This window comes from Kitasatospora sp. GAS204B, assembly GCF_029892155.1.
GTDB lineage: Bacteria > Actinomycetota > Actinomycetes > Streptomycetales > Streptomycetaceae > Kitasatospora.
Genome location: NZ_JARZAG010000006.1, coordinates 114,187 through 229,529, shown reverse-complemented (window position 1 = coordinate 229,529; position 115,343 = coordinate 114,187). Strand labels below are relative to the sequence as shown.

The window sequence follows — 115,343 nt, the reverse complement described above, 5'->3', positions numbered from 1 at the left end:
GACGAACTCCTTGGCCGCGGAGTCGAGTCGGACGGTCCAACTCTCTAGGCTGATCCGCGGGCTGACCTTCGCCAGATCAGTGGCCAGGTCCGGCGCCATCACGCCCGCCGGAACCTTCACCTTGATCCACTCGACATCAGCCGGAGTACCGCTCTGCCGGGCCACGGAGATGACCAACTCCCCCATCTCTTCGGGGGCCTGCGGGTTCTCCGGCGACGCCTTCAACGGGCTGGGCGTGGTGGTGATCTGATACGACAGCAGCGAATCATCGGCGGCGGTATCGGCGTCCTTGGTCTGGATCACGACGGTCACGGGCTTTCCTTCGGATTCTTGGGCGCGGCGGCCCGTACTGGAGCGGTGCGGGGCGGCGGGGGTTACTGCGGTATTGGAATACTGCAATCAGGGCTGTGGAATTGGCAGGGGAACGCCACCGAAAGAGAACCAGTAGACCGTTCCCGCAAAGGCCGGACCGGTGATGGAAATATTGTCACCCTTGCGGACGGGAACAACAATCCGCTTCTGATTGATGAAATCGTTCCCGTATTCCCCTCCGGTAATCACTCCATTACCGTGTGGAGCGACGTAGAAGCGCATCTCAGAACTGGACACAAAGAACCAGAGGAGGCCGTCACTCGGCGCCGTCGCGGAAATCGACGTTGCTTGGTGGGTCACGGTGAGCAGCTGCGCCGTATGGAAGAGCTGGGCGGGTCCCTTGACGGTGAGTTCCCCGTTGACGGTGAGGTTGCCGATGTCGAGGTCGGGTTTGATGACGCTGACCTGGGTGGAGAGGATCCGCACGACGGGGTTCGTCGGGTCGCCGGTGGTGGCGCGGAGGTAGAAGGTGGTGTCGGACTTGATACCTTCGATGGGCAGGCTGGTGCGGTTGGTGACGTCCCGGTCGAAGCCCGGGTACAGCAGTTCGTAGGTGGCGTTCGCGGAGCGTTCCCAGCTCAGCAGGACGTCACCGCCGTTGGGGATGATGGACGGTTCGCAGAGCAAGTTCCGCAGGTAGAAGTCGGCCGGGAACTTGCCGACGTTGAAGACGGTGGGACGGTTCTGGAAGGCGGAGTTCCCGGTGCGGGAGCGCTCCGTGACGGTGACCGGGGCGGTACCGACCTTGCGACTGATCGGGATGTCGGAGAGCTGGATGGTGAACCCGGAGTCCGGGCCGATCGGCGCGTGGCTCCCGGCGGGCTCGCAGACGAACTCCTTGGCGGCAGCGTCCAGCCGCACGGTCCAGCCGTCGAGGCTGATCCGCGGGCTGATCTTCGCCAAGTCAGTAGCGAGGTCCGGCGCCATCGTCCCGGCCGGGACCTTCACCTTGATCCACTCGACATCAGCCGGGGTACCACTCTGCCGAGCCACGGAGATGACCAACTCCCCGATCTCCTCCGGTACCTGCGGATTCTCCGGCGACGCCTTCAACGGGTTCGGTTCGGTGGTGATCTGATACGACAGCAGCGGATCGTCGGCGGCGGTTCCGGTGCCCTGGCTCTGGATCACAACGGTCACGGAGGCTCCTTGGGCTTCGCGGGCGGGCCGCGCCGCCCGAGGCAGGCGGCGCGGAGTGGTGAGGGTGCGTCAGTGCTCGGCGCGGCTGTGCGCGGCTGCGTCGTCGAGGGAGAGGAACCCGGAGCGGATCTCGGGTTCGGCCAGCGGGAGGTCGTACTGGTCCTGACTCAGGATCGACAGCTTCGCCCAACTGCCGCCCCGCTTCTCGGACCACGTCCAGCTGCCGAGGACGCCGTTCGGCGTCGGCATCAGTACGGTCTCCTCGCTCTCGCCCTGCGGCCCGCGCAGGGCGGTGGTGGCGGCCAGCAGCGGGCCGGTGCGGAAGTTGACCGTCATCCGGGCGATCGCCGTGTCGGTGAACTCCTGCGGGACGAAGACCGTTTTTGTGGCGAGGATGTCGGTGGTGGCGTGGACGGCGGCACGCGGGTCCAGCAGCACGGTGGCGACGGCGCTGCTGTGGTCGGCGAAGTCCAGTTCCAGGCTGGGCTTTTCGCCGATCGGCCGCAGGTAGTTCCCGGCGCCGGCGGCCGGATCGACGACCGTCTCGAAGTGCTCGTAGTCGTCGTCGAGGACGTACCCGACGAGTCCGTCGTCGCTCTGCTGCGCCTCGCCGAGCCGGATCGCCCAGGGGTAGTGGGGCAGTTCGGGGGTGGGCGGGTCGAGGAGGTGCTGCCAGCTGACGTCGGTGCGCAGCGGGCCGCGCAGGTTCATGGTGAGGCGGGTGCGGACCAGGGCGAGGGGCCGGCCGAGGAGGAAGCCGAGGCCGGGGTCGGCGGGGCCGGCGGGGTCGATGGTCTGCAGGGTGCGGTCGAGGGTGGCGCGGAAGGCGTCGAAGGTCTGCGGGCCACGGGTCTTGACGGCGTTCAGCAGCCGGTAGGTGTGCCGGCTGAGTGCCTCCAACTGCTCGAAGCGGGTCACGTCGGAGCCGGGCAGGGCGCTCCAGGAGACCTCCCGCTGGCCACCGCCGCTCAGGGTGACGCGCAGTTCCCCGAGCGCGACCCCGTCGGGGCTGTACACGACGAGGGACTTGTCGAGCCGGTTGTGCAGCAGCCAGGCGCAGACGGGGTTGGTGCCTGGGGTCAGGTCGGTGTCGTCGTCGGTGGTGGCGGCGAGGAAGTCGAAGCGCAGTCGGGCCGGCTGGAGCAGGCGGGGGCCGAGCTCGACCAGGCGGTCGCTGTCGTACTCGCTGACGGGGTGGGCCGGACGCATGGTGTCGGGCATCTCGGGCTGGGAGTGGATGACGTTGACGGAGCGTCCGAAGCGGTCGACGACGGCCAGGTTGAGGAAGGCGAGCTGGCCGGCCCGCAGTTCCTGGAAGGTGGACGCGGGCCAGGGGTCCCAGTCGCTGGCGGGCAGGTCGCCGGGGTCCGGCGGCGGGTAGTCGCCGTTGCCGACCAGGTCCGCGATGGCGCCGGTGGGCTGGAGGCCGGCGAGCGGCCGGCGTTGCGCGATGGCGGCGCCGAAACCGTCGAGGGTCTGGGACAGGTAGTCGGCCTCACGGGCCTGGGCCCGGACCTGGCGCACGGCCTCGGCGGGCAGCTGGTCGCGCACCCGGGCGTAGCTCTGCAGCGTGCCGTCGATGATGTGCCCGGCGGAGGGGGCGAGCATCTGGCGACCGGAGATGACCAGCGAGGTGCCGGGCTCGCCGGTGCCCCGCCACTGGTAGCGGGAGCCCTCGATGAAGTCCCAGTGCGGCCCGTCGCCGTCGCGGAACGGCAGCGGGAAGTACTCGGCCTTCCAGAGCAGGTACAGCGGCTGCCACGGCATCGCCCACGGTGCGGTGCCGTACTCGGGCAGGGTGCCGGTGACGTCGCGGATCGCGCCGTTCTGCAGGGCGCGGTCGAGGATCAGGAACTCGCTGAGCAGCGCGGGGAAGCAGGGCGGCTGCTGGCCGGTGAGGTCGAGCTGGGCTGCGGTGGCCGCCACGTCGGCGGTGGTGATGCCGGAGGCGCGGGTGACGGCCCGTTCGGGCGTGCGGCAGGGCAGGGCGGTGTCGCGGGTGAGCGGCGCGTGCAGGTTCGCGCCCTCCAGGGTGAGGACCGGGTCGGCGCTGTACTCGAAGTCCTCGGCGGGCACCCGGATGAGGCGGCGGGCGGCGCGGGCGCCGTAGGCGGGGTACAGGACGTCGATCCGCGCCGCCAGCTCCGCTTCGCCCTTTCCCCAGGGGAGTTCGGCGCGCTGCTCGGCCAGGCGGCGGGCGAGGGCGACGACGCGACCGGCCGCGCCGCTCGCGACGCTCGGGTCGAGCTCGTCGTCGATGGTGCTGTTGAACTCGTCGGACCGGCGCTCCAGGCGGCTGAGCCACCACAGGTGGTAGAGGTGTTCGCGGGCCGCGTCGAGGGCGGCTTCGGTGGCGTCGTGTGCGGCCTGGCGGCCGTTGAGCTCGGCGACGGTCTCGGCCTCCGCCGCCCGGGCGGAGCGGGAGACGGTGCGGCCGGTCTCCTCGCCGCGTTCGCCGATGAACCAGCGGTACCCGCCGGGCACGGGGCCGAAGGCGGTGTCGTGGGCGCGGCGGTCGGTGAGGAGGTCGGCCTCGGGGCGGTCGCGCTCTTCCAGGGCGTCGATGCCGCCGAGCAGGAAGGCCCGGAACAGCTCGGCGTCGTCGGCGGAGAGCGCTCCCTGGCCGCCGGCTTGGGCACCGAGTTCCGCGACGGCCTCGGCGATGCTGTTGGACACGATCGGGGTGACGTCGGCGGGCCTGGGGCAGGGCGAGTCGGGGACGGGGCCGGCCAGGTCCCAGTCCAGGCCGAGGACCGTCCCGGAGTAGACGGAGCTGCGGATGCCGCTGCCGGAGCCGACCGGCGGGGTCCACTCCAGGCGCTCCAGCAGCGCGGCGAGGTCGTCGGTGCCGGCGAGGATGTCGCTGTCCGGCTGGGCGTACCAGCCGGCCACGAAGTAGCTCAGCCGCTCCTGCTCGGGCAGTTCGCCGCCCGGTGCGTCGAGCAGGGTGTCGTGCAGGGAGAAGACGTTGCTGTTGTAGGGCTGGAAGACGGAGAAGGTCAGCAGGCCCGGGCCGATCGCGGTGAGGAAGGGTGCGTGGCGGTCGGCGGGTTCGCGCCAGGGGCCGGTGAGTTCGTGGCACTTGCCGATCAGCGTCGCTGACGGTTCGTCACTGTCGGGGTCCTGGAAGGAGACGGTGCCGTCCATCGGGTCGAGGTAGTCGCTCTCGACGATCCAGGCCTTCAGCCTGCGGGTACCGGCGGCATGGCGCACGACGAGCCACCGGTTGGGCACCAGCGGGAACTCGCCGACGCCCTCCTCCTCGTCGTGGCGGCCCCGGGTGAGGGCGGCGGGCAGCTCCCACTGGAGGTAGACGCCGAGCCGGCTCTCCTTGCCGGTCCACTCCTCGGGACTGGAGAACGGCGCGGGCTCCGCCGGGACTCCCTCGCCGACGTTCTTGAAGTTCGTGATCCAGCGGTGGAAGACGTGCGGGGTACCGGTGTCGCGGGTGGCCCGGTTGACGGCGAGGGCCGCCACCTCGACCGGCACGATGAGGGTGTTGTCCACGGACATGGCCCGGGTCCTTTCGAGAACTGCGCGGAAGTCTGCGCGGGCGGAGGCGGGTTCAGGGCCGGGAGAAGGTCTGTGCCTGCGGGGCGTCGATCATCTGCAGGGCGAACTGGGCGGAGGAGATCCGCCGGCCTCCGGTGAGCCCGTGGGCGGTGGAGAGGGCGGGCACCAGCGCGTCGCCGGCGCCGTCGACGTTGAGCACGTCCCGGCCGCCGGGGCGCAGGAAGCGGGCGAAGCCGGCCGGTCGCGGGAACTCGCCCTTGGGGTAGCCGATCCGGTCCCCGGTGATCTCGCGCAGCTCGATGGTGCCGACGTCGCCGATGCCGAAGCACAGGCCGCGCGGCGGCTCGGCCAGTTCGAAGCGCTCGACGACCTCCGGATAGAGCAGCAGGCGGATCTGAGTGCCGAACACGGCGTCGCGCACCGGCTCCACCACGCGCTGGCCGACGTAGCCGTTGACGATCGTGTTGGGCCAGTTGGGGACCAGGCTGGAGTTGACCAGCACCGCGCACTTCGGCACGGGTCCGCCGCCGGTCGCGAGCGCGTTGAGGTCGGCGTCCAGCGCGTGGCCGACGCCGACGCTCAGCGCGCCGTCCACGGCCGCCCGCACCCAGTCGGCATCGAGGTAGGCGAAGCGGATGGCCTCGTCCGGCAGTGCGCGGGCGTCGGGGACCAGGTGGGACAGGTCCAGCCCCTCCAGCCGGCGCAGCGCGTCCAGCCAGGCGGTGACCTTCGCGAAGTTGTCCGGGGCGGCCTGGGTGAGGAGAGCGGCAACGCCGGGCTCGGCGAGGACGGCGCGCACGTCGCCGACGGTGCGCCGGGTGCGGGCGGCGGTGCGGCGCCGACCTGCGCGCAGTTGCGGGCCGGCCTGATCGAGGGCTTGGGTGAGACGGGCACCGCCGCCGCGGCCGTCGCCGCCGGTGAGCAGGCGGTCGAAGGCCTCGAACGCCAGCGGTGCGGTGAGTTGACGGGCCGTCAGGGCCGTGGCGGCGCGGGCGACGAGTTCGGGGTGCGAGGCGAGACGGCGTACCGCGCTGCGGGCGGCGGAGCGGAACTCCAGCAGCGCGGCGCGGAACTCGGCGTCGGCGAGGGCGAGGGTGCGGCCGGTGGTGAAGGCGGCGGCGTAGGCGGTGTCGAAGACGCCGTACTGCTGGAGGTAGATCAGCGCCTCCCCCGGGGAGTCCAGCCGGGTGGCGGCCGCCGGGGGCAACCGGCGGGCGGGTAGGGCGGTGAGCGGACCACGGTAGAAGGCGACGGTGCGCTCGCCGCTCTCCAGCCGCTGCGGCAGGGCGACCGCGCCGCCCGCCATCCGGTCCAGGGCCTCCTGCTGCGGACCGACCGGGTTGCCCGGAGCGGTGGTCGGCACGCGTAGGCGCAGGTCCTCGGCCGGTCGTGGGGTGGTGCCGTCGGTGGTGGCCAGGTGCTGGCACAGGTCGCCGAAGCCGACGCCGGAGTCGGGCTCGGTGGTGAAGGACCAGCTGGCGAGCGAGACCAGCCGCACGCCTTCGGTGGGCGCGGGGGCGATCAGGTCCTCGTCGAAGCCTTCGAGGGAGACCAGGTGGGCGACATGGCGGCCGCCGGCAGCAGCGGGGAAGCGGTTGGCGACGAGGACGGCGTTGAGCTCGCCCTCGTCCGGCTCGGGATCGTCACCGGCCCGGGTGGCGTCGGGGCGCCCGCCCTCGCGCAGGTGCGCCAGGTAGCCCAGCTCGACGGGCAGCGGCTTGACCGCGTCGAACACGGCGGCGGGCACGAAGATGGTGGCGCACTGCTCGTCGTACTCGTCCGGGCGCAGGCTCTCGGGCGGCAGCGCGGGCGGCCGGCCGGGGCTGCCGCCGGCGGGGTCCAGCAGCCGGCGCACGGTGTCGGCCTTGACCAGGCCCACCGCGTCCGGGTCCTCCGGCAGTTCGCCCTCGCGGAAGAGCAGCAGGGCCATCCACGGGACGGCGTCCGGCTGGTCCGGGCCGAGCAGGCGGTTCCAGGGCAGGCCCGGGGCGTCGAGGTTGATGTGGGCGAGGGTCTGGCTGTAGGTGCCGACGGCGTCCGGTACCGGGAACCGCGCGTTGATGCCGGTCGGGTCGAAGCTGAAGCGCGGCTGGATGACGTCGAAGGGCTGCGGGGTGGCGTCGATGACGCGGTCCGCGCCGTCGACGTCCTTGAGGGTCTGCCGGTTGCCGATGACGTAGCGGCCTGCGCGCAGCGAGGGGATGCGGTGGTCGAAGAAGCGGGTGCGGTGCTCGGCGCCCGGCTCGGTGGTGCGCGGCCGGGGGCCGGGTTCGGACGTGGTGGTCACGAGCGTGCCTTTCGACAGAACGCGGCGGTGGACGAGGAGTCGAGCAGGCGCGGCGGCACGGGCCGCCCGCGTGGCAGTGGAGCGGGCGGCCTGAGGACGCGTCCGGTCAGCCGGCGACCAGCATCGGCTCGGCGGTGAAGGCGGTGCCCGCGGCGTCCGCGTAGGCGCTCAGGTTCGTGTCGAGCGTGCCGAGGTTCGCGCCGAGGGCGGTCAAGGCCTGGGCCAGGGCGGTGCGGTTGCCGCGGGTGGCGGTGGTGTCGATGCCGTTCTGGATGGCGGTGATGACGCCGCCGGGCCGCGTCGGCGCCGGGCCCGTGGCCGATTCGCCGCTGGACAGCGGCTGGTTGCCGTCGGGGTTGATCGGGTCGAAGGAGATGCCCTTCTCGTCGATGAACCCGGTGGAGGTGCCGTGGTCGACCGGCGGCGACGTCAGCCGCACCCCGAGGATCCGGTCGTGGATGATCCCGTCGCCAGGTGCGTCGGCCTGCTGGCCCCACAGGCCGTTGGGGACGTTGCCGCGCAGGATCGCGCGGCCCCACCGCGCCAGCGAGTAGGTGGCGGCCCCGTTGAGGGTGACCCAGACCCGCAGTTCGCTGCCCTTGCCGCGGACGTGCATGGGCAGGATGTCCACCGTGCTGTCGGTGGCGACCGGCGTGGTGCTGCCCTGGTCGAGGAAGACCCTGCTGACCGGGGCCTGGGTGTCGGCGGTGAAGGTGAAGCCGCCGTTGCCGGCGAGCCAGGGCTTGATCCCGCCGGGGGTGGCCGGGGCGCTCTCGCCCTCGTAGCCGGCGATCGGCGTGGTGCGGACCATGTTCTCGGGCGGCGGCAGCATGCCCTGGAAGCCGCCCCAGTCCAGTGCGGGCGCGTGGCTGCGGCGTGCGGCGCCGAAACCGATGGTGAAGGAGATGAACCAGAGGTGGACAGTGGCCTCGCCGCCCACCGAAGGGCCCCAGACCCGGACGCTGACCCCGACCTCGATCGAGATCTTGATCCTCACGAACCAGACCTTGATGGTCGCGGAGACCCCGACCCGCACCCCCATCCCGAGGTCGAAGTAGAACGGGTTCCACTCGAGCAGGGCATCGACCCTGGCGGTGAGCCAGGCGCGCAGCATCCCCGACTGGAAGGTGACGTCCAGCCCGCCGCCGGCCATCAAGGATTTGGGGGTGAACGCGGCGTAGGCACTGCCACTGATGGTGACCGTCGAGCCGAGCGCCCAGGTCAGGCCGGTGGCTACCTGCTTGGGGTAGCGGACGGGCAGGTCACGGCCGGCCGGGATCGCGCCGAGGATGATCGCGAAATCGCCCGCGTGGGCGTGCTCCCCGAACCAGAACTTCAGCCCGAGACTGCCGCGCAGCTTGCAGTTCGGATCGATGAGGAAGGTCTTCTCGGTGAAGCCGGCGCTGATGCTCAGCTCTCCGGCCGTGGGCCGCAAGGTGGCCTCGATGCCGATCTCCACCCGGGCGATCTTCTTGTCGCTCTTGGTGGGGAACTGGGCACCGCCGACCCCGAGCAGACTGATCGTCAGGTCGGAGCCGGTCTGCACCAGCGCCATCAGGTTGCCGCGGAAGGACTCGAAGCAGTCGAAGGCCAGGCCGGCGGCGAACCACAGGTCGCCTTCCTGCGGCGCCACCCAGGGCAGGGAGCCGCCGATCAGTGAACCCAGGACCTTGAGCGGATCGACCTCGTCGTCCTCCACACCGATGGCGCTGGGATCATCGAGGGCGATCAGGAACGGAAAGCTGCCCAGGGCGTCGGCCGCCGGCACCCGCACCCGGCTGTTCCAGCCGAAACCGGCGGAGATGCCGCGCACCTGGAACATGGGTGGGCCGAACCCGATGTTGTTGCCCAGCGCGCCGTAGGCGAACAGGGACGGCTGGGCGCCGCTCCCGTCGGGGACCACGTAGGCGCCCATCGCGGTGCCGTTGAGCGTTGAGCCGGCGGCCACCACGAGCAGGCCGCCGATGACGGTCTTGTACGGCGGGGCGGCTGGTAGTGCGGTCAGCGCACCCACCAGGCGCAGCGGCCCGTTCCAGTACTGGACGCTGATGCCGTTCTCGTCGCCGGGTGTACCGATCGGCGACCAGCCGCGCACTGCTGGGGAGTCGAGGATCCGCACGCCCTTGCGCCGCAGCGGCCCCGGGCGGGGCGTGAGGATGCCGTTCTCCGTGACCAGCGCCCGGGGTATCCGGTCGCGGGCCCCGCCCCGTTGCCGCACGGCGGGCAGGGCCCTGCCCAGGCCGTCCAGGCGCCCGGGATCGGTGGGCGGCGCGGGTGCGCGCCGGGCCAGTCGCAGGACCTGACCGTCCGTCAGCGCCCAGGCGCCGGCCGGCAATGCGGTGCCGCCCGGGGCGCCGTCGACCAGGACCAGCGCGCTGCCCTCGCCGAGGTCGGCGACGACCAGCGCCCCGGTCACCCACTCGCCGTCGACGGTGAACGCCAGCCGCACCGGCACCGGCGACGGGGACGCCGTGGTGGTCGCGTGGCCGCCGACCGACAGGGCCGATGGATCGTAGACCGCGCCGTCGATGCTCACGACGGCGCCGGTGAACACCAGTTCCGCGGCGTCGGGGTCGGCGAAGAAGGACACGGGGAGCTCGAACGCACCCCCTGAAGCGGCCTGGTCGAGTAGCTTCCGAACATCTTCCACGCGTGCTGTCACAGCGATCCAGCCCTCTCTTCGCGGGAAAAGGGGAAGGCGGAGACATGCGCCGAGCCCGGCGACGAGCCTGACGTGTCCGCTGCAAGCAGCCTAGCCAGCGGGCACTTTCCGCAGGCATATAACTACATTCCGTTGTCAACATGGCCGAAAGGCGGTGCGCAAATCCGCGCGAATGGGTGGATCTCCTCCCGGACCGCACAGCCTGCCGTGCAGCAGCGTTTCAGTCGGCCGCCAGGGGCGTCCGGGCCGGTGCTCGCCCCTCTCACCGCATGCGATCAGCGTTCTGCGGGCCCCAGGCGCGAGACCGGATTCCAGCCAACCAGCGGGCTCTGGCAGGGCCGGGGCCCGACCGTCACCGCGAGGCCCTGCGCAGCAGGTACTCCCGCTCCGGCAGGCTCAACGTGAGCCGCGCGGCCCGCCGGTAGTGCTCGCGAGCCCGCTCATGCTCACCGGCCAGGTCGAGCAGGTGCCCGCGCACCGCGTCCAGCCGGTAGTGGCCGGCGATCCGCTTGTCGCCGTCGAGCGTGGCGAGCAACGCCAGCCCCTCGGCCGGTCCGTGCACCATCGCGGTCGCGATCGCGCGGTTCAGGGTGACCATCGGGTTCGGCGCGGTCCGGTCCAGGATCTTGTAGAGGATCAACACCTCGGCCCAGTCCGTCTCCTCGGTGGACGGCGCCTCGTCGTGGATCGCGGCGATCGTGGCCTGCACCAGGTACGGCCCGGCCGGCCCCTTGGGCAGGGCGTCGGCGACCAGCGCGACGCCCTCCTCGATCCGCGCGCGGTCCCAGCGGCCGCGGTCCTGCTCGGCGAGCGGCACCAGCACGCCGTTGGCGCTGCGGGTCTCCCGCCGGGCGTCGGTGAGCAGCATCAGCGCGAGCAGGCCGGTGACCTCGCCGTCGTGCGGCAGCAGCCGGTGCACCTCGCGGGCGAGCCGGATGGCCTCCGCGGCCAGCTCGACCCGTTGCAGGTCCGGCCCGGAGGTGGCGGTGTAGCCCTCGTTGAAGATCAGGTAGAGCACCTGCAACACCGCCGGCAGCCGCTCGGGCCCGTCCGGAAAACCGGCGCCCTTGATCGTCTGCTTCGCCCGGCTGATCCGCTGCGCCATGGTGGCCTCCGGCACCAGGAACGCGTGCGCGATCTGGGCCGTGGTGAGGCCGCCGACCGCCCGGAGCGTCAGCGCCACCTGCGAGGGCGCCGACAGCTTCGGGTGGCAGCACAGGAACAGCAGGCGCAGCGTGTCGTCGACGTGCCGGGACGGGTCGTCGTCCGGTGGCGGCTCCATGCTGACGGTCAGCTCGCGCTCCCGGCGGGCCGCCTCGCTGCGCCACTGGTCGGTCAACCTGCGGCCGGCGACCGTGACCAGCCAGCCCGCGGGCCTGCTCGGCACACCCTGCTCCGGCCACTGCACCGACGCCGCGAGCAGCGCCTCCTGCACGGCGTCCTCGCAGGCTTCGAACTGCCCGTGCCTGCTGACGAGCGTGCCGAGGACCTGCGGCGCCAGGCCGCGCAGCAGGTCCTCGATCCCACCGCTCACGGACGACCACTCACAGATCGGCACCGCAGGAGAACATCACCGGGCGGATCTCGATCGACAGGCCCTTGACCCGGGTGTCCGGGATGAGCTCGGCGATCTCGATCGCGCGCTCCTTGCTCTCGCAGTCGATCAGGTAGAAGCCGCCCATGTGCTCCTTGGCCTCGATGAACGGCCCGTCGGTGACGACGGGCGTGCCGCCCGTCCCGGAGACGACGGTCGAGTTCGCCGGGTCGGCCAGCGCCTGGGTGAGGATGAACTCCCCCGAGTCCTGGATGGTCTTCATGAACTCGCCGTGGCCGTCCATGACGAGCTTCCGCTCGTCCTCCGACAGGGCGTCCAGGACCTCCGGGTTGACCTGCATGATCAGGAGGTACTTCATGTCCTTGCTCCTTGCATCGGGTTCCGCCCCGGGGGCGGCTCGACAAGGAGTCGGAGCCGTCCGGCGCTTTTCGACATCCGACGCGGGCCAGGCTCTGCTGAATCGACCTGCTCGACCTGCTCGACCTCGCGGACCTCGACGCGGCCGGTGCGGAGGCCTTCCCCGCCGACCCGCCGACCCGCCTGCCCGCCGGTTCGCGGGCGCTGTCGCGGTCAGATCTGCCGGTCGGGGTGGGAGAACGTCGGGCCGCCGGCCTTGGGCAGGCGGCGGACCCGGCCGGGCTCCGGGATCTCCTCGCCGGGCGGCTGGCGGAAGTCCGCGCCCTGCTCCACCGGCTGGAGCCGGTGACCGCCTGCCTGGACGGCCTGGACGGGGGTCGGGGCGGCGGCGGGCTCGGAGAACGCGGGCAGCCCGAGGCTGCGGGGGTCGGGGGTCATGATCCCCAGTCTGTCATGCGGCGGCCCCGGGCAGGGACGGAACCGCACAACCGTTGCCGCAGCGCGAAGCGCGACGGCCGGGATCGCGCACGCGCAGGTCAGCCGCCGAGCAGGCCGCCCATGTGGCCGTCGTCGGCCAGGGCGTTCCAGAAGCTCGTCTCGTCCTGGACGGCCGACGGGTCGATCTCGGCGATCAGTTGCAGGGCGGCTTCCTGGAACAGGTCGACCGGGGTGAAGACCTGCCAGTCGGCCGGTGTGTGCAGGGTCGTCCAGCGCAGGGCCTCCGCGCGCAGGCGGGTCAGCACCCACAGGGTCAGGTAGTAGGCCGACAGGTCGGCGTGCAGTCGGGCCGCGGGCCAGTCCTCGTCGCCATCGCCGACGGTGACCTCCAGGTGGCCGCGCTGCCCGTCCAGCACCACCTGGCAGTCGTACGCCGTGTCGCCCAACCAGAGGTGGTCGAGCTGGTGGGCGCGTTCGATCTCCGCGTCCGGCTCGGCGTACCACGGGTCGCTCTCGCGCAGCGTGGCCAGCGGGAGCACCTGGTCGCCCCACAGGTGGTCGGTGGTCGGCAGGCCGACCGTGGTGAGCAGGCGGCGGGTCGGTTCGTGGCTGAGCGCGGCCGGCAGGTCCGGTGCCCGGACCGGCCGGACCTCGCCCAGTTCGGCCACCAGTTCCGGGGTGATCTCGTAGGCGAGGAGGTCGCCGGGGCGGGCCGCCCAGCGCAGCCCGGACGCCAGCACCGCGGCGCTCCAGTACGGGGCCATGCCGCTGGGCTCGAACACCGCGGGGTCCACGGCGCGCATCCGCTGCGCCAGCGCGCCGGTCACCTCGGCGACCACGGCGGGCCCGCGACGGCCGCCGTGCGCCGCCGGATCTGCGGCGCCGGCGCGCAGGCCCGCCAACTCGTGCAGGAAGAGCAGGACGACGGACAGGTCGCCGGCCAGGACGTCGAGGACGACCTGCGCGGGCTGGTCGTAGCTGGTCCCGGCGAGCGCGACCTGGCCGCTCACGCCGTCCAGCACGAGCCAGTCCCGCTGCACCGCCCCGAGCACCAGCAGGTGGCTGGCGCCCACCGACGGCCCGTCCAGCCGGGTGGCCAGTGGCTGGAGCAGGAGGTCGGGGTCGGTGTCGAACCGCAGAAAGCCTCCGCCGCCCCGGGGCAGGCCGACCTCGGTCAGCAGGCGACGGGTCGGTGCGTGCGTGAGCACCGCCGGCAGCGCCTGCTCGGGCAGGCGATGGATGGCGTCCTCGCCGAACCAGTCGGCGAGGCGTTCCCGGTCGATGTCGACTTTCAGCTGCACTGTGACCCCCGTTGTTCCATTGCGGAGAAGTCTGTCAGCACGGGTGATCGCGCTGACGGCAGGGGTGTTCGCGCGCGAGTTCGCGGACCTGGTCACCGGCCGCGGTCGAGAGCGGCGACCTCGCGCACGGCCTCCGCGATGGCACGGAAGTCCTTGCGCAGGATCGCACCGTGGTTGCTGGCGACCTTCGCGCTGACTTCGATGTTCGCGTTACGGGCGGTCACCGCGGCGAGGCTGGTGCGGATCCGCTCCTGCTCATCACCGCGACTTCCGAGGGACTTCCCCGAAGCGACCACGTACCGCACCGGGACGGTGATGTCGTCCAGCACGGGGCCCAGTTCGCGCTCGCGGGAGAGCCTGCCGAGTTCGATGTTGCTCTCGGCCTGCTGTTCGGCGCTCAGCCGCGGCGTCAGGCCCGTCGGGCGCAGCAGCGGCGTGAACCAGCCCATCCGCCGGAACAGCTTCCGGATCCGCTGCTCCATGGCCTCGTCGAGCCAGTCGTACGGGTACGCGCCGTCGACCAGGACCGCGCCCAAGGCACGGTCCGGATTCCGGCCCGCCCAGTGTGCCGCGACGAACGCTCCGTAGGACCAGCCCACCACCAGCGCCCGCTCCACACCCCTGGCCGCGAGCACGGCATCGACATCCCGGACGGCGGCCTCGAAGGAGTAGTCCGCCGAACGCTTCGACTTCCTGCCGCGCCCCCGCTCGTCGTAGGTGATGTGCCGCCACCCCGTCCCCAGTTCGGCGATGGCCCGCCGCCAGTACCCCTGAGTGGCGAACTGGCCGTTGAGGTAGAGCACGGGGATACCGGGACCGCCGGTGTCGGTGACGGCCAGGGCCGTGTCGTCGACCGGCACCATGCCGGTCCACGTCGAGTTCGTCGAGAACGTGCTGTTCTTCGTCATGACTTCTTCCTGGTCGCGTTGCGCGTCTTGGACGACTTCTCCAGGTCCTGCGGGCGGATCGCCGGCCCCTGGACCTGATGGGCTGTCAGCCGGCGATCCGTTCGTTCTCCGGTCACGGTTCCGCCGGGCGGCTCCGTCCTCACAGGCTGCGGGCGGTGATGTCGCCGTGGCCGGTGGTGGCGTGGATGTCGAGTTCGGTGGTGCCGTCGTTCTTGAGGGCGTTGTTGATGCGGCCGTGGCCGGTGCCCGCGTCCAGGGCACCGGAGACGCCGGGGGCGGCGCCGACCGCGATGTCGCCCATCTGGGTGCGCAGTTCGACCCGGCCGCGCGCGGCCTCGGTGATCCGGATGCTGCCCCGTGCGGTGCTGATCTGCGCGGGGCCGCCCAGCCGGCCGACCTCGACGTCGCCGTCGACCGCGGTCAGGCGCAGGCTCGCGGCCTCGTCGATCTTGATCTGGCGGTACGCGCCTTCGAACGCGACGTCGCCGAGGCGGCCGACGCCACGCAGCTCGCAGCTGGCCGTCCTGGCCTCGATGCGGGAGCCGGCGGGCAGTTGGACGGTGACCTCCAGGGAACCGGAGGGACCGAAGTACTGGTTCTGGGGCTCGGCGGCGCGGATCCGCAGGACGCCGTCGGCGAACTCGACGGTGGTGTGCTCGGCCGCCTTCACGTCGCGGCTCTTGGCGGGGTCGGCGGGCCGGACCTCGACCGCGGTGTCGGCCCGGTCGGCGGCGATGACCTGGATGCGCCCGGCGGCGATCTCCAGGACGGCGGAGATCGGGGTGGGGGTGTCGAACTTCTGCATCATGCTCTCCTCGTGCGCTGCTCGTTTCTGATGCCGGAAACGCTACGTTGCGTTCGAGGATCACGCAACGAGTTCGTTGCGAACAATTCCTATCAGTGCAGGTGAAAGCCCAGTTTTCATTGCAACGGATGTACATCTAACGCAATGACAGGCGCCTCGCCCGTTGCATTGGACTGCGAGCGAACGCTACGCTGGCGGCACCAGGGAAGTACGAAGGGAGATCGCGGTGCCGGGAGGCAGACTCACCCAGCAGGAACGTCAGCAGATCGCGCTGGGGCTGGCCGACGGCCTCGCCTACGCGGAGATCGCCCGACGCCTCGACCGCCCCACCTCGACGATCACGCGCGAGGTGATGCGCAACGACGGCCCCACCGCCTACCGCGCCGATCTGGCCCACCGCGCCACCGAACGCCGCGCCCACCGGCGCAAGCAGGCCGCGCCCCGAGGGCCGGGAGCGCCGGTGCAGCGCCACGGACGCGATGACGCGGCCGTGCGCGAGTACGAGGAGGCGTTCACCACCCTCCTGATGCGACAAGGCCTGCCCAAGATGACGGCTCGGGTCCTGACCTGCCTCTTCATCGCCGACGCGGGCAGCCTCACCGCGTCCGAACTCGTCCAGCGCCTCCAGGTCAGCCCGGCCTCCGTCTCCAAGGCGGTCGCGTTCCTCGAAGATCAGGGCCTCATCTGCCGGGAACGCGACGAACGCCGCCGCGAGCGCTACTTCGTCGACGGCGACGTCTGGTACCGGTCGACGGTCGCCAGCGCCCGCGGCATCGCCCAGGTCGCCGAGACCGCACGGCAGGGCGTCGGCGTCCTCGGCCGCGACAGTCCGGCCGCCGCCCGCCTGGAGAACATCGCCCGCTTCAGCGACTTCATCAGCGAGACCATGCTCCGCGCCGCGGAACAGGCCCGCGAAGTCCTCCACACCAAACCCGAAACGGCCTCAGGTGTGGTGACGCCTCGTCAGTAGCGTGAGCTCCTGCCGTCAGATCCCCAGCACCAGGATCGCGGTCCGCCAGCGCGAGTCCTCCAACTCGGCGTGGATCGCCGTCCAGTCCACCGTGTCGGCGAGGACCGCCGCCGCCTGCGCGGGCCGTCCCGCCTGCAGCCGCAGTCGCAGGTGGGTCGCCGGGTACCAGGCGTCCACGGCCGTTCCCCGGCGGGCGGCCAGCCGACGGCGGCGCTCCCGCTCGATGTCCGGGACGGAGTCGAGGTACTCGGCCAGGCCGTCCCAGAGCGCCTGCGCGATGTCGGCCGGGCGGGTCACCGCGCTGTGCCCCTGCAGCGCCCGCTGCTTGCGCAGGTAGGCCATGGCGCTCTCGTCCAGGAACAGGGCGTCGAGCACCGCCGTGGCCGCCGTCGAGGAACCGACGCGTGCGGCCAGGTCGTCCGCCCGGTACTCGGCGAGCCGGCTGCCGGGCAGGACCGACCGGTGCAGGAGGTGCCTGGCCAGCCGGACGGGCAGCGCGCAGACCAGCAGCAGCCGGGCGGTCAACTCCTCGACCAGGGCCTTCTGGGCGTTGACGGTCATCTGCCTGAGCACGCCGCCGGCCGGCAGCGCGTCGTACTGGCTGCTGCTCTCGATCCGGCTGACCATCAACTCGTCGCCGCTGCTTGGCATCAGCAGCCCGTACCAGGCGTCCAGGGTGTCCAGCGCCACCCGCAGCCACAGCCCGCGCCGCGGATCCCGAGCAGCGCCGTGGCCGAGCTCCCGGGCGAGCAGGGCGATCCGCTCCTGCGGGCTGAGCACCGCCCAGAGCGCCATCCCCACCGTGAGCTCCACCTCCTGACGCACCCCCAACCGGGCATAGCCGGTGCGATAACCGGACTGCACCCGGATCCGGTCCGGCCGCCGGACACCCAGCGCCTCGGCCACCGTGTCGCTCAGCGCGTACAGCTGCGGGGCCTGCTCACGGGTCACCAGCGCCGGATCCTCCCGTCGCCGCCCACCGAACCGTGGCCGCAACAGGTACGCCAGGCCCAGACCGACCACGCCCAGCACGACGAAGGGCGGCTTGCCGGTCAGCAGCAGCCAGAGCGTCGCGGCCAGGACCGCCAGGGTCACCAGGTGAACCAGCGACGCCAGCACCAGCGCGCCCGACCGACCGGGGTACCACCCCGACTCGCCCCCGGCGCCGGCGGCCAGCCGCACGTACAGCTCCTCGTCCCGGGCCCGCTCCCGCGACCGCCGGCGCGCCGCCCGAGGGCTCAGGGTCGGCTCGGAGCCGAGGTTCCACTCGCAGTTCGGGCACCACTCACTGAACCGCGGATTGGAGTCGTACGCAGCACCGCACTGCGGGCAGGTGCGGGTTGTTATCGAGTCAGTCACGCCGCCTGATGATGCCACCACCCAGCCATGCGGACTCCACTATTTCCGTAAAGATGATCACAATTTCAGCAGGTTACGGGCACGCGGGTAGGAAGCAGCGCTGGCCGATTTCACGGTTCCTCATCAGCGCTGTCAGCTCGCGCCGAGCGGCGCGCTCTGCTCGGCGTCGAGCTGGTGGTCGGCCCAGACGTAGCTCTCGGGGAGCAGGTCGGTGATGGAGACGGTCCGGAGGCGGTCGCCGGCGCCGACGATGACCTTGAGGGCCGGGAAGTAGTCGAGGAGGGCCTGGCGGCACCGGCCGCACGGGGGGACGACGCCGCGGTCGCGGTCGCCCACGGCGACGATCGTGTCCAGCTCGTAGACGCCTTGGGCGGCTGCCGCGCCGATGAGGACCAGCTCGGCGCAGGGGCCTCCGGTGAAGTGGTAGGCGTTCACCGCCGTGACGATCCGGCCGTCCTGGGCGCGGGCCGCGGCGGCCATGGTGTGGTTGTCGCCCCGGCAGCGGGTGCGGGCGACGTGGGCCGCGGCCTCGATGAGTTCGTGGTCGACGTGGTGGGTCTGTGCGGTCATCTTCCCTGCCTTCGTACGTGCTGGACGGCCCGTCCCGGGCCTTCCCCGCGGTGTGGTTCCTTCCGTGAAACCGACGGAGACCGCGGCGCTCACCTCCCGCGCCGCGGTCCGCTCCCCGATCCGGGCCCCTCGAACCAGTAGCCCGAGCTCAGCGCAGGCCGGCGAAGAGGTCGTCCTCCGGCAGGGCGGCGCCGGTGCTGTCGTGGACCCGGACGAACGTCTCCACGCCCATCAGCTCGGTGAACCGCTCCTTGCCCATCCGCAGGAAGAAGATGTTCTCACTCTGGCTGGCGTGTGCGGCCAGGGCGTCGAACTTGTGACCGCCGAACTCCGTGGTGTCCACCCACGTGGTGATCTCCTCGTCGGGCAGCCCGATGTCGGGCACCGCACTGTCCCCGGAGCCCTCAGAGCCCCCGGAGGAGTCCCCGGACGGAGCCGGCTCCTCCCAGTCCGCGCCGAACTCGCGCATGATCTCGCCGAACTTCTGCATCATCGAACGCGGCGCCGTCGTCCAGTACACCTTCTGCGCCAGCCCGGTGAGCGCCAGCGCCGCCATCGTGATCCGGTTCGCCTGGATGTGATCGGGGTGACCGTAGAACCCGTTCTCGTCGTAGGTCACCACCACGTCGGGCTGGTAGCGCAGCATCAGCTCGGCCAGGCGAGCGGCCGCCTCGTCCACGGGGGTGCTCCAGAACGATCCGGGCGCGTCGTTGGCGGGCCAGCCCATCATTCCGGAGTCGGCGTACCCGAGCAGCTCGAGGTGGCTGACGCCGAGGACTTCGCAGCTCGCCTCGAGCTCACTTCGACGCATCGCGGCGACGGCGGCGGCATCATGGCCGGGGTCGCCGGGCTTGATGCCGCCCGGACCGTCGCCGCAGCCACCGTCGGTACACGTGACGAGCACCGTGCGGATGCCCTCCGCCGCGTAACGCCCGAGGACACCCCCCGTTCCCGTCGCCTCGTCGTCCGGGTGGGCGTGCACTGCCATCAGCGTCAAGGGCCGGTCAGCCATCGAAATCCATCCTCTGGTCGGTCGAGCGATCGGCCCCAGTCTGCGGCACCGCGGCAGGCGGCCGCCCACAGGGCCACCGAACTCGTCCGGCATCCGCCTGGACGGCGTCGTGGAACTGACCAGCCGTCAGCTCTCCGTACGGCTCGGTGCTCGGCGCCGCCCGAGGTCAGAGGCAGCGCGGTGGCAAGCCGCCTGGCTGTATCCTTCCGGTGATCAACTGGGTGAACCGTATGACAGGAGGCAAGGCGTGGCAGGCGTGAAGCAAGGCGATTGGGTGGTCGCGGCAGCGGACCAGGTGATCGCCGAGGCGAAACGCCGGGGCTCTGCCGGGCCGCTGGTGTGCGCGTCGGGGATCAGCCCGTCCGGGCCGATCCACCTGGGCAACCTGCGCGAGATCATGGTCCCGCACTTCGTCGCGGACGAGCTGCGCCGCCGCGGGCTGGACTGCCGGCACATCCTGTCGTGGGACGACTACGACCGGCTGCGCAAGGTGCCGGCCGGCCTGCCGGCCTCGTTCGCCGAGCACATCGGACGCCCGCTGTCGGCGGTGCCGGACCCGTGCGGCGAGCACGAGAGCTGGGCGGAGCACTTCAAGGTCCCGTTCCGGGCCGCGCTCGCCGAGCTCGGGGTCGAGGTCACCGAGATCAGCCAGACGCAGATGTACACCTCGGGTGCCTACCGCGAGCAGATCCTGCACGCCATGCGGAACCGGGAGAAGATCGACGCCGTCCTCGGCCGCTACCGCACCGCGAAGAAGCCCGAGGACGCGCAGGCGCCGGACGAGGACGGCGAGGAGGAGGTCGCGGGCAGCGGCTACTACCCGTACAAGCCGTACTGCGCGGCCTGCGGCCGGGACACCACCGCGATCGACTCCTTCGACGAGGTGACCAGCGCGATCCGCTACCGCTGCGAGTGCGGTCACCAGGACGGTTTCGAGCTGGCCGGCGCCGACGGCGGGAAGCTGGTGTGGAAGGTCGACTGGCCGATGCGCTGGGCCTACGAGGGCGTCACCTTCGAGGCCGGCGGCGTCGACCACTCCTCGCCCGGCTCCTCGTTCACCGTCGGTTCCCAGGTGGTGCGCGAGATCTTCGAGGGCCACCCGCCGGCCTTCCTCGGCTACAGCTTCGTCGGCATCAGCGGGATGGCGAAGATGTCCGGCTCGGCGGGCGGCGCGCCGACGCCGACCGATGCCCTGCAGATCCTCGAAGCACCGCTGATGCGCTGGGTGTACGGCCGGCGCCAGCCCCGGCAGTCGATCACCGTCGCGTTCGACCAGGAGATCCTGCGCCTGTACGACGAGTGGGACGCCCTGGGCCGCAAGGTGGCCGCCGGGACGGCCGAGCCGACCGAGATCGCGGTGCGCGAGCGCTGCCTGCGTACGGCCTCCCGGACGCTGCCCGCGACCTCGCGCCCGCTGCCGTTCCGCACGCTGGCGTCGGTCGCGGACATCACGACGGGTGACCCCGAGCAGACCCTGCGGATCCTGCGGGACTTCACCATCGAGGAGCCGCTGGCCGATCTCGACGAGGCTCGGCCGCGGCTGGACCGCGCGCAGGCCTGGGTGAACGGTTACGTCCCCGCCGGGGAACGCACCCAGGTGCGCACGGCGCCGGACCGCGAGCGACTGGAGCAGCTGGCGCCGCAGCAGCGGGAGGCCATCAAGCTGCTGCTCGACGGTCTCGACGAGCACTGGTCCGTGCCCGGCCTGACCACCCTGGTCTACGGCGTGCCCAAGCAGCAGGCCGGTCTGCCCCTGGACACCCCGGCGACCCCGGAGCTGAAGGCGGCGCAGCGGGAGCTTTTCGTCCTGCTCTACGAGCTGCTGGTGGGCCGGGACACCGGTCCGCGGCTGCCCACCCTGCTGCTGGCGCTGGGCGCGGAGCGGATCCGGACGCTGCTGACCGTGGCCTGAGGCCGGTGCGGCGGCGGGGCCGATGGGCTTCCCCGCCGCCCCCGCCGCCGGTCCGTGCTGGACGGCGCGCCGCCCAGGGCCCGGTGTGCAACCTTGGAGAGAGGGTGAACAGACCATCTCTACGAGAGGAGTGGCCATGTCATCGAAGCGTCGTCGCAAGAAGAAGGCACGCTGCCGGCACAAGGCCAATCACGGCCGCCGGCCCCAGTGCTGAGTGTCCACCCCTGCACGGCCGGGCCGGTCGGCCCGGTCGTACAGGGGTGGACGATCTCCGCTGAACGGGACCACCGCGACCCGCCCCGAGCCTGGTGGTGCGCTCCGTCACCGGCGGCTCTCGCGACTGACACCTCGTCACACCGGTTGTCGGCCAGGGAGCTCGACTGCGGGGCGGTCGGTGGGGCCGGCGGGAGCGAGTCCGCGCAGGCCGCGGTGGGCGGCAATTCGCACGGCGCCGGCGCGGGGAGGGCCGCGATCATCGCCCGCGCGTCGCGTGCGCGCGTGCCTGGCCTGCCGAGGCCCTGCGCTGCGGCGGGGCCCGGCTCGGCCTAGCGTTGAGCCGGCGGGGTGATCCCGGACGCCGTCGGCGGAGGTGTGTGATGGGAACCGGCCAAGCAGGCGAGGCGCTCAAGCTGCTGGAGGAGTGGCGGCAGGCGGCCGACCGCCACCTGACCCCGACCAAACGCTCGCTGGTGGTGACCTGGGCCTCGTTCGGGGCGACCTTCGGCACCGTCCGGGTCATCACGCACGGGATCAGGGGCGGCTGGCTGCCCTGGGGGAACATCTCGGCCGGTGGCAAGCACCTGCACCACTACAACATCGGCATCGCGGCGCTGGCGACGGTCGGGCTGGTCGCGGTCCGCGGCGACCGGCAGGCGGTCGGTCACCCCGCCGTCGCGGCGGTCTACGGCATGGGCGCGGCGCTGATCAGCGACGAGTTCGCCCTGCTGCTGGACCTACAGGACGTCTACTGGGCCAAGCAGGGGCGAGTGAGCGTCGACGTCTCGATCGGCCTGCTGGCCGGGCTCGGCGTCTACCTGACCGCCGCGCCGTTCTGGCACGAGGTGGTCCGCACCACCCGCCGCCACCTCGCTCGGGGGTGACGCCCGCTGACGACCGCCCGGGCAGCCGTGCACGGTCGTCAACTGGCCGTCCCCGGCGACTCCGTGCCTTCCAGGGCGCTGAGGCGGGCCGCCACCGCGTGGGCTTCGGGGGCGCCGATGCGTCGGTAGCAGGCGGTGGCCCGGCGCAGGTCGGCCAGCGCTCCGGCCAGGTCGCCCAGCGACTGCGCGCAACGGGCGGCGCCTTCCAGCGCCCGGGCCTCCTCACGGGGGTTGCGGGTCTCGCGGGCCAGGTGCCGGGCCTGCCGGTAGAGCGCCCGGGCTTCGTGCGGGCCTTCGGTGTCGGCGACCAGCGCGGCCAGGTCGATGCGCAGCAGGGTCTCGCCGAGGCGGCTGCCGATGTCCTGGTAGATCGCCAGGGCTCGCCGGTAGAGCGCCGCGGCGGCGGTGACCTCGCCGGTCGCGTGCCGGACCCGGCCCAGGCAGCGCAGCGAGTCCGCCTCGCCCTGGCGGCTGCCGATCTCCTGGCAGATCGCCAGCGCCTGCTCGTGCAGCTCGGCCGCGGCCAGCAGGTCCCCGGTCGCGTGCCGGACCCGGCCCAGACCGCGCAGGGCGTTGGCGCGGCCCTGGCCGCTGCCCAGATCCTGGTAGATCGCCAGGGAGCGCTGGTACGGGTCGGCGGCGCCCGTGAAGTCGCCGGTCTCGTCCAGGATGTAGGCCAGGTCGTGCAACGCTCCGGCCTCGCCTCGGCGGTCGCCGAGCTCCTGATAGATCGTCAGGACACGCACGGTCAGCTGGACGGCGGCGGGCGAGTCGCCGAGCGAATGCCGTACGCGGCCCAGGTCGCAGAGCGTGCGTGCTTCTCCCAGGCGGTCGCCGAGGTCCTGGAAGATCGCCAGCGCCCGCTCGTGCAGGTCGCCCGCGGCCAGCAGGTCCCCGGTGAGGAGCCGGATCCGGCCCAGCTCGTGCAGGCCGACCGCCTCCCCCGCACGGTCGCCGAGGTCCTGGTAGATGGCCAGTGCCCGGTCGTAGAAGTCGCCCGAGGCCCGGTAGTCGCCGGTCGCGTGCCGGATGCGGCCCAGATCGCACAGGGCGCCGGCCTTGCCCGCGAGGTCGCCCAGCTCGTGGGCGGCCGTCGCCGCGGCCTGGTGCAGGGCCGCGGCCCGGGTCCACGGGCCGTCCATCAGGAGGACGGCGGCCAGGGCGGCGGTGATGGCGATCGCCCGCGGGTGCCGGGCGTCGGCGGCCTGGGCGATCAGGTTGTCCCGCTCGGCGCGCATCCAGCGCAGCGCGGCGTCGCGATCGGGCAGCCGGGGTGCCACGGCGGGTTCGGTGCCGGTCGCCGGTGCGCCGCCGCCGCGGGTGCGGCGGGCAAGGTGGCGGTCGGCCTGCTCGGCGGTGTGGCGGTAGTAGTCCCCCAGACGTTCCAGTGCGGCCGGACGTTCCAGCGCGGCCTCGCGGTCGTCCGCCCGCCCGCTCTGCTGGTCGCTCAGCGCCCGCGCGTACAGTCCGACGAGGTCGTGGAAGCGGTAGCGGCCGGGAGTGCGCTGGGTGAGCAGGCTGTGCTGCAGCAGGGACTCCAACAGGCGTTCGGCCGTGCGGTGGTCGCCGCCGATCAGGTTGGCGGCGGCGTAGGCGTCGAAGTCCGCTCCCGGGACCTGGCCGAGGAGGACGAACAACTGCCGTTCGGCCCAGGGCAGATCGGCGACGGAGGTGGCGAAGACGGCGGCCAGACTGCGGTCCTCGTCGGCGAGGTGGTCCAGGCGGTGGTGCTCGTCGCCCAGTTGCGCGACCAGGTCCTCCAGGCGCAGGGCGCGATGGTGGCGCAGCCGGGCGGCGGTGATGCGGATCGCCAGTGGCAGGTTGCCGCACAGGGCGACCAGTTCGGCGATCGCGGGGTGGTCGGCCGGGATGCGGCCGGGGCCGGCGGCCTCGTGCAGCAGCATGACGGCTTCGGGCCCGGAGAGGACGTCCAGGGCCAGCAGGTGCGCGTCGTCCAGTCCGGTGAGGCGGCTGCGACTGGTGATCAGGACCAGGCAACCGGGCGTGCCGGGCAGCAGGGGACGGACCTGGGCGGTGGTCGCGGCGTTGTCCAGGACGATCAGCGTGCGGGTGTCGGCGAGCCGGTCGCGGTAGAACGCGGCGCACTCGCCCAGGTCCTGCGGGATCTGCTGCGGCGGCACGTCCAGGGAGCGCAGCAACCAGCCCAGGGCGTCGGCGGCGGTGAGCGGTGGGCGCCCGGGCGTGTGGCCGTGCAGGTCGACGAAGAGCTGCCCGTCCGGGAACTGGGCACGCAGGCGGTGGGCGGCGCGGACGGCCAGGGCGGACTTGCCCACGCCACCCATCCCGTCGATCGCGGAGACCACCACCATGCCCGCCGCGCTGCCGGCGGGTGCCGCTGCGGCCACCGCGAGCAGTTCGTCGAGTTCCCGCGAGCGACCGGTGAACAGCCTAGTGTCAGCCGGAAGTTGACATCGACTCCGGATGCGGCTCGGCGCCGCTGACGGGCTGGCGCCATCAGCTGCCGCTGTGTCACCATCCAGTGTCGTCGAGTCAGATGTTCGGGCAGCCGCGAGTATTCGGCGGCGGTCCTCCGGATCGAGTTCCAGAGCTGCCGCCAGCCGGGCCACCGACGAGAGCCGCGGGCGTCGACGTCCGCTCTCCAGCACGCTGATCGAGTGCACGGACACCCCGGACCGGTCCGCCAGCGCGTCCTGCGTCAGTCCCGCCCGAAGGCGGCTCTCCCGGAGCAGGGCTCCGAAGACAGTGTCAGCCACGTGCTCTCCCTGGATGCCGACTCGCCTGCGGGCACCATAACCGCGGACAGGGTCGCAAGCACCAGGAAAACGTCAACCCAACGTCATGGAGGCACAGACCGGTCCAGTTCGAGGATGGGGCTCCCAACTGTTTTGGTGATCCGAGGAACTGACATGCAACTGGGGATACTCGGTCCGTTGTCGGCGTGCGAGGACGGACGCGAGGTGGTCATCACCGGCGACCGGCAACGAAATCTGCTGGCGGCGCTGCTGCTCCGGGCCGGCGCCACCGTCTCCTTCGACGCCCTGGTGGACGCGGTCTGGGACCGCCGCGCGCCGCAGGGCGCCCGTGGGGCCCTGCACACCGGGCTCTGCCGGCTGCGCCTTCAGCTCGGCCCGTCGATCGCCGCCCGGCTGGTCACCCGGCCGCCGGGCTACCGCTTCGAGGTCGGCCCGCACGAGCTGGACCTGCACCGGTTCGAAACCGCCGCCCAGGACGGCCGAGCGGCGCTCGCGCGAGGCGCCTGGGCGCAGGCGTACCGGCTGCTGTCGGAAGCCACCGGGCTGTGGCGCGGCGCGCCGCTGGAGGACGTGCCCTCGATGACGTTGCGCGATGCCTGGCACGAGCCCCTGCGGCAACGGCACCTGACGGTGCAGCTCGACCGGACCGACGCGGGACTCCGGCTCGGCCGGCAGGCGGACCTGCTCCCCGAGCTCGATCAGCTGTGCCGTGAGCACCCGTTGGACGAGCGGGTCCACGAGCGGCTGATGCTCGCTCTGCACCTGGACAACCGGACGCCCGAGGCGCTGGCGGCCTTCCGCAGCACCCGCCGCCTGCTGGTGCGCGAGGTGGGCGTGGAACCGGGTCCGGCGCTCCAACGCCTGCACGACCGGATGCTGGCCCGCGCCCTGTAGGCGGGCAACCCCTGGCTCCGTGCATGTTCATCCTTCCTCCCGCTGCCCGACCCGAGCAGCGTGGCGTGAGCCCCTTACCGATGGCTTACCTCTCGAGCCGCAACCCGGCTGAGCAGGGAGCCCGCGAGCACGGCGTGACGGTTCGGTCACGATTGGAAATCGCTTCGTCGTCGGCGGCCGATATCGCCGAAACCGGTTTTGGCCCGACCTCGCGCTGTCGATAGGGTCGCGGCTTCGGCTGCGCAGCGCGGCCACAGTTGACGTTCACTCACCACGGGGGATCCACCTTGTCCACTCCGCCGCCCTCGCACGGGCTGCAGTCGCCGCCGACTCCCGCGGGGCCGCCGCCCGCCGCCTTCGGGCCGCCGCCGGGCGGGTACGGACCGCCGGCGGACGGGTACCCCGCTCCGGCCGGCGGCTACGGCGCTCCGATGGGCGCGCCGGTGCCCGCCCCGCAGGCCTACGCCCCGCCGCCCGCGCAGGCCTACGCCCCGCCGCCCGGTGCCCAAGCTCCGTACGGCTACGGCGGGATGCCGCCGCAGCCGGGTCCGCAGGCCTGGCCGACGGGCAACCCGCAGGCCCAGGGCGGGCTCAGCTGCCGTTTCTGCGGCTCGGTCCCGGCCGTGGAGGCCACCATTCGCGGCCACCAGGGGTTCCTGGTGATCATGCGCTTCCTCAAGCTCCGGGGTCCGTTCTGCCGCGACTGCGGCATCGCCTCGCACCGGTCGATGACCGCGAAGAGCCTGTGGCAGGGCTGGTGGGGCATCGCCTCGGCGATCATCAACCCGATCACCATGCTGATCAACCTGCCGCAGCGCGCCAAGATCAACAAGCTGGCGCCGCCGCTGCCCGGTGCTCCCCGGCAGCCGATGAATCCGGGTCGCCCGGTCTTCGGGCGCCCGGCCGTGCTCGGTTTCCTGGTCCCGCTGCTGGCCATCGGCCTGCTGCTCTGGCCGACCCCGAAGAGCCCGGACTCCGCGGCCGTCGGCGACTGCGTGCACAACCGGGCCAGCGCCACGGTCGCCGGCAGCACGGACGACCATCCGGACGTCGAGGTGCTCCCCTGTTCGGATCCGTCGGCCGATGCCCGGGTGGTCGGCAAGGTGAGCGGCTCCGGCAACCCGGACGACAACTGCCGGAGCTACCAGGACTCGGACGGCTACTACCAGCACCAGGGCGCGGACTCCTACACGCTCTGCCTGCACTTCTTGCACTGACGGCCCGGCTCGCGCCCACGCACCGTCAGCTGACGGTGCGTGGGCGCGGGCGCGCGAAGGCGGGCGCGGCGGAACGGGATGGCGAGCGCCGTGCCCGTCCGGGCCCGCTGGACGTTGCACAGCACGTGACCCGACCTGCCGACACCGGCCAGCGCCCCGACCCCCGCGAGCGGTGGCCGCTGCGCCTGCCGCCGCCCGCCCAGCCGCAGCCCTCCCCCTCGCCCCATCCCTCCCCCAGCACGTCGCCGAGCCCTTCGGCGCAGACCGACACGCTGCTGGTGGACGCCAACGCCATCCGCTGGGCCGAGCTCGCCGCAGCGCTGGCCGACGCCGACGTGCCGTTGGAGGTCGGCGACGTCGCGGCGCTGCGGCGGCTGTCCAAACTCGACAGCGAGCTCGTCACGGTGGTGATCCGCTGGATCCGCACCGCCCGTCCCGGCCACCCGTGACACCCGTGGCACCCCGACCCGCGCCGTGACCTGTCCCGGCGCCGCCACCCGGCCCCGGCACCCGGTCATGGCGCGGTCGGCGCGCGCCCGTTGTGGATGGAGCGCAACGACGCCACCGCCGTCGCGCCCAGCAGCAGGGCCGCCGTCCCCGCCGCCACCCGCAGGCCGGTGGCCATGCCGAACCCGGTGGCCGAGATCAGCAGACCGAAGACCGTGACGCCGAGGACACCGCCGGCCTGCCGGCAGGAGCTCAGCAATCCCGAGACCACGCCGGCTCGTTCGGCCGAGACCGCTTCGAGCAGCGCCGTCATCATCGGCGGCGAGGCGAGGCCGCCGCCGATGCCGATCGGCACCATCGCGAGCAGCAGCAGCCAGGTCGGCCCGTGCGAGCCGACCAGCAGGACGCCCAGGAACCCGACGGCTTCGAGGGCTTGGGCGCCCGCCATCGGATAGCGCGGGCCGATCAGCCGGGTGAGCCTGCCGGAGAGGATGTTCGAGGCCAGCACGAAGATCGTCAGCGGCAGGAACGAGAGGCCGGTCCTGATCGGCGACCAGCCGCGCTCCTGCTGGAAGATGAGCGAGAAGACGAACATGATCCCGTAGTAGGCGAAGTTCAGCGCGAATCCGGTGGCGAGGCAGGAGGCGAAGACCGGCGACCTGACCTCGCGCAGGTTCACCATGGGGGCGGCACCGGTCGATTCGGCCCGCAGGAACCAGAGCACGGCGACGATCGAGACGAGCAGCGGGACGAGCACCACGGGCGAGCCCAGGCCCTTGGGCGCGATCTCGATCACGGCGAAGGTGAACCCGGTGAGCGCGATGATCGCGGCGAGCTGGCCGGCCGGGTCGATCGAGGAGCGCCGCGGCACCGACCGGGCGGCCCGGGCGACGCCCAGCATGGCCAGCAGGCCGAACGGCACGTTGACGAAGAAGATGGCCCGCCAGCCGAGCCACGCCGTCAGGAACCCGCCGGCCACCGGACCGGCCGCGACCGCCGCGCCACCGCCCGCCGCCCAGACCGCGATCGCCTTGGCCCGGGCGGCCGGGTCCGCCAGCGACTGCCGCAGCAGCGCCAGCGAGGCGGGCAGCACCGCCGCGGCCGCCGCGCCCTGCGCCACCCGGGCGAGGACCAGGACCACCGTGTCGGGCGCGAACCCGCAGGCCGCCGAGGCGATCGAGAAGGCCAGCAGCCCGTAGCCGAACAGCCGGGTGGCGCCGATCCGGTCGGAGACCGCACCGGCCGAGAGCAGCAGCCCGGCGAAGGCCAGCGTGTACCCGGCCACCACCCACTGCAGACCGGACAGGCCCGCGTGCAGCCGCAGGCCGATGTCCGGCAGCGCCACGTTCACGATGGTGGCGTCCAGGTTGATCAGGAAGAAACCGAGGCAGCAGGCCAGCACGACGGTGCCGGTCCGGGGCCGGGCAGCCGGCAGGGTGGCCGGTGCACCCTCCTGCCGGTCCAACGAGCTTGCGGTCATGAGCTGTTCAGCCTTCCTCACGCTGCGTCGTGCGCGGGGTGTCCGCAGCCTCGATGTCCACCCGGTTGTCCTGGTAGACGGCGCCCCGCCCCAGGTCGGCGTCGCGCTCGGCGACCGTGGCGTTCACGCCCGCCCCGCCGGTCAGCTTGGACCAGTGCCCTTTGGTCGTCGCGGCCACCCCGGGCCGCACCGCGTCGCTGATCTCCACCACGGCGGCGAACGAACCGCGGTCGTTGAACACCCGCGCCCGCTGCCCGTCGACCAGGCCGCGGCGGGCCGCGTCCTCGGGGTGCACGGCCACGCTCGGCGGCCCCGCCCGCTTGGCCAGGCCGGGCCGGTTGGCGAAGATCGTGTTCATGAAGTAGTGGGACGCGGCCGAGACCAGGACCAGCGGAAAGCGCCGGGCCAGGCCGGGGTCGGCCACCTCCCGCGCGGGGGTGTAGCCGGCCACCCGGTCCAGGCCCGCCGCCTCGGCGGCCGCGGAGACGAACTCGAGCCGGCCTGACGGGGTCGGGAAGCCGTCCTGGAACAGCACCTGGTCCGCCGGGTGATCGAGCCGCACCCACCCCTCGGCGCGCAGCCGTTCGACGGTGATGCCGGCCAGCGACGGGTGCCCACCGGCGAGGAGTTGGCGCGCCAGCTCCTCGTCCGAGTCGAACAGGCTCGGCTCGGTCAGCCCCATCCGCCGGGCCAGCCGCCGGAAGATCTCGGTGGCCGGCAGGCACTCCCCCGGCGGTGCCACGGCCGGCTCGTTCCAGCCGAGGTAGAGGTGGCCGTAGCCGGTGTGCAGGTCCAGGTGCTCGGTCTGCATGGTGGTGGGCAGCACCAGGTCCGCGTAGTCGACGGTGTCGGTCGGGAACTGGTCGACCACCACCGTGAACAGGTCCTCGCGGGCCAGACCGCGCAGCACCCCGGCCTGGTTCGGGGCGCTGGCCGCCGGATTCGCCCCGTAGACGAAGAGGCATCGGACGGGCGGGTCGGCGCGTTCGAGCAGGCCTTCGGCGAGCCGGGTCATCGCCAGGGCGCGGACCGGCGCCCGGCGCAGGTCGTCGCGACGCAGCGCGGCGAGGTCGCCGCCGAAGGAGCCGCCGGTCGAGTAGGACAGGCCCCCGCCCAGGTACCGCCAGTCCCCGGTCACCCCGGGCAGGCAGGCCAGCAGGCGCAGTGCGGCGCCGCCGCCCGCGTGCCGCTGCATGCCCATGCCGGCCCGGATCGCGGTCGGTCGGGTGCGGGCGAGCCGCTCGCCGAGCTCGACGATCTGCCGTTCGGGCACCCCGGTGACGGCGGCGGCACGGGCCGGCGGGAACTCCAGGATGCGCCGGCGGAACTCGGGCCAGCCGACCGTGTGGTCGGCGAGGTAGTCGCGGTCCTCCAGCCCGAGGTCGAGGACGACGTGCAGCAGTCCGAGCGCCAGGGCGCCGTCGGTGCCCGGGATCGGGGCGCAGTGCTCGTCGGCCTGCTTGGCGGTTCGGCTCAGCACCGGATCGATCGCGACGACGTGGGCGCCGTGCTGCTGCGCCTCCTTGATGAAGCGCCAGAGGTGGTGTCCGGTGGTGAGGGTGTTCACGCCCCAGAGCAGGATCAGCCGGGCGTGCGCGAGCGACTCCGGGTCGATGCCCTGCTTCGTGCCGGTGGCGAACGTGACGCCTTCGGTGCCGGCGACCGAGCAGATGGTCATCTGGTGCTCGGAGGCGCCGAGCACGTTCCACAACCGCTGGCCGGCCGGGCCGCGCATGCCCTGGAGGTGGCCGAGGCTGCCGGTGCCCCAGTAGGGCCAGATCGCCTCGCCGCCCCAGGTGCTGCGGATCTCGTCCAGCCGCTGGGCCAGCTCGTCCAGCGCCTGGTCCCAGCTGATGCGTTCGAAGCGGCCCGCACCCTTGGGTCCGACCCGGCGCAGGGGATGGCGCAGCCGGTCCGGCGCGGCGGTGTGCTCCAGGTACTGGTTGACCTTGACGCAGAGCGTGCCGTGCGTGAAGGGGTGGTCCCGGCGGCCCTCCAGCCGTACGGCGACGCCGTCCTGGACGGTCACCGTCCAGCTGCACCCGTCCGGGCAGTCCAGCGGGCAGGCGCCGGGCGTCCGCACCAGCGGGAGGTCGCGGCCGGCGGGTCGGTCAGCGCTCACGGCAGGCCGCCGCCATCCGCAGCCGGGCCCGCACCGGTTCCAACTCCGCGGCGAGGTCGGCGACTTGATCGGGCGCCACGGTCCGGGGAAGCTTCAGGTGCCGTTCGGCGGCTTCGCGGACCCGGTCGGAGAACTCGGCGTACCCGTCGCGGTCGACGGCCACCCCGTCCCGGCGGCCCCACCGCGCCTGGAGGTCGAGCGCGGCCGCCTCGTCGACTCCGGGCGGCAGGTCGAGGGTGATCCGCCCGTCGGCGAGCCGCACGGGATACCCGCCGGGCAGGCCGAGCGGCCCTGGCACGTGCGTGCTGACCGCGCGTTCGCGCAGCAGGTCGCGCACCAGCAGCGCGGCGGTGTGCCCGGTCAGCGCGTGGAGCATCCGCCGGTCGCAGGCCCGCATGGGCGCGAGACGCTCGGTGACGTCGGTGGCCTCGGCGCCGTCGATCCAGACCCGCGCCTCGTCCTGCGGGTGCTCGGGCGTCGACAGGTGGTGGTGGTGCCCGAGCACCCGCAGTCGCTCCGGCGCCGTGGCGCCGGCCAGCGAGGCGGCCACGGTGGCGATGTTGCCGACTCCGCAGTGGATCGGGCCGCCGAGCGCCGCCAGCACCGGGTTGACGGCGTCGGGCAGCGCCGCGTTCAGGAACAGCGTGCCGGGCCCGCCCGCCCGGGCGACGGCGTCGGACAGTCGCGCCGCGAAGCTCGCGTGGAACGGGAAGGCCAGCGCGATGCCGCCGGCCCTGACCAGTTCGGTCCAGCCGGACGGGCGCTCGTGGACCTCCGAAGGGGAGTGGGTGGAGGCACAGTTGAGCACCAGATCGGCGCCGACCGCGCCGACCAGCGCCGCCAGCGTCTCGCCGGGCCGGTCCGCGTCCAGCCGGTGCGCGGTGAAGCGGACCGCCGAGCCGAGCAACGCCGCCCGGCAGGTCGCCACATGGGCCATGGTGCTGAGCCGGTCGAGGGATCGGGCGACCAGATGGACGGCGGTGGGCCCGGGATCGGTGTCGGCCAGCGCGTACACCGTGCTCCGTGCCAGCGCGCCGCTGCCGATCACCACCGCCGTCCGCAGCGGCGCGTCCGGTGGCACAACCGTCACCGGCCGGCCTCCACCGCGCGGCGCACCGCCTGGTAGAAGTCGTCGACGCCCTGGACCGGGACGCTGTGCGCGGGGCTGAGCGCGGTGTAGTCGTCGTCGCCGTAGCTGCCGGACGCGTGGATGAGCACGTCGCGGTCGCCGATCAACCCCCGGTCGATCCCGTTGAGCACCCCGGTCACCGCCATCACCAGGCTCCACTCGCGCAGCCTGCGCGGATCGGCCGGCAGCGTCACGCCCCCGGCCACCGCGATCAGGTCGCGGACCTCGTTGTAGCGCTGGAGGCACTCGTAGAGCGAGACGACGATCCCGGCGCCGCCGTTCTCCCGGATGATGGTGTTGATCCGCGGCGAGGTGACCGGCGTCCTGGAGTAGAAGGTCGCGTCCAGGTGCTCGGCGGGGTCGAAGGTGACCGCGGGGAAGTGCGGGTCCTCGTCCTGGACGTAGAGTCCGTCCGGCTCGCGCCGCCGGTAGGCCGGCACCAGGTCCGGGTCGAAGGAGTCGTGGTAGAGGCCGAGCACCATGTCCGGCGTGCCCAGGTGCTGAACCAGCATCAGCTGGAGGGCCGGCAGGTCGACGCCGAGCTTGGCGAGTTCGCGGTGGCCGAACTCCAGCCCGAGCAGGCCGAGCGCGCTGGACACCGCGTGCGCGTGGACCCGGCCGCGACCGCTGTCGGGCATCAGGTCGTGCTCGGCCAGCGCCCGGACCATGTCGGCCACCATGTAGTTGCGCAGTTCGAGGGTGTGCCACAGCCGCACCCCGTAGCGGGTGTGGAACTCCTCGCTGTGCTGGGACATGAACTCGGCGATCATGAGCTTGACGTGCACCGGGACCTCGCACGGCAGCACCGCCATCGGGTTGAGCTCCCGCAGCCGCGGGTCCTCGCTCATCGCGGAGGACCAGAGCTTGTGGCGCGACGCCTCGGGGACCGCCGTGGCGATCTGCAACTCGGTGTCGCGCACCAGGCCCACCGTGACCGCCCGCTCGACGGCGCTGCGCAGCGCGGTCGCCTTGTTCCCCGACGAGGGCGTGATGATGACGACCCGCTCGCCGGTGGTCCTGATGTGGTGGACCGCGCGCGCGACGTTGATCATCGAGCCGAACGTCTTGGTGGTCCGCGTCCCGGGGTTGCCCATCAGGTTCAGCAGGTGCAGCGAGCAGTCGCCGTAGGCGCCGAGTTCGGCGACGCCGATGACCGAGGGTTGGAGGAACTTCTCCATGGTCGTGTCGAGTTCGGGCAGGTCGAAGGCGGGCAGGAACTGCTCGGCGGGGACGAACTCCGCCGACTGCTGGTAGCCGTTCATGGCGCGCTTGAGGACGTCGTAGTAGTGCGCCAGGGCGTTGTCGATGCTGTTCACGCAAGCCTCGCTGGTCGTCGGGTCTGGCCATGGGATGTCTGCGGGGTCACCGGCCCGGGGCTGGTGGACCGGCCGTCGAAGGCGGCCCAGAAGCCGTCCAGCCACCCCACGAGCTCGCGCATCACGACGTCGTTGTGGTGCGGACGCAGCGCCGAGAACTGGTACGTGCCGCGGGCGGCGGCGGCCGGGCCGAGCACCGTGACGGACTCGACGGGCCTGCCGTCGTGGCCGATCGGCCGGGACAGCCGGTCGAGATCCAGGAAACCGGGCACGAAGTCCCGGTGGCCCGGCGTGCTGTTGCGCCAGAGCCGGACCAGCCGCCGCCGCACCAGGTTGCGGTAGAGCGGTCGGAGGTCGCGCGCCGCGTCGAAGGGGTGCACCCGGCCGTCGAGCAGCACGTCGAGCGGCGCCCGCAACCCGCTCTCCCGGCCGTGCAGGACGAACCGCCCGCGCTCCTCGTCGAGCAGCACGGTGGCCCGCGGCCCGGCCGAGACGTCCAGCACACCATGCTCGATGAGCGCCCGGATCTTCGCCATCACCACGGGTGCGGCGCCGCCGGAGAGCTTGTTCTGGGCGCGGCGGTGCTCGTCCAGGAACCGGCGGTGCGAGTCGGCGCTCAGCCCGCCGCCGTCCACCGCGTGGCTGATGACGAACCGCAGGTCACGCCAGACGCAGTCGACGCCCGCCTTGAACGGGTTGTCCAGGCTGCCGTGGTTCGCCCACCTCAGATCGCGGTCCAGGAAGTCCAGGTACGCCGCCCTGAACTCCTCCGGGGTGCCCCCCGGCCGGGTCCGCAGGGGCTGCAGCAGCGTCTGCCAGTCGAACCGGTTGAGCGTCGGATCGGTCTCCAACCGCCAGGGGGAGCCCGGCGGCAGCGCCACCGGCGAGCGCCGGTCGGCGTCACGGACCGACCAGCCGGCCGGCTCCGGCCCGAACACCACGCTCAGCCAGTGGGTCAGCGAGCCCGCGGCGTCCCAGCCGGGCACGGCGCGCGCGGCCTCGGTCCCCGACAGCCGCCCGGCCAGCACCTCGCGCAGCAGCCGGCCGACCAGGTCGGCCACCGCGTCGGCGCCCGGCAACAGCCGCTCGACCGTGCCGGGTTCGCTCAGCCCGCCGAGGAAGCGTTCGTACTCCTCCTGGACACTCGCGGCGATCAGGTCGCCGACCGTCGGCCCGAACAGCGTGCGGTAGTGCACGTACGCCATCTCCAGGACGATCAGCGGCAGCACCTGCGCCTCGAAGTCCAGCCGCGGACGCTCGCCCTCCCCCGCCGGCAGGCCGGCCGCCGCGCGCAGCCGGTCGATCGCCTCCCTGGTCAGGAACCGTCCCTGGTGCGGGCGGTCCTTGCGGCTCAGCGGTCGGGTGTACGGGAAGACCCCGCTCGCGCTGAACGCGTACACCGTCGCCGGCTCCGCACCGCAGGCCTGGTAGCGCAGCCGGTCGCCGTCGGGCAGGAAGCGCCCACCGCGCCCCTCGGTCAGGTAGAGGATCTGGTCGATCGCGGTCAGGCCGAGCCCCGCGCAGCCGACCGTGGCCCCCGGGACCAACGCCTGCGGCGGCAGGCGCTGTTGCAGCGGGTAGGCGCTCGGCACGTAGCCGGCGCCGGTGCGCCGGGCGAACGCGCGATAGGCCTCGGGCCCGGGCTCACCCGCGCAGTCGTTGCTGGAGTGCCCGGTGACCAGGAGCACCTGATCGGCCGTACAGTGCACACCGGAGGTCGAGACCACGTCCAACCGGCCATCGGCGGCGGGCACCAGGTCGGTCACCTCCTCGGCGTGCAGCGCGACGGTGACGCCGGGCACCCGGCGCAGCTCGGCGACATAACGGTCGAACATCTCCCGCAGCGCCAAGCCGTGTTGACGCCGCTTCGGCGAGTCCGCCGGCGCCAGGTCGAAGGCCGGGTCGCCGGTCGCCTCGAACCGCCGGCGGCACCACTCGTACAGGGTCGGCCGCTCCTGCGCGGGCCGGATGCGCTCCGCGCCCGCCACCGTGGGGTCGGCCGCGAAGGCGACCTGCGAGCCGGCCCGGTTGAGGTAGCTGGTCTGCGGTTGGTTGACACTGTGCACCTGCCCCGCGCCGAACTCGCCGCCGAGCTCGTAGACATGGACGGCCAGCCGGCGGCCGGCCAACCGCCCGACGGTCGCGGCGAGCCGCTCCAGCGCGTAGGTCGACCGTGGCCCACCGCCCACCACCGCGAGCCGGAACGCCTCCGGGCGGCCCGGATTCGATTCGTCCGTCACGTGCGCGCCACCCGGCCGAAGCGGGCGGCGACCTCGGAGGGCGCGAGCGCCGGGCGGCCCAGCGCCGGGTCGGAGCCCGCCCTGATCCGGACCCGCACGAAGTGCGGACCGGGCGTCGCCTGGGCCCGGCGCACCGCCGCGCCCAACTCGGCGAGGTCCTCGACCTGTTCCTGGCTGCGGTAGCCGCAGGCGGCGGCGATCAGCGCGAAGTCCACCCCGGCGGACTGCGTGGGCTGGCCGCCGGTCGACTCGTAGGACTCGTTGTCCAGCACCACGTGGGTGAACCGGGCGGCGGCGCTGCGGCCGATCGTCGCCATCGCCTCCATCCGCATCAGCACGGCGCCGTCACCGTCGATCACGGTGACGAAGCGCTCGGGAGCGTTCAGCGCGACGCCCAGCCCGATGCTGGAGGCACAGCCCATCGAGCCGACCACGTAGAGGTTGCCGGCCCGGTCCCAGTCCCGCTCCAGCTCGCGCGCGGTCTTCCCGGTGGTCGCGACCAGCAGCGTGTCCGGATCGGACGCCTGCACCACCGCGGCGATCGCCTCGCTGCGCAGCGCCAGGGCGCCGAGCGCGTCCGCCGGGGCGGTGGCTTCGGCAGGCCGGGCGTACGGCGCCAGGGTCCCCTTCGGGACGACGAAGGCGAACGGCAGCCCGGTCTCGCGCATATGGTCGCTCGCCCGCCCCAGCGCGGCGGCCAGCTGCCCGGGGTCGGTCGGGAAGAGCTCCCAGCGGATCTCCATCGCCGTCAGCAGTTCCGGGGTGATCCGCCCCATCAGCTGGTGCTGCGGCTCGTCCGGCTGCCCGGGCCGACCGCGCCAGGTGACCAGCAGCAGCGCCGGGGTGCGCAGCGTGTGGCAGAGCGAGGTGAGCGGGTTCACCGCGTTGCCGAGCCCGGAGTTCTGCAGGATCACCACGGGCAGCCGGCCGGCCAGCCGCGCCCCGGCGGCCAGCGCCACCGCCTCGCCCTCGTTGCCGGCGGCCTGGTACAGCCCCGGGTGCCGCTCCCCCAGGACGCTGATCAGCGGCCCGAGGAACGAGCAGGGGACGCCGTAGAACGGCCCGTAGCCCGCCTCGATCAGCGTCCGCGCGACCGCGCCGGCCTCCAGGGGCGCGGCGGGGGCGGCGGGCGTGAGGGGTTCGGCGAGCGTCGACCCGCTCATCGCGTCGCGCTTTCGGGCTGTGCCTTGCGGTGCACGAAGCGCTGCTCGGCCTCCAGGAACTGCCCCATGCCCTGAAGGTCGAAGACGGTGCTCAGCGGCGTGATCCGGTCCTCGATCCCGGTGGTGCGCCCCTCGCGCAGGATGGTGTCGAAGGCCTCGGAGACCGCCGTGATCGACGCGCGCAGGCCGTGGTTGGCGTAGATGACCAGCTTGGCGCCGGCCGCGGACAGCTCGTCGGCGGTGACCGTGTGGTAGGTGGTCGGCACCACCGCGACCGGCTGCGGCATCCGCCACAGCTTGAGGAAGTCGAGGACCGGCTGCGGCGAGTCGCCCTTGGCGTGGATCAGCACCATGTCCGCGCCGGCCTCGGCGTAGGCCTCGCCACGGCGCAGCGCCTCGTCGAGGTCCCAACCGGCCACCAGGGCCTCCAGCCGGGCGATCACCACCAGCTCGTCCCGGGTCTGCGCGCTCTTCGCCGCGGCGACCTTGCCGCAGAACTCCTCGGCGGCGACCAGCTCCTGACGTCCCGGGATGAAGCTGTTCACCTTCGGGTAGCACTTGTCCTCGACGCAGACCGCGGCGATGCCGGCGGCCTCGTAGCGACGGACCATGTGCATCACGTTGCTCGCGTTCCCGTAGCCCGCGTCGCAGTCGGCGATCACCGGCACGCCGACGCTCACGGCCATCGACTGTGCCACCGCGAGCAGTTCGCTCATGGTGAGGATGTCGGCGTCCGGCAGTCCCTGCGAGGCGGAGATCTCCAGGCCGCTGGACCAGACCGCGTCGAAGCCCGCGCGCTCGGCGAGCCGGGCGCCCAACGGATTGTGCGCGCCGGCGGCCCGCACCGGACCGGGGCGCTCGAGCAGGTCCCGCAGCGCCGCGGCGCCACTCGCTCCGACCCCCGCCGCACGCTCGGCGGACGCCATTCCTGGGAGCTGGTGAGATCTCAAAACGCCCATTCCTTTCCACGCCGCGCATCGCACACGCGACAGCCGATGTGGTGAAGTCACCAGCGCAGCAAGAGTTCTGACCGAGCGTCAGATCGACCTGCGGATCGCCCCCCCGGAGCCGCACCGGTATTCGGATCCTTCCCGCCGCCGTCTGTTCGCGTCAACGCGTTCGTTGCACACCGGCCACACTCCGTGCACTTAGCGGCCGTCGCCGCCACATCGCGGTGTCGGGGCGGGGGTCCGCCCGGCACGGGCATAGCCTGGGGCGGTGACCTTTACCGGCTGGCAGGACGAGGCGCTGGAGTTCTACGAGCGCCTGGAGATCGACAACTCGAAGACCTTCTGGGCGGAGCACCGGGAGGTCTACGACCGCGCGGTGCGCCAGCCGATGGTGGAGCTGCTCGACCAACTCGAGCCGGAGTTCGGCCCTGGCAAGATCTTCCGTCCCAACCGGGACATCAGGTTCAGCGCCGACAAGGCCCCGTACAAGACCCACATCGGCGCATACCTGGAGGCCGGCGGCTACATCCAGCTCTCCGCCGACGGACTGGCCTGCGGCAACGGCATGTACCAGCTGGCCGCCGACCAGCTGGAGCGCTACCGCGCCGCGGTGGCCGAGGACGTGACCGGCGCCGAGTTGGAACGGGTGATCGCCCGGGTCACCAAGGCCGGCCACGTGGTCACCGGTCGCGACGCGCTGAAGACCGCGCCCCGCGGCTACCCCAAGGACCACCCGCGGATCGCGCTGTTGCGCAACAAGGGCCTGATCGCCTGGCAGGAGTGGGAGCCGGCCGACTGGCTCGGCACGCCCGAGGCCCACCGGCGGATCACCACCTTCCTGCGCACCTCGCGGCCGCTGAAGGACTGGCTGGACGGCCACGTCGGCCCCAGCGAACTCCCGCCGCACTGAGCCGCCGGGCCTGAGGATGCCGGGCATGGGCAGTTCGCCTTGGTGCTGCGCACGCACCACGCCCTGCTGGACGGTGCCTCGCTGTTCCCGGCTCACAGCGCTCGTGCGCTGCCGGCTCCCGCTCAGCTGCCGGCTGCCCTCCCGTGCGGGGTGGAGCGGCGCAGGTGCAACCGCATGGCGAGCTGGTGCGGTGCGCGGACCGCCTGGCCGACGGGGCGGATGCGCCGGCCCGGGACGGGACGGAGCTGCCAGCGGGCTGCGACGGTGGCGAGGGCGAGCGTGGCCTGGACGCGGACGAAGGTGTCGGCGACGCACTTGCGCGGGCCGCCTCCGAAGGGCACCCAGGTGCCTGGTGGGGGCTGGTCGATGTCCTCCCAGCGGTCCGGGGCAAAGCGTTCGGGGTCGGGGTAGCTGTCGGGACGTCGGTGCAGTTGATAGGGGCTGAAGGCGACGGTCGTGCCGATCGGCAGCGGGTGTCCGCCGAGTTCCGTGTCAGTGGCGGTGGTCCGGGTGAGCAGCAGCGAGTCCGGCGGATACAGGCGCAGGGTCTCGGTGACGATCCGGCCGGTCACCTCGAGGGCGTCCAGATCGGTGAGCCGGGCGGGACGGCCGGCGAGCACCGCGTCGACCTCGGCCTCGAGCCGCGCCTGGACCTCGGGGTGGGCGCCGATCAGGTACCAGGCCCAACTCAGTGTGATCGCCGTGCTTCCCACCCCGGCGAGCAGGAAGGTGACGACCTGGTCGTGCACTTCGGTGTCGCTCAGGAACGCCCCGTGCGCGTCGGGGGCCAGCAGCAGCGACATCAGGTTGTCGTGGTCGGCTCCCGTGGAGCGGAGGTCGGCGATCAGCCCGTCCGTGAGGTGGCGTACGTCGCGACGGGCCCGTGCGTAGCGGCGGCTGCCGGGCGTGGGGAGCTGGTGGACCAGGGGCAGCGGCCACGTCATCCGTCGGGTGATGCCGGCGACGAGGGCGTCGAGGCTCGATCGCAGAGCGAGGAGGCCGGATGCGTCGGCACCGGGGTCGAACAGACATCGGACGACGACCGCCGTGGTGAGACGGTGCATCGCCGCGGGCACGTCGAGGAGTTGGCCGTGCTGCCACGACGAGGTGAGCGCCGCGACCTCCTGCCCCAGCACCTGGGCGTGGCCGGGCATCCGGTCACGCTGGAAGGCGGGCTGGACGAGCCGGCGCTGTCGCCGGTGCACTGCGGCGGGGCAGGTTCCCACGCCGTTTCCCGCGATCTCCCGCAACCTGTCGTAGATGGGGCCGCCTTTGTCGAACGTGCGGTCCGCGATCAGGAGTTGGTGGACCAGTGTGGGGTGGCACACCACGTACGCCGGGTGCGTCCCCAGCCTGATGTGCACCAGATCGCCGTGGGTGGGGAGTGCTGCCAGAAAGCCGACCGGGTTGCGGGCGAACTGTGGTGCGTGGCCGAGGAGCGGAAGCGCTCCCGGGAGGGCCGTCAAGGTGTAGGAGGACGGGAGGGCCGTCGCCGTCGCCTGCACGGCGCCGAGTCGATCCGGCGCGCGGTCGTCACTTCGCATGGGGGTGGCGGTCCTCCGCTCGGACACGAGCCGCGACGGCGTCGTGTGGGGTGTGCGCGCTTGACTAACGCGGCGGCGCCGGGCGCGTCACGCTCCTGGGCTGATCGGCGAGCCGGAACGTGACCTTTTCCGCCGGCGGGCGTTAGCCGTGTGTAGTCCCAGGTCCTGTCCGGTCTGCCTTGGGTGACCACGATGACGCAACGCCCGAACCCGGTCGACGGCTGCTTCCTCCAATATGAGAGGGAACACCACGGTGTCCGCCCCTACATCGGCGTGGTCCTGCACGCGACCGGCTCAGCTCCGAAGCCCAGCGTGGTGCGACAACAGGTGGCCGACCGCATCGAGCGAATGCCGACGCTGTCCTGCAAGGTCACCAAGCAGGGCCGGCGGACGGTGTGGGCGACCGACGCCGCCTTCGATCCGTACGACCATGTCCATGAAATCCGTCTCCCCGCAGGCAGCGCGACCCTCGACACGACGGTGGCGGCCCTGCTGGGCGTCCCCCTGCCCGAGGACGCGCCGCGCTGGGGAATCTGGCTGATCCACGGCTATGCGGATCACGAGTACGTGCTGTTCTACCGCGCTCATCACGCCGCCCAGGACGGGCAGGCACTGCTGGACGCGGTCACGGCACTGTTCGGGACGGGGCCGCCTCTCGCACCCCGCCCTGCCGTCACCGCGCGAGCCGTGCGCCGGCCCTGGCGGCAGAGGATCCCCGCACGGGCCGTGGCCCGAAGCCTCGCGGATGCGGTGCGAGGCCCCGCGCTGAGCTGGCCGACGCAGGACACCCTGACCGGCGAGCCACGGCTGGTGTCAGCGGCCGTTCCCGTCTCGTGGCTGCGGGAGACCGGGCGGGCGCTGGGTGCCAGCGCGAACGATGTCTGCCTGGCCGCGCTGGCGCACGCGCTGCGCGCCTGGGTGCCCGCGGGATGGATCGCGGCCGATCAGCGTGGGCGTGATCTGCAGGTGAGTCTGCCCGTCAGCCTGCGCGAGCCGCAGGAGAGGTTCGCGGTGGGCAACAGGCTCTCGGCCGTGCGCATCCCGCTGTCGTTCTGGGAGGACTCCCCGACCGCTCGGGTGGCCGCCATCGCCCGTGCGACCGGTAGGGCCAGGGCTGCGGACACGCGACGGGTGCTGCAGGCCCAGCTGCGCCTGCCGGAGAGCGCCGTCTACCGCTTCCTGCGGCAGGGGCGCCGGATGCGCAACGGTCTGGACACGTCCGGCCTGCTGCAGCTTCACGGCCGGCTGGCGCTGGGAGCGGACCCGATCGAGACCGCGGTGGCGACCCTCTTCCTGCACGGGGACCACCCTTTCGCGGTGTCCTTCCTCGGCTATGCCGGGCAGGTCGTCGTCTGCTTCACCATCGACCGCGGTTTCGAGGACGTCGGGAACCTCGCCGCCCTGTGGGCTTCCGCCGTGGAACGCCTGTGGCACCAGAACGTCGCGAAGAGCACTGCGGCACAAGGGAGTCAACCATGACAACGGCTCTGGTCACCGGCGCGAGTTACGGGATCGGCACGGACATCGCCCGCGCACTTGCCCGGCGCGGCCACGATCTCGTCCTCACCGCGCGCAGCGGCGAGGCTCTTGACCGGCTCGCCGCCGGCCTGGCGGCCGAGCACGGCATCACGGCGCGTCCCCTGGCCGCCGACCTGACCGTCGAAGCCGAGCTGGAACGGGTGGCCGAAGCGGCGTGCGAGGCGGACATCCTGGTCAACAACGCGGGCGCCGGCCTGAACAGGTCCTTCGAGCACACCACTTGGGCGCAGGAGCAGCGGATGCTGATGCTCAATGTCGTCGCGCCCACCAGATTGCTGCACGCCGCGCTGCCGGCGATGCTGCGGCGGCACAGCGGGCGGATCCTGAACATCTCCTCGGTGGCCGCCACCGGCCCGGTCTGGCAGGGCACCACCTACGGTGCGTCGAAGGCGTTCGGCCTCGCACTGACCGAATCCCTGGCCTACTCCCGCCGCCTGCGTGATGCGCCGGTGACCGTGACCGCGCTCGTGCTGGGACACACCACCTCACGGTTCCACGAAGTCGCCGGGATCGCCCCGTCACCGCCGTTGCTGACCCTCGCGTCGCCGTACGTCGCGGAGCGGGCGGTGCGGGCTCTGCACCGGCGCCGCCCGCCCGTCCTGTGCGTGCCGAGCCTGCGCTACAAGCTGGTGGCCGGCCTGCTGCGGCACCTGCCGCGTCGGCTCCTGACCCTGCCCGGCCTGGCCGACGACTTCACCGCCGTCCCGTCCCAGGAGACCGGCCCGACCGCCTTCCACTCGGCGTCAGTCGGGGGTGATGGCGAGCACGGCGTTCTGGCCGCCGAAACCGGTGGACACGGAGAGCGCGAGCGGTAGCCGCCCCTCGCGGCACTTGGTGGGGATGTCGAGCGCCACAGCCGGATCGAGGTCGTCCAGATTGGCGGTCGGCGGCACCAGGCCCTGCTCGACCGCCAGGACCGTCAGGGCCGCCTCCACCGCACCTGCCGCGCCCATCAGGTGTCCGGTCACCGCCTTGGTGGACGTCACCGGGGGGCGGTGGGGGAACAGCACGGCCAGCGCGGCCGCTTCGACCCGGTCGCCCATGGGCGTGCCGGTGCCATGGGCGTTGATGTGCGAGACGTCCTGCGCCGATGCGCCCGCGCGGGCGAGTGCCTCGCGCAGCGCCAGCACCAGCCCGGCACCGTCGGTGCTGGGCTTCACCACGTGGTGAGCGTCCGACGAGGCACCGAACCCCCGGATCCGGGCCCGGGCCCTCGCCCCGCGGGCCCGGGCGTCGGCAGTGCGCTCCAGGACCAGCATCCCCGCGCCTTCACCCATCACGAACCCGTCACGCCGGGCATCGAAGGGGCGCAGCGCCCCGGCAGGGTCGTCGAAACGATGTGAGAGCGCACCGACACGGTCGAACCCGGCGATGTTGTACGGCGTAATCGTGGCATCCGCGCCGCCGACCAGAGCGATGTCACAGCGCCCCAGGGCCAGCAGGTCCAGTGCCGTGCCGATGGCGGTCGCCCCGGACGCGCAGGCGGTGTTGACCGTGTGACTGGGACCCATGGCGCCCAACTCGATCGTCAGCTGCGCCGACACGGAGTTGCCCAGCGAGGCCGGCACCGCATATGGCGACATCTCCTGCGCGCCCTCGCCCAGCAGCGCGCGGTGCTCGGACTCCAGCGTCCCGATCCCGCCGCTGCTGGATCCCACGATCACCGCGACGCGTGTCCCGTCCCAGCGTGCCGGCTCCAACCCGGCATCGCTCAGCGCCTCACGGGCGGCGAGCAGCGCCAACTGGGTGCAGCGATCGGGCCTGCGGGACCGGGCCCGGCCGAGCCGAGCCGGGTCGAAGTCCGCGACCGTACACGCCAGATGGGCGACCGGCGCCGGCGGCCCCAGCGCCGCGGTCGGCAGCCCCTCGCACACCCGCTCCCAGGTGGCCTGCCAGCCGTCGCCGGCCGGCGTCACCATGCCGAGACCGGTGACAGACACGTCCGGGACGGTCACCCGGAGGATCACCGAGCCGCCACGAGCGCAGCCACGTCCGCGACCGTGGCGGCGGCTCCGAGCTCCTCCTCCGTCACCACCAACCCCTTCTCCCGGCGCAGGACCAGGGCGAGTTCCACCACGGCGATGGAGTCGAGTCCCGCGTCCTCCCGGGCGGCGTCCAGCCGGATATCCGACTCGGGAATCCCAAGAGAGACCATAATATTTTTCAGTTCATCGAATGACATATTTTTCTCCCTTGAGCGAAGCCATGACGACAGTCCCCTAAATTACCATCACCCCTTCGCCGAAGATCTTCTCCGGAAACCGAGTTGGTGCGCCGATGTCCCGGGGTGACATATTGCTGGCGAGCATCGAAGCCCAGCAAGCCACGCGGGCCGAACACCGCCCCGAGTCACCTTGGAGATCGTGCGGATGGACGTGTTGGAGCAGTGCCGGTCGTGGACGGCAGAACATCTGCGCACTGGCGGGGGTGACTGCTACTACCGGGCGATCAACGGCACGTCCGACGGCACGGAGGTCGAGTTCGAGGGCAAGCGGGTGATCATGGCCGCTTCCCACGACTACCTCGGCCTCTCCGCCGACCCCCGGGTGCGGGAGGCCGCGGTCGCCGCCGTACGGCGTTTCGGCACCTCGCTGGGCGGATCACGCGCGGTGAGCGGCTCCCTGGACCTCCACGAGGAGCTGGAGGATCGACTGGCCCGATTCCTGGGGCACGAGGCAGCGGCCGTACTTCCGTCCGGATACCAGGCGAATCTGATGCTGGCTCCGCTGCTGACAGCAGGCCGGTATGTCTACAGCGACCTTTTGAACCATGCCTCGCTCGCTGAGGTAATCCGTCTGGGTGACGCCGCGGAACGCAAATTCCTGCACGGCGACATGGACCACCTGAACGAACTTCTCACCGCCGCCTCAGGAGCGGACGGAGCGGCCGGAAAAATCATCCTCACCGACGGGATCTTCTCCGTCGGCGGAGACATCTGCGAACTCCCGGACTTGATGAAGCTGGCCGACGCCCACGGCGCACACGTCGTCGTGGACAGCTCCCACGACCTCGGGGTGCTCGGGCCCAACGGCGCCGGCGCCGGGGACCACTTCGGGCTGCGGCCCCTGCTGGTCACCAGCGCCCTCTCCAAGAGTCTCGCCTCCGTGGGCGGCGTCATCGCCGGACCGGCCGAGGTCATCCACTACCTGCGCTTCCACGCCCGGACAGCGCTGTTCACCGCGGCGGCCGCACCGGCCAACGTCGCCGCCGCACTGGCCGCACTCGACATCCTCCAGAGCGAACCGGAGCGCCGCGCACGGGTGCTGCACCTCGCCGAGCAACTCCACCACGGTCTGCGGGCGCTGGGTTACGACACCGGCACCTCGCTCACCCCCATCGTGCCCGTCCTCACCCGCGGCCGTGAGCGGTGCCTGCGCATGTGGCAGGAGCTGTGCGGAGCGGGAGTGTTCACCGCCCCCATGACCTATCCCGCGGTCCGGGCGGGCCGTGAGGTCCTGCGCATCACGCTGACAGCCGCGCACACGGATCAGCAACTGGTCCGGGTGCTGGCCGCGTTCGAGGAGGTGGGGCGCAGGGAGGGCCTCGTCCCCCCGGTCCCCACCCGGCGGACCGCACCCGACACGGGCGGCCGTCCGGCGGTGATCCCACCGACCAGGACTCGTGCGTTCACCGGTTAGGGCCTCGCTCCACTCCCCGGGCCGGGCACCGGCTTCGCGCCGCCTTTGGGACACTGGGGTGATGGACAAGGACGAGAACCACGCGGACGGCCACCACCTGTTGCCCCCGGGCCTGCATCTGGGCGGCGTCATCCGCACCCGCCAAGCCATCGTCACCACGACGCTGGCGATCTCCGGGCTGGTGGTCTCCACCTACTACGGCGGCCTGCTGGGCGATCCGACCTCCCGCCACCACCTCACCGACCGCGGTATCGCGGTGGCCAGCGCGGTCGTCTTCCTCGTCTTCGCCCTGATCGCCGTCCGCGGCGCCACCCAGGACCTGCTCAAGCTCGTCCCCAACCGCTTCGGCGACACCCGCATCGTCGCGCTGCGGATGCTCTGCCTGCTCACCGGCTACGCCCTGGTCATCATCGGCGCCCTGAGCCTGCTGCACGTGCCGTGGAGCAGGCTCATCCTCGGCGGCGCGCTGACCGGCGTCATCGTCGGCATCGCGGCCCAGCCGGTGCTCGGCAACATCTTCGCGGGCCTCGTGCTGCTCACCGCCCGGCCCTTCCAGCTCGGGCAGAGCATCAGCATCCAGTCCGGACCGATCGGCGGCCGGATCCAGGGCGAGGTCAGCGACATGACCCTGCTCTTCGTCAAACTCCACACCCTCGACGGCCCGATGCTGCTCCCCAACAGCGCGGTGCTCAACGCCGCCATCACCCCGCTGGCCCCGGGCAAGAGCTGGCCGGATCCCGCCGCCGGGCCGGCCGCCCAGGAGCCGACGGCGAACGAGAGCGCCTGAGCCACCACCCCCGCCGCAGACCGCGGCCGTGACTCGAACAGCCGTGTAAGCCGGGCCCCGGCGCCCGTTCTCGCTCAGGCTTGGCCGTGTACGGCCTTCCGAGGCACCAACTCAGCGGCGGGAACCGGTTTCCATGACGGGCAGTCACACGGCAGCAAAGATCGCGCACAGCCCCACCAGACTCCTCCTCGGCGAACTCAGCGCCGAGTTCGCCGGGACGATGATCCTCATCCTCTTCGGCACCGGAGTGGTCGCACAGGTGGTGGCCGCCGGTATCGGCAACCACGACAGCATCGCCTGGGCCTGGGGCCTGGGCGTCGTGCTGGGCGTCTACACCGCCGGGCGGATCAGCGGCGGGCACCTCAATCCGGCGGTCACCCTCTCCCTGGCCCTCTTCAAGGGCTTCCCCTGGCGCAAGGTGCTGCCGTACGTCGCGGCCCAGACGGCGGGCGCGTTCGTCGCTGCCCTGCTGGTGCGCTGGAACTACACGAACATCCTGAAGGCGGTCGACCCCGGCCACACCCTCAAGACCCAGGTCGTGTTCTCCACCCTCCCCGGCAACGGCGTCCTGCCGATCAGCGACTGGGGCGCGCTGCGCGACCAGATCATCGGCACCGCGATCCTGGTCTTCCTCGTCTTCGCGGTCACCGACGTGCTCAACTCGCCGCCCGGCGCCAACCTGGGCCCGTTCATCGTCGGCCTGATCGTGGTGGCCATCGGCATGGCCTGGGGCGCCTGCGCGGGGTACGCCATCAACCCGGCCCGTGACCTCGGCCCGCGCCTGGCCAGCTACATCACCGGCTACTCGCACGCTTGGCGGGACCAGTACGGGCATCTCTACTTCTGGGTGCCGATCGTCGGTCCGCTGATCGGTGGCGTCGTCGGTGGCGTCCTCTACCGGTACCTGATCACTCCGCACCTGGGGATCGGCGAGCCGGAGGAGCCGGGCCGCGCTCCGCTCGAGCCCGTGAACTGATCCGCACCCGACCCACAACCAGCCCACTCAGCAGAGGCGGCAGTCATGCCAGAGTTCGTCGGAGCGGTGGACCAGGGGACCACGAGCTCACGATTCATGATCTTCGACCACGACGGCAACGAAGTGGCGAAGCACCAGCTGGAACACACCCAGATCCTGCCCAGGCCCGGCTGGGTCGAGCACGACCCGGTGGAGATCTGGGAGCGCACCAACTCGGTGATCCAGAACGCCCTGCGGCACGGCGGCCTGTCGCCGGCCGACCTGGTGGCGATCGGGATCACCAACCAGCGCGAGACCACCGTCGTGTGGGACCGGCGCACCGGCCGGCCGTACTACAACGCCATCGTCTGGCAGGACACCCGGACCGACTCGATCGCGGCCGCCCTGGAGCGCGAGGGCCACGGCGAGGTGATCCGCCGCAAGGCCGGCCTGCCGCCCGCCACCTACTTCTCCGGCGGCAAGATCAAGTGGATCCTGGAGAACGTCGAGGGCGTCCGGGCCGACGCGGAGCAGGGCCACGCGGTCTTCGGCAACACCGACTGCTGGGTGCTGTGGAACCTCACCGGCGGCCCCGACGGCGGCATCCACGCGACCGACGTGACCAACGCCAGCCGCACCATGCTGATGAACCTGGAGACCCTCGACTGGGACGACGAGCTGCTGGCGCTCTTCGACATCCCGCGGGCGATGCTCCCGAAGATCAATCCGTCCTCGCACGCCGAGGCCTTCGGCACCGCCCGGACCTCCCGGCCGCTGCGCACCGCCATCCCCATCACCGGGGTGCTCGGCGACCAGCACGCGGCCACCGTGGGACAGGTCTGCTTCGCCCCCGGCGAGGCGAAGAACACCTACGGCACCGGCAACTTCCTGGTGCTCAACACCGGCACCGAACTGGTCCGCTCCCAGCACGGCCTGCTGAGCACCGTCGCCTACCAGTTCGGCGACAGCCCCGCGGTGTACGCGCTGGAGGGCTCCATCGCGGTCACCGGCTCCGCCGTCCAGTGGCTGCGGGACCAGCTGAAGATCATCACCGACGCCGCCGAGAGCGAGCGGCTCGCCCGCAGCGTCGACGACAACGGCGGGATGTACTTCGTGCCGGCCTTCTCCGGCCTGTTCGCCCCGTACTGGCGTTCCGACGCCCGCGGCGCGATCGTCGGCCTGGCCAGGTACAACACCAGCGGGCACCTGGCGCGGGCCACCCTGGAAGCCATCTGCTACCAGAGCCGGGACGTGGTGGAGGCGATGGAGCAGGACTCCGGCGTCCACCTGGACGTGCTGAAGGTGGACGGCGGCGTGACCGCCAACGACCTGTGCATGCAGATCCAGGCCGACGTCCTCGGGGTCCCGGTCAGCCGCCCGGTGGTGGCCGAGACCACCGCGCTCGGAGCCGCCTACGCCGCCGGCCTGGCGACCGGGTTCTGGCGGGACACCGACGAACTGCGCTCCCACTGGCAGCAGTCGAAGCGCTGGGAGCCGTCCTGGTCCGAGCAGCAGCGCGCCGACGGGTACGCCGGCTGGAAGAAGGCCGTGACGCGCACCCTCGACTGGGTGGACGTCAAATAGCGCCTCCCGGCACGTAGACCCTCACTCAGCAGAAGGGCTGACTCATGGTGAAGCCAGTGGCACTATCCCCGCAGGCCCGGGCCGAAGCGCTGACCCGGATGGGAGAGCGGGAGCTCGACGTCCTCGTCGTCGGGGGCGGCGTGGTCGGCGCGGGCTCCGCGCTCGACGCGGTCACCCGGGGCCTGAGCGTGGGCCTGGTGGAGGCTCGCGACTGGGCGTCGGGGACCTCCAGCCGGTCCAGCAAGCTGATCCACGGTGGGCTGCGCTACCTGGAGATGCTCGACTTCCGGCTGGTCGCCGAGGCGCTCAAGGAGCGCGGCCTGCTGATCCAGCGGCTGGCCCCGCACCTGGTCCGCCCGGTGCCGTTCCTCTACCCGCTCACCCACCGGATCTGGGAGCGGCCCTACGTCGGGGCCGGCGTGCTGCTCTACGACACGATGGGCATCACCTCGGGCACCGCCCGCGGGCTCCCGCATCACCGGCACCTGCTGAAGCGCCAGGCCCTGCAGGAGGCACCGGCGCTGCGCTCGGACGCGCTGGTCGGCGCCGTCCAGTACTGGGACGCCCAGGTGGACGACGCCCGGCACACCATGAACATCGTGCGCACCGCCGCGAGCTACGGCGCGCACGTCGCCAACCGCAGCCGGGTCACCCGCTTCCTGCGCCAGGGCGAACGCGTGGTCGGCGCGCTGGTCCGGGACCTGGAGACCGGGCTGGAGGTGGAGGTCCGGGCGAAGCAGGTGATCAACTCCACCGGTGTGTGGACCGACGACACCCAGAGCATGGCCGGCACCCGCGGCCAGTTCCACGTCCGGGCCTCCAAGGGCGTCCACCTGCTGGTCCCGCGCGACCGGATCAACTCGCGGACCGGACTGATCCTGCGCACCGAGAAGAGCGTGCTCTTCGTGATCCCGTGGGGCCGGCACTGGATCGTCGGCACCACCGACACCGACTGGGACCTGGACAAGGCGCACCCGGCGGTCAGCTCCAAGGACATCGGCTACCTGCTGGAGCACGTCAACAAGGTGCTGGTGACCCCGCTGACGCCGGAGGACGTCGAGGGCGTCTACGCGGGCCTGCGACCGCTGCTGGCCGGCGAGGCCGCCGACACCAGCAAGCTCTCGCGCGAGCACCTGGTGGCCCATCCGGTCCCCGGCCTGGTGGTCGTCGCGGGCGGCAAGTACACCACCTACCGGGTGATGGCCAAGGACGCGGTGGACGAGGCGGTGCGCAACCTGGACGAGAAGGTCCCCGAGAGCACCACCCAGGACGTGCCGCTGGTCGGCGCCGAGGGCTACCGGGCGCTGTGGAACGCCCGGTACGCGCTGGCCGCCGAGTCCGGTCTGCACGTGGCCAGGATCGAGCACCTGCTGCGCCGCTACGGTTCGCTGGTGCACGAGTTGCTCGCCCTGGTGGCCGAGGACCCCTCGCTCGGCGAGCCGCTGCCGAGTTCCGACGACTACCTGCGGGTGGAGGCCGTCTACGCGGCCACCCACGAGGGGGCCAGGCACCTGGACGACGTGCTGGCCCGGCGCACCCGGATCTCGATCGAGTCCTGGGACCGCGGGGTGGACGCCGCCCGCACGGTGGCCGACCTGATCGCCGGTCCGCTCGGCTGGCGCCAGGACCAGATCGAGCGGGAGGTCGACCACTACGCCAAGCGGGTGGAGGCCGAACGCGAGGCGCAGCACCAGCCGGACGACCAGACGGCCGACGCGGTACGGCTCGGCGCGCCGGAGATCGTTCCGCTGACCTGACGCCGCGCTCGCCGGGACCGAACGGTCCGGGCCCAGCGGTCCGGACTTGGACCGCTGGGCCCGGACCGCTGAGGTGACCGCGCCGGGATCAGACCGCCGGGGCCGGGTAGGTCGGGTACTCGACGCCCGAGACGTGCTGGACGACCCGGATGACCTGGCAGGAGTAGCCGAACTCGTTGTCGTACCACAGGTAGAGGATCGCGTTGTCACCCTCCACCTTGGTGGCACCGGCATCGACGATCGAGGCGTGGCGCGAGCCGATGAAGTCGCTGGAGACCGCGTCGGGAGCGCTGATGAAGTCGATCTGGCGCCGCAGCGGCGAGGTCAGCGAGACGTTGCGGAGGTAGTCGAGGACCTCCTCGCGGTTGGTCTCGCGGGCGAGCTGCAGGTTGAGGATCGCGATCGAGACGTCCGGCACCGGGACGCGGATCGAGCTGCCGGTGATCGTCGCCTTGAGCTCGGGCAGCGCCTTGGCGACGGCCGAGGCGGCGCCGGTCTCGGTGATCACCATGTTGAGCGCCGCCGAGCGGCCGCGGCGGTCGGAGCTGTGGTAGTTGTCCAGCAGGTTCTGGTCGTTGGTGTACGAGTGGACGGTCTCCACGTGGCCGCGCAGCACGCCGTACTCGTCCGCCATCGCCTTCAGCGGCGGGACGATCGCGTTGGTGGTGCAGGACGCGCAGGACAGGATCTGCTCGTCCGGCTTGATCGTGTCGTGGTTGACGCCGTGCACGATGTTGGGGACGTCGCCCTTGCCCGGTGCGGTCAGCACCACCTTGGCGATGCCGGGGCGCAGGTGCTTGGAGAGGCCCTCGCGGTCGCGCCACCGGCCGGTGTTGTCGATCAGGATGGCGTCGTCGATGCCGTACGCCGTGTAGTCCACGGTGGTCGGGTCGTCGGAGTAGATCACCGTGATCTCGTGACCGTTGGCGATGATCTTGTTGCTCGCCTCGTCGACGGTGATCGTGCCGTGGAACTGGCCGTGGATGGAGTCGCGCCGCAGCAGTGAGGCGCGCTTGACGATGTCCTCGCCACCGCTGTTGCGGACGACGATGGCCCGCAGCCGCAGGCCGTTGCCCGAGCCGGCCTTCTCGATCAGCAGGCGGGCCAGCAGGCGGCCGATCCGGCCGAAGCCGTACAGGACCACATCGCGCGGTTCGCGGCGGTCCAGCTTGTTGGCACCGGTGGCGCCGGCCACCTTCTGCGCGGTGAACTCCGCCACCGACAGGCCGCGGTCGTCGGTCTTGTACGTCGCGGCGAGCATGCCGATGTCGATCTGGGAGGGGCCGAGATCGAGTGCGGTGAGCGCGTTCAGGAACGGCAGCGTCTCGGTGACCGAGAGCTCCTCGCCGGCGATCTGGCGAGCGAACCGGTGAGTCTTGAGGATGCTCACCACCGACTTGTTCACCAGGGAGCGGCTGTGCAGCAGGACGGTGACGTCCCTCTCCCGGTGCAGTCTCCCGATGATCGGAATCATCGACTCCGCGATCTCCTCGCGGTTCTTCCAGTCCGTGAACACGTCTTCATTGACAGTCACAAGTTCATCTTTCGAGCTAGGCGATTGCTCTCATATTAGCTTTCGACAATTTCGCCTGATCACCCGGACCGGCCTTGAACACCGCGGCCCGCTGCGGTAAGCACCCAGGTCAGGCGACCACTCGGGGTCCGGCGGCGCGTGCCGGTCGACGCCAACTGGGTTGACCGGCAGGTGCGGTGACGCTCTGTCAGCTCGTCGGGCGCGGCAGCGCGAGTGGAACGGTGTGCCAGATGTCACGATTACGCAGACATTGACATGGGCACGCAACGTTGCCTTAACCTGTCAGGCACTACCCGCCGGTAGCGTCCCATCCTGAACCGGACAGCGGAACCACGCAATGGCGCCCTCGAATCCCCGCGAGGGCGCCTGGTGACGCCTGTGCCGGGAGTCGCTCCTGCCCCGACTGCGCCGTGACTCATCCCCGGAGAGCCAGCATGAGGCCCAACGCATTACCGCTGACCGATCTCGTCATCGGGATCACGCCGTTCCAGGAACCGGACGCCGGGCTCGCCGAGGCCGTGTGCCGCGCGGGAGCCCTGGGCGTGCTGGACCTGGGGAGCGGTGACCGCCAGGCGCGCGAGGAGTTCGCCAGACTCCGCTCCAGAACCCCGGGCCGCTTCGGGGTCCGGATCGGGCGCCACTGCCGCCTGACTCCCGCTGACCTGGGCCCCCAGGACGGGCGAGGGCCCGACACCCTGCTGCTGGCCGTGGACACTCCGGGCTGGAACCCTCCCGGCTCGGACACTCCCGGCTCGAACACTCCCGGCTGCGCCGCTCCCGGCTGGGACCTCGCGGCGCTGGCCGACGAGTACCGCCTGCTGGTCGAGGTGACCGACCTGGCGCAGGCCCTGGCCGCGGTTCGCGCCGGGGCGCGTGGACTGATCGCGCGCGGCGCCGAGAGCGGCGGCCGGGTGGGCGAGTTGAGCACCTTCGTGCTGCTGCAGCAGCTGCTCGGCGCACCGGGGATCGAGCTGCCGGTGTGGGCCGCCGGCGGGATCGGGCCGTACACCGCGGCCGCGGCGGTGGCCGGCGGCGCGGCCGGCGTGGTGCTGGACAGCCAGCTCGCACTGCTGGCCGAGTCCGCGGCGCCGCAGCAGGCCGCAGCGGCCGTGCGCGGCATGGACGGATCCGAGACGACCGTCGTCGACGGGCACCGGGTGCTGCGCAGGGGCGGCGCCGACCAGGTTCTGACGGTAGGTCAGGACGGCTTCCTGGCCGCCAGGTTCGCCGAGCGGTGGGCCACCGTCGCACGCACCGTGCACGGTGTGCGAACGGCCGTGCTGGATGGGCTGCGCGCGGCCGCGGCACCGGGCGCGGCCGCCGCGCTGCTCGGCCCCGAGGCGCCGCTCAGCGCGGCGCTGGGCACCGGGCTGCCGGTGGCGCAGGGCCCGATGACCCGGGTCAGCGACCAGCCGGGGTTCGCGGCGGCGGTGGCTGCGGCCGGCGCGCTGCCGTTCGTGGCGCTGGCGCTGGCCGGCCCGGAGCAGACCCGGGAGCTGCTCGCGCAGAGCGCTGCCGCGGTCGGCGAACTCCCGTGGGGTGTAGGCGTACTGGGGTTCGCGCCGGAGGAGCTCCGGAGTGCCCAGCTGGCCGAGGTGCTGGCGGCGCGGCCCAGTCACGCGGTGATCGCGGGCGGGCGCCCCTCGCAGGCCCGGGTGCTCGAGGAGGCGGGCATCCGCACCTTCCTGCACGTGCCCTCGCCCGGCCTGCTCGGGCAGTTCCTGGCGGACGGGGCACGCCGCTTCGTCTTCGAGGGCTCGGAGTGCGGCGGACACGTCGGCCCCCGGCACAGCTTCCCGCTGTGGGAGGCGCAGTTGGCGGTGCTGGAGGACTTCCTGGACGCCGCGGCGGACCAGCAGTCGGTGGAGGTGCTGTTCGCGGGCGGCGTGCACGACGAGCGCTCGGCGGCGATGGTGGCGGCGCTCGCCGCGCCGCTGGCCGGCCGGGGTGTGGCCGCCGGGGTACTGATGGGCACGGCGTACCTGTTCACCGAGGAGGCGGTGGCCCACGGCGCGGTGCAGCCGCAGTTCCAGCGGCAGGTGCTGGCGGCCCGGCACACCGAGCTGCTGCAGACCGCGCCCGGGCACGCCACCCGGTGCGTCCCGAGCCCGTTCACCGCGGAGTTCGAGCGGACCAGGGAGCGGCTGCGGGCGGACGGCGTGCCGGACCGGCAGGTCTGGGAGCAGCTGGAGCACCTGAACGTCGGGCGGCTGCGGATCGCCAGCAAGGGCGTCGACCGGGTGGCGGGAGCGCTCGCCCCGGTGGACGAGCAGGGGCAGCTGGACCGGGGCATGTTCATGGCCGGGCAGGTGGCCGTGCTGCGCTCGACCACCACCACGCTGGCCGAGCTGCACGCCGCGGTCAGCACCGGAGCGGCCGCCCATCTGGCGTGCCGGGCCGCAGAACTGACGGAGCGTCTGGGACTGGCGCCGGCCACCGAAGCCGAACCCGCGCCGGCCCCGCTGGAGATCGCCGTGATCGGCATGGCGGGGATGTTCCCCGGCGCGCCCGACCTTCCCGCGTTCTGGGCGAACGTGGTGGGCGGGGTGGACTCGGTGACCGAGGTGCCGGCCGAGCGCTGGGACCCGGCGCTCTACCACGCGGCCGACGGCGGCCCGGGCAGCACGCCGTCCAAGTGGGGCGGTTTCCTGCCGCGGATCCCGTTCGATCCGCTGAGCTACGGCATCCCGCCGACCGCGCTCGGCAGCATCGAGCCGGTGCAGCTGCTGGCACTGGAGGCCGCGCGCCGGGCGCTGGTGGACGCGGGCTACGACGGCGGCGGCGCCGAGGGCGGCCGGGACTTCGACCGCTCGCGCACCAGCGTGGTCTTCGGCGCGGAGGCGGGCAGCGACCTGTCGAACGCCGGGGTGCTGGGCGCGGTGCTCCCGTCCTACCTGGGCACGGTGCCGCCGGCGATCGCCGAGCAGCTGCCGAAGCTGACCGAGGACTCCTTCCCCGGCATGCTCTCCAACGTCATCTCGGGGCGGATCGCCAACCGCCTGGACCTGGGCGGGGCCAACTTCACGGTCGACGCGGCCTGTGCCTCCTCGCTCGCGGCGCTGGACGTGGCCTGCAAGGAACTGGTCGCCGGCACCGCCGACCTGGCGCTGTGCGGCGGCGCCGACCTGCACAACGGGATCAACGACTTCCTGCTCTTCGCCTCGGTGCACGCGCTCTCCCCCACAGGCCGCTCCCGCCCGTTCGACGCCGCGGCGGACGGCATCGCGCTGGGCGAGGGCGTGGGCTGCCTGGTGCTGAAGCGGCTGGCTGACGCGCAGCGGGACGGCGACCGGGTGTACGCCGTGGTCCAGGGGGTCGGCAGCGCGAGCGACGGCCGCTCGCTGGGCCTGACCGCGCCCCGGCCCGAGGGGCAACGGCTGGCGCTGGAGCGCGCGTACCGCGGCAGCGGGGTCGCGCCGGCCGAGGTGGGCCTGCTGGAAGCGCACGGCACCGGGACCGTGGTCGGTGACCGCACCGAACTCGCCACGCTGACCGCGGTCTTCGCGGAGGCCGGGGCCGCACCGGGGAGTTGCGCGCTGGGGTCGGTCAAGTCGCAGATCGGGCACACCAAGTGCGCGGCCGGGCTGGCCGGGCTGATCAAGGCCTCGCTGGCGCTGCACACCGGTGTCAAGCCGCCGACCCTGCACCTGGCCCAGCCGAACGCGGCCTGGCAGGGGCAGCAGAGCCCGTTCGTGTTCCACGCCGAGGCCCGGCCGTGGGCCGCGCCGCCGGCGCAGCGGGTGGCCGGCGTCAGCGCCTTCGGCTTCGGCGGCACCAACTTCCATGCCGTGCTACGGGGTCATGACGGTCCGGCGGCGGTGCACGGGCTGCAGGAGTGGCCGGCCGAGCTGTTCACCTTCCGGGGCGGCGACCGGGCCCGGGCACTGCGCGGGGTCACCGAGTTACTGCGGCTGGCAGTGGCGGAGGGCTCCCCCTGGCGGCTGCGCGACCTGGCGCTAGCCGCCTCCCGACGGGCGGAGTCGACTCCCGGCCCGGTGCAGGTCGCGGTGGTGGCCTCGGACCTGGCCGAGCTGACCGCGCTGCTGGGCCGGGCGCTGGACGGGGAGCACAGCCCGGCCGACGGGCTGCAGCTGGCCGCCGAGGACGACGGCGGCACGGGCCCGGTCGCCTTCCTCTTCCCCGGGCAGGGCAGCCAGCGGCCCGGGATGTTCGCCGAGCTCTTCGCGGCGTTCCCTGGCGTGCAGCGGCACCTGCGGCTGGGCGGCGCGTACGCCGATGTGCTCTACCCGCCGCTGGCCTTCACCCCCGAGGCGCGCGAGGCGCAGCGCACCGCGGTGACCGACACCCGGGTGGCCCAGCCCGTGCTCGGCATGGCCGGCCTGGCCGCCTACGAGCTGCTGGCGCTGGCCGGGGTCCGTCCCCAGCTGGCGGGCGGCCACAGCTACGGCGAGCTGGTCGCGCTCTGCGCGGCGGGCGCGCTGGCGGCCGAGGAGCTGCCCGGGCTCGGCGCCGAGCGGGCCCGGGCCATCCTGGACGCGGTCGGCGAGGGCGAGGACCCCGGGTCGATGGCGGCGGTGACGGCCGGCGCCGTGGCCGTCGAACAGCTGCTGGCGGCGGCCGGCCTGGCCGGGCGGGTCGTCGCGGCCAACCACAACGCGCCGCGCCAGACGGTCATCTCGGGCGCCACCGAGGAGGTCGCCGCCGCGACCAAGCTGCTGCGGGAGGCCGGGCACGAGGTGAAGCGGCTGCCGGTCGCGTGCGCCTTCCACAGCCCGCTGGTGGCGGGGGCCGGCGAGCGCTTCGCCCGGGCGCTGGCCACCCGCAACGTGCGGGCGCCGGAGTTCCCGGTCTTCTCGAACCGGACCGCCACCGCCTACCCGGCGGACCCGACCGGGGTACGGGCCGAGTTGGCGGCCCAGATCGGCGCACCGGTGCGCTTCGTGGCCCAGGTCGAGGCGATGTACGAGGCGGGCGCGCGGGTCTTCGTCGAGGCCGGTCCGGGGTCCGTGCTGACCCGGCTGGTGTCGGCGGTGCTCGGCGAGCGGCCGCACCGCGCGGTGCCCGTCGAGGGACGCCGGCGCGGACTGCCCGGTTTCCTCGACGCGCTGGCCGAACTGGCCGTCGCGGGCGTCCCGGTGCAGACCGAACGGCTGCTGCGCGGCCGGGACGCGGTGGACCCGGGCCGGGCGCGGGCCGCGCGCCGGCCCGGCTGGACGGTGGACGGGCAGCTGGTGCGCACGGCTGCCGGAGAACTGCTGCCCGGTGCGCTGGCACCGGCCCGACTGGTGCCGGAGGCGCTGATGACGACGGAGCACACACCGCAGCCGACCGCCGGGGACGCCCTGGTCTCGGAGTTCCTGCGCAGCAGCCGGGAGTTGATCGCGGCTCAGCGGGACGTGCTGATGACCTACCTCGGCGGGACGAGCGGTGGGCCCGTCCCGTTCGCCCCGCCGCCGGTGGCGGCCGGGGCGGTGATGCCTGCGGCGCCGGCCGCGGCTCCCGAGCGGCCGGCCGCCGCTCAACCGCCCGAGGTCACTGACCTGCTGGGCCTGGTGGTCGAGGTGATCGGCGAACGCACCGGCTACCCCGCCGACATGATCGAACCCGACCTCGACCTCGAAGCCGACCTCAGCATCGACTCCATCAAACGCACCGAGATCATCGGCCAACTCGCCCACCGCCTCGGCGACACCGCCGAACTCGGCCAACTCACCGACGACCAGATCGAAGAACTCACCCGCGCCCGCACCGCCGCCGCCATCACCGACTGGCTCACCACCCAGCTCGGCAACCCCGCACCCGCCGCCGCTCAACCGCCCGAGGTCGCCGACCTGCTGGGCCTGGTGGTCGAGGTGATCGGCGAACGCACCGGCTACCCCGCCGACATGATCGAACCCGACCTCGACCTCGAAGCCGACCTCAGCATCGACTCCATCAAACGCACCGAGATCATCGGCCAACTCGCCCACCGCCTCGGCGACACCGCCGAACTCGGCCAACTCACCGACGACCAGATCGAAGAACTCACCCGCGCCCGCACCGCCGCCGCCATCACCGACTGGCTCACCGCCCAGCTCGGCAGCCCCACGCCCGCACCGGAACCGGTCGCCGGCACGGTGCCTGACGATGCGTCAGCCGTGGTGGGACACGAGCCGCTGCGCCTGGAGTTCGCGCTCACACCGCTGGCCGAGGTCACCGCGACCCCGGCGGCCCTGGCCGGCAAGCGCTTCGCGCTGCTCGGCGACGACGGCCACGGCCTGGCCGAGGCGCTGACCGCACGGCTGGCCGCGCACGACGCGCGGGTGCTGGCCGTGGACGCCGCGCACCGGCTGTCGGCGGCGGACGGGCCGGTGGACGGCGTCCTGCTGCTCGACCCGCTCGCCACGGACGGCGCGCCCGTGCTGCCGGGCTGCGTGCCCGCACTGCAGGCCGCGCTGGCCGGCGCGCCCCGCTGGCTACTCGCCGCACGCTCGGCGGCGCACCCGGACAGCGGCCGAACAGACAGTGGCGGAACGGACAGTGGCCGGGCGGACGGGCTGCGCGGGCTGTTCCGCACCCTGGCCCGCGAGTACCCCGACACCACGGTCCGGCTGGTCGAGCTGGATCCGGCGGACCCGGCGCGGGCGGCCGACGCGCTGCTCGGCGAGCTGCTGGCCGCCGACCACGAGCCGGTGGTGCTGCACGGTGCGGCCGGGCGCCAGGGCCTGACCCTGGCGGAGTCCGGCCTCGGGCTGCTGGGCAGCACGGGCGCCGGTCCGGCCGGCGACGGCGTGGCGGAGGCCGCGGCGCTGGGGCTGGACCAGGACGCCGTGGTCCTGCTGGTCGGCGGGGCTCGCGGGATCACCGCGCGGTTCGCGGCCGGCCTGGCCGCGGCCGGCCGGTGCCGCCTGGAACTGCTGGGCCGCACCGCGCCGCCCGAGGGCCCCGAGGACCCGCTGACGGCCGCGGCACGCGACCGTGGCGCACTGCGGGCCGTGCTCGCCCGCCAGGGCGTGCCGCTGCCCGAGGTCGACGCCGCCGCTTCCCGGCTGCTGGCCGCGCGCGAGGTCGCGGCGACGCTGGAGGAACTCTCGGCGCTCGGCTCACCGGCCCGCTACCGGGCGGTGGACGCCGCCGATCCGGCGGCGCTGCGCCAGGCGGTCAAGGAGGTGTACGCCGAGTACGGCCGGCTGGACGGGGTCGTCTACGCGGCGGGCGTGATCGAGGACAAGGTGCTGGCCGAGAAGGACCCGGAGTCCTTCCGCCGGGTCTTCGCCACCAAGGCCGACGGCGCCCGGGCCCTGCTGGACGCGCTGGCCGCACTGCCGGAGGGGCCGCGGTTCACGGTGCTGTTCGGCAGCATCGCCGCGGCGCTGGGCAACCGCGGCCAGGCCGACTACGCGGCGGCCAACGACGCGTTGGAGGAGCTGGGCGACCGCTGGGCGCGACGCACCGGGTGCCGGGCGCTCACCGTGCACTGGGGTCCGTGGGCACCCTCGGGCGCGCACGGCGGCATGGTCTCACCGGAGTTGGCGCACGACTACGTCCGCCGGGGCGTGCGGCTGATCGACCCGGGGGCGGGCACCCTGGCGCTGCTGCGCGAGCTCGCCTGGGGCGCGGAGCAGACCCGGTCCGTGGTCTACACCGCGTCGGGCTGGTGACGGCGCCGGTGACCGATCTGACGAACCGTCCGCCGGTGGCCGTGGTCGGCATGGCGGTGCTGCTGCCCGGCGCGCCGGACCTGGCGAGCTACTGGCGCAACCTGCTCGGCGGTGTCGACGCGATCACCGAGGTGCCCGAGGGGCGTTGGGACCCGGAGTACTACGACCCGGCGGCGGCCGCCGGGCCCGGGGACCCCGACCGGCTCTACTGCCGGCGCGGCGGCTTCCTGGACGGCTCGGTGGCGGTGCAGCCGACCCGGTTCGGCATCATGCCCAGCTCGGTGTCCGGCGCCGAGCCGGACCAGCTGATCGCGCTGCAGGTCGCCGCCGCCGCGATCGAGGACGCGGGCGGCCCGGACCGGCTCGCGGACCGCGAGCGGGTCGGGGTGATCCTGGGCCGGGGCGGGTACCTGACGCCGGGCCTGGTCCGGCTCGACCAGCGGGTCCGCAGCGCGCACCAGCTGGTGCGCACCCTCGGCGAGCTGCTGCCTGAACTGACGGACGATCAACTCATCCGGGTGCGACGGGCGGTCACCGATCAGCTGGGCCCGGACCGGCCGGAGGCGGCGATCGGCCTGGTGCCCAACCTGGCCGCCTCCCGGCTGGCCAACCGCCTCGACCTGCGCGGCCCCGCCTACACGGTGGACGCCGCCTGCGCCTCCTCACTGGTCGCCGTGGACCAGGCGGTGGGCGAACTGGCCACCGGGCGCTGCGATGTGGTGCTGGCCGGCGGGGTGCACCACTGCCACGACGTCACGCTGTGGAGCGTCTTCGCCCAGCTGCGGGCGCTCTCGCCCAGCCAGCGGATCCGCCCGTTCCACCGGGGCGCCGACGGCCTGCTGATCGGCGAGGGCACCGGCGTGGTGGTGCTCAAACGGCTCGCCGACGCCGAGCGCGACGGCGACCGGGTGTACGCGGTGATCCGCGGCACCGGGGTGGCCAGCGACGGGCGCACGGCGGGGCTGGCCAATCCGGACCCGGGTGGCCAGAGCCGGGCCGTGCGGGCGGCCTGGCGAGCCGCCGGACTGGACCCGGCCGCACCCGGGGCGCTGGGCCTGCTGGAGGCCCACGGCACCGCGACCCCCGCCGGGGACGCCGCCGAACTCGCCACCCTGGCCGAGGTGTTCGGCCCGGCCGGCGAGGGCGAGCGGGCGGTGCTCGGCTCGGTGAAGTCCATGATCGGCCACACCATGCCGGCCGCCGGCGTGGCCGGTCTGGTCAAGGCGGCACTCGCCGTGCACCACGGCGTGCTGCTCCCCACGCTGCACTGCGACGACCCGCACCCGGCGCTGGCCGGCACCCGCTTTCGCACCATCGACGCCGCCCGGCCCTGGGAGAGCGTCCCGGGCGGGCCACCGCGCCGGGCGGGGGTGAACGCGTTCGGCTTCGGCGGCATCAACGCCCATGTGGTACTGGAACAGGCGCCGGGCTCGCCGGTCGCCCTGCCGACCTCTCGGGCCACGGTGACCGAGCCCGAGCGAGTGCTGTACCTGGCCGCCGACGGGCCCGAGCAGCTGGCCGAACTGCTGGCGGCCGACGACGCGGCGCTGCTGGGCGCGGGCCACCCGGAGCCGGCCCGGGACGCGCCGCGCCGGCGGGTGGCGATCGCCGACCCGACGGCCAAGCGGCTGGCGCTGGCCCGCCGCGCGGTGGCCCGGGGCCGGTCCTGGCGCGGGCGCGGCGATGTCTGGTTCACGCCGCAGCCGCAGCTCGGACCCGGGGCCGCGGGCCGGATCGCGTTCCTCTTCCCAGGGCTGGAGGGCGAGTTCCAGCCCCGGGTCGACGACGTCGCCGACCACTTCGGCCTGGCCCGCCCGCCGGCCGCACAGCAGGCCGCGGTGGACGACATCGGGCGGCACGGTGTCGGTGTGGTCGCCGTCGGGCGGCTGCTCGACGCGGCGCTGCGCCGGGTCGGCGTCCGGCCGCACGGCGTGGCCGGGCACAGCGTGGGCGAGTGGACCGCCATGATCACCGGCGGGCTGTACTCGGGCGCGTCCGTGGACACGTTCCTGGCGGCCTTCGACCCGGACTCGCTGCGCGTGCCGGGGCTGGCCTTCGCCGCGCTCGGCGCCCCCGCCGAGCGGGTGCTGGACGCGCTGGCCAGCGTCGAGGGCATGTCCGAGGTGGTCCTGTCGCACGACAACGCCCCGCAGCAGTCGATCGTCTGCGGCCCCGAGCAGCCGGTCACCCGCCTGGTGCACTGGTTCCGCGACCGCGGCGTGCTGGGCCAGGTGCTGCCGTTCCAGTCCGGGTTCCACACCCCGATGCTGGCCCCCTATCTCGACCCGATCCGGCAGGCCGCCGACCGTTTCGAGCTGCACCGGGCGACCGTGCCCGTCTGGTCCGGCACCACCGCCTCGCCGTTCCCGGCGACCGAGGCCGAGGTGCGCGCGCTGTTCGTCCGGCACCTGCTGGAGCCGGTGCGGTTCCGGCCGCTGGTCGAGGCGATGTACGCGGCCGGTTTCCGGGCCTTCGTCCAGGTCGGCACCGGGCAGCTGGCCTCGCTGGTGGGCGACACGCTGGGCGAGCGCGAGCACCTGGCGATCGCGGCCAACTCCCCGCACCGCGACGGGCTGGCGCAGCTGCGCCGGGTGGCCGCGGCGCTCTGGGTGGAGGGCGCCGAGCCGGACACGGCGGCGCTGCTGCCCGGGCGCGACCGGGCGTCGGCGGCCGAACGCGCGCATCCGGCGGTGCCGCTGGACCTGGGCGGGGCGCTCATCTCGCTGGACCCGGCCGTCCGGACCGCACTGCGAGCCGAACTGACGCGGAGTCAGATACCACGGGCCACCGCCGCGCCCGCCCGCGATCCGGGGCTGGCCGCACTGGCCGACCGCTTCCCGTTGGCGGCCGAACTCGACGCGCTGCTGCGGGAGACCGAGCAGGCAGCCGCCGAACTGATCGGTGCGGGACGGCCGTCGGCCGAGCGCGCCACGCCGCCCGGCAGCGAGCCGGCAGCCCTCGCGGGGACGCCCGGCACCGTTCCGGTCGCCCCCGCGCCACCGCCGGCCGGCAGCACCCTACGCGTCTGTCTGGACACCATGCCCTACCTGCTCGACCACTGCTTCTTCCGCCAGCGCCCCGGCTGGCCCGACTTGGCGGACCGCTGGCCCGTGGTCCCCGCCACCACGATCGTGCAGCACCTGATGGACGCGGCCGAACGGGCCAGGCCAGGACAGCTGGCCGGTGCCGTCCATGACTTGCGGTTCGGCCAGTGGGTGCCGGCCGCCACCCCGATCGACATCGAGATCACCCTCCAGGACGCGGGCCCCGGCCGCCTCGCCGCCGCCTTCGGCAACTTTGCCGGCGGCACCGTCGAATTGACGGACCGTCATGCCGAGCCGCCGGCGCCCTGGCCGGTGGAACGGGACCCCGAGCGGGTGCCGGAGCTGACGGCGGCCGGCCTCTACGCCGAGCGCTGGATGTTCCACGGGCCGGCATTCCAGGGCCTGACCGAGCTGACCGCGCTCGGCGAGGCACACGTGCGCGGCGTGATCACGGCACCGGCCGCCCCCGGCGCGCTGCTGGACAACGTCGGCCAACTGCTCGGCTACTGGATCATGGCGACCCGCACCGAGCGGACCGTCGTCTTCCCGGTCGGGATGCGGGAGCTGCGCTTCTACGGGCCGGCGCCGCGACCGGGCACCGAGCTGCACTGCCACATCCGCGTCACCCGCCTGACCGACAGCGTCCTCGAGGCCGATGTGCAGCTGCGGGCGGGCGACACCCTCTGGGCGGAGGTGCGCGGCTGGCAGGACCGCCGGTTCGACAGTCACCCCGAGACCCGCCCGGTCGAGCGGTTCGTCGACCGCAACACGCTTTCCGCGCCGCAGCCCGGCGATTGGATGCTGCTGCACGAGCGCTGGCCGGACCTCGCCTCCCGCGACCTGATCATGCGCAACCACCTGGGCTCGGCCGAACGGACCCGCTACGAGCAACAGCCGCCGCGCGGGCGCCGGGCCTGGCTGCTGGGCCGGATCGCGGTCAAGGACGCGGTGCGCCGGTGGCTCTGGGCCCAGGGCGAGGGACCGGTCTTCCCCGCCGAGATCGAGGTGCTCAACGACCCCGCGGGGCGGCCCCGGGTGTCCGGGCTGCACGGCCGCACCCTCCCGGAGCTGGACGTGTCGCTCGCGCACCGGGCCGAGGCGGCTGTGGCCCTGGTCCGCCCGGCCCGGCCAGGCGGCGGACCGGGCGCCGGCATCGACCTGGAGGAGGTCACCGAGCGCCCCGCCGGGACCCTGGAGGTTGCCCTCGGCCCGGCCGAGCTGGCTCTTCTGACGGACTGTCAGAAGACCTACGGCGGCACCGACTCGCTCTGGTTCGCCCGGTTCTGGGCGGCCAAGGAGGCCGCGGCCAAGGCGCAGGGCACCGGCCTGCGGGGCCGACCGCGCGACTTCGCCGTGATCGAGGCGGCGCCCACCACCCTGCTGGTGGCGGTCGACGGCCCGGACGGACCGTACCTGCACCGGCTGCGCTGCACCGACCTGAGCAGCCCACCCGACCTGCCGAAGCGCGGCTACGTCGTGGCCTGGACGACGGCCGACGACCTCGACACGGACGACCTTGACGAGAGGACAGCACCACAATGACCAGCAGCGAGCAGCGCGTGGACCTGCGCCCACCCACCGAGCCGGAGGTCCTCGCCGAGATCACCGCCATGCTGGCCGTCGTGCTGGCGGACTACGGCCTGGACGAGGCCGAGGTCACCATGGAGTCCCGGTTCACCGACGACCTCGAACTGGAGAGCATCGACCTGGTGACGCTGGCCGGGCAGCTCCAGGAGCGCTGGGGCGAGCGGATCAACTTCGCCGAGTTCATCGCCGGCATGGATCTGGAGGAGATCATCGGCCTCACCGTCGGCCGGCTGGTGAGCCACGTGGTGGACCGGCTGCAGACCGCCGAGCGGAGCTGACGTGGCCTTCGTCGACCTCAACGGGCTGCGCTGCCACGTGCAGCGACTCGCCCCGCCGGACGGCCGGCCGGTCACCGCGACCGCCGTCCTGGTGCACGGGCTGCTCACCGACAGCCTGGCGAGCTACTACTTCACGCTGGCCCCCGCGCTGTCGGCCGCCGGGGTGGAGGTGCTGATGTACGACCACCGGGGCCACGGCCGGTCCGGACGGCCGCCGGCCGGCTACCGGCTGGAGCAGTTCGTCGGCGATATGGAGGCGCTGCTGGACCGGCTGGCGCCGACCGGCCCCGTCCACCTGATCGGCAACTCCTTCGGCGGCACGGTCGCGTTCGGCCTCGCGGCCCGGCGCCCGGCACAGGTGGCGAGCATCCTGGCGATCGAGTCCGAGCCGGCCTCCGAGGCCTGGGCGGCCAAGCTGGACGGCATCCTGCGCAAGGCCGAGCAACACCTGGCCGAGGAGCGGACGCTGGCCTGGGTCGCCGAGCAACGCGGCGCGCACACCGCCAGGTTGGCCCGCGCGGCCGGCGCGCTGCTGGCCGGCACCTCGCTGGCCCGGGACATCCCGGCCAGCCGGCTGCCCACCGCCGCCGAACTGCGCGCGATCCGCTGCCCGGTGCTCGCCGTCTACGGTACGGAGTCCGACCTGGCCGACCAAGCCAGCTGGCTGGACGGGCTGTTGGCCGACTGCCGGAGCACCTTCGTGGCAGGTCAGGAGCACTCCGTGCTGGTCGAGGCCCCCGAGGTGATGCGCGAGCTCGCCTTCTCCTGGCTGCGGGAGCAGGGTGTGGCGCTGCACGGCGAGCCCGAACGGAGCCTGCGGTGACCAGGTTCCTCTTCGTCGTCCCGCCGCTGGTCGGCCACCTCAACCCGGCCGTCGGGGTGGCCGCCGAGCTGGCGGCCCGCGGGCACGCGATCGCCTGGGCGGGCGTGCCGGAGTTGGTCGGCCGGCTCGCGGGCCCCGACGCCGAGGTGTTCGCCTGCGCGGTGCCGCAGGTGGGCCCGGGCGGGGCGGCGCAGCGGCCGCCGGAGTTGCGCGGACCGGGGGCGCTGAAGTTCCTCTGGGAGGACTTCCTGGTCCCGCTCGCCGAGGCGATGGCCCCGGACGTGGCGGCGGCGGTGGACCGCTTCCGCCCGGACGTCCTGGTGGTGGACCAGCAGGCGGTCGCCGGCGCGCTGGTCGCCGAGCGGCTCGGGCTGCCGTGGGTCACCTCCGCGACGACCTCGGCGGAGTTCACCGGCGCGCTGGACGGGATGCCGCTGGTGGACGCCTGGATCCGCGGCCTGCTGGGCGCGTTGCGCGGGCGCCTCGGCGCACCGCTCAGCACCGTCGATCCGCGCTTCTCCCCGCACCTGATCCTCGCCTTCACCACCCCCGAGCTGGCCGGTCCGGTGGCCCCGGTGGGCCCGATCCGCTTCGTCGGCCCGGCGCTGGCGTCCCGCCCCGCCGAACCCGACTTCCCGTGGCAGTGGCTGGACCCGGGCCGGCGGACGGTGCTGGTCACCCTCGGCACGGCCAACACCGATGCGGGCACCGCGTTTCTGACGGTCTGCCAAGAGGCCTTGCGGGCCCGCTCCGAGCGGGTGCAGGGCGTCATCGTCGACCCCGGCAGGGTGCTCGGCGAGCCCGCGCCCGATCCCGACCTGCTGGTCCTGGCGTCCGTGCCGCAGCTGCGCCTGCTCGGGCGGACCGCCGCCGTGGTCTGCCACGCCGGGCACAACACGGTCTGCGAGGCGCTCTGGCACGGCGTGCCGCTGGTGGTCGCCCCGATCCGCGACGACCAGCCGGTGGTGGCCGGCCAGGTGGTGGCCGCCGGCGCGGGCCTGCGGGTGCGGTTCGGCCGGATCAGCGCGGTCCGGCTCGGCCAGGCGCTGGACGCCGTGCTCGACGATCCCGCGCACCGCACCGCCGCCCACCGCGTCGGCGCCTCCTTCCATGCCGCCGGCGGCGCGGCCGGCGCCGCCACCGAGCTGGAGTCGCTGGCCGCCACCGTGGCGAGAACCGCCGAGAGGAGCATCCGTTGACCACCACCGAGGCAGGCCCCACCCCCGGCAAGGCGGCGGTCCGCAGCCGCCAGGTCGCCGCCCTGCGGCCCGGCTACCAGGCCGAACTGGCCGACGGCACCGACCGGTTCTTCGCACCGCGGCGCACCGACTGCCCCTGGTGCGGCGCCACCCGGCTGCGCACCCGCCTGCGCACCCGCGACCTGCTGCAGCACAAGCCGGGGCGGTTCGTGCTGGACGAGTGCCAGGACTGCGCGCACGTCTTCCAGAATCCCCGACTGACCGATCAGGGGCTGGAGTTCTACTACCGCGACTTCTACGACGGCCTGGGCGAGCAGCGCCTGGGCGGCGTCTTCGGGACCCGCGCCGCGGTCTACCGCGGCCGCGCCAGGTCGGTGGCCCCGTACACGGCCGCGCCGAGCAGCTGGCTGGACGTCGGCACCGGGCACGGGCACTTCTGCGAGAGTGCCCGCGAGCTCTTCCCGGACACCGCCTTCGACGGCCTGGACCTCAGCGAGGGCGTCGAGTTGGCCGAGCGCCACGGCCGGCTGCGGCGCGGCCACCGCGGCTCGTTCCCCGCGCTGGCCCCCGAACTGGCCGGCCAGTACGACGTGCTGAGCATGTTCCACTACCTGGAGCACAGCACCGAACCGGCCCGGGAGCTGGCCGCCGCCCACGAGGTGCTGCGCCCCGGCGGCCTGCTGCTGATCGAGGTCCCGGACCCGCGCTCGCGCTTCGCCCGCCTGCTGGGGCGCTGGTGGCTGCCCTGGCTGCAGCCGCAGCACCTGCACCTGATGCCGGCGGCCAACCTGCGCCGGCGCCTTGGCGAGTTGGGCTTCAGCGTGCTGCTGGAGCAGCACCGCGAGCCGCACGACCCGGTGGACCTGCTGGCCGCCTGCTGGCTGCTGCTGGACGCCCTCGCGCCCCATGAGGACGCGCCCTGGCTACCGGGCCTGCCACCGGGGCGAGCGCGTCGCGCCCTGCGTGGCGCGCTCCTCCTCGCCGCCTCGCCCGTGCTGCTGCTCGCAGCCCTGCTCGACCGCCTGCTCGCCCCGCTGGCGGGCCGGACCGGCCTGTCCAACGCCTACCGGCTGCTGGCTCGCCGCGACTGAAGCCGCCCGCCCGCACCGCCGCCGACTGTCCACGAGCAGTCGGCGGCGCGGCGGCACCTTCGAGCGGCTTCAGTCCAGACCCGGGCTGGCACTATCCTCGGACACATGTCGAAACCCGATGGGCTGCTCGTCGACATCGCCGCGATGGTGGAGTCCGAGCACAGCAATCAGATGCCCCTCACCGTGGTCGTGCCGGGCGCGGTCATCACCGGCCGGCTGGCGCCGGAGAGCCTCTGGCGGGAACGCGTCGCCGAGGTACTCGAAGCGTCCGACCACCTGAAGCCGTTCTCCGCGCTGTTCGCGGCCGCCGAGGCCGGCGGGTACCCGGCGGAGCCCGCCGGCGCGCCCACCCACCTGCACCTGCACGTCGCGCGGATCCTGCAAGGCAGTTACGGCCTTCCGCACACCGGCGGGATGTACCGCGTCGCCATCGCCGACGTGAGCAGCTGGACCGTCGGAGATCTCAGCTACTCGGACCAGTGACCGCCTACCCGCACCGGTGACCGGGCCGCCCGGACTCCGCTGCTACGCGGCGAGCCCGACGCGTGCCCCTCCCGACCTGCGGCCACCGCCGGTGCCACCCGTGCCACCGGTGCCGCCGGTGCCGCCGGTGCCGCGGCCGGAGTAGGGACGGCGGCTGCGGCCGCGCCCGGCGCCGGGGCTGCGACGGGGGCGCTCCACCACCGGGTCGGGCACCACGACCGCCACGCCGGTGGGCACCCGCGCGCCGGTGATGCGCGCGAGCTCCTCGTCCGTCGAGTGGACCTTCACGGAGTTGGGGGTCAACTGGGCGGTGGCCATCATCCGGGCCATCTCACGGCGCTGGTTGGGCAGCACCAGCGTGACGACCGTGCCGGACTCGCCGGCCCGGGCGGTGCGCCCACCGCGGTGCAGGTAGTCCTTGTGGTCGCTCGGCGGGTCCACGTTGACGACCAGGTCCAGGCCGTCGATGTGGATGCCGCGGGCGGCGACGTTGGTCGCGATCAGCGCGGTCACCTGCCCCTGCCGGAACTGCTCCAGGGTGCGGGTGCGCTGCGGCTGCGACTTGCCGCCGTGCAGCGCCGCCGCCTTGACGCCGTTCGCGAGCAGTTCGTCCACCAGGCGGTCGGCGCCGTGCCTGGTGTCGGTGAACATGATGACTCCACCGTCGCGCGAGGCGATGTGGGCGATCGTCGCGTGCTTGTCGTAGCTCTGCACGTGCAGCAGGTGGTGCTCCATCGTGCTGACCGTCGCGGCGGTCGGGTCCACCGAGTGCACCACCGGGTCGCTGAGGAAGCGGCGCACCAGCTTGTCGACGTTGCGGTCCAAGGTGGCGGAGAAGAGCATCGTCTGCCCGCCCTCGGCGACCTGCTCCAGCAGTTCGGTGACCTGCGGCATGAACCCCAGGTCCGCCATCTGGTCGGCCTCGTCCAGCACCGTCACATCGACCGCGTCCAGCCGGCAGTCACCCCGCTGGATCAGGTCCTTCAGCCGCCCGGGGGTCGCGACCACGACCTCCGCGCCGCGATTCAGCGCCGCCGTCTGACGGCCGATCGAAACCCCGCCCACCACGGTCGCCAGCCGCAGCCGCACCGCATGGGCGTAGGGGGTGAGCGCCTCGGTGACCTGCTGCGCCAACTCCCGGGTGGGAACCAGCACCAGGGCCAGCGGCCGGCGCGGCTCGGCGCGCTGGCCGGCGGTACGGGCCAGCAACGAGAGACCGAAGGCGAGGGTCTTGCCCGAGCCGGTGCGGCCTCGGCCGAGCACGTCACGGCCGGCCAGCGTGTTCGGCAGCGTCGCGGCCTGGATCGGGAACGGCGCGGTCACGCCCTGCCGGCTCAGCGTCGCCAGCAGGGCGCGCGGCAGGTCCAGCTCATCGAACGACTCGACGGCCGGCAGCGCCGGAGTCACGGTGACGGGAAGGGCGAACTCGCCCTGGACCGAAGAACGTTGACGACTCGTCGAGCCCGAGGAACGCTGCCCGCCGCCGGACCGCGCCCCGGAGCGGGACCCCGAGCCGGCGCCGTAGCCGGAGGCACCCGAGCCGCCCGAGCGGGAGCCGTAGCCGGAGGCACCCGAGCGGGAGCCCTTGCCGGAGCGGGAGTTGGCGCTCTGGGCGGACGAGCGAGTGGAACGGTTCATGCGGCGAAGCCTTCCTCGGGGCGGCACGTCACGAGGAGTCCTCCGCGGCGCGAGGCAGCGCGGAGATCGCATGAACGAGCCGGAAGTGTGTGCGGAGCCGGGCGGGCACGGCAGAACCGTGCGAGCCGATCCGGACGCGACGCGGTGCGTCTCGCGTGCGGGACTGGTCTCCGATGGCGGGACCCTGGGCCCCAGTGGGCCGGAGTCGATCCCGGCACAAATGCCGAGGGGCCCGCACCGAGCATGTACGCGGTGCGGGCCCCTGCTGCGTGGCAGCTGCCTGCGCAGGTGAAACTAGAGCGGACGAATGTTCTCGGCCTGCGGGCCCTTCTGGCCCTGCGTGACGTCGAACTCGACCTTCTGGCCCTCGAGCAGCTCGCGGAAGCCGTTGGCGTTGATGTTCGAGTAGTGGGCGAACACGTCAGGACCGCCACCCTCCTGCTCAATGAAGCCGAAGCCCTTTTCCGCGTTGAACCACTTCACAGTGCCATTAGCCATAAAAAAATCTCCTTCAAGAGGCTGACCGGTACCCGCCATGTGCGGGACCGCGTCGCCGCGATGATGACCCACCCGGGGAAGAGCCGGGAAACAAGAAAATGCGCCTGCGGTCAGAACCAGCAGGCGCACACAAAGTTCATGGGAACCACAACTGCAACTGCTCCGACTGTAGCAGGCCACCGGCCGAACCGGGGAACTTGTTCACAATCCTTTGCTGGAAGTGGAAGCGGTGACGGGTACCGAGGTGGCGGCGGGCACCGGGGTGGCGACGGGCACCGCGTTGAGTTCGGCGAGCATCGCCTTGGTGAACCCGAAGAAGTAGGTGGCCAGGAACCCCACCAGGTAGCCGACGAGCAGTCCCCCGACGTAGACCGCCACGGTCCGGCCCAGGCCGTGGTTGCCCTTGAGCAGCGGGAGCAGCGCCCAGCCCGAGGGGCCGATCGCCGTCGAGCCGACCTCGGTGCCCGCCATGTTGAACAGTCCGACGAACGCGCCACCGGCCGCCCCACCGGCGCACGCGGTGACGAACGGGCGGCCGAGCGGCAGCGAGACGCCGTAGATCAGTGGCTCCCCCACCCCGAGGAAGCCGGTCGGCAGGGCGGACCTGATGGTGGCCCGGATCGGCGCGTTGTTCGGCAGGCGCAGGTAGGCCGCGATCGCGCAACCGACCTGTCCGGCACCCGCCATGGCCAGGATCGGCAGCAGCACCGTGTAGCCCACGTGTTCGATGAGCGTGGTGTGGATCGGGATCAGCGCCTGATGCAGGCCCACCATCACCAGGGGCAGGAAGAGACCGCCCAGCAGCAGACCGGCGAAGGCGCCGCCCCGGGCCATCAGCCAGGTCGCCGAGGTGCCGATCGCGTCGGAGAGGTGCCCGGCGACGAACATCAGGCCGAACAGCGTCACCAGGCCGGTGATCAGCAGCGTCAGCGTCGGCGTGACCAGGGCGTCCAGTGCCTCGGGCACCCACCGGCGGCACCACCGCTCCACCCAGGTCGCGAGCGCCGCCGCGCCCAGGGCGCCCAGCACACCCCCCTGCCCGGCGGTGAGCCGCTGGCCGAAGACCGAGACGTGGGAGACCCCGGCGAAGACGATCACCCCGGCGGCGGCGCCGCCGAGGATCGGCGTGCCGCCGAACTCCTTGGCCGTCTGGTAGCCGACGAAGACCGCGATCAGCGAGAGGAAGCCGGAGGAGAGCGCCACCAGGGCGGGCACCAGCGCGGGCAACCAGTGCAGGCTGGTGAGCAGCCCGCCGATGCCCGCGATGACGCCCGACCCGATCAGCGCCGGGACCAGCGGCACGAAGACGTTGGCGACCCGACGCAGCAGCACCTTGGCGGGCGTGCCGTTCCGCTGCCGGGCCGCACGGCGGATGGCCTCCCCCCGCGCGGCCAGCCCCTCGACAGCCGACCCCTCGGCAGCCGACCCCTCCACGGCCGGCCCCTCGGCAGCCGGCTGCGCTGCGCCCGGAGCTCGCGGTGCTGAAGCGAGCTGCTGGTCCACCAGTTCCTCGAGTGCCTGCGCCACCAGGCCGACGCCGGGGCCGAGCACGATCTGGTACGTCTCGTCGTCGACCACGCCCAGCACCCCCGGCAGCGCGGCGAGCGCCGCCTCGTCGACCGTGGAGCGGTCGAGCAGGCCGAGCCGCAGGCGGGTCATGCAGTGGGCGACGCCGGTGATGTTGCCGGCCCCGCCGAGCAGGGGAAGCAAGGCGGCGGCGACGGTTGGACCCTTGTCGGCTGTTGAGGACACACCCCAATCAACGCACCCGCCACCGCCGGGACCCTGCGCAACACACCGGCCGACCCGCTCCTCGGGTGCCCGAACCTTGCCCGAACGGGTTCACCCCGCGCGAACGGTGGCCGGAGCGCCGTCCGCCCTTCCCGTCACTCCCCCATCACCCGGCCGAGGCGCATCAACCGGAGCGCGACCGGGTAGGGCTGAGCTCGGCGTGATGATCTCCCAGGAATTTCTCACCGATCTACCAGGTTTGACGGATCGTCAGGTCAGATGATGATGTCAGGTTACGGTCAACGCTCCGTCCGGCAGGAGGTTCCACCTTGTCCGCGACTGTCCTCGGTCATCCCCCGAACGCGGAGCTGACGCCCGGTCAGGGCTCCGGGAGCACCCGCAAACCCTGGCAGTTCTGGCGTTCCCCTGCCGACCAACCCGGCTGGGCCCGACCGGCGTTGCTGCTGACCGCAGCCGTCGCCGCCGCCCTCTACGCCTGGAACCTCAGCTCCGCCGACTACGCGCTCTTCTACTCCGACGCCGTGAAGAGCATGTCGGTGAGCTGGAAGGCGCTCTTCTTCGGCGCCCTCGACCCCGGGGCCACCGTCACGCCCGACAAGATCGCCGGCTCGTTCGTCCCGCAGGCCCTGTCCGCTCGCCTGTTCGGCTTCCACGCCTGGTCGGTGACGCTGCCCCAGTGCGTCGAGGGCGTGCTCTGCGTCCTGGTGACGTACCGCATGGTGCGCCGCTGGGCCGGCCCCAGGGCCGGGCTCGCCGCGGCCGGGGCGTTCACCTTCACCCCCGTGGTCGCCTCGATGTTCGGGCACTCGATGGAGGACGGCGGACTGGTCTTCTGCCTGGTGATGGCGGCCGACTGCTACCAGCGCGCGGTGCTCGACGCGCGGCTGCGGTCCCTGCTGTTCGCGGGGGCCTGGGTGGGTGTCGGGTTCCAGGCCAAGATGCTGCAGGCCTGGATGATCCTCCCGGCGCTGGCCCTCGGCTACCTGGTCGCGGCACCCGTCAGGCTGCGCCGGCGCGCGGGCCACCTGCTGCTGGCGGGCGTGGTCTGCCTGGCGGTGTCGCTCTCCTGGGTGCTGCTGATGACGGTGGTGCCGGCCGAGGACCGGCCCTACGTGGACGGCAGCACCGACAACAGCTCGATCGCGATGGTCTTCGGCTACAACGGCCTGGAGCGGTTCGGCATCCACGTGCCCGGCTCGGTGCCGACCATGAGCTTCGGCGGCGGAGCGCCCAGGCCCGGTGCCGGGGCCCCGACCGGCGGCCCGACCAGCGGCCCGACCGGTGGACCCGCCCACCCGACCGGCGCTCCGCCCGGCGGTGGCCTCCCGGGGCTGAACGGCGGCTGGCTGAAGCTGTTCCAGGGCAGGTTCGGCCCGCAGATCGGCTGGCTCTACCCCTTCGCCTTCCTCGGTCTGGCGTACGGCCTGTGGTCGCGCCGCGGCACGCCGCGCACCGACCGGCTGCGCGGCGGGTTCGTGATGTGGGGCAGCTGGCTGGCCGTGGTCGGCCTGGTGTTCAGCGAGATGAGCTCGATCCCGCACACCGCCTACATGTCGACCCTGGCACCCGCCCTGGCCGGGCTGGCCGGCGCCGGCGGCGTGCTGCTCTGGGACGCCTACCGCAAGGGCGGCCGCGCCGCCTGGCTGCTGCCGGTCGCCGTCGCGGCCGAGGCCGCCTGGGCCTGGTACCTGGGCGATTTCGCCCCCGAGTTCCTGCCCTGGTTGTCCTGGCTGGTGCCGGCCGCCGCGGCCCTCGGGATCGCCGCCCTGGTGTGGGGCCGACTCGCCCGCCGCGCACCCTCCCGCCTGCTGCTGATCGGCCTGACCGCCAGCCTGACGGGAGCCGTCCTCGCGCCGGTGGCCTGGTCGGCCTCGGTGCTCGACCCGAAGTACGCGGGCAGTTCCTTCGACGCCCTGGCCGGTCCCTCCTCCAGGGGGCTGGGCGCGATGCTCACGGAACTCATCAGCGAGGCCGGACAGCCAGGACAGCCGGCCGGCGCGGGCCACTCGCGGCCCGGCGGCTCCCCCGCCCCGGACGGCGCCCACCCGCCGGCCGGCTTCGGCGGGCCCGGTGGCGGCGTCAGCGCCGACCTCTCCGCCGACCAGCGCAGGCTGTACGACTACGTCAAGGCCCGGCAGGACGGCGCGAAGTACGTCCTCGCGGTCGACAACTGGACCTCGGCCTCGCCCTACATCCTGGGCACCGGCGACACCGTGATGCCGATGGGCGGGTTCAGCGGCTCGGTGCCCCAGCCGTCCCCGAGCGCCTTCGACTCCCTGGTGCACAGCGGCGCCGTGCGCTTCGTCCTGGTCCAGAGCGGCCCCGGCCTCGGCGCCTTCTTCGGCGGTGGCGGCACCACCTCGGTCAGCCGGATCGACGACTGGGTGAAGCAGCGCTGCACGCGGATCCCCGCCACGGCCTTCGGAGTGGCCCAGCCACCCGCCGCCGGCGGCGCCGACCCGCAGGCCCCGGCCGGCCCCTTCGGTGACCCGAACGGCACCGGCGGCACCCTCTACGGCTGTTCCCCGTCCAACTGACCCGAGCAGCTCACCCTCACCCGTTCACTCCTCGTCGGCTGCATCGCATCCACCACCATCTGACGTAGCGTCAGTTCCATGACGACCACCACCAACCGGCGCGCCCGCCGAGCCTGCTCAGCGCTCCTCGCCGTCCTCTCCGGCTCCCTGCTGGCAGCGGGAGCGGGCGCCGGGCCGGCCCGGGCCGCCGAGCACAGCCAGGTCCCGCTGTACTACCAGCAGCTGAACAACGACTGCGAAGCGAGCGCGCTGCGCATGATGCTGGCCGCCCACGGGATCCAGGCCGACGACCAGGCCATTCTGAAGCACATCGGCGTGGACCTGGTCCACAACCGGTTCGGCCGCTCCGGACCGAACTCCGGCGACCCGTACCGCGCGTTCGTCGGCGACCCGAACGGCTCCGAGAGCGACGGCACCGGCTACGGCGTCTACTACCCCCCGGTAGCCGACGCCGCCCGCGCCTACGGACTGCGGGTGGCCTACGCCGGCGAGAATCTGACGCCCGCCCAGCTGCGCGCCCACGTCCAGGCGGGCCGGCCCGCGATCGTCTGGGTCGACTACCTGTGGCGCAATCGGCCCAACCACCCCTACACCGCCTACGACGGACGCAGCGTCCGCTACGCGGGCACCGCCGAACACGTGGTCGTCGTCACCGGCTACACCGCTGACGCCGTCACCATCAACGACCCCGCCCGCGGCCACCTGACCGTCACCCCGAGCGACTTCGAAGCGGGCTACGCCACCTACGGGGACATGGCCGTCATCCTCGGCAATACCTGATCCCACGTCATAATCCCCTCCCTCGAACAGATTTCAGGGAGACCGGTGAAGCACCACGAGTGGCAGGTGGCCGAAGACCAGGGCGCGCACGCCGACGCCCAGACCGGCCACCCCATGGCGCGGTCCGTCGAGCCCGGCGAGGAGTGGGCCTGGTGCTACGCCGACGAGCTCTTCCTGGAGCCGGCCGGCTGACTGCCCTGAAGCCGGCGGTACTCGGTGACCTCGCCCCCGCGCACGGTGACCGTGCCCTCGCGGGTGTCGGCGGTGCGCCAGAGCGTGTAGTCGCCCTCCGGCAGCGGTGAGATGACGGCGCAGTGGACGACCCGTCCGGTGAGGTGCCGGGGGCGGACGGCGGCGTGGGTGCGGGTGGCGTCCTGGCCGGTGGGACTGACCTCGATCTCCAGGCCGTCCTCGGCGGGACCGGTGTGGATGATCAGGGCGCCGAGGGTGCCGCCGATCTCCAGGACGACGCTGCCTTCGCGGGAGGGGGCGGGCAGCGGCGGGTGCGGGTGGGTGTGCGTCATGCGTGGTGCCTCCTGCTCGGGGAACGGGCCGGTGCGGGCAGCCGCGCAGGCTGCCCGCACCATGTGGTGTGCCGACTGGTCGGATCGACGGTCAGCTGGACGGCGTGTGGTAGCCGTCGAAGGGAACACCGAGGTAGGGGAAGCTGTTCAGGTACGGCGTGCCGAGGCTGTCCGGGGTGAGGCCGTCGGTGATCTGGCCGGCGGCGGCGTCCGGGGTGAAGCTCGTGTCGACCAGGGGGAAGGTCAGACCGGCGATGGCCCGCAGCTCGACGGTGACCACGTCGTCGAAGACCCGGCGCCCGTTGGGGAACCCGGCCGGGTCACCGGCGACCAGGCCCAGGATGTTGGGGCTGGTGGCCGGCGGGACGGCGACGTTCAGGCGCAGCATGTCGGCCTGGGTGTCACCGGTGAAGTTCTGGAACCCGGCCACGATGCCGCTGGGGATGCCGGTCAGCAGGATGGCGAGCAGGTCCGCGCGCGCGGTGCCGGCCGCGTCCAGCGCCGCCAGGTTGGGGAAGACGCCCGGGTAGAGCACCGGCAGCAGCTTGGCCAGCTCGGGGTTGGCGACGTACTGCGCGAAGTTCTTGTCGTCCGCCGGGGGCTGGGAGTTCCACTCGTCCTTCCTCCCCATCGGGACGATGACCTCGTTGAACAGCGGGTTGCCCAGCCGGGAGACCTGCACGAAGGGGCCGGACTCGGTGGTGTGTCCGGAGTCGTCGATGACGCGGGCCTGGCGGCGGGCCGCGGTGGTCCACACGCCGATGGTGGCGTCCGGGTCCAGCACGTCGCCGGGCTTGCGGTGGTCGCGGGTCAGGTCGGTGATCGGGACCTGGAGCGCGATGCTGTGGACGTTGAGCAGCTTGGTGGCGTTGACGCCGGGGGCCGGATGGGTGAAGGCGGGCATCACGTGCAGCTGCTGGAAGGGCCGCAGGGTGCCGAGGTCGAAGATCGAGCCGAGGTCGACGTAGAAGCCCTCGGCGCGCTGCCCGGCGAACACCTTGCGCCCACCGTGAAGCGGGTGGACCGCCATGTTCGCCAGCGAGGTGTAGTCGGGGGTGGAGAGCGGGCCGATGTTGCAGGGCGGGCAGGCCAGGCCCTCGGCGATGACGCGGCGCCGCTCACCGGCCTCGACCCGGGTGATGCTGTAGGTCTGGCGCCGGTTCCAGTTGGGGTCGTCCAGCGAGTTGATCGGCCCGGTGTTGTAGAGGAAGGAGTCGGGGTTGCGGACCTCGACCCGGAACCGGAACTCGTAACTGACGTCCGGGCGCCCGTCGTTGTCGTTGTCGATGTGGATCGCGTAGAGGACGTCCTCGCCGAACTCGTAGAAGTTCGGACCGCCGGCCGGGCTCTGCAGCGGGATGTAGTTGGCGATCAGCGTGACGGTGTCGCACGCGTCGGGGCTGACGAAGGCGTAGACGTCGGTGCTGTCGGCGACCGGGTCCTTGGAGATCTCGGGGGCTTCGCGGTGGGACGACACGGGAACCTCACAGGGGGTTGTCAGTGGTGTGGGGGCAGGAGCGGGGTGGGCCGGCCGACCCGGGCGGATCGACGCCGAGGCCGGCCGACCGGAGAGTGCGGGGCTGGGTGGAGCGGGTCAGCCCAGCGCGCGGACCAGCGCGGCGGCCAGTGCCGGATCCTGGACGACGTGGTGCTTCTCGCCGCTGAACAGGTCGAGCCGGCCGGTCCGCGCGTCGCGGACGTGCACGATCATCGGCTCATCGTGCTCGGTGGCCGGCGCGGGCACCTGTTCACCGGCCGGCGACCTGTCGGCGTTGCCGGCGGCGGCCGCGCCGCTGCCGGCACCGGCGACCAGGCTCACCGCGAGCCCGGCAGCACCGACGGCAGCCGCCTGCCGCATCAGGTGCCGACGGGACGGGCCGTCGGACGGGGCGTCAGTCGCGGGATTTTCCAAGGACATGGGAATTCCTCCGGAGATGGAATGGACGGGCCTGCCGCCGACCCGGCCTGATCCGCCGCACGAGAAGGTGGCCGATCGCGGTGGGCGCACGCCAGGGTGCGAGTGACGACGGATCACGAATTGAGAAGTGACGGCCAGGACTTCAGGCACTGGGACTTCGGGTACTGGTAGGCGGTCACCGGAAGTGAAATGGCCATGAAATACCCGGGTCAAGCCGACACGCGCCCACCCGGTTCGGCATTCCGCCCGACCGGCTCAACTGAATGACCGGTCAAGGCCGCTCCATTGACCCGTCCGAGGAAGAGAGGGAAGTTGGGCTCCACACGGCCCGTCCGGGAGCCGCCGAGCAACGAATGATGACGGCTGACGACACGTCACCGACCGTAGACCGTAGGAGCTCAGGGCGACCCATGCCATCAGGCGGCGCGCCCGGAGTCGCCCATTTCAATCCCCGGTCATACCTGAGAGATTGTCATCATGCCTGCACGGGAACGTAGTTCGTCCACTCACGCTGCTCGGCGGTGTCCGGGACGGCGAGCCCGCGGGCTCGTTCGATCCGGCGCCAGGCGGTGTCGGCCGCCGTGCCGTTGAGGATGAGGAGCGCGGCGGCGAGCAGCGAGGAGCGTCCGATGCCGGCCCGGCAGTGGGTGACGACGTGCGCGCCGTCGGCCAGTTCGGCGGCGAGTTGCCGCAGAGCGGGCAGGATCGCGGGAAGGTCCGGCACGGTGCGGTCGGGGATGGGTATCTCGACGAACCGCAACCCGGCCGCCGCGGCCGACCGGGGTTCCTCGGCAAGCCCGAGCTCCTCGCGTTCGGGCTCGGTGAGGGCGCAGACCAGGATGGCGACGCCGGCCGCCTTCAGCGCCGCCATCTCGTCGTCCAGCCAGTCGTTGCCACGCGGCCTCGCCATGGTGCTCAGCCGGCCCGGGCCGGGGTGGTCGACGGTGAAGAGGGTGGGTCGCATATCAGCATGACTTTCGGTCAGTTGGTCAAATGATGATCGGACGGCGGGCGGCGGACGGTGTACCCGGCTCAGCGAGACGCTCGAGAAGGCAGTCGAGCGTAGTACTGCCGTCGTGCGCCGTCTGCCACCGCCCCCGGGGCGTCGACGCGGCCGCCGTCCCGGCCGAGCAGCAGCCGGCCGGCACGCGGCACCGGATGGGCCAGCACGGCTCGCGGCGGTTGTCCGGCCGGGTCACGGTGAGGGCAGGCGGCACGGGAGCGGTCCCGGCCATCAACCGTGGGCGGATCCGTGAGCAGAGGGTACGTGGGAATGGGCGCGACCGGCGGGGCCTGGCGCCGGCCGGTGGCGGCTTTGGTCGTGACGACAGGTTGCCTGGCCGGTCTGTCGGCGTGCAGCAGCTCCTCCGGACACCCGGCCACGGCGTCGTCCAGTACGCCGTCCTTCTCACCGGCGACGGCCTCGTTCTCGGGGTCCACTCCCTCCGGACTGGGATCGCTCGCCTCCTCCGCCCAGGCCTCCGTGTCGGCCGCGGTCTCCTCCGCTTCCTCCGCGGCCGCGTCCTTCGGGGCGTCGGTCTCCGCGGCGGCTGCCGGGGCCCAGGCCTCTGCCTCGGCCGCGCTGGCGACCACGGCCGGGAGCGGCAACGCCATCGGGGACATCACCCTCACCGGCGTGCCGACGAGCACGACCGGCGGGCTGACGGCGGTGGTGGTGAACATCACCAACAGCGGTTCCAGCGCCGCCTCCTACGCGGTGCGGATCGACTTCACCGACGCCTCCGGCACCCTGGTGGACAGCGACGTGGTGGGCGCCCAGAACCTCGGGCCGGGCCAGCGGGCAGCGCCCGTCGCGGTCAGCACCAAGTCCGCAGGGGCCGCACTGAACCCGAAGGTCGCGACCGCGCAGCGCTACTGAGGCACCAGTTGGGGGGACGGATCCGCGGTACCTGGGGGATCTCAGCGGACTGTTCGACCTGCTCGCCCACCCAGCACGGCCTGCCGCACCATCCCCGGTTCCTGGGGGGTGGTGCGGCAGGCCGTGCTGCGTCGAGGTCGAGGACCGCCGCGTGGCGCTCGCCGAGCCCCAGTGGACCATCAACCTGTGCGGAGGCCCGCTCGCGGGCATCCTGCGGGCCTCTGACGGCTCGCCCGGGCAGAGCGGGGCGCGTTCGGTGGGCAAGGCACGGGGGACGGGGGCTTCCTCCGGCTGCGTTTCGGGATCGGGCGACCGCCCAAAGGCCGGGCGATCGGCGCGTTCGTCCTCCAGGAGTTCACCCGGACCGACCAGTCGGCGCTGAGCGACCTGGTGACGCGCTGCGCGGGCGCCGCCGAGGCACCGGGGGTGGGGGGTCTGAGCAAGGCACAGAACGGGCTGCACGCCGCACAGACGCCGCCGAAGGACCTGCCGCAGACCGCGAACCGGCGGTGACCGCAGGCCCACGCCCCTTTTCGCCGCGCGGCTTCCCGAGTAGAGGCTTCCCTGTTCGTCCGTACGCTGGAAGCCAGGACTCAGACACCTCCCGCCGGTTCCGGAGGCGTCCAGGGGAAAGGCGTCGGCGCATGGCTGGACCTACCACCCGTGAGCGGGGCAAGTCATCCTCGCCGAAGGGGCGCGGCGTGCGCGGCCTGCTGGCGCGGATGTCGCTGTTCTACCGGCAGATCGTCGCCGAGCTGCGCAAGGTCGTCTGGCCGACGCGCTCCGAGCTGACGTCCTACACCGGCGTGGTACTGACCTTCGTGGTCGTGATGGTGATGCTCGTCTACGGCCTCGACGTGGCTTTCGCTCACCTCAGCTTCTCGATCTTCGGTTAGGGACCGCCGGGCCCCGCCCCCGCCTGCGTGCCCGAACGCCGCCGTCCGACGCCTCAGTCGGACGGCGGCTTTTCGGCGAGGGTGTGCGCCACGAGCGCGTTGGCGTGGCCGTGCCCCAGCCCGTGCTCGGTCTTGAGCCAGCCGACGAGCTCCATGTGCCGGGCCAGCGGCGAGGAGCGGATCAGGTCCTTCCACTCCGTGACCGGACGGCCGTACTTCTTCTCTATCGCAGGAAAGTAGCTGGCAGGGCCCTTCACCGGGTCGGCCATGTCCGTGCTCCCATCTGTCTGGCGTAACCGGCACGATATCCGGCGGAGAACTGGACTGCCCAGTACTCTCCCGCTCACCGACGCCTCCTCACCCGCCGACGGCGGGAGGCGTGAAAGTGAAGGCCAGCGAGCGGACGCGGTGGTCGAAGTTCGACGGGACGATCTCGGGGGCGGCGGTCGAGCGGATGTCGGGCAGGCGACTGAAGAGTTCGCGGTAGAGGGCCTTCATCTCCTGCCGGGCCAGGTGGGCACCGAGGCAGAAGTGCGGACCACCGCCGCCGAAGGCGAGCTGCGGGTTGGGATCCCGGGTGATGTCGAAGGCGTCGGGATCGGGGAAGACGGACTCGTCCCGGTTGGCGGCGGCGTAGCAGAGCAGGACCTGGTCGCCTCGGGCCAGCTGGGCGCCGCCCAGCTGGTGGTCGGCGGCCAGGGTGCGGCGGAACTGGATGATAGGGGTGGCGTGGCGGAGGATCTCGTCCACCGCGCCGTCCAGCCGGCGTTCGGGCTCGGCCAGCAGCAGGGCCCGCTGCTCGGGGTGGGTGCTCAGCAGGTGCAGGCCGTGGGCGAGCGCGTTGCGGGTGGTCTCGACGCCGGCCACCAGGAGCAGCGAGAAGAAGGCGCCGAGCTCGCGACCGGTCAGGCCACGCCCGTCGAGGTCGGCGCCGACCAGCGCCGAGATCAGGTCCTCGGTGGGGTGGCGGCGGCGCTCGCAGCCCAGCCGGGCGACCAGCCGCTGCAAGCGGGCCAGCGCCCGCAGGCCCTGCCCCGGCAGCCGGATCCGCTCGCGCAGCGGGCGGTGCACGCCGGTGTGCTCGGAGGCCTGGTCGATCTGGCGCAGGATCAGCGGGCGGTGCTCCTCGGGGATGCCCATCATCGCGCAGATGACCTGGAACGGGAGCTGCGCGGCGACGGCGGGAACGAAGTCCGCCGGGCGCTCGGCGATCACCCGGTCGACGATCCGGGCGGCGGTGGCCCGGATGTCCTCCTCGACCCGGGCGATCAGGCGCGGGGTGAAGGCGCGGGCGACGATCCGGCGCAGCTGGGCGTGACGCGGATCGTCCAGGTTGACCATGGAGTCGCCGAACAGCAGGCGGACCCAGCGGGCCGGCTCGGGCGTGGTGACACCGGGCGCGCTGCGGAAGACCTGTGGGTTGCGGCTGGCCGCGAGCACGTCGGCATGGCGGACCAAGGCGTGGAAGCCGCGCTCGCGGCGCAGCGGGCCGGCGGGGCGCTCGACGAAGTGGACCGGCGCGGGGAGGCTGCGCAAGTGGCGGAAGGCGGCGGCCCGTTGGGGGTCGGGGAGGCGCCAGAAGGCGGGGGCGGCCAGGTCGAGCCACGGCGGCAGCGCGGCCGGCGCGATCGCCGACGGGATCTCTGCTGGGGCGCTCGGCGGAGCAGGGCTCGGCACCGCGGGCGGGCGCGACACGCTTGCCTCGGTGTGCAGTTGGTCGGACACGTGGACCGCCTCCTCCCCGGCCCCGGATCGTGACGGGGCGTCAAATAGCGGACACCACAGAGTAGCAAGGGAAAGATTCGGCCGCATACGACCATTCGAGTGGTCCGGCCTCCGCCACGTCGCCGGACGCCTCCGGGGCGGCCGCATCGGGACCGGCCGGGACCGCCACGGACCTCAGCGCAACCTGGTCAGGCGCCGCTTGCGGGCCCGGCGCCAGGCGGGACCGGCCGCCGCCAGGGCGGCTGCCGCCGCAGGGCGTTGCGCGGCGTGCAGGACGCCGTAGCCGAAGGTGTTCTCCCCCTCGGCGTGCGCCTCGGCCGCGAGTTCGGGAAGCAGCTGCTCGGCCAGTACGGCGTCCTGGTAGCCGCCGAGGGCCTCCTGCAGGGCCCGCATCCGGCGGGCCAGCCGGGCGGCGGGGATCGGGCCGGCCAACTCGGCGGTGTAGCGGGCGCGTTTGGCCGCCTTGCGCGCCGCGTGCAGCGCTTCGTCACGGCCGGGGCCGACGGGGCGGGCGAGGGCCAGGCGCATCCGGCGGTCGACGCGGCGCTGTTCCCGGCGCAGTAGCCGCTCGAGTTCACCACGGCCGTGGCGGGCCCGGCGGCGCAGCGGGGGGCGGTCGGCGATCCACCGGACGGCATCCAGGAGCTGGAAGTAGCGCTCGCTGTCGAGGACTTCGCGCACCTGCCGATAGGCGGCCGCGTAGCGCCGACGGAACCGGGCGGCCAGCTCGGCGGCCAGCTGCTGCGGTGCGGCGGCCGACGGCAGCTGGGCGCAGGCCTCGGCGAGGCGTTCGCCGGTGGCCTCGGCATCCCGGGCCAGGCCCAGGACCTGTCCGAGCCAGCGGAGTTCGTCGGCGGTCCGGCCTGCCCGGCTGCCACGGAGCAGCTTCTGACCTGCCGTCAGGGCGCTGCGCAGCCGACGGCAGCAGACCCGCATCCGGTGGACGGCATCCGGTTCGTCGCGCCGCACCGCCGCGTCCAGGGCGAGCAGTTCGGCGCACTGGGTCCGCAAGTAGCCGGCGAGGGCCGCGCCTGCCGTGCCGGCGGCGGGCTTGCGGGCGGGTCCGGCGCCGGTCCTGCGGACGCCGGCGCGGGCGAGCAGGTCGGTCGGCGTGCCGCCGGGCGCGCTGGCGAGACCTTGGGCGCGCAGCTGCGCGTCGAGGACGGCCAACAGCCGGGGGCGGCCGTGGACCAGCCGGACCTCGGTGCCGGTCCAGCCGGCCAGCCGCCCCGGGCCCGGGTTGGCACTGAGGGGTTGGGCCAGCGTCTCGGTACGGTCGAGTTCGGCGAGCGTGCGCCCGGCTCGGTCGCGCAGCAGGGTGCGGCTGCGGCGGATGCGCAGCCGCAGGACTGGGCGCGGCGTGCGGCCACCGGCGTAGGCGCGCAGCTGGTCGGCGAGTTCGACCGGGACGGCCGCGCCCGGTGGGGCGTGCCGCTCGGTGCCGTCCGGCAGGGTCAGGCGCCAGTCGGGGTCCGGGCCGCTGAGGGTGCGACCGTGGGCGAGTAGGCGCAGGTCGGGCGTGTCGTGGCAGACCAGGACCGTCTCCTCCGCCTCGCCGTCGACGATCTCGGCCACCTTCGGCAGGGCGCCGCGACGCAGCGGTGCGGCCGGCACGCCCTGGTACGTCCGAGCACTCTCGGTACGCGGACCGCGGGACCCGTGCGAGCTGTGCGAACCGTGCGACTTGTGCGACCTTTGCGGATCGGCCATGGGACCAAGCTTCGCGCTTCCGCGCCCGACCTGCACCCTTCTCCCGGAGCGCCGGATCGGCCTGGCATGATGCGCTGGCACGGACGCCGCCGGCCGGGGTCCGCCCGGGCACGAGGACGGGGGACCGGAGATGGCCGAGCGCGAGTCCCGAGCCACGCGCCGCACGAAGGCACCCGAGGAGCGGGCCTGGGGCGCCGGTCCGGGCAGGCCGCCGAGCAGCTGGGCCGGAGCCCCCGGGTTCGGGCAGCGGGCGGCGCGGCCGCCCTGGACCCGGCGGATCCGGCGGGTGACGGGAACGGTCGGCGCGCTCTGCTGCGGGCTGCCGCCGGCCACCGGTGCGGTCACCTTGACCGCCATGGCCGTCGCGAACTGGCCGAGCGCGGGGGGCACGGCTCACGCCCTGCCCCCCGCGCTCGCGCCTGGTTGCGGTGCCGATCAGCCTGCCAGCGCCTGCAGGCGGCTGGCGTCACCGTTGAAGTAGTCCTGGTCGCCGGGGAAGGTCCCGGCGTCCGAGTACTGCCAGAAGGTCTGGTAGGACCAGCCGTTCGGCAGGGTGCCCGGCGAGCTCGCGTAGCGGGCGATCCAGAGCGGGTCGGTGGTGCCGAAGCCGCCGTTGTTGCCGGTGCAGGTGCTCCACCAGTCGGTGGTGGTGTAGATCGTCGGGTACCGGCCGGTGAGCCTGGCGACCGTGTTGCCGAAGTCGTGGATCCAGCTCACCATCGCGCTCTGGCTGAGGCCGTAGCAGGTGGCGCCGTAGGGGTTGTACTCGATGTCCAGGGCGGGCGGCAGGGTCTTGCCGTCGGCCGACCAGCCGCCGCCGTGGCCGACGAAGTAGCCGGCCTGGGTGGCGCCGCTGGAGGCGTTGGGCAGCGCGAAGTGGTAGGCGCCGCGGATCAGGCCGGCGTTGTAGCTGCCGTTGTACTGCTGGGCGAAGTACGGGTTGGTGTAGCCGGTGCCCTCGGTGGCCTTGACGTACGCGAACCGGGCGCCGTCGGCGGCGGCCGTGGACCAGTTGACGTTGCCCTGGTAGCTGGAGACGTCCAGGCCGGGGGTCTGGGTGACCAGCGGCTTCGGCGCTCCGGCGGGGCCTCTGCCCTCGTGGGCGACGACGGTGGACCCGGCGTAGTCGCGCTCGGGGTGGCTGGGCTGGAAGTCGCGCCCGGCGGTGTCGGCGTGGGCGGGGACGGCGACGGCCGTCGCCAGCAGCGCGGCGGCGACCGTGGCGGCGGCGCGGACCGCGTGGCCGGAGGCCCGGCCGGGGCGGGCGAGGCGTGCGGGGCGGGCGAGGTGCGTGGGGTGAGCCGTGCGGGCCGTGCGGGAGAAGCGGGCAGTACGGGACATGTTCGCTCCTTGTGGCCTGGCAGGGATGAGTACCACCGATGCGAAAACGCGGATGTCGATGCACACGTACCAATGATTGGCATCACCGCGCTGGGCGAGCGTAGCGGCCAACCCGCCGACCCCGCTAGAGAACTGACGTCTCGTCAGCGAGAGGAGGCCCACCAGGACCCGCGTAGACCCGATCGCGCCACCGGGCGTTCACCCACCGGCCCATCCGAGCCCCGTGAGCCCGCCCGGCCCGCCCGTCAGTCGCGCAGTCGGCGGGCCACCTCACCCAGCGCCTCGGCGACCACCGCGAGCTGCTCGCGGTCCAGCACGTCGATCAGCGCCGCCCGCACCGCCCCGACGTGCCCGGGCGCCGCAGCACGCAGCACCTCGCGCCCGCGCTCGGTGAGGCAGGCGAAGACCCCGCGCACATCGCTCGGACAGGACCGCCGCCCGACCAGCCCCGCCTTCTCCAACTGCGCGACCTGGTAGCTGAGTCCACTCTTCGAGGTGACCACCCGGTCGGCCAGCTCGGCCATCCGCAGCTCACCCTCGGGGACGGCGGAGAGGTGCACCAGGATCTCGTACTGGGTGTGCGAGAGCCCGGAGTCGTCCTTCAGCTGCTGCTCCAGCCGACGCGCCACCAGGCTGCTCGCCGCAATGAAGCCGCGCCAGGCCGCCATCTCCTGCTCGTCGAGCCACCGGGTCTCTGCCATGCGTCCAAGCGTATCCGTATTGTTCAAATTTGAAGCGTGCCGCCCGGGTGAGGTACCGTGGCATTGGGCTTCAAATTTGAACTACTTCTGCGGAGACCCTCCATGACCAGTCCCGCTCCATCCGTCCCGACCCTACCGCCGCCCGCCCGGGTGCGAACCAGGGTCCGGGTGCCACTGCGGTTCGGTGACGGCTTCCGCGTCGAGGCCGATGTGGTGACCTTCCACGACCTCGCCGACGGCGCCGAGCACCTCGCACTCGGCCTCGGCGACCCGCGGGCCACCGCCGCTCCCCTGGTGCGCGTGCACTCCGAGTGCCTGACCGGCGACGTGTTCGGCTCGGCGCGCTGCGACTGCGGCCCGCAGCTGCGCGAGTCGGTGGAACAGATCGCCGAGCACGGCGGCTACCTGCTCTACCTGCGCCAGGAGGGCCGTGGCATCGGCCTCTACAACAAGCTCGACGCCTACGCCTTGCAGGACGGCGGCCTCGACACCTACGCCGCCAACGCCGCCCTCGGCCTGCCCGAGGACGCCCGCGACTACACCGCGGCCGCCCAGATGCTGCACACTCTGGGGGCGCCCAGAGTCAACCTGTTGAGCAACAACCCCGCCAAGGCCGCCCAACTCGGCGCGCTCGGCATCACGATCACCCGCCGGGTGCCGACCGGGGTGCACGCCTCCCCCAGCAACCTGCACTACCTGCGCACCAAGGCCCGGGGCACGGCGCAGACCCTCGGCCACGGCCTGGTCCTGCAGCCCGAGCACGCCTGACGCAGCCCCGATCACGTAGCCCCGATCACGCAGCCCCGACCACTCGAACACCCCCGCAGCCCCACTGCGAAGGTTCACCCCGAAAGGCAGGGATCACCATGCCCGTCCGCCGCCTCAACCACGCGGTGCTCTACATCCGCGACGTGTCCCGCGCCGTCGCCTTCTACACCGAGGTCCTCGGCTTCCGGGTGGACGTCGAGATGCCGGGCCGGGCCGCCTTCCTCAGCTCGCCCGACAGCCTGAACGACCACGACCTCGGGCTCTTCGCGGTCGGCGCCCAGGCCCCGGGCCCGCAGCAGGGCCGGGTCGGGCTCTACCACCTGGCCTGGGAGGTCGGCACGCTGGGCGAGCTGGCCGAGATCGGCCAGAAGCTGACCGAGCGCGGCGCGCTGGTCGGCGCCACCGACCACGTGGTCTCCAAGTCGTTCTACGCCAAGGACCCCGACGGCAACGAGTTCGAGGTGATGTGGCGGGTTCCGCGCGAGGACTGGCCCACCGACGACGAGCAGCACGGCCTGCGCGGCCTCGACTTGGCGAGCGCGATCGAGCGCTGGGGCGCCGACCTGGTCACCGGCGCCGCGGCGGGCTCCGCGACCTGAGTCCCGGGTCAGGCTCTGGGTCAACCGTCGGCCGGGCTCGGACCGCGCTGGCAGCTCGGGCACCAGAACGCCACCCGCTGCTGCGGCTCGACCCCCTGCCGCGCCGTTCGGACCCGGGCACCGCAGCGCCGGCAGGGCCGCCCCGCCCGACCGTAGACCCAGTGGCTGCGGTCCGGGCGCGGCTCACCGGTGGTGACGTGCCCCGGGCGCAACCGGTTGGCGTACAGCAGCCGGTGCGCCAACGCCACCAGGCGCTCGGGGGCGGGCAGTTCACCGAACGGCGTCCACGGGGTCACCCCCGCCATGAAGCACAGCTCGTTGGCGTACACGTTGCCGATCCCGGCCAGGTTGCGCTGATCGAGCATCGCCTCGCCGGTCGGCCGCTCGGGTGCGGCGGACAGCCGCCGCACCGCCTCCCCCGCGCTGTCGGCCGTCCAGTCGGCGCCGAGCAGGTCGGGGCCCAGGTGGCCGACCGCCTCGGCCTCGTCTGCGGTGCGCAGCAGTTCCACCACCGGCAGCCGGTAGCCGACCGCGGTCTGCGTGGTGGTGCCGAGGACGGCGCGGATCTGGTGCGCGGGGCCGCCGGTCCACCGCTCGCCTGCGGGGTAGAGCTGCCAGCGGCCGTCCATCCGCAGGTGCGTGTGCAGGGTCAGCCCGCCCTCCAACCGGGTCAGCAGGTGCTTGCCGCGCGGTACCACCTCGTACACCTGACGACCCGTCAGGTCGGCGGTGGCGTGCGCCGGGACCCGCAGCTCGGCAGTGGTCAGCCGGTGTCCGGCCAGGGCCTGGTGCAGCTGGGCTGCGGTGCGGAAGACGGAGTCACCCTCGGGCATGCCCCCAGCATGCACCCGCGCGGTGCCGCCGGGGGCCCGGGCCGTGCGGCCCGCCTCAGTCCTCGTCGGTGGCGACGATCACCACGGCATGGCCGTTGCCGATGCCGACCACGGCCGCGTCGAAGGTGGCTTCGGTGACCGGCGTCCAGGAGCGCTTGCCACCATTGCCTTCCCAGTAGGCCGCGAAGCCGTTGGCGCGCCAGTCGGCATCCGGACCGAGCAGTGTCACCAGCGCCCCGGCGACGGCGTCGGCCAGCGGGCGCAGCGGGCCGTCCACGCTGCCGTGGGTGTAGGCGAGGGAGCGGAGCAGCGTAGCGGCGATCCACGGCGGCGCCTCCGGCGGCGGGATGCGCCTGCTCAGCGCGGACCCCACCTGCTCGGGGCTGCTCGGGCCACCGTGCCCGTGCTCGCAGTCCCCGCAGTGCGGCGCGAGCAGACCGGTGGGGGCCAACACGTCCCAACAGAGCTGCCCGTGGCCCCGACCGTCGTCCGGCCCGAGGTGGACGACCCGGTCCCCGTACTCGGCCAGCTCTCGCAGCCGGCCGCCGAGGTCCGGGTCCGGCCCCAGGTCGTACGGCGGCGGCGTCTCGAACGACAGGTTCATGTCGGCCTCTTCCTCCATCGGGTCGGGTCCATCCTGTCCGATGGGCGCGCACGGCCGTACCCCCGGGGTCCGCGCGCTGATCCGACCGGATCCGCACGAGAAGGCCCAGGGCCTGTCCGCCCCGCGGCGTCAGCCGCTGGTGTCGCAGCCGACAAGATCGGCCGGACAGGCCCTAGGCTCGACGCGAGCGGGCCGGGCCCGATGCCCGCGCCCCCGCACCCAGGAGGCGACCGATGGCGATCGCGACCGTGAACCCGGCGACCGGAAAGACCCTGCGGACCTTCGAACCCTACCCGGCCACCGCCGTCGAGCAACGACTGGCCCGGGCCGAACAGACCTTCCAGCAGTACCGGTTGACCGACTTCGCCCACCGGGCGCAGCTGATGCGCCGGGCCGCCGAGTTGCTGGACGCCGACCGGGAGACGATCGCCCGGCTGATGACCACCGAGATGGGCAAGCCGCTGACCGCCGCTCGTGCGGAGGCCGCCAAGTGCGCGAAGGCGATGCGCTGGTACGCCGAGCGCACCCCCGCCCTGCTGGCCGACGAGCACCCCGCGGCCGAGGACGTGGCGGACGCCGGGGCCGCCCGGGCCTGGGTGCGCTACCGGCCGCTGGGGGTGGTGCTGGCCGTCATGCCGTGGAACTTCCCACTCTGGCAGGTGATCCGGTTCGCGGCACCGGCCCTGATGGCGGGCAACGTGGGGCTGCTCAAGCACGCCTCCAACGTCCCGCAGACCGCGCTCTACCTGGAGGATCTGTTCCGCGGCGCCGGATTCCCGGACGGCTGCTTCCAGACCCTGCTGATCGAGTCCGGCGCGGTGGCCGAGGTGCTGCGCGACCACCGGGTGGCGGCGGCCACGCTGACCGGCAGCGAGGGCGCGGGACGGGCAGTGGCCGCGGTGGCCGGCGACGAGGTGAAGAAGACGGTGCTGGAGCTGGGCGGCAGCGACCCCTTCGTGGTGCTGCCCTCGGCCGACATCGCGGCCGCCGCCCGCACGGCGGTCACCGCACGGGTGCAGAACAACGGGCAGTCCTGCATCGCCGCCAAGCGGTTCATCGTGCACACCGCGGTGTACGAGGAGTTCAGGATCGCCTTCACCGCGCGGATGGTGGCGCTGCGGATCGGCGACCCGATGGACGAGGCCACCGAGGTCGGGCCGCTGGCCACCCGGCAGGGGCGCGACGAGCTGAGCGAGCTGGTCGCGGACGCGCTGGCGCTGGGGGCCGAGATGGAGTGCGAGGTGGAGGTGCCCGACCGACTGGGCGAGGGCTGGTACTACCCGCCGACCGTGCTCAGCGGGATCACCGAGCAGATGCGGATCCACCACGAGGAGGCCTTCGGCCCGGTCGCAACGCTCTACCGGGCCGACGACCTGGAGCACGCCGTGCGGCTGGCCAATGACACGCCGTTCGGCCTGAGTTCCAACGTCTGGACCACCGATGCGGCCGAGCAGGAGCGCTTCGTCCGCGACATCCAGGCGGGCGGCGTCTTCTTCAACGGGATGACCGCCTCGCACCCGGCGCTGCCGTTCGGCGGAGTCCGCCGCTCCGGCTACGGGCGGGAGCTGTCCGGGCACGGGATCCGCGAGTTCTGCAACGCGACCACGGTGTGGGTGGCACAGGGGTGAGATCGAGCCGACGGTCCGTCAGGCAAGAGCCTGGCGGGCCGTCAGTCCTCGCCCAGGATCGCGTACTGCTCGGTGTCGTCTACGGGTTCCACCTCCTCGACGGCGATCTGCTTCCGCACCTGCTCGTTGCGGTGGCCCGGCTCGCCCGGGGTGGTGACATCGCGTTCCATCCTGCCTCCTCGGCTCGTTGATCTTGAAGGATCGTGAGCCGAGCGGTACCCGGGCCGGCCACTGGCAAACGGGTCCAGCCCAGGGTTCGCCCGAACGGCGGCACCCCGAACCACGGCTCCCCGAACCACGGCACTCCGAACCGCGTCGCCCCGAACCGCGTCGCCCCGAAGCGCGGTCCGTGGCCGACAGGTCAGCTCGCCGCCGGGCGGCTGATCAGCGAGAACCGCCCGCCCTGCGGGTCACGCAGGTGTGCCACCCGCCCGTACGGGGTGTCCAGCACCTCGCCCAGCACGTCGGCGCCGAGCCGGTCGGCCAGCTCCACCGCCCGGTCCGCGTCGGCGGCCGAGAAGTAGACGTTCCAGGTCGGCCGGGCCTCGGGGTCGGTGGCCACGGCGAGCGCCGCCACGCTGCGCCCGCCGGTGCGCAGCACCACCCGGTCGTGCTCCCAGCGGACCTCCAGGTCCTTCGGGTCGCGGTTGTCCCAGGCGAAGACCTCGCCGTAGAAGAGCGCGGCGGCGAACGCGTCCGTGGTGCGCAACTCGATCCAGACCGGCGCGCCGGGGATCGTGCTGTGCACCGGGCCGGAGTCCCTCGGGCCCTCCCAGATGCCGAACGGCGCGCCCGCCGGGTCGGACGCGATCGCCAGCCGACCGGCGTCGAAGCCCAGCGGGCCCACCGCCACCGTGCCGCCGCGGGCACGGACCCGTTCGGCGATCGCGTCGGCGTCCTCGGTGCCGAAGTAGCTGGTCCAGGCGACCGGCAGCTGGAGGTCGACCGAGGAGCCCAGCCCGGCCACCGCCACACCGTCGACCATCGCGCGCTTGTAGGGGCCCCAGCGATGCGGGCCCGGGCTGAAGGACCAGCCGAGCAGCGCTCCGTAGAACTCGGTGGCGGCGTCCAGGTCGGCGGTCATCAGGCTGACCCAACTCGGCAGCGCCGGCACGCAGCGCACCGCCGCGCCCTTCGCCACGCCGCTCGCGTCCGCCCCGCCGGCCGCTGCCTCGGTCATCGCTGCGCCTCCTCGCTGCCCGGCCGTGCTGGCCCGGCCGGTCTGGATCCGACCGTACCCGTACCACGGCCCCGTCGCACGGACCCCGTCCGCGCGGGCGCGGCCGTGCGGACGGGCGCCGCCGGGCACCGGCCCTCTCTTACGGGTGGGTCATCCGCAGCACGTCCAGGGCCTCGTCGAGCTGGGCCTCGGTCAGCAGTCCGCGCTGCAGATAGCCGCGTTCGAGGACGACCTGACGGATCGTCTTGGACTCGGCCAGTGCCTGCTTGGCGACCTTCGCGGCCTCCTCGTAGCCGATGTAGCGGTTGAGCGGGGTGACCACGGAGGGCGAGGACTCGGCGTACTCGCGGGCCCGCTCGACGTTGGCGGTGATGCCGGCCACCGTGCGGTCGGCCAGCAGGCGGGCCGCGTTCGCCAGCAACCGGATGGACTCGAGCAGGTTGCGGGCGATCACCGGGAGCATCACGTTCAGCTCGAAGTTGCCGCTGGCGCCGGCCATCGCCACGGTGGCGTCGTTGCCCACGACTTGGGCGGCGACCATCGCGACCACCTCGGGGATCACCGGATTGACCTTGCCCGGCATGATCGAGGAACCCGGCTGCAGGTCGGGCAGGTTGATCTCGCCAAGGCCCGTGCGCGGCCCCGAGGCCATCCAGCGCAGGTCGTTGACGATCTTGGTGAGGCCGACCGCGACGGTCCGCAGCTGGCCGCTCAGCTCGACCAGCGAATCCCGGGCGCCCTGGGCCTCGAAGTGGTTGCGGGCCTCGGTCAGCGGCAGCCCGGTGGACCGGGCCAGCTCGGCGATCACGGCGGCGGAGAAGCCGGGCGGGGTGTTGATGCCGGTGCCCACGGCGGTGCCGCCCAGCGGCAGTTCGGCGACCCGGGGCAGGGTGGCCCGCAGCCGCTCCTGGCCGTAGCGGACCTGCGCCGCGTAGCCGCCGAACTCCTGACCGAGGGTGACGGGCGTGGCGTCCATCAGGTGGGTGCGGCCGGCCTTGACCACCGTGGCGAAGCCGGCCGCCTTGGCCTCCAGCTCGGCGGCCAGCTGGTCGAGAGCGGGCAGCAGGTCCTCGGTCACGGCGGCGGTGGCGGCGATGTGGATCGAGGAGGGGAAGACGTCGTTGGAGGACTGGCTGGCGTTCACCTGGTCGTTGGGGTGGACCGGCCGGCCCAGCCGCTCACCCGCAAGGGTGGCGAGCACCTCGTTGGTGTTCATGTTGGAGGAGGTGCCCGAGCCGGTCTGGAAGACGTCCACCGGGAACTCCGCGTCCCAGCGGCCCTCGACCACCTCGGCGGCGGCCTGCCGGATCGCCTCGGCCACCGGGGCCTCGACGATGCCCAACTCGGCGTTGACCTTGGCGGCGGCGGCCTTGATCCGGGCCAGCGCGGCGATGTGGGCCCGGCCCAGGCGCTGGCCGGAGACCGGGAAGTTCTCCACCGCGCGCTGCGTCTGCGCCTGCCACTTCGCGGCGGCGGGGACCTTCACCTCGCCCATCGAGTCGTGCTCGATCCGGTACTCGCCGCTCTGCTGTGCGCTCATCGCACTGCCACCTCCATCAGGCACCACCCGTCAGGTCGACCACCTTCGGGTTCCACGGTGCACAGCTCCCCCGGGCGCCCCGCTATTTCCGCTCAGCCGTGCGATTCACTCCTTCGGGGAACGCGGCTCGCCGCGGTAGGTGCCGAAGTACCAGTGGTTGCCCTCGGGGTCCCGGGCCGAGAAGTCCCGCGAGCCGTAGTCGGTGGTGTGCGGCGGGCTGACGATCTCGGCGCCGGCGGCCTTGGCCCGCTGGTGCAGCGCGTCCGGCCGGTCGGTCACCACGTAGCAGGCGAACGAGCCCGGCTGCGGCTGCCACGCACCGCCGGGGTTCTGCCGGGCCGAGCCGAGCATCAGGCCGCCGCCGAGCGGCCAGGCGAGCTGGGCGTGCTCGACGAAGTCGCCCTCGCCGTAGACCACCACCTCCTCGAAGCCGAACGCCTCGGCCAGGAAGCGGATCAGCCCGCGGGCGTCGTTGGCCCGCAGCGAGGGCCAGACCTGCGGCGCGGGGGCGCCGGGGGCGGGCGGTGCGACCCCGGCGTGCTGTTCGGGAGCGTTCTCGGCCGTGTTCGAAATGGCGCTCGAAGCGGCGTTCGCAGTGGTGCTCATGACGGTGTCCTCGGGAGTGCTCTGGAAGGTGTCCGCGCGGCCGGCGGTGGGATCGGTGATGGTGCCGCGATCGCCGCGGACGACGACCACCGGGCAGGCCGCGTGCTGGACGCAGTGCTGCCCGACCGAGCCGAGCAGCGCCCCGGTGAAGCCGCCGGCCCCGCGGTGACCGACCACCAGCAGCGACACGTCCTCGTCGGCGGCGGCGCGCAGCAGGACCTGCGCCGCGGTCCCCTCCTCGGCCCGGCGGCGGATCTCGACCGCGGGCCGCTCCCCGGCCACCTTCGCCACGTTCTCGGCCAGGGCCTGGACGGCGAGTTCGCCGAGCTTCGCCTGCTCCGCCGCCGGGACCGTGCCACCCTGCCCGGAGAACGGCGGCTGCCAGGCCAGCACCGCCTCCACGATCGCGTCGGCCTGCCCGGCGTAGCGCAGCGCCCAGCGCAGCGCGCGTCTGGACTGCTCGGAGCCGTCGACGCCGACCACGACCCTGGCTCCGGCCACCTGTCGTCGCGCCATCGTCTTCCCCTTCCAGGTGTACGTCAGCCCGTCAGGTCCGGATGGAGCGGCCGCTGATCCGCTCGGGGTCCACCCGGATCCACACGTCGCGCTTGCCGCCGGGCCAGGGCGTGGGGCCCGCGCCCGCCGTCGAGCCGCCGGGCCGCTCGGCGTCGAAGATCTGCTCCGCCGAGCCGATCACCAGCACGCTCCAGCCCCGGCTCAGCGTCTCGTCCAGATGGTCGACCTCGAAGGCGATCCGCCGCCCCGCCGCGCGCGAGGGCGCGCTGCCTGCTGCTGTCCGGTAGAGGACGGCACCGTCCCGGACCCGGTAGTTCACCGGCAGCACGACCGGGCCCACCGGGGTGGAGTACGCGATCCGGCCGATGCCGTGGTCCGAGAGGTGGGCCCAGCAGTCGGCCGGGTCGAGCTCCTCCAGGTGTGGCCGGTCGGCGGGCTCGGCGCGCCCCGGCGGCAGCTCCAGGCCGCCGCTGCCGAGCAGTTCGGACTCGGAGGTTTCCAGCGCACCGGCGAGCCGCAGCAGGGTGCCGGGGTCGAGTTCGGCGGGTCGGGTCTCCAGGTACTCCAGGTAGCTGGGGGCCATGCCCGCGCGTTCGGCGGCCTCCGCACGGCTGAGCCCGAGCTCCTCGCGCCGCTGCGTCAGCCGGCGGCCCACGTCGCCCGGGCCCGACTCGGCCGCCACCGGCGGTGCCTCGGGAAGCCACGCCGGGTGCCCGGGGGGTGGTGCGGCCGACGCCCGGTCGGGGTCGGGGGTCGGGAGTTCGGCGTCCACCCACAGGTCGATCGAGCGGGCGGTGTGCTCGGCGCCGTGCGGCACCGCGCGCCGGGCCGCCTCGATCGCGTCCGGCCTGGACATCCCCTCCCGCTCCATGAGCCCGACGGCGCACTTGGCCAGTTCCGCCAGTTCCTCGCCCATGACCCGCTCGGTGCCGGTGGTTCGACCCGGCGTGTTCTGCGACATGGTCCCTCCTGCTGCCTGGCGCCACTGTCCGGGCGGTGGGATCAGGCCCACCTCTGTCAGCATCCCTCACCCGGCGCCGCCGGGCGCGGGATGCCACGGGCCCCGTGCGAACCGCGCGGCGCGCGTGGATTCTGGTACGGAGGCGTCGGTATCCGCGCCGACCGCTCTGGTTGGGAGAGCCATCGTGCATCGATCGATCGTCGCCGGACTCGACGGGTCCGCCGAGAGCCTTGCGGCGGCGCACTGGGCCGCCCGCGAGGCTCGACGCAGCGGGCGTCCCCTGACGCTCGTCCAGGTGTGGCCGCCACGGATCCTCGGCAAACCGGCCGACCAGGACGCCAAGGACCAGGGGCAGCGGCTGCTGGACGACGTGGCGGCGGAGCTCCGCGCCGGGCATCCCGAGGCGGAGATCACCGCGACCCAGGTCCTCGACGACCGGCCCTCCGCGGTGCTGACCGCGGCGTCCGGGCAGGCCGGCCTGCTGGTCCTCGGCTCGCGCGGCCTCAGCGGTCTGCGCGGCTTCCTGCTCGGCTCGGTGAGCCAGAGCGTGCTCGGCCAGGCCGGCTGTCCCGTGGTGCTGGTCCGTGCGGGTGGCGAAGGGCCCGACGGTCGGCCGGCGGGCCCGGACGACGAGCGGCCGGTGGCCCTCGGCGTGGACTTCGGCCGCCCGTGCGACGCCGCCGTCCGGTTCGCCTTCGAGGCCGCCGCCGAGCGCTCGGTGGGCCTGCACGCGGTGCACGCGTGGAGCCCGGTGGCCAGCTACGGGCCCTCGGCGTTCCCGGTGGCCATGGACCTCAACACGCAGCTGACGGAGGCCGAGACGCAGGCCCTGGCGGACCTGATGCGGCCCTGGCGGGAGAAGTACCCGCAGGTCGAGGTCGTGGAGCAGGTCCTGCTCGGCAGCGCCGGGTGGGCGCTGCTGGAGGCGGTGCCGCACGCCGGCCTGGTGGTCATCGGCCGGCATCCCCGGCAGCTGCCGGTCGGCGAGCACCTGGGACCGGTCGCCCACGCCGTGGTCCACCACGCGCCCTGCCCCGTCGCGGTGGTGCCCTGCGGCTGACCCGGCCCGCGAGCGCCGGCCGGGACAGCGCGACGGCCGCGCACGAAGCCGGCGTCAGCTTTCGCTCCGGCCGCCGGCCTGCGGCGGCTCAGCGGCCGGCGGGGGCTCAGCGGCCGGCTGGGGCTCAGCGGCCGGCGGCCGTTCCTGGCGCAGGATCTCCAGCACCAGCCTGCCGTCCACCGTCTCCTCGGCGACCAGCAGCTCGGCCAGCCGGTCCAGCGCCGGGCGGTGGGCGCGCAGCAGGGTACTGCTGCGGTCGGCGGCCTCCCGGAGCAGCCGGGCGACCTCCTCGTCCACCCGCCGCTGGGTCTGCTCGGCGTACGGCCGGCCGAGCAGGTCCTCCGGGCCCTCACCGAGGTGGTGCGGCACCTGGGAGGCGTAGCCGACCGGTCCCAGCACGGCGGAGAGGCCGAACTCGCGCACCATCCGGGTGGCGATCTGGGTGGCGCCGGCCAGGTCGTCGGCCGCGCCGGTCGAGCCCTCGCCGAAGACGACGAGTTCGGCGGCCCGGCCGGCGAGCCGCACCGTGAGCAGGTCGGTGAGGTAGCTCTCGCTGTACAGGTGCCGTTCGGCCTCGGGGAGTTGCTCGGTGACGCCGAGGGTCATGCCGGAGGGCAGGATGGTGACCTTGGCCACCGGGTCCGCGTGCTCGCAGAGCGCGGCGGCCAGGGCGTGCCCGGACTCGTGCACGGCGACCGCGCGGCGCTCGTCGGGGAGCAGCGCGTTGGAGGACTCCCGGCGCCCGAGCAGCACCCGGTCCCGGGCGGTGTCCAGGTCCCCGGCGGTGATGGTGATGCGGTCGGCGCGCACGGCGTTGATCGCGGCCTCGTTGACCAGGTTGGCGAGGTCGGCCCCGGAGAAGCCGGGCGTGCCACGGGCGACGACGTCCAGGTCGACGTCCGGCGCCAGGTTCTTGCCGCGCACGTGGACGGCCAGGATCGCCGCCCGCTCGGCCTGGTTGGGCAGCGGCACGGTGACCTGGCGGTCGAAGCGGCCGGGGCGCAACAGGGCCGGGTCGAGCGACTCGGGCCGGTTGGTGGCGGCCAGTACGACGATTCCGGTGCTCTGGTCGAAGCCGTCCATCTCGGCGAGCAGTTGGTTGAGGGTCTGCTCGCGTTCGTCGTTGCCGCCGAGCCTGGTGGTGCCGCCGCGCCGGGCGCCGACGGCGTCGATCTCGTCGATGAAGATGATCGACGGCGCCCGCTTGCGCGCCTCGTCGAACAGATCGCGGACCCGGGAGGCGCCGACGCCGACGAACATCTCGACGAACCCCGAGCCGGTCACCGAGAGGAACGGCACGGCGGCCTCGCCGGCGACCGCGCGGGCCAGCAGGGTCTTGCCGGTGCCGGGCGGCCCGACCATGATCACGCCGCGTGGTCCCTTGGCGCCGACCACGAGGTAGCGCCCGGGGTTGCGCAGGTAGTCGACGATCTCGCTGACCTCCTGCTTGACGCCCTGGTAGCCCGCGACGTCGTCGAATCCGGTGCTGGGCCGCTCTGCCTCGATGATCTTCGCGCGCGAGCGGCCGATCGTGCTCAGCCCGCCGGTCAGCGACTTCGCCGCCCGGCGGCCGGACCACAGGAGGAAGCCCACGATCAGGATCAGCGGGAGGAAGAGGAAGAGCACGGAGAGGACGGAACTTCCGCTGCTGCTCTGGGTGCCGGTGATCTGCACGTGCTCGGACTGGAGTTGCTGGGTGACCTGGGTGGTGTCGAGCGCGGTCGGCAGCTGGCTGGTGAACTTCTTGCCGTCCTTGAGGTTCCCGCTCACCGCACCCTTGTCGTTGATGCTGACCGACTGCACCTGGCCCGAGGTCACCTGGCCGACGAAGTCGGTGTAGGAGTACGAGGTGGTGGCGGGGCCGGTCGTGGTGCGGGAGAAGACGATCAGCAGCACCGTGATGGCCGCGGCCAGCGGCAGCAGCCACCGGGTCCAGCTGGGCCTCGGCGGCGGTGTGGAGGTCGGCGGCTGGCGCGTCGGACCCGGATCGGGGTTGCCCGCCCGGTGCCGGTGGGGCAGGCGCACTCGCGTGATCACCGCAGCCGACCTCCTTCCGCCAGCTCTGGAACCTGGATGGCTCACCTCACCTGGCTCGTCGCAGCCGGCTCCTCGCTCACGGACGGCGAAAACCTGCCGCTTCTCACGCTACGACCGTGACGTCCCGGACGGCGGATGAGCGGGACGCCGAGGCCGACCGCGACCAGTGCGCCCCCGTGCGGCGGTCACTGCAGGATGTTGACCGCCCGGGCGACCACCAGCACCACGGTGAGCAGTGAGACCGCGCTCTGCAGCATCATCAACAGCTTGGCCCAGAGCGAGAGCGGCATGGTGTCGGTCGGGCTGAAGGCGGTGGCGTTGGTGTAGGCCACGTAGAGGTAGTCGAGGAAACCGGGCTCCCAGTCGGCCGGGGCCACACCCTGCTGCTGCATCTGCGGGAAGAGGAAGTCGGGGTAGTCGGCGGTGGCACGAGCTCGGGCGCCCGGGCCGCCGCGGTCCCACTCCCAGTACCAGAGGGCGAAGGCGATCACGTTGGTCGCCCAGACCGCGCCGCCGGTGCCGAGCAGCGCGAGCGCGCCGGTGCCACCGCCGCCGTGCACCAGGTCGTGGACCAGTTTCACCGCCGACCAGCCGTTGGTCAGGCTGATCGCCGCCGCCAGCGCGAGGCTGAGCGCGCGCAGCAGGCGCGAGCTGCGGTCGATGCGGCGGTGCGGGTTCATCGCGGCCAACGCGACCAGCAGGCTGACCTCGAGGGCCGGCATCATCCAGCGCGGGTGGATGCTGAGCCGAGCGGGCAGGAAGAGTTGCAGGGCGACCGCGATCAGGATCACCACGGTCACCGCCCACCGCTGCTCGGTCTCGGTCTCGGTGTTCCAGACCGGCTTCGGCCGGGTCGGCGGCGCCGCGACTGCGCCGGTGTCGCTCTGGTCGGGACCGGCACCGCCGACCAGCAGGGCCTCGATCCGATCGAGGCGGCTGTGCAGCAGTTCGGTCAGGTCGTGCGGGGTACTGCCGGGGGGATGCTCGGTACTCATGGCGGACATTGTGCTCGGTCCCCGCCGGCGGTCCGCAGGTGGCAGGCCTGCAGCGGCAGCCGGGTGAGCCGCCGAAGGTCAGCGCAGCAGTTGGTCCAGGAACGCGTTGCCGAACACCCGGGCCGGGTCGTACCGGTCGAGGGTGGCGACGGCGGTGTCCCAGCCCGGCCCGCCGCCGGCGCGGTAACTGTCGGGGATGACCCGGCCGAGCACGTCGGGGTCGGCCCAGGTGGCGTCGGCGGTGTAGGCCCAACCCTTGGACCACTCCATGCGCAGGGCCGCGCGGGTGCCGTCGAAGGTGCTGAGCAGCAGCTGTTCGAGGTCGCGGCCGAACTGGTGCAGGCCGGGGGTGCCGGGCAGGGTGAGGACGTCGAACCAGACGGCGCAGTCCCACTCGGGGTGGTCCGGGCGGGCCCGGATGGCGGAGAGCAGCGGCGCCTGGGCGCCGGGGACACCGCAGGTGGACGGGTCCTCCAGGCCGGTGACGCGGATCTCGACGGCGCCGTTGATCGGGAACTGGCCGCGCGCCTGGTACTGCGTCAGCAGCGTCTGGTAGCCGCTGGTGACCTGGTTGACCACCCACTGGACGTCCGCCCGGCGGGCCAGCACGGCGTAACCGTTGGCGGTCATCCGCAGCGTGGTGGGCCGGACGTAGTGCAGCAGGGTGCGGGACGGCCCCCAGAGGTCGGAGTGCAGGCCGCCGGCCAGCAGGTGGGTGACCACGTCGAGGCTGAGCAGGTCCTGCAGCAGGGTGCCGGAGAGCAGCACGTCGGTGACGTCGCCGGTCAGGCCCAGTGCGGCGATCAGGTACTGGAGTCGGCCGAAGGTGGGGGCCAACGCCCAGGAACCGCTGGCCAGTTCGCCGGCCAGGGTGGCGACCGGGGTCGGCAGGCTGTCCGAGAAGGGGTAGTTGTAGGGCTGGGTGACGGCGCGGGAGGAGAGCGGCTGTTCGGGGGTGACGGACCAGGACTTGAGCCAGGGGAACTCGGTGAAGGCGAACCAGATGGCCTCCACCCGCCCGCTCTGCTCCATGAAGTCGGCCAGACCCTGGCCGCCGGTGGCGCCGGGCGCGGCGAACAGCCGGCTGGCCGGGACGTCGATCCGGCTGAGGCAGCGCAGGTTCTGGTCGACGCCGACCCGCAGCACCGCCTCGGTGACGAACGAGCGGCCGAGGTGGACCAGGAAGGCGGCGGCGTCGGGGTCGCTGCGGTCGAAGGTGCGCAGCGCGTACCGGCCGGCACTCTCGTCCCAGACCACGGCGGTGAGTTCGGTGACCAGGTTGCTGACCGAGCCGTAGCCGTGGCCAGCCGGTGTGCTCTCACCGACGACGGGGACGGCGGTGCCGTGGCCGCCGATGGCGAGCACGCCGCCGAGCGTCACGTCGCCCGGGGCCGGGCAGTGCGTGACGCCGAGGCCGCGCCCTTCCAGTTCGGTCAGCAGGCTCTCCAGGTCGGCACCGGCCTGGGCACGCACGGCCGGCGCGTCGGCGGTGCCGGCGGGGCTGATCGCGGTCAGGTGGGCGGTGGTGTCGACCAGCAGCACGGCGGTGCTCGCCGGGGTGCCGTCGGCGACGGTGAGCGGGGCCCAGGTGTGCCGGTAGCCCTGGGCGCGCAGCCGCCAGCCCTGCGCGTGCGCCCAGTTGGCGAGGGTGACCACGTCGTCGGGGGTGTGCGGGGTGCAGGTCCACAGCTGGTCGGCGTGGATCTCGCCGGCCCAGTTCTCGTACGCCTGCCGGTAGAGCTCGATCCCGGCGGGGAAGGCGGGCGGGGTCGCGAGTGCGGCAACGGCGGCCGCGCCCGTGGGTCCGTCGGCCCCGGCGGCCTCGGCACCGTCCGGGGTGAGGACCGCGCGCAGCAGCCAGGCGGCGCCGCCGAGCGCGGCGGAGCCGGCCAGCAGCCGGCGGCGGGTCAGGCCGCGTTCTGCTCGGCCCGGTAACTCGGCTGACGTGGCGTCATGGTCCGGCGAGTTCAGCGGGTCAAGCGAGTTCAGCGGATCGGTGGCCATCGGGCCCTCCCTGTCGGTCCTGTCGGTGTGCGAGGCAGGCTGACGCTAGGGGAAGCGGCGGGCGCCGGTCGGCGATCGGCGCTCAACCACCAGTTCGAGTGAACCCATCGGCAACCGGGAACTTTTCGGCCACCGGACCGGACGGCTTACGGGAGTCTGACGGTGCGCGCCCGAAGGCCCGGCGGCGCCGGTGCGGCCGCTAGCGTCGAGGCCATGGAGATTCTGCTGACCGGCGGTGCCGGATTCATCGGCTCGGCGGTGGCCGACCGCCTGGTGCGGGCCGGACACCGGGTGCGGGTGCTGGACGCGCTGCTGCCCGCCGTCCACCCGGACGGCCTGGCCGGCGTCACGCTGCCGGCCGAGGTGGAGTTCGTCCACGGCGACGTCCGCGACCCGGCGACGGTGGAGCAGGCGCTACGCGGCGTGGACGCGGTCTGCCACCAGGCGGCGATGGTCGGCCTCGGGCTCGACCTGGACGACGCGCCCGACTACGTGAGTTGCAACGAGCTGGGCACGGCCGTGCTGCTGGCGGCGATGGCCCGTGGCGGGGTGCGCCGGCTGGTGCTGGCCGGATCGATGGTGGTCTACGGCGAGGGGCGCTACGAATGCGCCGAGCACGGCCCGGTGTTGCCCGGGCCGCGGGCCGAACGCGAGCTGCGGGCAGGCCGGTTCGAGCCGCCCTGCCCGCACTGCGGCGCCGCGCTGCGCCCGGGACTGGCCGGCGAGCAGGCACCACCCGACCCGCGCAACGTCTACGCGGTGACCAAGCTGGCCCAGGAGCAGCTGGCCGCCGCCTGGGCCCGTGCCTGCGGCGGCCGGGTGATCTCGCTGCGCTACCACAACGTGTACGGCCCCGGGATGCCGCGCGACACGCCGTACGCGGGGGTGGCCTCGATCTTCCGCTCCGCGCTCGCCGCGGGCCGGCCGCCGCGGGTCTTCGAGGACGGCGGGCAGCGGCGCGACTTCGTCCACGTCCGCGATGTGGCCGCCGCCAACGAACTGGCCCTGCGGGCGGTCGGGGAGCGCCCGGCGGGCAGCTCGCGGGTCTACAACACCGGCAGCGGCACGGTGCACACGGTCGGCGACCTGGCCGCCGCGCTGGCCGCCGCCTGCGGCGGCCCGGCACCGGTGGTGACCGGCGAGTACCGGCTGGGCGACGTGCGGCACATCACCGCGGACTCCGGCCTGCTGCGCGCCGAGCTGGGGTGGCGGCCGGCGGTGTGCTTCGAGGACGGGGTGGCGCAGTTCGCGGCAGCGGCGCTGCGTGGCGCCGCGCGCCTGCCGTGATCTGACGGATCATCGGGTCTGTCGCACCGTCAACTCCCGTGCGCGGCAGGGTGGTCGATCCAGCCCTGCCGCCGCACCGGTGTGCCGGACCGGCTCAGGAGGCGACCGGGGTCCGCGCCGCCGGCAGCGCGATCTCGAAGCAGCAGCCGCCGTTCACGTTGTAGACCGAGGCCCGCCCCTCGTGCGCCTCCACGATGCCGCGCACGATCGCCAGGCCCAGCCCGGCCCCGGTGTCCCCGTGGTGCTGGACCGCCCCGCCGCCGGCCGCCGGGTCGCGCACCGGCCTGGGGGTGCGGGCTTTGCCGCCGCGCCAGCCGGTCTCGAAGACCCGGGCCAGGTCCGCCTCCGGGATCCCGCCGCAGCCGTCGGTGACCGAGAGCACCACATGGCCGTCGCGCTGCCGGGCGGCCACCGCCACCACGCCGTCGGCGGGCGTCGAGCGGATCGCGTTGATCAGCAGGTTGCCGAGCACCCGGGTGATCTCCCGGCCGTCCACCTCGACCGGGGCGGGCTCGACCCGGTCCCCGCTCAGGCGCACCCCGCGCTCGCGGGCCAGCGGGTAGGCGCCCGCTATCGCGTCGCCCACCAGGTCGTAGACCGAGACCCGGGCGAGGCTGAGGGTCAGCGCGCCGGCCTGGATCCGGGAGAGCTCGAACAGGTCGTCGACCATCCCGGTGAGCCGGTCCACCTCGGTCCGGATCTGGCGGTGGTAGCGGGCCGGCTCGTCAGCGACGCCGTCCTCCAGCGCCTCGGCCATCGCGCGCAGGCCCGCCAGCGGGGTGCGCAGGTCGTGCGAGATCCAGGCGATCAGCTCGCGCCGGGACGACTCCAGCGCCTGTTCGCGCTGCCGGGACTCGGCCAACCTGGCGCTGGTGGCGGCCAGTTCGGCAGTCAGCTCGGCGAGCTCGGTGCCCAGCGGGCCGACCGGCGCGGCGAAGCCGTCCGCGCTGCCGACGGTCCGCGCGGCGCGCGTCACCGCCCGGCTGCCGGCCACCACCTGCCGGCCCAGCAGGGCGGCCATCACCAGCGAGACCACCGCGGCCATGCAGGTCACGGTGATCACCACGCCGAGGTCGTGGTGGGAGAGGAACATCGCCTGGGCGACCGCGAGCGTGCCGGCGGTCATCGCGAGCACGGTGACCACGGTCACCGCGAAGAGCGAGAGCGCCACCGAGCGGCGGCGCAGCAGCCGCACGGCGGGCCAGCCGAGCATTCCGGCCACGCCCGCGCCCAGGGCGGCGAAGAGGGCGATCAGCAGCAGGTCCTTCATGCCGCCCCGTCCTTCGCGATCGCGCCGTCGGCAGCGTTGTCGGTCACAGCTGCCGGGGTGCTGTCCGCGGCCGCCGGATCGAACCGGTAGCCGACTCCCCAGACCGTGCTGATCAGCACCGGCGCCGCAGGATCGTCCTCGACCTTCTCGCGCAGCCGCCGCACGTGCACGGTGACGGTGGACAGGTCGCCGAAGTCCCACCCCCACACCTTCTGCATCAGCTCCTCCCGGCCGAAGGCCTGCCCCGGGTGCTTGGCGAAGAAGGTCAGAAGGTCGAACTCCCGCTGGGTCAGCGCGAGTTCACGGTCGCCTCGGAAGGCCCGGCGGGCCTGCTGATCCAGCGTCAGATCACCCGCCCGGACCGGTCCGCGACCGGCGCCCTGGCTGGGCGCGCCGTGCCGGCGCAGCACCGCCTGGATCCGCAACACCAGCTCGCGCGGGCTGAACGGCTTGGTGACGTAGTCGTCGGCCCCCAGCTCCAGGCCCAGGATCCGCTCCGACTCCTCGCCCTTCGCGGTGAGCATCACCACCGCGGGGCCGCCGCCGTCCACCCGGAGCCGGCGGCAGACCTCCAGGCCGTCCAGCTCGGGCAGCATCAGGTCGAGCACCACCAGATCGGGGCGCCCCTGCGCGGCCTGCACCAGCGCGGCGCGGCCGTCGGCGGCCCGGTCGACGCGGTAGCCGGCCCGCTGCAGGTAGCCGACGACCACCTCGGCGACGGTCGGGTCGTCGTCGACCACCAGGATCCGGGCGGGTGGGGAAGTCTCTGTCACGCCTCCGAGGATAGGGACCCGCCGCACCATCCCGAGCCCGGGGTGTGCGGCCGTAGGACTTCCGTAAGGCCGCGCCACCTGCTGCGGCGGCCCCGCGCTGCCTAGCGTGGGAGCGTGAACCTCCCCCCTTCTTCTGTCGATGTGGTGCTGCCCTGCCTGGACGAGGCGGCGGCGCTGCCCTGGGTGTTGAGCCGGATCCCGACCGGCTGGCGGGCGCTGGTCGTGGACAACGGCTCCAGCGACGGCTCGGCCGAGCTGGCCCGCGAGCTGGGCGCGCAGGTGGTCAGCGAGCCGCGCCGCGGCTTCGGCGCCGCCTGCCACGCCGGACTGCTGGCGGCCACCGCCGAGCTGGTCTGCTTCCTGGACTGCGACGGCTCGCTCGACCCGGCCCAGCTGCACCGGGTGGTCGATCCGGTGCTGGCCGGCCGGGCGGACCTGGTGCTCGGCCGCCGCCGACCGACCGCACGCGGCGCCTGGCCGCCGCACGCCCGGCTCGCCAACACGCTGCTCAGCGCCCGGCTGCGAGCCCGCACCGGCGCGCCGCTGCACGACCTCGGCCCGATGCGCGCGGCCCGCCGCACCCGCCTGCTGGCGCTGGGCCTGGGCGACCGCCGCTCGGGCTACCCGCTGGAGATGGTGCTGACGGCGGGCGCGGCCGGGCTGCGGATCGCCGAGGTGGACGTGGACTACCACCCGCGCGCCGGGCGCTCCAAGGTGACCGGCACGGTGCGCGGCACCCGGCAGGCCATCGCCGACATGCGCGCGGTGCTGGCCGCGCCGCCGCCCACCCTGCTGGTGATCGCCAAGGCGCCGCTGCCCGGCCGGGTGAAGACCCGGCTCTGCCCGCCGTGCACCCCGCAGCAGGCGGCCGAGCTGGCCCGGGCCGCGCTCGCGGACACCCTGCGCACGCTGGACACGGTGCCGGCCGGACGCCGCATGCTGGTGCTGGACGGCCCCACCGAGGCCGTCGCCGACCTGCTGCCGCCCGGCTGGCAGGTCCTGCCGCAGTGCGGCGGCGGGCTGGACGAGCGGCTGGTGGCCGCCTTCGGACACGCCCCGCCCGGGGCACCCGCGCTGCTGGTCGGCATGGACACCCCGCAACTGCGCGCCGAGACCCTCGCGCAACCGCTGTCGGCGGCTGCGCGCAGCGGGGCGGACGCCTGGTTCGGCCCGGCGGCCGACGGCGGGTTCTGGGCGCTCGGGCTGGCGCGGCCGAGCCAGGCGCTGGCCCGGCAGCTGCTGCTCGGCGTGCCGATGTCGACCGAACGGACCGGGGCGGCGCTGCTGGCGCGACTGGCCGAGGCCGAGCTGACGGTACGTCAACTACCGGAGCTGACCGACGTGGACACCGCCGCCGATGCCGCGGCGGTGTCGGCACTGGACCCGCACGGAGCCTTCGCCGCGAGCTGGCGCAGCGTCAGCAGGACGGCAGAGGTCGCCTGATGACGGACCTTCAGGTCAGGCAGCGCCCCTGGTGCGACGATCCGTTCGCCGAGGCGATGCGGACCGGGCGCGGCCCGCTCTGGCTGCGCCGCGCGGACGGCGGTCGGCACCCGCTGGAGGTGGAGCGCTGGTGCGCGCCGCCGGACGCCGCCGACCGGGGGCTGCTGCTGCGCTGCCTGGCGGCGGGCCGCCCGGTGCTGGACATCGGCTGCGGCCCGGGGCGCCTGGTCACCGAACTGCTGGCGGCCGGCCTGCCCGCGCTCGGCGTCGACCTGACCGGCGCGGCGGTGGCCCGCACCCGGGACCTGGGCGGCGCCGCGCTCTGCCGCTCGGTCTTCGACCGGCTGCCCGCCGAGGGCCGCTGGGGCACCGCGCTGCTGGCCGACGGCAACCTCGGCATCGGCGGCGACCCGGCCGCGCTGCTGACCCGGGTCGGCGAACTGCTCGCCCCGGACGGCCTGCTGCTCGCCGAGGTGGAACCCGGCGCGGTGGACGAGCGGGTGATGGTCCGGGTGGAGGACGCGGCGGGCGGCAGCGGGCCGCCGTTCCACTGGGCCCGGCTGGGCACCGCCGCCACGCTGCGGTACGCCGCGGGCGCGGGGCTGGTCGAGGAGGAGCGGTGGAGCTCGGCGGGGCGCTGCTTCGTCGCGCTACGACGCGCGGAGTGACGCAGACGGGCGGGCGCCCGGAGTGAGGTGCGCGGCGGGCCCCCGGGACGGGCGGCCCGCCGCGCGAGGCGGTGCGCGATGCGTCACGGTGGAGGAGAAGGACAGCTGCGCCCGCGCCGCTGCACCCAGCCCACCGCAGCCCACGGAGGCCACCATGACCAACCACACCTACCGGGTGACCGAGATCGTCGGTTCCTCTCCCGAGGGGACCGACGCCGCGATCCGCAACGCCCTGGCCCGCGCGGCGCAGACCCTGCGCAACATCGACTGGTTCGAGGTCGAGCAGGTGCGCGGGCACGTGGAGGACGGTCGGATCGGGCACTTCCAGGTGACCGTCAAGGTCGGCTTCCGACTGGAGGACGCGCCGTCCTGACGTACCGTCGCAGCACCGCCCCGGCCGGCGGAAGCGCCGTCCCGACGTACCGTCGCAGCACCGCCCCGGCCAGCACCAGGCCCAGCGCCGCCCCGTAGGCGGGCAGCTGGGCCTGACCGCCGTAGAGGTAGGGCAGCTGTCCGGCGGCCGGCACGGCCAGCCACTCCCACCGGCCGTCCAGCCCGACCAGCGCCACCACCAGCAGCCCGTACCACGGGTAGTCGGGCGTCAGCGCGAGCAGCGCCGTCCCGCTGACCAGCAGCGCGCCGCGCCACGGCCGCGCCGGGTCGCCCCAGCGCAGCACGGCCAGCGCCGCGACCAGGATCGCGAGCAGTGCGCCGAGGGCCGCCAGCGAGTCCGGCAGCAGCACCCGCAGCAGCCCGTAGCGGTTCACCGAGCCCTGGTCGTAGCCCTCCTCGTGCAGGTAGCCGGGCAGGAAGCCGAGCACCTTGCGGCCGGAGAGCAGCAGGTAGGGCAGGTAGCCGAGGGCGAAGACGCCGGCGGCGGCCAGCGGCAGCAGCGCGTCGCGCCGGCTCGGGCGACGGCTCAGCAGCCCGGCCATCGCCCCGGGCAGCACCAGCGCCGGGATCAGCTTGACCGCCGCCGCCCCGCCCAGCGCCGCTCCCCCGGCCACCGCCCGGCCCCGGACCGCGAGCGCCAGACCGGCGACCGTCAGCAGCGCGCCGAGCGCGTCCACGTGCGCGTCGTTCACCGCCCACACCGCCACCCCGGGGAACCAGCCCCAGAGCGCCGCCTGCCGTCGCCGCTCGGGCGGCAGGACGAACAGCAGCAGCGCGGTGGTGGCGACCGCCAGCAGCGCTCCGCCGGCCTGGGCCGCGCGCACCCCGTGCCCGTGCTCCACCAGGTGCAGGCCGAGGAACCAGAACTCGGCGACCGGCGGGTAGATGGTGGGCACGCCAGGGCGGTTGACGTGGCTGCAGAAGCCGCCCGGGGCGCGGCGCAGGTCCCAGCCGACGCAGTCGCCGGACGGCGGGAAGAGCGCGGGCGCCTGGACGCGCAGCCCGGCCAACTGCGGCGCGTCGGGCGGATAGTCGTACGGGGAGTGGCCGGCCGCCTGCACCTGGCCGTCCCACAGGTAGCGGTAGGCGTCGTCGCTGGTGCGCGGCGCCGCGAGCAGGCCGCTGGCGGCTACGGCCACCGCTCCCGCCAGCACCACGGCGGGCAGCAGCCGGGCCGGCACCAGCCGCAGCGCGAGGATCGCCACGGCGAAGAGCGCGAGGTCGATCGGGTACCAGAGGGTGAGCGGCGCGCGGTGGCCGAGGGTACCGCCGGTGGTGAAGGTGAGCGCGAGGGCGACGGTCAGCGCGGCCACGGCGGCAAGCGCGGGGAGCGTGAGCCAGGGGGAACGGGGAGCGGGCACAGCGTCACCCTGCCACCCGTGATCGGCGGGCGGGGTGTTCGCCCGGGAACCGTAGGACTTCCGTAAGAGGGTCCTACGGGTCACCGGGCCGCGCTCCGGGCCGGTGTGTGTGCGGCCGCCGCCGTAGCCTGGACTCATGAGGAGCTACCACGGCCCGGCCGTCGTGAGGCAGGGCGGCGTGGAGATCGCGGTCGACGCGCACCTGTACGCCATGCATCCCGAGAACGACCTGTGGAGTTGGCGCGGCACCATCCGCCCCAGCACCGAGCACCCCGAGGAGGATGCCCGGCTCTGGGCGCTGTCACGCAACCAGCCCGGCGTCCTGCGACCGCACGGCGGCCGGGACGGACACTTCCTCACCACCGGGCATCCGGTCGGCGAGCTGCGGCTGGAGATCAAGGGCGGCGGCGTCGAGCCGTTCTGAGCGCCCTCGCCCCTCCGGGTCTCCCCCGGCGGGGAGTCGAGTTGAGCCGCAGGGCAAGGTGGCGGCGCACCGTGATCAGCTGACCGACGGATCTCCGGTGGCGGACCATGGCACCGGCTTGAAGAATCGGGGTCATGGCAAGCCTCGAGGCGAACCCCGGCATAGTCCATCTGGTCCACCGGCCGGAGTACGCGAGCCCTGGTCTGCTGCTCGGCGAGCCGGTCGAGGGCAGCATCCGTGTCGACGGCGTCGGGTGGGTGCATGTCGCCCGGGAGGACGGGTCCCGGGTGTCGTTCCCGCCGCATGCCGTTGCGCGCATCGACTGGGTCAAGCCCGCCGACTAGGTCCTGTCGTAGGACTTCCGTAAGCACGTCGCACCGACCACGGGAGCCCGATCGGCGATTGCATGTGGGCATGGATCTGCTCCGACGCCCGCCACTACCGACCTTCCGGTCCGCCCTGCACGAGCCCCGCACCGCCGTGGTGATCGGCCGTTGGCTCGGGGCCGCGCTGCTCACCTGCTTCCTCACCGGCCTGCTCAGCCACCTGCTCCAGCAGCCGCCCGGCTGGCTGCGCGACCACCTGCCCAGCCGCCCCGTCGACGGCTACCGGGTCACCCAGGGCCTACACGTGATCAGCGGCATCGCCGCGATCCCGCTGCTCGGCGCCAAGCTCTGGACGGTGTACCCCAAGCTCTTCGAGTGGCCGCCGGTGCGCAGCGTGCCGCACGCGCTGGAGCGGCTGAGCATCGCCGTGCTGGTCGGCTCGATGCTGCTGGAGCTGTTCACGGGTCTGCTCAACACGCTCCAGTGGTACCCGTGGCCGTTCCCGTTCCGACAGACGCACTTCTGGCTGGCCTGGCTCGCGGTCGGCGGGCTGCTGCTGCACATCGCGGCCAAGGCCCCGCTGATCGCCGCGCACTGGCGGCGCGTCAGGCCCGGCCTGGCCCAGCGCCGGAGCTTCCTCACCGCGGTCACCGTCTCGGTCGGCGTGGTCACCCTCACCACCGCCGGGCAGAGCGTCCCGTGGCTGCGCACCCTGGACCTGTTCGCCCCGCGCCGCCCCGACATCGGCCCGCAGGGCCTGCCGGTCAACCGCACCGCCGCGCAGGCCGGCACCACCACCGCCCCCGCCGACTGGCAGTTGCGGGTGGACGGCCCGCGCCCGCTCCGCTTCTCGCTCGCCGAGCTGTCGCAACTCCCGCAGTTCTCGGCCGACTTGCCGATTGCCTGCGTGGAGGGGTGGAGTGCCGGTGCCCGCTGGACCGGCGTCCGGGTCCGCGACCTGCTGGACCTGGCGGGCGCCCCCGCCGGCGCCGGGCTCCGGGTCACCTCGCTGGAGGCCGACGGCCCGTACCGGGTGATGGAGATGCCCTCCAGCTACGCCCACGACCCGCTGACCCTGCTCGCCCTGCGGGTCAACGGCGAGGTGCTGGACCCCGACCACGGCTACCCGGCGCGGATCATCGCGCCCAACCGCCCCGGCGTCCTGCAGACCAAGTGGGTCACCCGGATCGAGGTCATCTGATGCGTACCTTCCGCGCCCTGCTCATCGTGGCCGGCCTGGCCCTGACCGGCTTCGGCCTCTACGGGGTGCTCACCGACCACTACATCGACTTCGCCGACCACCCGTTCGACGTGCTGCGCTGGGCGGTCGGCGGGCTGCTGCTGCACGACGGCCTGTGGCTCCCGCTGGTCTGCCTGGCCGGCCTCGCGGTCGCCCGCAGCACCCCGGTCCGCACCGGCCTGATCGTGGCCGCGGCCGTCACGGCGGTCGCCCTGCCGGCCGTCCTGCGCGCCGGCCAGCACAACGGCAACCCGACCGTGCTGCCACTGCCCTACCTGCGCAACTGGCTGCTCGTCCTGGCCGCCATCGCCGTCCTCACCACCATCTGGACGGTCCTCGCCCGCCGGCGCCGGCGCGCGGGCGAGCATCCCTGACACCGATCCGCGGGGGCCGGCGCCGGCCCCCGCTGGTTTCAGGCACCGACTCCCGGCAGCCCGGTGGCCATGCCGTCCAGGGCGTGCGAGCAGACGCAGTCCCGGGTCGTCGGCAACCCCGCCACGGCCTCGAAGAGCACCTCGCGCAGCCGGTCGACGTTGCGCGCGAAGACCTCCAGGACCTCGGCGTGGGTGACGCCCTCGCCGGACTCGACGCCCGCGTCCAGGTCGGTGACCAGCGCCAACGAGGTGTAGCAGAGGCCCAGTTCGCGGGCCAGCACGGCCTCGGGGTGGCCGGTCATGCCGACCACCGACCAGCCGTTGGCGCTGAACCAGCGCGATTCCGCGCGGGTGGAGAAGCGCGGGCCCTCGATCACCACCAGGGTGCCGCCGTCCACCGGTTCCCAGGCCAGCGTCCGGGCGGCGGCCAGCGCGGCGGCCCGGCCCGGCGGGCAGTAGGGGTCGGCGACCGAGACGTGCACCACCTCGGGCACCGTGCCGTCCGGCAGCGGCAGGCCGTCGTAGTAGGTCTGCACCCGGCCCGAGGTGCGGTCGACGAACTGGTCGGGGACCAGCAGCGTGCCTGGCCCGTACGCCTGGCGCAGGCCGCCGACCGCGCAGGGCGCCACCACCTGGCGCACGCCGAGCGCGTGCAGCGCCCACAGGTTGGCGCGGTAGTTGATCCGGTGCGGCGGCAGCCGGTGGCCGCGCCCGTGCCGGGGCAGGAAGGCGACCCGGCGCCCGGCGATCGCGCCGAGGAAGAGCGAGTCGCTGGGCGCTCCGTACGGCGTTTCCACGGTGACCTCGGTGACCTCGTCCAGCAACGCGTAGAGACCCGACCCGCCGATCACCCCGATCTCGGCCGACGCCTCGACCACGTTCCCCATCGCGCTGCTCGTCATGACGAAAGCCCCTCCGCTCGGTGCCGGCGACGCGCTCGACGCGCCCACCGGCACCTTACGAGGGGCCCGGCCCCGTTGCGGCTCACTGCTCCTTACCGAATGCGAACGGTCTCAGTGGTGCACCGTCGGTCGCAGCACCTGCTTGAAGGCGGGCACGTGCCAGCGGCCCGCGATCTCCTCCTCGGGCTGCTGCTCGCCGCTGTGGCGCTGCTGCCAGTACGGGTTGTCGTGCGGCAGGTGGCCGCTGACTCTGCCGTACATGCCGAAGGTGGCGATCACCAGCCCGAACGCGAAGCTGAAGATCACGTTGGCCAGCCGGAAGGCCAGGTGGTTCCAGGAACTGTCGAGCGCGATCAGCCCGACGAATCCGGCCAGGAAGAAGATCGTGCCGACCGTCATGTTGAGCCAGGAGGCGAAGTTGCCGCCGATCACGGCGCCGATCACCAGCACGCCGCCGAAGACGATGGACAGCACGCCGAGCGCGCCGTTGCTCGACAGTCCGGCGAGGTTCTTGCCGTGGGTGGAGAGGTAGCCGGCGTTGCCGGCCGCGCCGAAGCAGCCCCAGATCAGCAGCAGCAGTCCACCGAGGCCGGCGCCGTAGCGGTAGACCTGGGCAAGCCGGTGGTCGGTGGGAAGCTCGTCCTTGAGTCTCATGACAACCTCCACGGGTCAGCGGAGCCGACGCGAATGCCCGTTCGGCACTCCCGATCCACGCTACGCCCGCCCCTGCGTGGTACGCCCGCCCAGCAACTCCCGCCTCGCACAGCCACACTGCTCATCCCGATCTCGGCCAATTCCGGTCTGCTCATGGCGCGTGCACGCCATCCGGGCGTAGCGTCACGAACCGCTCACTGAACGAAGCGGCACGATCAGCGAGGAGGCACTGCGCATGTGCGGGATAGCCGGTTGGGTGGCGTTCGACCAGGATCTGACCGCTCGGCAGGAGGTGCTGGCCGCGATGACCGAGACGATGGCCTGCCGCGGCCCGGACGCGGGCGGCGTCTGGGTGACGACGCACGCGGGTCTCGGGCACCGCCGGCTGGCCGTGATCGACATCGAGGGCGACACCCAGCCGATGACGGTCGAGCAGGACGGCCGGCCGCTGGTCACCCTGACCTACAGCGGCGAGGTCTACAACCACCTGGAGCTGCGCACCGAGTTGGCGGCGTACGGCCACCGGTTCCGCACCCACAGCGACACCGAGGTGGTGCTGCACGCCTACCTGCGCTGGGGCGTCGACTTCGCCACCCACCTCAACGGGATGTTCGCCTTCGCCCTCTGGGACGCCCGCAGCGAGGAGTTGCTACTGGTCCGCGACCGGATGGGCGTCAAACCGCTGTACTACCACCGGACCGCGGACGGCGTGCTCTTCGGCTCCGAGCCGAAGGCGATCCTGGCGCACCCGTCGGTGGACCCGGTGGTCGACCTGGACGGCCTGCGCGAGCTGCTGACGCTGGTCCGGACACCCGGCCACGCGGTCTACCGGGGCATGGCCGAGGTGCGCCCCGGACACCTGCTGCGGATCCGCCGCGAGGGCCTGACGGACCATCAGTACTGGGCGCTGGAGGCCCGCGAGCACACCGACGACCTGGCCACCACCATCGGCACCGTCCGCGAGCTGCTGGACGACATCGTGCGCCGGCAGCTGATCTCCGACGTGCCGCTCTGCTCGCTGCTCTCCGGCGGCCTGGACTCCTCCGCGGTCACCGCGCTGGCGGCGCGCGGGCTGGCGGCCGCCGGCAAGGGTCCGGTGCGCTCGTTCTCGGTGGACTTCGTCGGGCAGACCGAGAACTTCCGCCCCGACGAGTTCCGCCCCACCCCCGACAGCCCGTTCGCGCACCTGCTGGCCGAGCACGTGGCGGCCGAGCACCGCGACATCGTGCTGGACGCCGCCGCGCTCGCCGACCCGCGGCACCGCGAGGCGGTGCTGCGCGCGGCCGACCTGCCGACCGGCCTCGGCGACATGGACACCTCGCTCTACCTGCTGTTCCGGGAGATCCGCCGGCACTCCACGGTGGCGCTCTCCGGCGAGTCGGCGGACGAGCTGTTCGGCGGCTACGCCTGGTTCCACCAGCGCGAGTCGGTGTACGGCGGCACCTTCCCCTGGCTCGCCGCCGCCGCGGTGCAGCGGCTCGGCGGGCCCGGCACCGCCCCGCGCGACAGCCTGCTCGATCCGGATCTGATCGCCCGGCTCGACCTGCCGGTCTACATCGCCGACAGCTACGCCGCCGCGCTCGCCGAGGTGCCGCAGCTGCCGGTGGCGGATCCGCACGAGCGGCGGATGCGGGAGGTCGGCCACCTGCACCTGACCCGGTTCGTCCGGGCCCTGCTGGACCGCAAGGACCGGATGAGCATGGCCAACGGCCTGGAGGTACGGGTGCCGTTCTGCGACCACCGGCTGGTGGAGTACGTGTTCAACACCCCGTGGTCGATGAAGAACTTCGACGGGCGGGAGAAGAGCCTGCTGCGGGCGGCGACCGCCGAGGTGCTGCCCAGGGAGATCACCGAGCGGGTGAAGAGCCCCTACCCGAGCACCCAGGATCCCGGCTACCCGCTGGCGCTGCGCGCGGAGCTGGCCGCGCTGGCCGCCGATCCGAAGGCACCGGGGCAGGCGCTGGCCGACCCGGCGGCGGTGGCCGCCGCGCTGGAGGCGGGTCGCGATCCGCAGTCGGCCCGGCCGGCGGCCGAGCTGCTGCTGGGGCTCGACCGGTGGCTGCGGCTCTACCCGGTCTCGCTGCGGGTCTGAGGCCGGCCGCGGCGCTCAGCTGCGGCGACGCGGCGACGCGCTGACCGGCGGCAACCCCCGTGTGCCGCCGATCAGCGCGGGTACTCGTCGTCGTCGACCGGGACCTGGCGGGTCTGCTCGAAAGCGTCGCCCACATCGGCGGCGGCGGCCAGCGGCAGATCGCGCCGCGGGGAGAGCTGCTCGTCCGCGCCGGACTCCAGGTCCTCCGGGTCCTGCAGATCCTCCGGGTCCAGCGCGTCGACGACGAATTCTGCGGCGTTGTCGGTCATGACCTCACCCCTCACGGCTCCGGGGCCCCGACGGCCCCTGCTGTCCCCAACACTTACCCGACGGGCGGCGCCTCACTCGGCACCCGCGCCCGCCCGCGCGTCGGCGTGCTGCACCGGGAGTTGTACCAGGCATTGTGCTGGGGCCTGGGCGGACAAGGCCTGGGGCCGTGCCGGGTCAGGTCCAGGCGGTGTCGCGGCCGCGCCGCACCAGGGCACGGCGGTCGGTGGACGGCGTGGCGGAGGACGGCTGGAGAGCCATCGGCGGTTCCTTCCCTGGTACGGCGGGGCGAGCCCGCGCAGACCGGCCGGGCTGGTGCCCTCCCCTGTTG

At 73.3% G+C, this 115,343-nt stretch carries 94 protein-coding genes and 1 pseudogene (1 of these 95 running past the window's edge); 40 read left to right on the top strand and 55 right to left on the bottom strand.

Annotation, left to right across the window (positions count from 1 at the left end; translation table 11 throughout):
- The 11 genes from P3T41_RS10860 to P3T41_RS10810 all read right to left on the bottom strand — a co-directional run.
- A protein-coding gene (locus P3T41_RS10860) for a hypothetical protein (protein WP_280689459.1) crosses the window boundary here: on the bottom strand, positions 1-312 show its 5' end (the start). It extends 822 nt beyond the left edge of the window; 312 of the gene's 1,134 nt are visible here — the first part of the coding sequence; the start codon lies at positions 310-312; its stop codon lies beyond the left edge, outside the window.
- A gap of 87 nt (positions 313-399) precedes the next feature.
- Positions 400-1,512, bottom strand: a complete 1,113-nt coding sequence (locus P3T41_RS10855; RefSeq protein WP_280689458.1) for a hypothetical protein — start codon at positions 1,510-1,512, stop codon at positions 400-402.
- A gap of 69 nt (positions 1,513-1,581) precedes the next feature.
- The gene (locus P3T41_RS10850; RefSeq protein ID WP_280689457.1) at positions 1,582-5,025 is read right to left on the bottom strand and encodes a hypothetical protein; all 3,444 of its coding nucleotides are present in this window, start codon (positions 5,023-5,025) and stop codon (positions 1,582-1,584) included.
- Positions 5,026-5,077: 52 nt separating this feature from the next.
- Entirely contained in the window at positions 5,078-7,312 is a 2,235-nt protein-coding gene (locus P3T41_RS10845; RefSeq protein WP_280689456.1) for a hypothetical protein, read from the bottom strand.
- Positions 7,313-7,418: 106 nt separating this feature from the next.
- Positions 7,419-9,902, bottom strand: a complete 2,484-nt coding sequence (locus P3T41_RS10840) for a DUF6603 domain-containing protein (RefSeq protein ID WP_280689455.1) — start codon at positions 9,900-9,902, stop codon at positions 7,419-7,421.
- Between the two features lie 424 nt (positions 9,903-10,326).
- A complete protein-coding gene (locus P3T41_RS10835) occupies positions 10,327-11,508 on the bottom strand; it encodes a DUF6596 domain-containing protein (RefSeq protein WP_280689454.1) in 1,182 nt (393 codons plus the stop codon).
- 10 nt (positions 11,509-11,518) lie between these two features.
- Complete coding sequence (locus P3T41_RS10830; RefSeq protein WP_280689453.1) at positions 11,519-11,887, bottom strand: YciI family protein; 369 nt, start codon at positions 11,885-11,887, stop codon at positions 11,519-11,521.
- 212 nt (positions 11,888-12,099) lie between these two features.
- Positions 12,100-12,324 (bottom strand): hypothetical protein, encoded by a 225-nt coding sequence (locus P3T41_RS10825; protein WP_280689452.1) that lies wholly within the window; start codon positions 12,322-12,324, stop codon positions 12,100-12,102.
- Positions 12,325-12,422: 98 nt separating this feature from the next.
- Positions 12,423-13,625 carry an SUKH-4 family immunity protein gene (locus P3T41_RS10820; protein WP_280689451.1) on the bottom strand — a complete coding sequence of 401 codons (1,203 nt, stop codon included), beginning with the start codon at positions 13,623-13,625 and terminating at the stop codon, positions 12,423-12,425.
- Positions 13,626-13,717: 92 nt separating this feature from the next.
- A complete protein-coding gene (locus P3T41_RS10815) occupies positions 13,718-14,533 on the bottom strand; it encodes an alpha/beta hydrolase (RefSeq protein WP_280689450.1) in 816 nt (271 codons plus the stop codon).
- Between the two features lie 139 nt (positions 14,534-14,672).
- Positions 14,673-15,338, bottom strand: coding sequence for a DUF4097 family beta strand repeat-containing protein (locus P3T41_RS10810; RefSeq protein ID WP_280689549.1), 666 nt, complete (start codon positions 15,336-15,338; stop codon positions 14,673-14,675).
- Between the two features lie 226 nt (positions 15,339-15,564).
- Here P3T41_RS10810 and P3T41_RS10805 point away from each other — a divergent pair, with 226 nt between their 5' ends.
- Positions 15,565-16,308 carry a helix-turn-helix domain-containing protein gene (locus tag P3T41_RS10805; RefSeq protein WP_280689449.1) on the top strand — a complete coding sequence of 248 codons (744 nt, stop codon included), beginning with the start codon at positions 15,565-15,567 and terminating at the stop codon, positions 16,306-16,308.
- A gap of 15 nt (positions 16,309-16,323) precedes the next feature.
- Here the strand turns inward: P3T41_RS10805 and P3T41_RS10800 are convergent, their stop codons facing one another.
- The 3 genes from P3T41_RS10800 to P3T41_RS10790 all read right to left on the bottom strand — a co-directional run bounded on the left by P3T41_RS10800 (position 16,324) and on the right by P3T41_RS10790 (position 19,249).
- Positions 16,324-17,667, bottom strand: coding sequence for a M48 family metallopeptidase (locus tag P3T41_RS10800; RefSeq protein ID WP_280689448.1), 1,344 nt, complete (start codon positions 17,665-17,667; stop codon positions 16,324-16,326).
- Between the two features lie 132 nt (positions 17,668-17,799).
- Positions 17,800-18,237, bottom strand: coding sequence for a cytidine deaminase (locus P3T41_RS10795; protein WP_280689447.1), 438 nt, complete (start codon positions 18,235-18,237; stop codon positions 17,800-17,802).
- A 148-nt stretch (positions 18,238-18,385) separates the two neighbouring features.
- The gene (locus P3T41_RS10790; RefSeq protein WP_280689446.1) at positions 18,386-19,249 is read right to left on the bottom strand and encodes a PIG-L family deacetylase; all 864 of its coding nucleotides are present in this window, start codon (positions 19,247-19,249) and stop codon (positions 18,386-18,388) included.
- A 247-nt stretch (positions 19,250-19,496) separates the two neighbouring features.
- On the opposite strand from P3T41_RS10790, the gene lysS reads away from it, so the two are divergent.
- The gene (gene lysS, locus P3T41_RS10785; protein WP_280689445.1) at positions 19,497-21,161 is read left to right on the top strand and encodes a lysine--tRNA ligase; all 1,665 of its coding nucleotides are present in this window, start codon (positions 19,497-19,499) and stop codon (positions 21,159-21,161) included.
- Positions 21,162-21,757: 596 nt separating this feature from the next.
- A complete protein-coding gene (locus P3T41_RS10780; protein ID WP_280689444.1) occupies positions 21,758-22,261 on the top strand; it encodes a hypothetical protein in 504 nt (167 codons plus the stop codon).
- A gap of 38 nt (positions 22,262-22,299) precedes the next feature.
- On the opposite strand, the gene P3T41_RS10775 is transcribed toward P3T41_RS10780, so the two are convergent.
- Positions 22,300-24,627, bottom strand: a complete 2,328-nt coding sequence (locus tag P3T41_RS10775; RefSeq protein WP_280689443.1) for a tetratricopeptide repeat protein — start codon at positions 24,625-24,627, stop codon at positions 22,300-22,302.
- A gap of 522 nt (positions 24,628-25,149) precedes the next feature.
- On the opposite strand from P3T41_RS10775, the gene P3T41_RS10770 reads away from it, so the two are divergent.
- The 3 genes from P3T41_RS10770 to P3T41_RS10760 all read left to right on the top strand — a co-directional run bounded on the left by P3T41_RS10770 (position 25,150) and on the right by P3T41_RS10760 (position 27,556).
- Positions 25,150-25,890 (top strand): AfsR/SARP family transcriptional regulator, encoded by a 741-nt coding sequence (locus tag P3T41_RS10770; protein WP_280689442.1) that lies wholly within the window; start codon positions 25,150-25,152, stop codon positions 25,888-25,890.
- Between the two features lie 287 nt (positions 25,891-26,177).
- Positions 26,178-27,107, top strand: a complete 930-nt coding sequence (locus P3T41_RS10765; RefSeq protein WP_280689441.1) for a hypothetical protein — start codon at positions 26,178-26,180, stop codon at positions 27,105-27,107.
- 125 nt (positions 27,108-27,232) lie between these two features.
- Positions 27,233-27,556, top strand: a complete 324-nt coding sequence (locus P3T41_RS10760; protein WP_280689440.1) for a hypothetical protein — start codon at positions 27,233-27,235, stop codon at positions 27,554-27,556.
- A gap of 65 nt (positions 27,557-27,621) precedes the next feature.
- Here the strand turns inward: P3T41_RS10760 and P3T41_RS10755 are convergent, their stop codons facing one another.
- From P3T41_RS10755 to P3T41_RS10725, 7 genes are read right to left on the bottom strand one after another with little or no spacing between them, the layout of a single operon-like run.
- Complete coding sequence (locus P3T41_RS10755) at positions 27,622-29,034, bottom strand: MFS transporter (RefSeq protein WP_280689439.1); 1,413 nt, start codon at positions 29,032-29,034, stop codon at positions 27,622-27,624.
- Between the two features lie 7 nt (positions 29,035-29,041).
- Complete coding sequence (locus P3T41_RS10750; protein ID WP_280689438.1) at positions 29,042-31,156, bottom strand: molybdopterin-dependent oxidoreductase; 2,115 nt, start codon at positions 31,154-31,156, stop codon at positions 29,042-29,044.
- On the bottom strand, positions 31,146-32,246 hold the full coding sequence (locus P3T41_RS10745) for a saccharopine dehydrogenase NADP-binding domain-containing protein (protein ID WP_280689437.1): 1,101 nt from the start codon (positions 32,244-32,246) through the stop codon (positions 31,146-31,148). The genes P3T41_RS10750 and P3T41_RS10745 overlap by 11 nt, the downstream gene beginning before the upstream one ends.
- On the bottom strand, positions 32,243-33,601 hold the full coding sequence (locus tag P3T41_RS10740) for a DUF6002 family protein (protein ID WP_280689436.1): 1,359 nt from the start codon (positions 33,599-33,601) through the stop codon (positions 32,243-32,245). Before P3T41_RS10740 ends, P3T41_RS10745 begins: the two co-directional genes overlap by 4 nt.
- Positions 33,598-35,841, bottom strand: a complete 2,244-nt coding sequence (locus tag P3T41_RS10735) for an FAD/NAD(P)-binding protein (RefSeq protein WP_280689434.1) — start codon at positions 35,839-35,841, stop codon at positions 33,598-33,600. The genes P3T41_RS10740 and P3T41_RS10735 overlap by 4 nt, the downstream gene beginning before the upstream one ends.
- Entirely contained in the window at positions 35,838-37,004 is a 1,167-nt protein-coding gene (aepY, locus tag P3T41_RS10730; protein ID WP_280689433.1) for a phosphonopyruvate decarboxylase, read from the bottom strand. Before aepY ends, P3T41_RS10735 begins: the two co-directional genes overlap by 4 nt.
- Complete coding sequence (locus P3T41_RS10725) at positions 37,001-37,930, bottom strand: isocitrate lyase/phosphoenolpyruvate mutase family protein (RefSeq protein WP_280689432.1); 930 nt, start codon at positions 37,928-37,930, stop codon at positions 37,001-37,003. The genes aepY and P3T41_RS10725 overlap by 4 nt, the downstream gene beginning before the upstream one ends.
- A gap of 292 nt (positions 37,931-38,222) precedes the next feature.
- Between P3T41_RS10725 and P3T41_RS10720 the strand changes: the two genes are divergently transcribed.
- The gene (locus P3T41_RS10720; protein WP_280689431.1) at positions 38,223-38,864 is read left to right on the top strand and encodes a DUF2461 domain-containing protein; all 642 of its coding nucleotides are present in this window, start codon (positions 38,223-38,225) and stop codon (positions 38,862-38,864) included.
- Positions 38,865-38,986: 122 nt separating this feature from the next.
- On the opposite strand, the gene P3T41_RS10715 is transcribed toward P3T41_RS10720, so the two are convergent.
- Positions 38,987-40,408, bottom strand: coding sequence for a cytochrome P450 (locus P3T41_RS10715; RefSeq protein ID WP_280689430.1), 1,422 nt, complete (start codon positions 40,406-40,408; stop codon positions 38,987-38,989).
- Positions 40,409-40,600: 192 nt separating this feature from the next.
- Between P3T41_RS10715 and P3T41_RS10710 the strand changes: the two genes are divergently transcribed.
- Both P3T41_RS10710 and P3T41_RS10705 read left to right on the top strand, forming a co-directional pair.
- On the top strand, positions 40,601-41,887 hold the full coding sequence (locus tag P3T41_RS10710; RefSeq protein WP_280689429.1) for a wax ester/triacylglycerol synthase domain-containing protein: 1,287 nt from the start codon (positions 40,601-40,603) through the stop codon (positions 41,885-41,887).
- A complete protein-coding gene (locus P3T41_RS10705; protein WP_280689428.1) occupies positions 41,884-42,762 on the top strand; it encodes an SDR family NAD(P)-dependent oxidoreductase in 879 nt (292 codons plus the stop codon). Before P3T41_RS10710 ends, P3T41_RS10705 begins: the two co-directional genes overlap by 4 nt.
- Here the strand turns inward: P3T41_RS10705 and P3T41_RS10700 are convergent.
- Both P3T41_RS10700 and P3T41_RS10695 read right to left on the bottom strand, forming a co-directional pair.
- A complete protein-coding gene (locus P3T41_RS10700; RefSeq protein WP_280689427.1) occupies positions 42,691-43,887 on the bottom strand; it encodes a beta-ketoacyl-[acyl-carrier-protein] synthase family protein in 1,197 nt (398 codons plus the stop codon). The two genes, P3T41_RS10705 and P3T41_RS10700, sit on opposite strands and share 72 nt — an antisense overlap.
- 23 nt (positions 43,888-43,910) lie before the next feature.
- Positions 43,911-44,129: an acyl carrier protein gene (locus tag P3T41_RS10695; RefSeq protein WP_280689426.1), complete on the bottom strand. Its 219-nt coding sequence runs from the start codon at positions 44,127-44,129 to the stop codon at positions 43,911-43,913.
- A 187-nt stretch (positions 44,130-44,316) separates the two neighbouring features.
- Here P3T41_RS10695 and P3T41_RS10690 point away from each other — a divergent pair, with 187 nt between their 5' ends.
- The 5 genes from P3T41_RS10690 (at position 44,317) to P3T41_RS10670 (ending at position 50,668) form a co-directional block, all read left to right on the top strand.
- A complete protein-coding gene (locus P3T41_RS10690) occupies positions 44,317-45,585 on the top strand; it encodes a pyridoxal phosphate-dependent aminotransferase family protein (protein WP_280689425.1) in 1,269 nt (422 codons plus the stop codon).
- 61 nt (positions 45,586-45,646) lie between these two features.
- Positions 45,647-46,372 (top strand): mechanosensitive ion channel family protein, encoded by a 726-nt coding sequence (locus tag P3T41_RS10685; RefSeq protein ID WP_280689424.1) that lies wholly within the window; start codon positions 45,647-45,649, stop codon positions 46,370-46,372.
- A gap of 133 nt (positions 46,373-46,505) precedes the next feature.
- Positions 46,506-47,348, top strand: coding sequence for an MIP/aquaporin family protein (locus P3T41_RS10680; RefSeq protein ID WP_280689423.1), 843 nt, complete (start codon positions 46,506-46,508; stop codon positions 47,346-47,348).
- 45 nt (positions 47,349-47,393) lie between these two features.
- On the top strand, positions 47,394-48,911 hold the full coding sequence (gene glpK, locus P3T41_RS10675) for a glycerol kinase GlpK (RefSeq protein WP_280689422.1): 1,518 nt from the start codon (positions 47,394-47,396) through the stop codon (positions 48,909-48,911).
- Positions 48,912-48,955: 44 nt separating this feature from the next.
- On the top strand, positions 48,956-50,668 hold the full coding sequence (locus P3T41_RS10670) for a glycerol-3-phosphate dehydrogenase/oxidase (RefSeq protein ID WP_280689421.1): 1,713 nt from the start codon (positions 48,956-48,958) through the stop codon (positions 50,666-50,668).
- Positions 50,669-50,756: 88 nt separating this feature from the next.
- Here the strand turns inward: P3T41_RS10670 and P3T41_RS10665 are convergent, their stop codons facing one another.
- Complete coding sequence (locus P3T41_RS10665; protein WP_280689420.1) at positions 50,757-52,202, bottom strand: glyceraldehyde-3-phosphate dehydrogenase; 1,446 nt, start codon at positions 52,200-52,202, stop codon at positions 50,757-50,759.
- Between the two features lie 434 nt (positions 52,203-52,636).
- Between P3T41_RS10665 and P3T41_RS10660 the strand changes: the two genes are divergently transcribed.
- From P3T41_RS10660 to P3T41_RS10630, 7 genes are all read left to right on the top strand, one after another.
- Complete coding sequence (locus P3T41_RS10660) at positions 52,637-59,803, top strand: type I polyketide synthase (RefSeq protein ID WP_280689419.1); 7,167 nt, start codon at positions 52,637-52,639, stop codon at positions 59,801-59,803.
- An 8-nt stretch (positions 59,804-59,811) separates the two neighbouring features.
- Positions 59,812-64,389: a type I polyketide synthase gene (locus P3T41_RS10655; protein ID WP_280689418.1), complete on the top strand. Its 4,578-nt coding sequence runs from the start codon at positions 59,812-59,814 to the stop codon at positions 64,387-64,389.
- Positions 64,386-64,712, top strand: coding sequence for a phosphopantetheine-binding protein (locus P3T41_RS10650; RefSeq protein ID WP_280689417.1), 327 nt, complete (start codon positions 64,386-64,388; stop codon positions 64,710-64,712). The genes P3T41_RS10655 and P3T41_RS10650 overlap by 4 nt, the downstream gene beginning before the upstream one ends.
- A gap of 1 nt (position 64,713) precedes the next feature.
- Positions 64,714-65,535: an alpha/beta fold hydrolase gene (locus tag P3T41_RS10645; protein WP_280689416.1), complete on the top strand. Its 822-nt coding sequence runs from the start codon at positions 64,714-64,716 to the stop codon at positions 65,533-65,535.
- Positions 65,532-66,734: a glycosyltransferase gene (locus P3T41_RS10640; RefSeq protein WP_280689415.1), complete on the top strand. Its 1,203-nt coding sequence runs from the start codon at positions 65,532-65,534 to the stop codon at positions 66,732-66,734. The genes P3T41_RS10645 and P3T41_RS10640 overlap by 4 nt, the downstream gene beginning before the upstream one ends.
- Entirely contained in the window at positions 66,731-67,825 is a 1,095-nt protein-coding gene (locus P3T41_RS10635) for a class I SAM-dependent methyltransferase (RefSeq protein WP_280689414.1), read from the top strand. Before P3T41_RS10640 ends, P3T41_RS10635 begins: the two co-directional genes overlap by 4 nt.
- A 105-nt stretch (positions 67,826-67,930) precedes the next feature.
- Positions 67,931-68,308, top strand: coding sequence for a hypothetical protein (locus tag P3T41_RS10630; RefSeq protein WP_280689413.1), 378 nt, complete (start codon positions 67,931-67,933; stop codon positions 68,306-68,308).
- Between the two features lie 42 nt (positions 68,309-68,350).
- On the opposite strand, the gene P3T41_RS10625 is transcribed toward P3T41_RS10630, so the two are convergent.
- The 3 genes from P3T41_RS10625 to P3T41_RS10615 form a co-directional block, all read right to left on the bottom strand.
- Positions 68,351-69,946 (bottom strand): DEAD/DEAH box helicase, encoded by a 1,596-nt coding sequence (locus P3T41_RS10625; protein WP_280689412.1) that lies wholly within the window; start codon positions 69,944-69,946, stop codon positions 68,351-68,353.
- 294 nt (positions 69,947-70,240) lie between these two features.
- Positions 70,241-70,444, bottom strand: coding sequence for a cold-shock protein (locus P3T41_RS10620; protein ID WP_030918248.1), 204 nt, complete (start codon positions 70,442-70,444; stop codon positions 70,241-70,243).
- Positions 70,445-70,645: 201 nt separating this feature from the next.
- Positions 70,646-72,196, bottom strand: a complete 1,551-nt coding sequence (locus tag P3T41_RS10615) for a PTS transporter subunit EIIC (protein ID WP_280689411.1) — start codon at positions 72,194-72,196, stop codon at positions 70,646-70,648.
- Between the two features lie 308 nt (positions 72,197-72,504).
- Here P3T41_RS10615 and P3T41_RS10610 point away from each other — a divergent pair, with 308 nt between their 5' ends.
- The 3 genes from P3T41_RS10610 (at position 72,505) to P3T41_RS10600 (ending at position 75,705) form a co-directional block, all read left to right on the top strand.
- Positions 72,505-74,733 (top strand): glycosyltransferase family 39 protein, encoded by a 2,229-nt coding sequence (locus tag P3T41_RS10610; protein WP_280689410.1) that lies wholly within the window; start codon positions 72,505-72,507, stop codon positions 74,731-74,733.
- Between the two features lie 78 nt (positions 74,734-74,811).
- Positions 74,812-75,513: a C39 family peptidase gene (locus P3T41_RS10605; protein ID WP_280689409.1), complete on the top strand. Its 702-nt coding sequence runs from the start codon at positions 74,812-74,814 to the stop codon at positions 75,511-75,513.
- Between the two features lie 45 nt (positions 75,514-75,558).
- Complete coding sequence (locus P3T41_RS10600; RefSeq protein WP_280689408.1) at positions 75,559-75,705, top strand: hypothetical protein; 147 nt, start codon at positions 75,559-75,561, stop codon at positions 75,703-75,705.
- Here the strand turns inward: P3T41_RS10600 and P3T41_RS10595 are convergent.
- The 5 genes from P3T41_RS10595 to P3T41_RS10575 form a co-directional block, all read right to left on the bottom strand.
- On the bottom strand, positions 75,669-76,037 hold the full coding sequence (locus tag P3T41_RS10595; RefSeq protein ID WP_280689407.1) for a hypothetical protein: 369 nt from the start codon (positions 76,035-76,037) through the stop codon (positions 75,669-75,671). The two genes, P3T41_RS10600 and P3T41_RS10595, sit on opposite strands and share 37 nt — an antisense overlap.
- A gap of 91 nt (positions 76,038-76,128) precedes the next feature.
- Complete coding sequence (locus P3T41_RS10590) at positions 76,129-77,514, bottom strand: DUF4331 domain-containing protein (protein WP_280689406.1); 1,386 nt, start codon at positions 77,512-77,514, stop codon at positions 76,129-76,131.
- Positions 77,515-77,631: 117 nt separating this feature from the next.
- Positions 77,632-77,955, bottom strand: a complete 324-nt coding sequence (locus tag P3T41_RS10585; protein WP_280689405.1) for a hypothetical protein — start codon at positions 77,953-77,955, stop codon at positions 77,632-77,634.
- 475 nt (positions 77,956-78,430) lie between these two features.
- Positions 78,431-78,919 (bottom strand): tyrosine protein phosphatase, encoded by a 489-nt coding sequence (locus P3T41_RS10580; RefSeq protein ID WP_280689404.1) that lies wholly within the window; start codon positions 78,917-78,919, stop codon positions 78,431-78,433.
- A gap of 68 nt (positions 78,920-78,987) precedes the next feature.
- Positions 78,988-79,569, bottom strand: a complete 582-nt coding sequence (locus tag P3T41_RS10575; RefSeq protein ID WP_280689403.1) for a hypothetical protein — start codon at positions 79,567-79,569, stop codon at positions 78,988-78,990.
- Positions 79,570-79,591: 22 nt separating this feature from the next.
- On the opposite strand from P3T41_RS10575, the gene P3T41_RS10570 reads away from it, so the two are divergent.
- Together P3T41_RS10570 and secE are read left to right on the top strand one after the other, a co-directional pair.
- On the top strand, positions 79,592-79,834 hold the full coding sequence (locus tag P3T41_RS10570; RefSeq protein WP_280689402.1) for a hypothetical protein: 243 nt from the start codon (positions 79,592-79,594) through the stop codon (positions 79,832-79,834).
- A gap of 644 nt (positions 79,835-80,478) precedes the next feature.
- The gene (secE, locus tag P3T41_RS10565; RefSeq protein WP_280689401.1) at positions 80,479-80,730 is read left to right on the top strand and encodes a preprotein translocase subunit SecE; all 252 of its coding nucleotides are present in this window, start codon (positions 80,479-80,481) and stop codon (positions 80,728-80,730) included.
- Positions 80,731-80,783: 53 nt separating this feature from the next.
- Here the strand turns inward: secE and P3T41_RS10560 are convergent, their stop codons facing one another.
- From P3T41_RS10560 to P3T41_RS10540, 5 genes are all read right to left on the bottom strand, one after another.
- The gene (locus P3T41_RS10560) at positions 80,784-80,999 is read right to left on the bottom strand and encodes a DUF4287 domain-containing protein (protein WP_280689400.1); all 216 of its coding nucleotides are present in this window, start codon (positions 80,997-80,999) and stop codon (positions 80,784-80,786) included.
- 88 nt (positions 81,000-81,087) lie between these two features.
- Positions 81,088-82,371, bottom strand: a complete 1,284-nt coding sequence (locus P3T41_RS10555) for a cytochrome P450 (RefSeq protein ID WP_280689548.1) — start codon at positions 82,369-82,371, stop codon at positions 81,088-81,090.
- 258 nt (positions 82,372-82,629) lie between these two features.
- Positions 82,630-84,165: a CHAD domain-containing protein gene (locus P3T41_RS10550; protein WP_280689399.1), complete on the bottom strand. Its 1,536-nt coding sequence runs from the start codon at positions 84,163-84,165 to the stop codon at positions 82,630-82,632.
- A gap of 435 nt (positions 84,166-84,600) precedes the next feature.
- Positions 84,601-85,506 carry a lysozyme gene (locus P3T41_RS10545; RefSeq protein ID WP_280689398.1) on the bottom strand — a complete coding sequence of 302 codons (906 nt, stop codon included), beginning with the start codon at positions 85,504-85,506 and terminating at the stop codon, positions 84,601-84,603.
- Positions 85,507-85,751: 245 nt separating this feature from the next.
- On the bottom strand, positions 85,752-86,207 hold the full coding sequence (locus tag P3T41_RS10540; RefSeq protein WP_280689397.1) for a MarR family transcriptional regulator: 456 nt from the start codon (positions 86,205-86,207) through the stop codon (positions 85,752-85,754).
- A gap of 102 nt (positions 86,208-86,309) precedes the next feature.
- Between P3T41_RS10540 and ribA the strand changes: the two genes are divergently transcribed.
- Together ribA and P3T41_RS10530 are read left to right on the top strand one after the other, a co-directional pair.
- Entirely contained in the window at positions 86,310-86,975 is a 666-nt protein-coding gene (ribA, locus tag P3T41_RS10535; RefSeq protein ID WP_280689396.1) for a GTP cyclohydrolase II, read from the top strand.
- A 98-nt stretch (positions 86,976-87,073) separates the two neighbouring features.
- A complete protein-coding gene (locus P3T41_RS10530) occupies positions 87,074-87,574 on the top strand; it encodes a VOC family protein (protein WP_280689395.1) in 501 nt (166 codons plus the stop codon).
- Positions 87,575-87,594: 20 nt separating this feature from the next.
- Here the strand turns inward: P3T41_RS10530 and P3T41_RS10525 are convergent, their stop codons facing one another.
- Positions 87,595-88,407 (bottom strand): DNA-formamidopyrimidine glycosylase family protein, encoded by an 813-nt coding sequence (locus tag P3T41_RS10525; protein ID WP_280689394.1) that lies wholly within the window; start codon positions 88,405-88,407, stop codon positions 87,595-87,597.
- A gap of 55 nt (positions 88,408-88,462) precedes the next feature.
- Positions 88,463-89,011, bottom strand: a complete 549-nt coding sequence (locus P3T41_RS10520; protein ID WP_280689393.1) for a hypothetical protein — start codon at positions 89,009-89,011, stop codon at positions 88,463-88,465.
- A 233-nt stretch (positions 89,012-89,244) separates the two neighbouring features.
- Between P3T41_RS10520 and P3T41_RS10515 the strand changes: the two genes are divergently transcribed.
- A complete protein-coding gene (locus P3T41_RS10515; RefSeq protein WP_280689392.1) occupies positions 89,245-90,639 on the top strand; it encodes an NADP-dependent succinic semialdehyde dehydrogenase in 1,395 nt (464 codons plus the stop codon).
- Between the two features lie 41 nt (positions 90,640-90,680).
- Here P3T41_RS10515 and P3T41_RS10510 read toward each other — a convergent pair whose 3' ends face one another.
- The 5 genes from P3T41_RS10510 to P3T41_RS10485 all read right to left on the bottom strand — a co-directional run bounded on the left by P3T41_RS10510 (position 90,681) and on the right by P3T41_RS10485 (position 95,442).
- Positions 90,681-90,809 carry a hypothetical protein gene (locus tag P3T41_RS10510; RefSeq protein WP_280689391.1) on the bottom strand — a complete coding sequence of 43 codons (129 nt, stop codon included), beginning with the start codon at positions 90,807-90,809 and terminating at the stop codon, positions 90,681-90,683.
- A 191-nt stretch (positions 90,810-91,000) separates the two neighbouring features.
- Positions 91,001-91,819 carry a VOC family protein gene (locus tag P3T41_RS10505; protein WP_280689390.1) on the bottom strand — a complete coding sequence of 273 codons (819 nt, stop codon included), beginning with the start codon at positions 91,817-91,819 and terminating at the stop codon, positions 91,001-91,003.
- A gap of 139 nt (positions 91,820-91,958) precedes the next feature.
- Entirely contained in the window at positions 91,959-93,359 is a 1,401-nt protein-coding gene (locus P3T41_RS10500; RefSeq protein ID WP_280689389.1) for a class II fumarate hydratase, read from the bottom strand.
- Between the two features lie 105 nt (positions 93,360-93,464).
- Positions 93,465-94,481, bottom strand: coding sequence for a universal stress protein (locus tag P3T41_RS36910; protein ID WP_348533640.1), 1,017 nt, complete (start codon positions 94,479-94,481; stop codon positions 93,465-93,467).
- Positions 94,482-94,512: 31 nt separating this feature from the next.
- Positions 94,513-95,442 (bottom strand): pyridoxamine 5'-phosphate oxidase family protein, encoded by a 930-nt coding sequence (locus tag P3T41_RS10485; protein WP_280689388.1) that lies wholly within the window; start codon positions 95,440-95,442, stop codon positions 94,513-94,515.
- Positions 95,443-95,626: 184 nt separating this feature from the next.
- On the opposite strand from P3T41_RS10485, the gene P3T41_RS10480 reads away from it, so the two are divergent.
- Entirely contained in the window at positions 95,627-96,502 is an 876-nt protein-coding gene (locus P3T41_RS10480; protein ID WP_280689387.1) for a universal stress protein, read from the top strand.
- Positions 96,503-96,556: 54 nt separating this feature from the next.
- Here the strand turns inward: P3T41_RS10480 and ftsH are convergent, their stop codons facing one another.
- From ftsH to P3T41_RS10465, 3 genes are all read right to left on the bottom strand, one after another.
- A complete protein-coding gene (gene ftsH / locus P3T41_RS10475) occupies positions 96,557-98,539 on the bottom strand; it encodes an ATP-dependent zinc metalloprotease FtsH (RefSeq protein ID WP_280689386.1) in 1,983 nt (660 codons plus the stop codon).
- A gap of 185 nt (positions 98,540-98,724) precedes the next feature.
- On the bottom strand, positions 98,725-99,534 hold the full coding sequence (locus tag P3T41_RS10470) for a hypothetical protein (RefSeq protein WP_280689385.1): 810 nt from the start codon (positions 99,532-99,534) through the stop codon (positions 98,725-98,727).
- 78 nt (positions 99,535-99,612) lie between these two features.
- Positions 99,613-101,538 (bottom strand): cholesterol oxidase substrate-binding domain-containing protein, encoded by a 1,926-nt coding sequence (locus P3T41_RS10465; RefSeq protein WP_280689384.1) that lies wholly within the window; start codon positions 101,536-101,538, stop codon positions 99,613-99,615.
- A gap of 213 nt (positions 101,539-101,751) precedes the next feature.
- On the opposite strand from P3T41_RS10465, the gene P3T41_RS10460 reads away from it, so the two are divergent.
- Positions 101,752-102,825 (top strand): NAD-dependent epimerase/dehydratase family protein, encoded by a 1,074-nt coding sequence (locus P3T41_RS10460; RefSeq protein WP_280689382.1) that lies wholly within the window; start codon positions 101,752-101,754, stop codon positions 102,823-102,825.
- Positions 102,826-102,919: 94 nt separating this feature from the next.
- On the opposite strand, the gene P3T41_RS10455 is transcribed toward P3T41_RS10460, so the two are convergent.
- Together P3T41_RS10455 and P3T41_RS10450 are read right to left on the bottom strand one after the other, a co-directional pair.
- Positions 102,920-104,095: a HAMP domain-containing sensor histidine kinase gene (locus P3T41_RS10455; protein ID WP_280689381.1), complete on the bottom strand. Its 1,176-nt coding sequence runs from the start codon at positions 104,093-104,095 to the stop codon at positions 102,920-102,922.
- Complete coding sequence (locus P3T41_RS10450; RefSeq protein WP_280689380.1) at positions 104,092-104,868, bottom strand: response regulator transcription factor; 777 nt, start codon at positions 104,866-104,868, stop codon at positions 104,092-104,094. The genes P3T41_RS10455 and P3T41_RS10450 overlap by 4 nt, the downstream gene beginning before the upstream one ends.
- 114 nt (positions 104,869-104,982) lie before the next feature.
- Between P3T41_RS10450 and P3T41_RS10445 the strand changes: the two are divergent.
- From P3T41_RS10445 to P3T41_RS10430, 4 genes and pseudogenes are all read left to right on the top strand, one after another.
- Positions 104,983-105,651 (top strand): annotated as a pseudogene (locus tag P3T41_RS10445) (glycosyltransferase family 2 protein); the annotation flags it as partial.
- Entirely contained in the window at positions 105,625-106,311 is a 687-nt protein-coding gene (locus P3T41_RS10440) for a DUF2064 domain-containing protein (protein WP_348533643.1), read from the top strand. The pseudogene P3T41_RS10445 and the gene P3T41_RS10440, both read left to right, overlap by 27 nt.
- Positions 106,311-106,979, top strand: a complete 669-nt coding sequence (locus P3T41_RS10435) for a methyltransferase domain-containing protein (RefSeq protein ID WP_280689379.1) — start codon at positions 106,311-106,313, stop codon at positions 106,977-106,979. The genes P3T41_RS10440 and P3T41_RS10435 overlap by 1 nt, the downstream gene beginning before the upstream one ends.
- Positions 106,980-107,133: 154 nt before the next feature.
- A complete protein-coding gene (locus tag P3T41_RS10430) occupies positions 107,134-107,352 on the top strand; it encodes a dodecin (RefSeq protein ID WP_280689378.1) in 219 nt (72 codons plus the stop codon).
- On the opposite strand, the gene P3T41_RS10425 is transcribed toward P3T41_RS10430, so the two are convergent.
- A complete protein-coding gene (locus tag P3T41_RS10425) occupies positions 107,315-108,733 on the bottom strand; it encodes a glycosyltransferase 87 family protein (RefSeq protein WP_280689377.1) in 1,419 nt (472 codons plus the stop codon). The two genes, P3T41_RS10430 and P3T41_RS10425, sit on opposite strands and share 38 nt — an antisense overlap.
- A gap of 136 nt (positions 108,734-108,869) precedes the next feature.
- Between P3T41_RS10425 and P3T41_RS10420 the strand changes: the two genes are divergently transcribed.
- The 4 genes from P3T41_RS10420 (at position 108,870) to P3T41_RS10405 (ending at position 111,097) form a co-directional block, all read left to right on the top strand.
- Entirely contained in the window at positions 108,870-109,157 is a 288-nt protein-coding gene (locus tag P3T41_RS10420) for a hypothetical protein (RefSeq protein WP_280689376.1), read from the top strand.
- 134 nt (positions 109,158-109,291) lie between these two features.
- Positions 109,292-109,501 carry a hypothetical protein gene (locus P3T41_RS10415; protein ID WP_280689375.1) on the top strand — a complete coding sequence of 70 codons (210 nt, stop codon included), beginning with the start codon at positions 109,292-109,294 and terminating at the stop codon, positions 109,499-109,501.
- A gap of 70 nt (positions 109,502-109,571) precedes the next feature.
- A complete protein-coding gene (locus P3T41_RS10410; RefSeq protein WP_280689374.1) occupies positions 109,572-110,684 on the top strand; it encodes a molybdopterin-dependent oxidoreductase in 1,113 nt (370 codons plus the stop codon).
- Positions 110,684-111,097: a hypothetical protein gene (locus P3T41_RS10405; protein WP_280689373.1), complete on the top strand. Its 414-nt coding sequence runs from the start codon at positions 110,684-110,686 to the stop codon at positions 111,095-111,097. The genes P3T41_RS10410 and P3T41_RS10405 overlap by 1 nt, the downstream gene beginning before the upstream one ends.
- A gap of 38 nt (positions 111,098-111,135) precedes the next feature.
- Here P3T41_RS10405 and P3T41_RS10400 read toward each other — a convergent pair whose 3' ends face one another.
- Both P3T41_RS10400 and P3T41_RS10395 read right to left on the bottom strand, forming a co-directional pair.
- A complete protein-coding gene (locus P3T41_RS10400; protein ID WP_280689372.1) occupies positions 111,136-111,999 on the bottom strand; it encodes an S-methyl-5'-thioadenosine phosphorylase in 864 nt (287 codons plus the stop codon).
- Positions 112,000-112,110: 111 nt separating this feature from the next.
- A complete protein-coding gene (locus P3T41_RS10395) occupies positions 112,111-112,653 on the bottom strand; it encodes a DUF4383 domain-containing protein (RefSeq protein WP_280689371.1) in 543 nt (180 codons plus the stop codon).
- A 235-nt stretch (positions 112,654-112,888) separates the two neighbouring features.
- Between P3T41_RS10395 and asnB the strand changes: the two genes are divergently transcribed.
- On the top strand, positions 112,889-114,745 hold the full coding sequence (gene asnB / locus P3T41_RS10390; protein ID WP_280689370.1) for an asparagine synthase (glutamine-hydrolyzing): 1,857 nt from the start codon (positions 112,889-112,891) through the stop codon (positions 114,743-114,745).
- A 71-nt stretch (positions 114,746-114,816) separates the two neighbouring features.
- Here asnB and P3T41_RS10385 read toward each other — a convergent pair whose 3' ends face one another.
- On the bottom strand, positions 114,817-115,014 hold the full coding sequence (locus P3T41_RS10385) for a hypothetical protein (RefSeq protein ID WP_280689369.1): 198 nt from the start codon (positions 115,012-115,014) through the stop codon (positions 114,817-114,819).
- Between the last annotated feature and the right edge of the window lie 329 nt (positions 115,015-115,343).

Coding starts and splice junctions, on each gene's coding strand:
- P3T41_RS10850 (WP_280689457.1), bottom strand. CDS start 5,025: ATGTCCGTGGACAACACCCTCATCGTGCCGGTCGAGGTGGCGGCCCTC.
- P3T41_RS10830 (WP_280689453.1), bottom strand. CDS start 11,887: ATGAAGTACCTCCTGATCATGCAGGTCAACCCGGAGGTCCTGGACGCC.
- P3T41_RS10825 (WP_280689452.1), bottom strand. CDS start 12,324: ATGACCCCCGACCCCCGCAGCCTCGGGCTGCCCGCGTTCTCCGAGCCC.
- P3T41_RS10815 (WP_280689450.1), bottom strand. CDS start 14,533: ATGACGAAGAACAGCACGTTCTCGACGAACTCGACGTGGACCGGCATG.
- P3T41_RS10810 (WP_280689549.1), bottom strand. CDS start 15,338: ATGCAGAAGTTCGACACCCCCACCCCGATCTCCGCCGTCCTGGAGATC.
- P3T41_RS10795 (WP_280689447.1), bottom strand. CDS start 18,237: ATGACCGCACAGACCCACCACGTCGACCACGAACTCATCGAGGCCGCG.
- P3T41_RS10790 (WP_280689446.1), bottom strand. CDS start 19,249: ATGGCTGACCGGCCCTTGACGCTGATGGCAGTGCACGCCCACCCGGAC.
- P3T41_RS10780 (WP_280689444.1), top strand. CDS start 21,758: ATGGGAACCGGCCAAGCAGGCGAGGCGCTCAAGCTGCTGGAGGAGTGG.
- P3T41_RS10770 (WP_280689442.1), top strand. CDS start 25,150: ATGCAACTGGGGATACTCGGTCCGTTGTCGGCGTGCGAGGACGGACGC.
- P3T41_RS10755 (WP_280689439.1), bottom strand. CDS start 29,034: ATGACCGCAAGCTCGTTGGACCGGCAGGAGGGTGCACCGGCCACCCTG.
- aepY (WP_280689433.1), bottom strand. CDS start 37,004: ATGAGCGGGTCGACGCTCGCCGAACCCCTCACGCCCGCCGCCCCCGCC.
- P3T41_RS10725 (WP_280689432.1), bottom strand. CDS start 37,930: ATGGCGTCCGCCGAGCGTGCGGCGGGGGTCGGAGCGAGTGGCGCCGCG.
- P3T41_RS10715 (WP_280689430.1), bottom strand. CDS start 40,408: ATGCGAAGTGACGACCGCGCGCCGGATCGACTCGGCGCCGTGCAGGCG.
- P3T41_RS10710 (WP_280689429.1), top strand. CDS start 40,601: ATGACGCAACGCCCGAACCCGGTCGACGGCTGCTTCCTCCAATATGAG.
- P3T41_RS10705 (WP_280689428.1), top strand. CDS start 41,884: ATGACAACGGCTCTGGTCACCGGCGCGAGTTACGGGATCGGCACGGAC.
- P3T41_RS10695 (WP_280689426.1), bottom strand. CDS start 44,129: ATGTCATTCGATGAACTGAAAAATATTATGGTCTCTCTTGGGATTCCC.
- P3T41_RS10690 (WP_280689425.1), top strand. CDS start 44,317: ATGGACGTGTTGGAGCAGTGCCGGTCGTGGACGGCAGAACATCTGCGC.
- P3T41_RS10685 (WP_280689424.1), top strand. CDS start 45,647: ATGGACAAGGACGAGAACCACGCGGACGGCCACCACCTGTTGCCCCCG.
- P3T41_RS10680 (WP_280689423.1), top strand. CDS start 46,506: ATGACGGGCAGTCACACGGCAGCAAAGATCGCGCACAGCCCCACCAGA.
- glpK (WP_280689422.1), top strand. CDS start 47,394: ATGCCAGAGTTCGTCGGAGCGGTGGACCAGGGGACCACGAGCTCACGA.
- P3T41_RS10670 (WP_280689421.1), top strand. CDS start 48,956: ATGGTGAAGCCAGTGGCACTATCCCCGCAGGCCCGGGCCGAAGCGCTG.
- P3T41_RS10660 (WP_280689419.1), top strand. CDS start 52,637: ATGAGGCCCAACGCATTACCGCTGACCGATCTCGTCATCGGGATCACG.
- P3T41_RS10650 (WP_280689417.1), top strand. CDS start 64,386: ATGACCAGCAGCGAGCAGCGCGTGGACCTGCGCCCACCCACCGAGCCG.
- P3T41_RS10630 (WP_280689413.1), top strand. CDS start 67,931: ATGTCGAAACCCGATGGGCTGCTCGTCGACATCGCCGCGATGGTGGAG.
- P3T41_RS10625 (WP_280689412.1), bottom strand. CDS start 69,946: ATGAACCGTTCCACTCGCTCGTCCGCCCAGAGCGCCAACTCCCGCTCC.
- P3T41_RS10620 (WP_030918248.1), bottom strand. CDS start 70,444: ATGGCTAATGGCACTGTGAAGTGGTTCAACGCGGAAAAGGGCTTCGGC.
- P3T41_RS10605 (WP_280689409.1), top strand. CDS start 74,812: ATGACGACCACCACCAACCGGCGCGCCCGCCGAGCCTGCTCAGCGCTC.
- P3T41_RS10595 (WP_280689407.1), bottom strand. CDS start 76,037: ATGACGCACACCCACCCGCACCCGCCGCTGCCCGCCCCCTCCCGCGAA.
- P3T41_RS10585 (WP_280689405.1), bottom strand. CDS start 77,955: ATGTCCTTGGAAAATCCCGCGACTGACGCCCCGTCCGACGGCCCGTCC.
- P3T41_RS10580 (WP_280689404.1), bottom strand. CDS start 78,919: ATGCGACCCACCCTCTTCACCGTCGACCACCCCGGCCCGGGCCGGCTG.
- P3T41_RS10575 (WP_280689403.1), bottom strand. CDS start 79,569: ATGGCGTTGCCGCTCCCGGCCGTGGTCGCCAGCGCGGCCGAGGCAGAG.
- secE (WP_280689401.1), top strand. CDS start 80,479: ATGGCTGGACCTACCACCCGTGAGCGGGGCAAGTCATCCTCGCCGAAG.
- P3T41_RS10560 (WP_280689400.1), bottom strand. CDS start 80,999: ATGGCCGACCCGGTGAAGGGCCCTGCCAGCTACTTTCCTGCGATAGAG.
- P3T41_RS10550 (WP_280689399.1), bottom strand. CDS start 84,165: ATGGCCGATCCGCAAAGGTCGCACAAGTCGCACGGTTCGCACAGCTCG.
- P3T41_RS10545 (WP_280689398.1), bottom strand. CDS start 85,506: ATGTCCCGTACTGCCCGCTTCTCCCGCACGGCCCGCACGGCTCACCCC.
- P3T41_RS10540 (WP_280689397.1), bottom strand. CDS start 86,207: ATGGCAGAGACCCGGTGGCTCGACGAGCAGGAGATGGCGGCCTGGCGC.
- ribA (WP_280689396.1), top strand. CDS start 86,310: ATGACCAGTCCCGCTCCATCCGTCCCGACCCTACCGCCGCCCGCCCGG.
- P3T41_RS10530 (WP_280689395.1), top strand. CDS start 87,074: ATGCCCGTCCGCCGCCTCAACCACGCGGTGCTCTACATCCGCGACGTG.
- P3T41_RS10525 (WP_280689394.1), bottom strand. CDS start 88,407: ATGCCCGAGGGTGACTCCGTCTTCCGCACCGCAGCCCAGCTGCACCAG.
- P3T41_RS10520 (WP_280689393.1), bottom strand. CDS start 89,011: ATGAACCTGTCGTTCGAGACGCCGCCGCCGTACGACCTGGGGCCGGAC.
- P3T41_RS10515 (WP_280689392.1), top strand. CDS start 89,245: ATGGCGATCGCGACCGTGAACCCGGCGACCGGAAAGACCCTGCGGACC.
- P3T41_RS10510 (WP_280689391.1), bottom strand. CDS start 90,809: ATGGAACGCGATGTCACCACCCCGGGCGAGCCGGGCCACCGCAACGAG.
- P3T41_RS10505 (WP_280689390.1), bottom strand. CDS start 91,819: ATGACCGAGGCAGCGGCCGGCGGGGCGGACGCGAGCGGCGTGGCGAAG.
- P3T41_RS10500 (WP_280689389.1), bottom strand. CDS start 93,359: ATGAGCGCACAGCAGAGCGGCGAGTACCGGATCGAGCACGACTCGATG.
- P3T41_RS36910 (WP_348533640.1), bottom strand. CDS start 94,481: ATGGCGCGACGACAGGTGGCCGGAGCCAGGGTCGTGGTCGGCGTCGAC.
- P3T41_RS10485 (WP_280689388.1), bottom strand. CDS start 95,442: ATGTCGCAGAACACGCCGGGTCGAACCACCGGCACCGAGCGGGTCATG.
- P3T41_RS10470 (WP_280689385.1), bottom strand. CDS start 99,534: ATGAGTACCGAGCATCCCCCCGGCAGTACCCCGCACGACCTGACCGAA.
- P3T41_RS10465 (WP_280689384.1), bottom strand. CDS start 101,538: ATGGCCACCGATCCGCTGAACTCGCTTGACCCGCTGAACTCGCCGGAC.
- P3T41_RS10460 (WP_280689382.1), top strand. CDS start 101,752: ATGGAGATTCTGCTGACCGGCGGTGCCGGATTCATCGGCTCGGCGGTG.
- P3T41_RS10455 (WP_280689381.1), bottom strand. CDS start 104,095: ATGAAGGACCTGCTGCTGATCGCCCTCTTCGCCGCCCTGGGCGCGGGC.
- P3T41_RS10440 (WP_348533643.1), top strand. CDS start 105,625: ATGCGCGCGGTGCTGGCCGCGCCGCCGCCCACCCTGCTGGTGATCGCC.
- P3T41_RS10435 (WP_280689379.1), top strand. CDS start 106,311: ATGACGGACCTTCAGGTCAGGCAGCGCCCCTGGTGCGACGATCCGTTC.
- P3T41_RS10430 (WP_280689378.1), top strand. CDS start 107,134: ATGACCAACCACACCTACCGGGTGACCGAGATCGTCGGTTCCTCTCCC.
- P3T41_RS10420 (WP_280689376.1), top strand. CDS start 108,870: ATGAGGAGCTACCACGGCCCGGCCGTCGTGAGGCAGGGCGGCGTGGAG.
- P3T41_RS10415 (WP_280689375.1), top strand. CDS start 109,292: ATGGCAAGCCTCGAGGCGAACCCCGGCATAGTCCATCTGGTCCACCGG.
- P3T41_RS10410 (WP_280689374.1), top strand. CDS start 109,572: ATGGATCTGCTCCGACGCCCGCCACTACCGACCTTCCGGTCCGCCCTG.
- P3T41_RS10405 (WP_280689373.1), top strand. CDS start 110,684: ATGCGTACCTTCCGCGCCCTGCTCATCGTGGCCGGCCTGGCCCTGACC.
- P3T41_RS10400 (WP_280689372.1), bottom strand. CDS start 111,999: ATGACGAGCAGCGCGATGGGGAACGTGGTCGAGGCGTCGGCCGAGATC.
- P3T41_RS10395 (WP_280689371.1), bottom strand. CDS start 112,653: ATGAGACTCAAGGACGAGCTTCCCACCGACCACCGGCTTGCCCAGGTC.
- asnB (WP_280689370.1), top strand. CDS start 112,889: ATGTGCGGGATAGCCGGTTGGGTGGCGTTCGACCAGGATCTGACCGCT.
- P3T41_RS10385 (WP_280689369.1), bottom strand. CDS start 115,014: ATGACCGACAACGCCGCAGAATTCGTCGTCGACGCGCTGGACCCGGAG.